Raw genomic sequence first — 113,840 nt, forward strand, 5'->3', positions numbered from 1 at the left:
ACGATCTGCAACGACCACCACCGTATACATGAGCTCCTCCATCATCTGAATTGCTACCCTGCGTTCAGGGAGGCATGAGTCAACGCGGCATTTTTTAATAGCCTGGAAGCAGACGCGTGAGCTATTCCAGCGAGCGAAGCATGTCCATGAACATCGGGTACAACAAATCATGTACCTGCCCATCATCAGCGACTAGGCAACCTGCAGCGCCGGCAAACAACTCCTGCTCATGTGCAGGGATGTCCAAGCTACAAACGATCCGGTAGCGGAACAGCCAGCCGCTGGGGAGACGGCCGCAAACCTCCACAGTCTGCTGATAGCCCTCAACAGACAGTGGCCCGGAACCATGTGCCTGAGCACGGACGTACGCCTTGCTTCGGGAAGACTCGCTGTTCATTTGTATTCGAAATAGATGACGTGGGAGCCAAGTCTACTCAATGTCCTGAAAATCCGGATGTCAGCTATGGGTCGGTAGCTGCCTCTCACCAGCGGCAGAGATCGGCCAGAAGCGGCCCTTCAGCAGTTGTCGTCGCGATCCTTCGACGAGGTCAGATTGGCGTAGGCCGTTTTGATCAAAGTAGCGTAAAGATATGCGGTCAAAGTCAGGAGGAAAACCAACGTGACGCCCAGGCCTGTGTCAGTCTGAATAATCCAAACCACTGTCTTGGTGAGCTTCCCATCGGGTCTTGCGCTGAACGCTCTCAGTGTTGGGAAGTGCAGGAGAATTGCGCACAGCGCCTGAAAAAAAACACAGCTGATCAGTAGTCCCAAGTAGTTCCATCCTCTACGCTGCCGAAGATACTTGCTCCTCATGAGCTTTACAGGAATCGAATACAGGAAGTAGAAGAAGCCCAGCGCAGCCAACAGTAGAGCGACGACTACGGTAAGAGCTGAGCGTCCAGGTAGTGGGCGAGCTTGGACGAGGTGGGTAATGGTGTCGGCCAACTGCACTGAAACGGTCGCTACAAGTGCCTGGACGCTCTCCAGCGATACACCATTTAAGTCCAGCAACGAAAGGAGTGCGATGACTACCGATGCAGCGATTAGATAGCGCTGTCCATTACCGATGGTCAGATCGACCTTCCCCTTCGACACGGCCGTGTGCGGCATACAGCCTCCTGAATTCCATTTCAACTTGTGAGCAAGGTTAGATGCTCCAAGCTGAGGCTGGGGAAAAGGGACTGCAAAAATCTTCATCGCGAAGCGCAACTTACCGGACGCCCCATTGGCAGGGAGGCGGATGTCCGCTATGGGTCCAGGCTGTGTGAAAACGTCGAAGTACTTACATCAGAACCGCATTTGGAATTGGGCCCCGAAGGAGCGTGCGACTGGATCGACCACAGGCTGTTAGCCGCTGCCAGTACCTGCTGAGGCGATCTGCAGCGGTTTTTGTGGTGGAGAGACGCCGGAAAATGGCCGGCCTCAGGCCCGCATTGCCTCCATTGCACCGGTGACGCCAAAGATGCTCATCAGCCGCTTGAGGTTGTAGGCCAGCACATGCAGGCTCATTTCCGTGCTGACTCGGGGGAGTGTTCGGGTCAGGAAGTGCGTCGCGCCCATCCAATGTTTGAGCGTGCCAAACGGGTGCTCCACGGTCTGGCGGCGCACGCTCATCATCTCGGGTTCGCGATCCAGCCGCTGCTGCATGGCCTCCAGCACCGCCTCGTGCCGCCAGCGTTTGAGTCGGCGATAACTGCTCGTGGTGCAGCTGCTGCGTATCGGGCAGCTCGGGCAGGCAGAACTCCAGTAAGCATCCAACTCGAGGCCATCTTCCACCGTCGAGAAGCGCTTGATTGCACGCTGCCCAGCAGGACATTGGTACTCATCATCAGCGGCTATGTAGACGAAGTCCTGTTTACCAAAACGCCCTTCAGCCTTGCTGCTGGAGGTCATCGGCTTGGGCACGAAGGGAGTAATGCCCGCCTGCTCGCACGCGAGGATTTCCACCCCGCTGAAGTAGCCTCGATCGGCAACAACACTAAGTCTTTCAGACCCGGTGGCCTCTCGAGCCTGCTCGGCCATCGAGGCGAGCGCCGCACGGTCATGGCCGACGTTGGTGACTTCGTGCGCAACGATCAGGTGGTGCTGGGTATCGACCGCAGTCTGCACGTTGTAGCCGACTACGCCGGTGCCTTTGCCGCTGGTAGCCATGGAGCGTGCATCCGGATCGGTGAGCGAGACTTGCCCATCCGGTGCTTCACGTAGCTGCTGCTCCATCTCCTTGAGCGCCTGCATCTGCTGGCGGAGTTTCTCGATTTTGTCCTGGAGGCGACTGGCCTTGGCTTCGGCGACATCGGATTGAGTTCGGTCGGCGGTGTCCATCGCTGCCAGATAGCGGTCGATGCTTTTTTCAATCTGCTCCATCCGGGCGCGCAACTTGCCGTGGGTGAAGTTGCGATCACGGTTGTTGACCGCTTTGAATTTGCTGCCGTCGATAGCCACGAGCGACTGGGAGAACAAATCGAGTTGGCGACACAGCACGACGAACTGCCGGCAGACATTGCGAATGGCTTTGCCGTTGTCGCGCCGGAAGTCGGCAATGGTTTTGAAGTCCGGAGCCAGTCGCCCAGTCAGCCACATCAGCTCGAGGTTGCGCTGGCATTCGCGCTCCAGGCGACGGCTGGATTGAATGCGGTTGAGGTAACCGTAGATGTAGACCTTCAGCAGTACGGCGGGGTGATAGGACGGTCGCCCAGTTACGGCAGGAGTGACCCCATCGAACTCCAGGGCCACCAGATCGAGTTGCTCGACGAAGGCTTCGACCACGCGGATCGGGTTGTCTTCGGCGACGAAGTCATCCAGGCATTCGGGAAGCAAGCTGACTTGTGCCCGGCTCGTCTCTTCGATGAATCGCTTCATACGCCGCCCCGCTGAGGTTGCTCCAGCAACTCTAGGCGAGGACGACGTTTTCACACAGCCTGGGTCGGAAGCCGCCATCGGCAGCAACTTAGTTTGCATATGCCAACCAGCCTTGCTTGACCGCTGCAAGCCTTCCTCATAACCTCCCGACGCCCCTGTGAAAGCGACAGGGCCGGGTTTGGCGACTCGAAAAACTACCTAGGCGCGGTGACGCTTTGTCAGACCGTGACGTATCTACACGTCCACGGCTCTGTGCTATGGCGGGCCGCACAGGGAGACCTTCGGGTCTGCCGGGACCTAGGTAGCCGGTTCGCCAACCCTGTGTGGCTCCGCCTCCCTCATCGTTTGGCGACGATCAGGGCGGTGGTTTCTCGAAACTACCTAGGAAAAGCACATGGACGACATCTACGTTCCCACCGTATTCCACCGCTACAACCGTTCCCTGCGCGGCGTGTTGATCGACAACCAGCCCTGGTTGGTCGCCCGCGAGCTGGGCTATCTGATCCGTGAGCGGGTCGAGTCGTATGTTCTTCGTCTGGATGAGGACCTTTTTCGCGACGCGCACCTGGTGACGGGGGGCGGGGAGGAGGTCGTGCTGCTGGTCAATGACTTTGGCGTCTTCCATGTGCTGCAGCGATTTCGAGATCCGGAGCATCGGGAGTTGCGCAAGTGGATCACCGGGCATGTGTTGCCGACGCTCAGGGATCAGGGTCGAGTGGCTGCGGGGCAGCCGAAGCGCATGCAGGCGAAAGGCGAGGGGCGGCCGGTGGCGGTGCTGGACTGGCAGGGAGAGCTGTGGGTGCCGATGGGGGAGGTGCCGCGGTTGATGCGCGAGGAGAGGCGGGGGAGGTGGTGGCGGAGGGAGTGATTGTCTCCGCTGAGTGAAGTGGGTTCGCGAGCAAGCTCGCTCCTACAGGTTCAGGGGAAGGTCGGCGTTGGGCGTTGCCCTCTCCCCAGCCCTCTCCCTGATGGGAGAGGGGGCCGTTTGGCGTGTGGGGATGGGGTGGAGTCAGCCGGTCAGAAACGGTGATTCCAGTTCTGGCGCGTTCACGCGGCCGGCGGGGTGCCTTCGGCGTTGGCGACCACGGCGTCGATCTGGATTGCCGCGCCCTTGGGCAGGGCCGAGACGCCAACGACACGGCGGGCCGGAGTGCCGCCCGGGAAGTAGGTGGCGTACACCTCATCCACCACCGCGATGTCGTCGATACGGGTCAGGAAGACGTTGACCTTCACCACGTCGGCGAGCGCATGGTCGATGCTTTCAACGATGGCCTTGAGGTGCTTGAAGCACTGCGCGGCCTGTTCCTTCACGCCGCCTGCCACCAGTTCACCGGTCTTCACATCCAGCGGCAGCTGGGCGGAGATGTGGTTGTAGTGGGAGAAGGCGACGGTCTGGGTGGAGTAGGGGCAGCGCGGTGCGGCGGCGGTGTTGTGGGCCTTGATGACGATGCCGTGGCGGTCTTCCACGGCTTGCGGCGGGGTGCCGTCGCCATGGGATACCACGGCTTCGATTTGCACCAGGGCGTCCAGCGGCAGCGCTTTCGCCTGCACCACGGTGCGGGCCGGGAAGTAACCGACCGCGCGGGCGATGGCCGAATCGGGGAAGAAGGTGGTGTAGACCTGGTTCACCGCATCGATGTCAGCGAGGTTCTTGACGAAGACGGTGATGCGCACGATGTCGTCGAAGGGCACGTCGATGCCTTCGAGGATGTTCTTGATGTTGCGCAGGCACTGCGCGGTCTGTTCCTTGATGCCACCGGCCACCAGCTTGCCGGTGCGCGGGTCGATGGGCAGTTGTGCGGAGAGGTTGTTGTAGTGGGAGAAGGCGACCGACTGGGTGGAGAGCGCATTCAGCGGCGCGTTCTCGGTGCTGCCTTCGACCTTGATCAGGTCGCCGGCCTGCGGGGCGTTGGGAATGGTGCCTTCGCCGCAGGTGATGAGGGCTTCGACCTGTACCTTGGCGCCCAGCGGCAGGGTTGTCACACCAACGGTAGTGAGGGTCGGGAGGTAGTCCGGGAAGAAGGTGGCGTGGACCTTGGCGATGGCTTCGGCATCGGCGATGTCGGTCAGGAAGATCGAGATGCGCACGCTGTCGTCGAGTTTGTGGCCGATGCTTTCCACCACGGCCTTGAGATTCCGGTAGCACTGCTCGGCCTGTTCCTTGACGCCGCCGGCGACCAGTTTGCCGGTGGCGGGGTCGACGGGGAGTTGTGCGGACAGGTTGTTGTAGTGGGAGAAGGCGACGGTCTGGGCATACGGGCCGATGCCCTGGGGTGCCTTGTCGGTGTTTCTCGCCAGTACTGCGTTGTAGCCACTCATAGGGTTGCTCCCTGGTTTGCTGGGAATCCGTGGGTTTCGTGGCAAAGGCTTACGTCGCTTCGCTATCGGTCGTTGCCACTGTTGGTCAGACGACGGATATCGAACTCGTCGAGAGGTGCGCAGACTATCGGGTCAAGGAGGGCGACCCCTTTGACTTAAGGCAAGGGTAGTGGGGTCTGTTTACCGGGTTGTTTCAATTGGCGATGGGCGTTAGTCGGGATGGTTTGCACGCGTTTCACTGGAGGCGGGGTGCCTGGGGGTTTCCCTCTCCCCAGCCCTCTCCCTGAAGGGAGAGGGGGTATTCGAGTGAGGCGTGCCAGCTGTGCGCTCCTGGCGCCTTGGTATCAGGATGGGACCATGGTTGCGCTTTGCGCCGTCCTGGTCCCCTCTCCCTTCGGAGCGGGGCGCGCAGCCAGGGTTAGGGAGAGGGGGCTCTGCGCAATTGAGTGTCAGAAGATGTAGTCGGTAGTCAGGAAGCTCGAATCGCGGTCGCGGATGATCTGGCTGATCAGCGCCTTGTTGGCATCGGTGAAGCGCGTGGCCACCAGTGTGCGGATGGAGAAGGTACGCAGCGCATCGTGGACGGAGAGGGTGCCTTCGGCGGAGTTCTTGCGGCCGTTGAAGGGGTAGCTGTCCGGGCCGCGCTGGCACTGGGCGTTGATATTGATACGGCCGACCTGGTTGACGAAGGCGTCCACCAGCGGGCCGATCTGCTCGGGGTCGTCGCCGAACAGGCTGAGCTGCTGGCCGTAGTCGGACTGCAGGACGTAGTCGATCACTTCCTTGATGTCCCGGTACGGCACCACCGGCACCAGCGGACCGAACTGCTCCTCGCTGTACAGGCGCATGTCGGCGCGCACCGGGCTGAGCAGCGCGGGGTAGAAGAAGCTCTCGCGGCTTTCGCCACCGCCCGCGTTGATGACCCTGGCGCCCTTGGCCAGGGCGTCCTCCAGCAGGCCGTTGAGGTAGTCGACCTTGCCCGGCTCGGGCAGCGGCGTCAGCGCTACGCCGGGCTCCCAGGGCATGCCGGGCTTTAGCTCGGCCAGCTTGGCGCTGAACTTGTCGAGGAAGCTGTCCAGCACGTCTTCGTGAACGAAGAGGATCTTCAGCGCGGTGCAGCGCTGGCCGTTGAAGGACAGGGCGCCGGTGATGGCTTCGCTGACGGCGTTGTCCAGGTCGACGCTGGGCAGGACGATGCCGGGGTTCTTGGCGTCCAGCCCGAGGGCGGCGCGCAGGCGGTGCGGGCGCGGGTGGAGCTTTTTCAGGTCGGCGGCGCCGGAGTGGGTACCGATGAAGGCAAAGACGTCGACCTTGCCGCTGGCCATCAGCGCGCTGACGGTCTCGCGGCCGCGCCCGTAGATGACGTTGATGACGCCCGGCGGGAAGCTGTCGCGGAAGGCTTCGAGCAGCGGGCGGATCAGCAGCACGCCGAACTTGGCGGGCTTGAAGACCACCGTGTTGCCCATGATCAGCGCCGGGATCAGCGTGGTGAAGGTCTCGTTCAGCGGGTAGTTGTACGGGCCCATGCACAGCGCGACGCCCAGCGGCACGCGGCGGATCTGCCCGAGGGTGCCCTGTTCCAGTTCGAAGCGGCTGGAGCGGCGGTCCAGTTCCTTGAGTGCCTGGATGGTGTCGACGATGTAGTCGCAGGTGCGGTCGAACTCTTTCTCCGAGTCCTTGAGGTTCTTGCCGATCTCCCACATCAGCAACTTGACCACGGCGGTGCGCTGCTCGCGCATGCGGGCGAGGAAGCGTTCGACGTGGGCGATGCGCTCGGCCACACGCAGGTTGGGCCATTCGCCCTGGCCGTTGTCGTAGGCGGCCACGGCGGCATCCAGTGCGGCGAGGGCGGCGTCGGCATCGAGCAATGGCGTGCTGCCGAGGATGACGGGCTCATCACCCCGGTCGGTGGCGAGGAACACCGGGCTGCGCACCGGCGCCAGCGGGCCGTCCCAGTGGCGCAGTTCGCCGTTCACCAGATACTCGCGTTGCTCGACGGGGGCGTCGGGGCGCCAGGCGTCGGGGATGTCGGTGAGGCGGGGGAACAGATGGTCCAGCTTGTTGTTGTCGGGCATGACTCATCCCTCGGGGGAAGGTGGGCGACGGGTCTGTTTTAGATCGTAGCTACGGTTTAGTAAATCGATTCAGCACTATCGCCATGCTTTTCGTAGGGCGGATAACCGCTTGCGGTTATCCGCCGTGGGGTTCGGGGCGTGGGCGGATGGCGGATAACGCGTGCCGCGTTATGCGCCCTACGGGTGTTGCACTGGATGTGGGGCGGGCAGTGGTTGCAGGAGTTCCTGCTGCTCGGCGTAGCGGGCGCGGATGTCGAAATCGCGGGGCCAGGTGGGTTGCGCGGGGGCTTTCGGAGTTGCGGAGGAAGTCACGGGCGATACCTCGTTGCAGGAATCCGGTTGGCGGGCGGTTTGGGGAGCTCGCCGGGTGTTTTTGAGCGATACCCATCGATCAGGGCATCAGACGAACAGCGACAGCAGCAGGATGAAGCCCAGGCCGACCACCGAGAGGATGGTCTCCATGGCCGTCCAGGTCTTGAAGGTCTCCATCACGCTCATGTTGAAGTACTGCTTCACCAGCCAGAAACCGGCGTCGTTGACGTGGGACAGGATCAGCGAGCCGGCGCCGGTGGCCAGCACCAGCAGCTCACGGTTGACGCCGGGAATCAGGTCGATCACCGGCACCACGATGCCTGCGCCGGTGATGGTGGCGACGGTGGCGGAGCCGGTGGCGATGCGGATCACCGCGGCCACCAGCCAGGCCAGGAGGATCGGCGAAATCTGTGCGTGCACCGCCATGTGGCCGATCACGTCGCCCACGCCGCTGGCCACCAGCATCTGTTTGAAGCCGCCACCGGCGCCGATGATCATCACGATGGCGGCAGTGGGCGCGAGGCTCTGGTCGAGCAGCTTGAGGATCTTCTTCGAATCGAAGCCACGGGCGTGGCCGAAGGTGTAGAGCGACAGCAGCAGGGCCAGCAGCAGGGCGGTGATCGGGTGGCCGATCATGTCCAGCCAGGCACGCACCACATGGCCGTCGGCGAGCATGACGTCGGCGAAGGTCTTGAGCAGCATCAGGAACACCGGCAGCAGCACGGTGAACAGGGTGACGCCGAAGCTCGGCAGGTTGCTGGTGTCCGGCTCGTGGGCGATCTGAGCGACCAGTTCTTCATTGGGCTGGCCGGGGATCACCTTGGAAATCCACGCGCCGAAGATCGGGCCGGCGATGGCGGCGGTGGGCAGGGCGACCAGCAGGCCATAGAAGATGGTCTTGCCGATGTCTGCGCCGAACACGCCGATGGCCAGCAGCGGGCCCGGGTGCGGCGGCACCAGGCCGTGCACGGCGGAGAGTCCGGCGAGCAGCGGGATGCCGATCTTGATCAGCGATACGCCGCTGCGCCGCGCCACGATGAACACCAGCGGCACCAGCAGAATGAAGCCGATCTCGAAGAACAGCGGGATGCCGACCAGGAAGGCGGCGAGCATCATTGCCCAGTGCACACGTTGCTTGCCGAAGGCCTGGATCAGTGTGCGGGCGATCTGATCGGCGCCGCCGGACTCGGCCATCATCTTGCCGAGCATGGTGCCCAGCGCGAGGATGATGCCGACGAAACCGAGCACACCGCCGAAACCGTCCTGGAAGGATTTGACGATGGTCGCCACGGGCATGCCGGAGGTGAGGCCGAGGAAGCCGGCGGCGATGATCAGGGCAACGAAGGGGTGGATCTTGAAGCGGGTGATCAGCAGGATCAGGCCGATGATGGTGACCACCGCATCCAGCAGCAGATAGGTCTCGTGGGACATGCCGAGCATGGGGCTCTCCTGTTGTTGTCGTTGTGTGCCGGAGCGGCTCTTCTCTAGGGTGTAGAGAGTTTGGTGAGTTGAGATAGCGCTATCTTGAGCGGGCAGGCGCTATTGGGGTCAGTCGCTGGAATGCTGTCGCCACCACAGGTGGGCGGCTTCGGCCAGGTCATCGACCGGGCGGGTGGCATCCAGGTGCAGGGTCAGCGGTTCGCTCAACGGTGGTTCGAGGGCGGCGAACTGACTGTCGATCAGGCTGGCCGGCATGAAGTGGCCGGGGCGGGTGGCGACGCGCTCGGCGGCGGCGTCACGGGTCAGCTCCAGGAACACCACGCCCAGGCCGGGCACGGCGCGGCGCAGGCGTTCGCGGTAGATCAGCTTGAGCGCGGAGCAGGTGAGGACCGGGCGCTGGCCGGCGGCGATGGCTTTCTGCAGCTCGGCGGCGAGAGTGTCGAGCCAGCCGGCGCGGTCTTCGTCGGTGAGCGGAATGCCGGCGCTCATCTTCTCGATGTTGGCGGCGGGATGGTAGGAGTCGCCCTCGATGGCGAAAGCGCCGTTGCGCAGGCACAGGGCCTCGCCGACGCTGGACTTGCCGCATCCGGAGACACCCATGATGAGCACGGCATCGATGGAGGTGGTCATGGAGGGCCTCATGGCTGAGACAGCGCTGTCTTTATTGGGCGTAACGAAAAGCATCGGCTGCCTCCGTATTCTTGTCATTCTAGTCGGTGTGTCTCGCGCTCTCGGCAGAGGTTATCTGACGGCGGGCGAGGGACCGGTTGAGCCGGCCTCAGGCAATTGCCCTGGTCGCGAGACAGCGCTACCTTAGTGCCTCGATTTTTATTTGGCAATACGCCTGATGACCGCCCAGAAGAACGATAAGAAGAACGACAGGAACTCCCGCACCACTGGCAAACCCACGCTCAACGACGTGGCGCGCCGCGCCGGGGTAAGCCCGATCACCGCCTCGCGCGCCCTGCGCGGGGTGAGCACGGTGGCCGAGGAACTCTCGGAAAAGGTCCGACAGGCGGCCAGCGAACTGGGCTATGTGGCCAATCCGGCTGCCCGAGCGCTGGCCTCCAAGCAGAGCCACAACATTGTGGTGCTGGTGCCGTCGCTGGCGAACCAGTTGTTCATCGAAACCCTCGAAGCCATCCATGCGGTGATGCATCCACGCGGCCTGGAAGTGCTGATCGGCAACTACCACTATTCCCGCGACGAAGAAGAGAACCTGCTGCGCAACTACCTCGCCTACCAGCCGCGCGGTTTGTTGCTGACCGGCTTCGACCGCACCGAAAGCGCGCGGCGGATGATCGAGGCCAGCGGTGTGCCGAGCGTCTACATGATGGACCTCGACCCCGGTGCAGGGCTGCACTGCGTGGGCTTCTCGCAGATTCGTGCGGGGGAGGCGGCGGCCAGGCACCTGCTCAAGAGTGGCCGCAAGCGCCTGGCCTACATCGGCGCGCAGCTGGATCAACGCACCTTGTTGCGTGGCGAAGGTTACCGCCGCGCGTTGCAGCAGACCGGCTGCTATGACCCGGCGCTGGAAATCCTCACGCCGCGACCGTCTTCGGTCGGCCTGGGCGGCGAGCTGTTCCGCCAGTTGCTGGCCAGCCAACCACAGGTGGAAGGCATCTTCTTCGGTAACGACGACCTTGCCCACGGCGCCTTGCTGGAAGCCATGCGCCACGGCATCCGTATCCCCGAACAGGTGGCGGTGCTTGGCTTCAACGACCTGCCCAGTTCGGAATTCATGGTGCCGCGCCTGTCCAGCATCCGCACGCCGCGCAAGGCCATCGGCACCCATGCGGCGGAACGCCTGCTCGACCTGATCAACGACAAGCCGGTGAGTGAACCGGTGATGGATCTGGGGTTCGAGCTGATGGTGCGCGAGAGCAGCTGAGCACCGGCGCTCCTACAGGGGGCGTCGCCGTAGGATGGCGTGGAGCGAAGCGATACCCATCAATCCTGCACGCCGACAGCATGGGTATCGCTGCGCTCCACCCATCCTACGTCCTAAGGTGCATGCCGTAGCGGTTCTTCGTAGGAGCGAGCTTGCTCGCGAACCGCTTTGATGCCAGTGCCGTCGGAGAATCTGTTCGCGAGCAAGCTCGCTCCTACATAAAGCAGTCCGCAGGGAGCGCCGGCCAGGCATAAAAAAGCCCGCTGGAGCAGCGGGCATTAGTGCGGAGGCAAAACATCCCGGCGGGCAAGCCGCCGGAGCAATCACTCAGTATGCATCGCTCATCCCATCGGTGATGGTGATGCCCTGCTTGCGCATTTCCTGGATCAACCCGGCACGGGTGCCCGGCAGGTTGAGCAGGGCCTGGTAGCGCGTGGCTTTGACTTCCTCGGCAGTGTAGGGCTTGAACTCGGCGGGCATGCTGTCGCCCGCCATGCCTTCCTTGCGCAGCAGCCAGTTGAGCAGCTCAGCCAGTTGCGCGTCGTTCAGCGCGGACTGGGACATGCCCGGTACGCGCACGAGGAATTGCCGGCCACCGTCGACCTTCAGGAAGTTGCCCACGAAGCCGTGCAGGCGCGGCGTGTCGTTGGCCTTGCTGCCGCTGCCTTCGGTGAGGTGGCAGCCGGCGCATTGCAGCTGGTAGTTGGTGGCCGGGGTATAGCTTTGCTGGGAGATCGGCTTCTGCACCTCCTCGTTGCCGGGCGCCGGCCGTTGGTGCGGATCGGGGATCGCACGGGCTTGGGCGATGGGGGCGACCAGGCTGCAGAGCAGGGCGCCGACAACGAGACTGCGCATGTGACTTCTCCCGACCTAGACCGCGACGCCGCGGATGATGGTGACGGTGCAGTTGTAGATGCGCGACTCCGCGCCCAGGCACCAGTTGACGTCGTTGTTGTTGAACGGACGGTACAGCGGTTCCTCGCTCTCGTTGCGGGTACAGGCGCACTGGGAGCAGCTGTGCTTACCGCAGCAGTCGTTGTAGGAAATGATGTAGTCCTTGCCGTCTGCCGGGTTGCGGCAGGTGCCGATCCAGGTCACCTGGGATGCATCGGTGCCGGGCGGGCAGGAAGTGGTGGTGCCGCCGCAGCAGGAGCAGAGGAAGCCGTCGATGGAGCAGTAGCGCCAGTAGTCGCAGCTGTTCGGGTCGCCGGGATCGCCGGCCTTGGGGGCCTCGGCGGCCAGCGCCTTGGAGGTGCGGTCGATCGGCAGGATGATCGGCAGCGCCGCGCCGGCCACCAGCAGCGAGCCGAAGCGGCCCAGCAGCTTGCGCCGCGAGGTGACGTTGGCCACCTGGCGGGAGGAGCGCTCGAACAGGTTGTCGAGGAATTTCATTCTTGTTCTCTCCGTGATCAGTGGCTGTGGCCGTGGCTGGCGTCGTGGGTGTGCACGCCGTTGTGGCTGTGGCCATTCATGTACTGCTGCAGGGTGGCGCTGCCCAGGTGCTCGACCTCGAACAGGCTGTCCAGGTGTTCGCGGGAGTTCACCAGGCCCTTGGCGCGCAGCACGCCCTTGCTGTCGATCAGCGCGGCGTAGGGCAGCTTGCCGATCTGGTAGGTCATGCCGACTTCCGGGCCGACCACGTAGGCGGCTTTCTCCAGGCCATGCTCGGCGATCAGTGCCTGCTGGGCGGCCATGTCGCCGTCGCTGACGTAGATCACCTCCAGCTCGCCGGCCTTGTCCTTGGCGATGGATTTGATTGCCGGCAGCAGCGATTTGCAGATCGGGCAGGTCGGCGAGAGGAAGAACAGCAGCTGGCCGCGCTCGCCTTCATAGCCGAAGTTGACCGGGCGACCATGGCGGTCGGCGGCGGTGACTTTCGGCGCAGGCTCGTTGACGGCCACGCCCTTGTCGACCATCAGCGCGCCGGCCGGAGCGATGCGGCCGTGGAGGACGCCGATCTGGCGCACCAGCGCCATCACGGTGAAGGCGAGGGCGATGAGCAGCACCCAGAGAAGAATGTTGGAAACGATCAGGCCTTCCATTTGTTCACCTTCCGATGAGTTTGAGCAGACGGGGATGGTTCGCCAGCAGGCTGTCGGCCGCGGCGTACAGGAGCAGGGTGACGGCGCTGGCCGCGAGGATCACGAAGGCGTCGAACACGCCCAGCTCGCGAGCCTGCGGGCTGCTGGCGGCGAGCAGGCCGAGGCCGGCGATGATCGCGTTGCGCAGCAGCAGCACCGGGCGCAGCGGTTGCATCTGGCCGGGGCCGGAGCAGCCGCAGTCGATGTCGCGGCGACCGCGCCAGAGGTTGATGCCGATGGCGCCGGCATAGAACAGGATCAGCGCCGTGGCGGCCAGGGCCGCGACGTGGCGGCTCGCCGGTACCAGCAGGGCGAAGGCAATGACGCCCTCGACCACTGGCAGCACGCGGGCCACCGGGCCGACCAGCGAGGCCGGCAGCAGGCCGTAGTCTTCGACCTGGCGGGCGAAGCGCATCGGCGCGCGCAGCTTGTGGCTGGCGGCGCTGGCAAACAGCACCGCGACGGCCACCGCACTGGCGATGATCAGGATCGGATCGGAAAACATTTCCGTACCTCTCGGTTGGCTTTCTGGAAAGGCTTAGTGGCTCAGGACCAGGATCGGGGTCTTGGCGATCTTGTCCATGGCGCCGTTGTACTTGCCGGTCTTCAGGTCGAAGATCTGCAGACCGCCTTCGATGTCGGTGCCCAGCAGCAGCGGCTTGTCGTCGGTGGTGGCATGCAGGCTCCACACCGGCTTGGGCGCTTCCAGGGTGCCGATCTTCTTCTGTGTCTTCAGGTCGTAGACCCAGATGAACGGGCTCGGGTCTTCCCATTTGCCGGCGCTGTGCTCTTCATGCATCAGCACGTACAGGCGGTTCAGCTTGGGCGCTACGGCCATCAACTGCCAGCCGCCGGTACCCCAGCCTTTCTTGCGCTCTTCGTCGGTGGTCAGCGACCAGCTCGGCAGCATCTTCGGCTTGTCGCCGGAAACGTCCACCGGCTTGACCATGCCGTCGGTGGTCACGAAGAAGTAGGTTTCGCCCACGGCCAGGCCGCGTTCGTTGAGCTTCTCCTTGTTCGGGTCGAAGAACGGCGTCTGGCTGCGGCCGGTTTCCTTGCCGTCGTCGCCGATCTTGGTGATCTGCAGCTGGCCGTCACCGCACAGCGAGGCGAAGGCGCGCTTGCCCACCGGGTAGTTGAGCACGCAGCCGCTGATGGCGATTTCGCTGGCGACCTTTTTCTCTTGCGTGTCGACCACGGTGACCGAGGTGGACGGGGTGAAGTTGTAGATGTAGACGAAGCGATCGTCGGAGCTGGTGCCCAGGGCGTACTTCTGGGTCAGGATCGAGGCGCGCTTGGCCGGGATTTCCACTTCCCACTTCGGACGCAGGTTCGAGGTGTCCCAGGCGGTCAGCACGTCGGTGCGCACGCCACGGGTGCCGCGGGAGTAGAAAGTATCAGCGGAGTACAGGGTCTTGGCGTCGTGGCTCAGGGTGGACGGAGCGACGAAGCCGGTGCTGACCATGCCGAGCATCTTCTTCTGCTCGGGGTCGACCACGGTGACGCGGCCGGCGATGAAGTTCTCGAACTCCACGTCGACGATGTACGCACGGTGCGGCGAGGGCGGGAACGGCAAGACGGTCTCACCGATGCTCTCGGTCGGCAGCTCGGCTTGGGCTGCGCCCATCGCGAGGCAAGTTGCCAGCGCGAGGACCGATGGAGCGAGGAACCTGGCGACGCTCATTGGCGGGTACTCCCTTTTTCTTGTTGGCGGGCTATCTGTTGTTATCAGGCCGTCAGCCAGGGGCGGACAGCGGACGGAACATTGAGGAGAGTCTGCCTGCGTCGGTTCGTGCCGGACTTGTTGTCCGTGCCATTTCCTTGTCTGGGGGTGACAGGGTGTCGCAGGGAGAAAGTGCAGACGGCTGCCGGGCTTGGAAGGAGAAAATCCGCCGAACGGCACAGGCATGGATCAAGGCTTCGTCAGTTTTTGGTGCGAAAAAGCTGCATCGTGCCCCGAAAATCCGCACAATGCACATTTGAGCTATCTTGAAACGCCGTTACACCCACCGGAAGTGTGCATTGTGAACAGTTCACAATGTTCGACGTGCTCAAAATTTCCGCGTCGTTCCTGATTGGCTTTTCCGGCCCGCTATTTGCGTTGTGCCGGGAGTCCTCAACCAATCCTCGCGGAGACCCCTCTCGATGAGTTCCCCCAGTGAGTTCCCCCTGAGCGCGACGCCCAGGGAAGGGCGCAAAGGCCTGCTGCCCATCGCCATGGTCCTGTTCAGCTTCACCTTCTTCACCGGCACCATGTTCGCCGGCGGCAAGATCGGCATGGCCTTCGACTTCGTCGACATGCTCTGGGTGGCCTTCATCGGCAACGTGCTGCTCGCCATCTACGCCGCCGCCCTGGGCCTGATCGCCTCGCGCAGCGGCTTGAACACAGTGCTGATGGGGCGCTTCTGCTTCGGCGAGCGCGGCAGCAAACTGTCAGACTTCCTCCTCGGTTTCGCCGAACTGGGCTGGTATGCCTGGGGTACCGCCACCGTCGCCATCGTGCTGGTCAAGATGCTCAGCCTGCCCGAGTGGCTGAACATTCCGCTGATGGTGGTGTTCGGCCTGCTGTTCTCGATCACCGCGATCATCGGCTTCAAGGGCCTGGACATCATGTCCCGCGTGTCGGTGCCGCTGATGTTCATCCTGCTGGTGGCGTCGATGGTCATCGCGACCAACCACGCCGGCGGCTGGAGCGGCCTGCTGGCGAAGGAGCCGAGCCAGACCCTGACCTTCTCCGCCGCCGTGACCATGGTCTTCGGTACCTTCGCCAGCGGCGCAACCCAGGCCACCAACTGGACCCGCATGGCCCGCAGCGGGCGCATCGCGGTGATCGCCAGCGTGGTCGCCTTCCTCATCGGCAACGGCCTGATGATCGTCGCCGGCGCCTGGTGCGCCATCGTCTACCAGAACGCCGACATCGTCGAAGTGATGGTGCTGCAGGGGCTGTCCTTCGCCGCGGTGATCATGCTCTGCCTGAACCTGTGGACCATCCAGGGCCCGACCATCTACAACGTCTCCGCCGCCGCCTGCCATCTGGTGCGCAGCGAGCGTCGCCGCACCATGACCCTGCTGGCCGCCGGCGTCGGCATCATCCTCGCCATCGGTGGCATGTACGAATGGCTGATCCCGTTCCTGGTGCTGCTGGGCTCGATCATCCCGCCGCTGGGTGGCGTGATCATGGCTGACTACTGGTACCGCAACCGCGGCGAATACCCGGCGCTGGTGGGCACCCACATCCCGGCATTCAACGTCTCGGGTCTGGTGTCCTACGCGGTCGGTGCGGGCCTGGCCTATGCCTCGCCATGGATCGCGCCGCTGGTGGGCATCGCCGCGTCGGCCATCTGCTACATCGTCCTCACCGAAGTCACCCGCGCCCGCGCGCCGGTGGCCGAGCCGCGCGCTTGAGCCTGAGCGTCGAGGAAATCCTCCGTCTGCCAGGGCTGGAAAGCCTCGCGCTGCGGGCCGGCGCACGCAATCTGCATCGCAGCGTGCGCTGGTCCTACGTGGCAGAGAACGTTGGCATCGCCGACTGGGTGATGGGGGGCGAACTGGTGTTCGTCACGGGCATCAACCACAGCCGTGACGAAGCCAACCTGCTGCAGCTGGTGCGCGAAGGCGTTGCCAGCGGCATCGCCGGCATCGTCATCCTCACCGGCGACGAGTTCATCCGGCGCATTCCCGAGTCCGTGATTCATTTGGCCGAAGCCGAGGGTCTGCCGCTGATCGAGCAGCCCTACGCGCTGAAGATGGTCATCGTCACCCACCTGATTGGCACGGCGCTGGTGCAGATGACCCAGGTGAAGACCTCGCGCCGGGACATCCTCGGCCAGCTGCTCAGCGGCGACTTCCCCAGCCTGGAAATCGTCCGCCGCCGTGCGCAACACCTGGAGTTGCCGCTGGAGGTCCCGCGCCGTCTGGTGGCGTTGCGGCTGTCCGGCGTCGACAGATTATTCCAGCGGCATGAACCGGAAGAGGCCGAGCGCGCGCTGCAGCTGACCCGTCAGCGCTTGCTCGACCATCTGGAAAGCTGGCAACAGGAACGCCGCGAGCGCCTGCCGGTGGTGATCCAGGGCGACCTGTTCGTCCTGCTGCTGGCCGATGTCGGGCGCGCCGAACTGCAAGCCCTGGCGGCCGGGCTGCAACAGGAACTGGCACCGCTGCGTGCTTACCTCGGTCTTTCCGCCTGCGCCGACAGCTGCGCGGAATATCCCCGCGCGCTGCTCGAAGCCCGTCAGGCACTGGATGTCGCCGAAGGCATGCAGGCGCCCGGTGGCTTCTGCGACTACCGTGAGCTGGGCGTGCTGCGCCTGCTGCGGGCGATCCCCGATCGCGCGGTGGTCGAGCAATTCCTCAAGGACACCCTCGGCCCACTCACTGACGCGGGCCGCAAGCAGCCGCACCTGCTGATCGAGACGCTCGACGCGCTCGTCCAGGAGAACGGCAACGCCCTCAAGGCCGCACAGCGCCTGGGCATCCACCGCAACACCCTGAACCAGCGGATCGCGCGCATCGAGGCCCTGAGCGGCCAGTCCCTGGACGACGCGCAGTTCCGCCTGAATACCTCCGTGGCGCTGCTCATCTGGCGTATGTCCAGTGCGCCGCGCCACGAATAGCCTGAAGAGGACCTCCGAGCCCATGAAAATCATCAACGCCTCGCTGCGCAAGCAGACCGGCCTGTTCACCATCCGCTGCGAAGGCGACGTCATTGCCGAAGTCGTCCAGCAAACCGGCAGCGTGGCCGCCAGCGGCGACGACATCGACGCCCGTGGCAACCTGGCCATCGCCCCGCTGGTGGAGCCGCACATCCATCTGGACGCCACTCTCACCGCCGGCGAGCCGGAATGGAACATGAGCGGCACGCTGTTCGAAGGCATCGAGCGCTGGGCCCAGCGCAAGGAAACCATTACGCACGAGGACACCAAGTCCCGCGCCCACACCACCATCCGCATGCTGGCCGCCCATGGCATCCAGCACGTGCGCACCCACGTCGACGTGACCGATCCGACCCTCGCCGCGCTCAAGGCCATGGTGGAAGTCCGTGAAGAGGCGCGCCACCTGGTGGACCTGCAGATCGTCGCGTTCCCGCAGGAAGGCATCGAGTCCTACGAGGGCGGCCGCGAGCTGATGGAAGAGGCGATCCGCCTGGGCGCGGACGTGGTCGGTGGTATCCCGCACTTCGAGAACACCCGCGAACAGGGCGTCAGCTCCATCAAGTTCCTCATGGACCTGGCCGAGCGCACCGGTTGCCTGGTGGACGTGCACTGCGACGAGACCGACGACCCGAACTCGCGCTTCCTCGAAGTGCTCGCCGAGGAAGCCCGCGTGCGCGGCATGGGCGGCCGTGTCACCGCCAGTCACACCACGGCCATGGGTTCCTACGACAACGCTTACTGTTCCAAGCTGTTCCGCCTGCTCAAGCGTTCGGGTATCAACTTCGTCTCCTGCCCGACCGAGAGCATCCACCTGCAGGGCCGTTTCGACACCTTCCCGAAACGCCGTGGCGTGACCCGCGTAGCCGAGATCGACCGCGCCGGCATGAACGTCTGCTTCGGCCAGGACTCGATCAAGGACCCGTGGTACCCGCTGGGCAACGGCAACATCCTGCGCGTGCTGGATGCCGGCCTGCACATCTGCCACATGATGGGCTTCGATGACCTGCAGCGGGCCCTGGACCTGGTCACCGACAACAGCGCCCGCGCGTTGAACCTGGGCGCGCGCTACGGCATCGCCGCCGGCCGCCCGGCCAACCTGCTGGTACTGGGGGTGGAGAGCGACTATGAGGCGGTGCGCCAGCAGACCAAGGCGCTGTATTCGGTCCGCAATGGTCGTGTGCTGATGAAGCGCGAGCCGGAGCAGGTGACGCTGGTCGAGTGACGGGTCGGCTCTTCGTAGGAGCGAGCTTGCTCGCGAACCTTGGCCCCGCTGCGAGGACGTTCGCGAGCAAGCTCGCTCCTACAAGATCAAGAGCCCGTGTCCCGCCCTGCGTGAGCCACAGATGCAATTCGTAGGATGGCGTGGAGCGTAGCGATACCCATCGGCTCCACGCGCCGGCAGCATGGGTATCGCTGCGCTCCACCCATCCTACGGGTGTCAGGGCTCTCTGCTCAGGGCACCATCGCCATGCCCACGCCAAAGCGGTTCCAGGCATTGATGGTGGCGATGGCCAGGGTCAGGTTGGCGATCTCGGCATCGTTGAAGTGTTCGCGCAGGGCGTCGAACTGGTCCTGCGGGGCATGCTTTTCCGGCAGGCGGGTGAGGCTTTCGACCCAGGCCAGGGCAGCGCGCTCGCGCTCGGTGAAGAAGCGGGTTTCCTCCCAGACGCTCAGGGTCTGTAGCCGTGCCTCGGTCTCGCCGGCCTTGCGCGCGTCATTGGCGTGCATGTTCACGCAGTAGGCGCAGCCGTTGATCTGCGAGGCGCGCAGGCGGATCAGCTCCAGCAGCGAGGTTTCCAGACCGGACTTGGCCAGGGCCTGCTCCAGGCCGAGCATGGCCTTGTAGGCGTCGGGGGCGGCTTTGGCCCATTCGATTCGTGCGCTCATGGTGATCTCCAGTGGGGCCCGCGGTAGTACGGGGAATGGAGCTAAGGTAACGCCGGCGCGCCGACGTTCGAATAGCCAATTCCCGGCAATACCGGCAGACCAATGGGGCCAATCCCCGCGCCGTGTCCGCTGTCAGTCCCAGCCCCCCGGGCAGCCCTTGCAGCCCGCCATGTTGCTGCCCTGGAAATTACCGAAGCGCTGGCGGCTGCCGCGCAGGTCGGCGTCTTCCAGGTTGGCTTCGGCCAGCTTCACCTCCTGCAGGTTGGCGTCGCGCAGGTCGGCGCCCTTGAGATCGGCACGGGACAGCCAGGTCATTTCCAGGTCGGCCGCACGCAGGTTGGCCTGATGCAACTTGCCGCCGCTCAGGCGGGCGAATTCCAGGTAGGCGGCGGTCAGGTCCGCGCCTTGCCACTGCGCGCCCTGGGCGAACAGTCCCCAGGCCTGGATGGCGACCAGCTTGGCACCACTCAGATCAGCGCCACGCAGATTGGCCTGTTGCAGGCTGGCACGGGTCAGGTCGGCGCCGTTCAGGTGCGCCTGTTGCAGATTGGCCAGGTCCAGTTTGGCGTGGCGCAGGTCCGCTCCGGCGAGGTTGGCGCCGGACAGGTTCATCCGTGTCAGGTCCTGGTTGCGCAGGTCGGCGCCGCGCAGGTCGGCATTAGGGCATTGGCTGTCCGGCTCGATGCGGCAGCCGGCGATGACGGTGGCCGCATCGTCATCGACGTCCGGCGCAGGTTGGCTGGTGGCGAAGGCGAGGGCGGAGAGGGGGAAGAGCAGGCAGGCGAGCAGGCGCATGGCGATCTCCTGGGAAAATGAAAAAGGCCCGCGCCGGGTTCGACGCGGGCCAGTGCATCAGCGGCTGGCGGTCTTTTTGTCCCAGCTGGGCAGCTTGAACACCCAGAAGGAACCGCCCTGGGCCACCGGCTTGGTCAGCTCGGCCATGTCGCCACCCCACAACGGCACCGCGCCGCCGTAGCCGACGGTCACGCCGATGTACTGCTCGCCGTCCTGCTCCCAGGTGATGGGCGGGGAGACGATGCCGCTGCCGGTCTGGAACTGCCACAGCTCCTTGCCGGTCCTGGCGTCGAAGGCCTTAAGGAAGCCCTCGCCGGTGCCGGTGAACACCAGGTTGCCGGCGGTGGCCAGCACGCCGGCCCAGAGCGGCAGGTGGTCCTTGTATTCCCACTCGACCTTGCCGGTGGTGGGGTTCATCGCCCGCAGGGTGCCGACGTGGTCGTCATACATGCGCTTGATGCGGAAGCCCATGCCGAGGTAGGCGCTGCCCTTGGCGTAGTTCACTTCCTCGGTCCAGTAGTCCTCCTTCCAGTGGTTGGCGGGGACGTAGAACAGACCGGTGTCCTGGCTGTAGGCCATGGGGTTCCAGTTCTTGCCGCCGAGGAAGGGCGGCGAGACCTCCACGGCCTTGCCGTGCTTCTGCCCCGGTTCCGGCAGCGGCGGGCGCTGGCCTTCGTTCTCCACCGGGCGGCCGGTCTTCAGGTCGATGTGGCTGGCCCAGGTGATGTTGTCGACGAAGGGGAAGGCGTTCTGCAGCTTGCCGTTGGTACGGTCGACCACATAGAAGAAACCGTTGCGGTCGGCGTGGGCGGTGGCCTTGACGATCTTGCCGTCCTGGGCCTTGTAGTCGAACAGCACCAGTTCGTTGTTGCCGGAGAAGTCCCAGGCATCGTTCGGGGTGTGCTGGTAGAACCATTTCACCTCGCCGGTGCTCGGGTCGACGCCGACCTGGCCGGAGGTGTAGAGGCTGTCGTAGTCGTGCGGGTTGCCGCCCTTGGCGGTGCGCGCCCAGGTATTCCAGGGGCCGGGGTTGCCGGCGCCGACGATGATGGTGTTGGTCTCGGCATCGAAGCTCGCGCTCTGCCACGGGGCGCCGCCGCCGTGGTTCCAGGCTTCGACCTTGCCGGTGGGAGAGTTCTTGTCCTCCGGCCAGGAGGGCGCCTTCACGTCGCCGGTGACGGTGCTGTCCTTGCCGTTCAGGCGACCCATGTGGCCTTCGACGAAGGGCCGCATCCAGACTTCCTCGCCGGTATCCGGGTCGCGCGCGAACAGGCGGCCGACCACGCCGAACTCATCGCCCGAGCTGCCGTGGATCAGCAGCACCTTGCCGGTCTTGCCGTCCTTCACGATGGTCGGCGCGCCGGTCATGGTGTAGCCGGCGCCGTGGTCGCCGAACTTCTTCTTCCAGACCACCTTGCCGGTCTTCTTGTTCAGCGCCACGACGGAGGCGTCGAGGGTGCCGAAGTAGATCTTGTCGCCATAGATGGCGGCGCCGCGGTTGACCACGTCGCAGCACGGGCGGATGTCGTCGGGCAGGCGGTGGTTGTAGGTCCACAGGCGCTTGCCGGTCTTCGCGTCGAGGGCGAACAGCCGCGAGTAGGAGGCGGTGACGTAGACCACGCCGTCACTGACGATGGCCTGGGACTCCTGGCCGCGCTGTTTTTCGTCGCCGAAGGAGTAGGACCAGGCCGGAGCCAGCTTGAACACGTTGCCTTCGTTGACCTGCTTGAGCGGGCTCCAGCGCTGGGCGTTGGTGCCCATGCCGTACTGCAGCACGTCGCCGGTGGTCTTGTGGTCGTTGGCGATGTCGTCCCAGGTCACGTCTTTTGCCAGGGCGGAGCCGGCGGCGGTGAGGGCGATGGCGCAGGCGAGACCGTTCAAGGCCAGGCGCAGGGGAGCTGTTGTTGTTCTCATGGTGGTTTCCCGTGATGGATGGCGGCAGGCCGCTGCACGTGCCGCGGCGAATCCATGGTGGGAGCAGGGCGTGCAGGCGGGGAACGGAAAAGCTCCCGGCGATGCCGGGACTATTTCCCGGTGCGGGCATGACTTGGACTTGCTGCCAAAGCGCCGGCAATGGCCGACCGCCGTCCTAGTACGAAGGGAGTAGGCGGGAGCATCCAAAGCAGGATTCGGCCGCAAGGCGCGCGTTCTTACCATCGTCATCACTGGCGTCTTTCCGGGCGCCGTGCCTTGCCAAGCATCTCGATGAGAGGATGAAGTGATGAACAACAAGAACGTGCTGTGCGGCCTGATGTTGGTGGCCGGCCTGGGTGTCTCGGGGCTGGCCCTGTCCCACGGCAATGTGACGCCCCAGGCAGTGGATACCACGGGGCTGGAACCGCTGGGCAAGGAATGGCGCGAGACCAACCCCTACCGCGAGCCCTACGCCAATCACGCCAAGGCGGTGGAGATCGGCGCCTCGGCGTACAACCAGAACTGCGCGCGCTGCCATGGCCTGGAAGCCAAGTCCGGCGGCATCGCCCCCGACCTGCGCATGCTCGACGTCGGCGCCGAGGGGGACGAGTGGTTCAAGGAGCGGGTGATCAACGGCGCAGTGCGTGACGGTGCGGTGTACATGCCGAAGATGGCCGACTTCATCAGCCAGGAAGGCCTCTGGGCGATCCGTACCTACCTGGACAGCGTGCACGTGGACGAGTGATCGCCATGCGCCTGTTCGTCTGGTTGTTCGGCCTGTGTCTGCTGATCGGGCAAGCGCAGGCCGGGGTGCGCCCCTACGAGGACATGGTCGCCAGCGGTGTGCTGCGGGTGGCGGTGTACGAGAACTTCCCGCCCTACAGCTTCATGCAGGGCGGGCAGCTGCGCGGGGTCGATGTCGACCTTGCGCAGCGCCTGGCCGGCGGGCTGGGCCTGCGTGCGGAATTCCTCTGGGTCACGCCCGGCGAGCGCCTGGACGACGACCTGCGCAACTTCATCTGGAAGGGCCACTACCTGCGGCCCGGCGTGGTCGCCGATGTGATGCTGCGCGTGCCCTACGACCGCCAGTACGCCAACCGGCGCAACGATGTCGGCGAGTTCGCCAACGAGCAGGTGGTGATGTTCGGCCCCTACCAGCGCGAGCGCTGGCAGGTGGTCAGCGACGACCGCCGGCTGCCGCAGGTGGACACCATCGCCGCCTTCCGCGAACACCCGGTCGGCGTCGAACTGGACAGCGTGCCGTCGTTCTACCTGACCTCGGTGCTGGGCGGCCAGCTCAGCCGCATGACCGTGCATTTCCCCAGCACGCAAGCGGCCTTCGACGGCCTGCGCGCGGGCAAGGTCGACGCGGTGATGGCGCTGCGCGGCGAGCTGGACTGGATGCGTGCGCAAGCCGCCGACGAGCACCTGAAGAACGCCGGGAACACCTATCCCAACCTCGGCCAGCCCGAGTGGGACATCGGCATGGCGGTGCATGAAAGCAATCGCCAGCTCTCCAACGCCCTGGACGGCGAGCTGGAGGAATTGGTGCGCAGCGGCGAGATGGAAAAGCTCTACGCGGTCTACGGCATGCGCTACGAACTGCCGGGGCTCTACCAGGACGTGCAGTGAGGGAATCATGATGCACCGGCGCGAACTGCTGCTCGGGATCTGTGCGCTGCCGCTGCCGCTGCTGGCAGCGGCGGTGGAGGGCGACCCGATGCCCTCGGTGATGTGGGAGTACCACCACAAGCGTCTGTTGAACGGCGAGCCTTACGTCTTCGATGAACGGGTGAAACTCGGCGTGCCGCCGTTCGCCGAAGACGCGCGCCAGGTGCCGGTGGAAATCGATGCTCGTGCCTTGCCGGGACGCTTCGACCGGCTGCTGCTGTGGGCCGAGCTGAACCCGATTCCCCATGTGCTGACGCTCTATCCGGGCGAACATCTGGAGCCGTTGCTGGCGGTGCGTATCCGCATCGAACAGGCCACGCCGATCCGTGCTGCGCTGCGCGACGAGAAGGGCGTGTGGCATGTGGGCTCGGCCTGGATCGACGCCGCCGGCGGAGGTTGTACCGCGCCCAGCGTGGTACGCGCGCAGCCGGGCTGGGAAGACCGCCTCGGACAGGTCCATGGCGAGGCTTACCCCAAGGGTGAATACAGCCGGGTGCGGCTCTCGGTGTCCCATCCGATGGACAACGGCCTGGTTGGTGGCATCCCCGAGTTCTACATCGACCACGCCGAACTGCGCGGCCCGGACGGCGAAGTCTTCGCGAGGCTGGAGCTGTTCCCGGCAGTCAGCGAGAACCCCACCTTCACTTTCGAGGTGCGCGGCCATCCGCAAACCGAACTCTGGCTGCACGACAACAACGGCAACGAATTTCAGGCCGTCTTGCGCTGAGATGACGAGGTGCCCATGCGTTTTCTCCTGATCGCCCTCGCGTGCCTGTGCCTGCCGGCACTGGCCGACCTGCAGTACCACCTCCAGCCCCGGCAGATCGCCGAGGGCACCTGGGTGGTGGAAGGCAGCACCGACAATTTCGCCAAGGACAACGGCGGCGCGATCGTCAACGTCGCCTTCATCGATACCGGCGACGGCGTGCTGGTGATCGATACCGGTCCGTCGAAACGCTATGGCGAAGCCCTGCGCGCGCTGATCCAGCAGACCACCGGCAAGCCGGTGAAACGCGTACTGCTGACCCATCACCACCCCGACCATGTGCTGGGCAACCAGGCTTTTACCGACGTGCCCATCGGCGCGCTGGCCGGCACCACGAAGCTGCTGAAAGAGCAGGGCAACGCCATGGCGGAAAACATGTATCGCCTGGTGGGCGACTGGATGCGCGGCACGGAAGTGGTGCTGCCCAGCGAGACGGTGGCGCCGGGCGAATTGACGATGGGCAGCCATCGGTTCCGGTTGGTCGGCCTGCGCGGGCACACCGGCGCGGACCTGGCGATCCTCGATGAGACCACTGGTGTGCTGTTCGCCGGGGATATCGTGTTCTACCAGCGTGCGCTGACCACGCCGAACAGTCCGGGGCTCGACGTCTGGCTGGCCGACCTGGATACGCTGCAGCAGCTGCCGTGGAAACAGATCGTCCCCGGCCACGGCCCCATTGCCAGCGATGCCGGTCCCTTCGCGCAGATGCGCGACTACCTCGGCTGGCTCGACAGCGTGATGCGCGACGGCATCGCCCACGGCGCCGACATGAACGACCTCCTGCGTACGTCCATCCCGGAGCGCTTCGCCAGCGTCAGCCTGACGCGCTACGAGCTGATCCGCAGCGTCAGCCATCTCTATCCGCGCTATGAGCAGCAGGCCTTGCCGCGCGTCGATGAGCCTTGATCCTGCTTTCGCAGGATGGCGTGGAGCGAAGCGATACCCATCATTCCGGTGCACCGCCTGCATGGGTATCGCTGCGCTCCACCCATCCTACATTCACGGATTGCCAGGGAGCGTAGGTCGGACAACCTGGAACAGGTTATCCGCCCTACGTAAGCCTTGAATTTCGTGGCGCTGCGGCCCGGTATTGCTACCAAGGAACTAGGGAATTCGGCACTGCGTTCAATTGTTGGCCCGCCTTACCAAACCAAGAATCTGCGACAGACCGGGAAATTTTCCCGGGTACAACAACAATCGCAGAGGCGCACCGCCATGAGACAGCTTCAACCTTTCGCCCGCACCGTGCTGTTCACCGCCATCAGCCTGGCCTCCCTGGGCGCCCACGCCGGGGTAACCGACCAGGACATCAGCGACGCTGCCAAGCGCACCGACCAGATCGTGGTCAACGGGATCAACCAGCAGGGCCAGCGCTTCAGCCCGCTGAATACCCTGAACAGCGACAACGTGAAGGAACTGCGGCCAGTCTGGGCGCTGTCCTTCGGCGGCGAGAAGCAGCGCGGCCAGCAGGCGCAACCGCTGATCAAGGACGGCGTGATGTATGTGACCGCCTCCTACTCGCGGGTATTCGCCGCCGATGCACGCACCGGTCGCAAGCTCTGGCAATACGACGCGCGCCTGCCCGACGGCATCATGCCCTGCTGCGACGTGATCAACCGTGGTGTGGCCCTGTATGGCGACCTGGTGATCTTCGGCACCCTCGACGCCAAGCTGGTCGCCCTGAGCAAGGACACCGGCAAGGTGGTGTGGAAGAAGACCGTGGCGGACTACAAGGCCGGTTACTCCATCTCCGCCGCGCCGCTGATTGCCAAGGGCAAGCTGATCACTGGCGTGGCCGGCGGCGAGTTCGGCGTGGTCGGCAAGATCGAGGCCTACAACCCCACCAATGGCGAGCTGCTGTGGAGCCGGCCAACCGTGGAAGGCCACATGGGCTACGTCTACAAGGACGGCAAGGCGGTGGAGAACGGCATCTCCGGCGGCGAGGCGGGCAAGACCTGGCCGGGTGACCTGTGGAAGACCGGCGGCGCCGCGCCGTGGCTGGGCGGTTACTACGACCCGAGCACCGATTCGCTGTTCATCGGCACCGGCAACCCGTCGCCGTGGAACTCGCACCTGCGCCCCGGCGACAACCTGTACTCCTCCTCGCGCCTGGCGCTGAACCCGGAAGACGGCTCGATCAAGTGGCACTTCCAGACCACCCCGCACGACGGCTGGGACTTCGACGGCGTCAACGAGCTGGTGTCCTTCGACTACAAGGACAGCGGAAAGACCGTACAGGCCGCCGCCACCGCCGACCGCAACGGCTTCTTCTACGTGCTCGACCGCACCAACGGAAAATTCATCCGCGGCTTCCCCTTCGTCGACAAGGTAACCTGGGCCAAGGGCCTGGACGAGAACGGCCGGCCGATCTACGACGACGCCCACCGTCCGGGCGCGCCGGGCGAGGGCACGGAGAAGGGCAGCTCGGTGTTCGTCGCGCCGTCCTTCCTCGGCGGCAAGAACTGGATGCCCATGGCCTACAGCCAGGACACCGGGCTGTTCTACGTGCCGTCCAACGAGTGGGGCATGGACATGTGGAACGAGAACATCGCCTACAAGAAGGGCGCGGCCTACCTCGGCGCGGGCTTCACCATCAAGCCGCTGAACGAGAAGTACATCGGCGTGCTGCGCGCCATCGATCCGAAGACCGGCAAGCAGGTCTGGCGCTACGAGAACTACGCGCCGCTGTGGGGCGGCGTGCTGGCGACCCACGGCAACCTGGTGTTCACCGGCAACCCCGAGGGCTACCTGATGGCCTTCGACGCCAAGACCGGCAAGAAGCTCTACCAGTTCAACACCGGCTCGGGCGTGATTGCCTCGCCGATCACTTGGGAAATGGACGGCGAGCAGTACGTCACTGTGTTGTCCGGCTGGGGCGGCGCGGTGCCGCTGTGGGGCGGCGAGGTGGCCAAGCGCATCAAGGACCTGGACCAGGGCGGGATGATCTGGACCTTCAAGCTGCCGAAGGATCTGGTGGCCAAGAAATGATGTTCGCGTGAGGTGAGCAGGGGCCGTCCATTGTGCCGGCCCATTGTTTTGGCGCGCTGTTGGCGCTGTTCGCGTGCATGGCCATTGGGCGTTTCTGCGTCGCATCTGTGTGCGCGGATGCATTGGGTTTCGCCCCCTCGGGCGACCTACTTTGGCAAACGCCCGAAAGTAGGCAAAGGTCTTGCCCCGGACATCCGGTTTTTCGCTAAGGCGAAAAATTCCCTCGTCGAAGCGCAGTTTCAGGGGCCCGCCGCGAAGGGCCATCCCTGGCCCATCGCGGCTCTCGCGACATCCATGTCGCTCAACCCCTGAAACTCCGCTTCAACGAGGCCTCCTGAACGGGGCGTTCGGCGTGTGCGGAAGTCTCTCTGGAAACCTTCAAAATCCAGAGCCATAGCCACAGCCAGAGCCGTGTTGTGGAGTTCCCGTAGGAGCGGACCTTGTCCGCGAAATCCTTCGCGGCGGACCTTGCGCTGATAAGCAACATCAGATGCTCGCCGCCACCTGTAGGAGCGAGCTTGCTCGCGAACCACCCGGCACCGTAGGGCGCATAACGCGACAGCGTTATCCGCCGTGGTGGCGTCGGCGGATAATCCGTTCCGGGTTATGCGCCCTACAACCTGCGACGCTCGCCGCATCTACTACCAAATGAGTAACCCACCGCTCCCATGGGGGCATTCCGGGCCGGGAAGGGCGTTGCCTAAGATCGCTCCATGACCTGGCCGATGGAGGCCGGGAACCGACAGGAGAGCACCCCCATGATCTACGCCGCACCCGGAACCCCAGGCGCCGTCGTCACCCTCAAGCCGCGCTACGGCAACTACATCGGCGGCGAGTTCGTTGCGCCGGTGCTGGGCCAGTACTTCAGCAACACCTCGCCGGTGAACGGCGAAATCATCGCCGAGTTTCCGCGCTCCACCGCCGAGGACATCGAGCTCGCCCTGGATGCCGCCCACGCCGCCGCCAATGCCTGGGGTCGTACTTCGGTACAGGACCGCGCGCTGATCCTGCTGAAGATCGCCGACCGCATCGAACTGAACCTGGAACAACTGGCCGTCGCCGAGACCTGGGACAACGGCAAGGCCGTGCGCGAAACCCTGAACGCCGACGTGCCGCTGGCCGCCGACCACTTCCGTTACTACGCCGGTTGCATCCGTGCGCAGGAAGGCGGTGCCGCCGAGATCAACGAGAACACCGTCGCCTACCACATCCACGAACCGCTGGGCGTGGTCGGGCAGATCATCCCGTGGAACTTCCCGCTGCTGATGGCCGCGTGGAAACTCGCCCCGGCGCTGGCCGCCGGCAACTGCGTGGTGCTCAAGCCGGCCGAGCAGACCCCGCTGTCGATCATGCTGCTGGCCGAGATCATCGGCGACCTGCTGCCGCCGGGCGTGCTGAACATCGTCCAGGGCTTCGGCAAGGAAGCGGGCCAGGCGCTGGCCACCAGCAAGCGCATCGCCAAGATCGCCTTCACCGGCTCCACCCCGGTCGGCTCGCACATCCTCCATTGTGCGGCGGAGAACATCATTCCCTCCACTGTGGAGCTGGGCGGCAAGAGCCCGAACATCTTCTTCGAGGACATCATGCAGGCCGAACCGGCCTTCATCGAAAAGGCTGCCGAAGGCCTGGTGCTGGCCTTCTTCAACCAGGGCGAGGTCTGCACCTGCCCGTCGCGGGCGCTGGTGCAGGAGTCGATCTTCGAACCGTTCATGGTCGAGGTGATGAAGAAGATCAAGGCGATCAAGCGCGGCAACCCGCTGGACACCGAGACCATGGTCGGCGCCCAGGCTTCGCAGCAGCAGTACGAGAAGATCCTGTCCTACCTCGACATCGCCCAGGGCGAAGGCGCCGAGCTGCTCACCGGCGGCTCCAGCGAGCGCCTGGAAGGCGACCTGGCCAGCGGTTACTACATCCAGCCGACCCTGCTCAAGGGCCACAACGGCATGCGCGTGTTCCAGGAGGAAATCTTCGGGCCGGTGGTGGGCGTCACCACCTTCAAGGACGAAGCCGAAGCCCTGGCGATTGCCAACGATACCGAGTTCGGCCTCGGCGCCGGCGTGTGGACCCGCGACATCAACCGTGCCTGGCGCATGGGCCGGGGCATTCAGTCCGGCCGCGTATGGACCAACTGCTATCACCTGTACCCGGCCCACGCCGCGTTCGGTGGCTACAAGAAGTCCGGTGTCGGCCGCGAAACCCACAAGATGATGCTGGACCACTACCAGCAGACCAAGAACCTGCTGGTGAGTTACGACATCAACCCGCTGGGCTTCTTCTGACCCTCAGCAGTAAACCGGCGAACCTTCCCCCATCAGGTTTGCCGGTCCCTTTCCGGTGTACCCCGCCTGGCACTCCACCAGGCATCCCTTGTGTCGACGCGCCCGGTTCGGGCGGCCGTCCGCTTCCGTACCCATTCCACGGGTGACGGCCTTCGTCGAACGCGGCTCCGGCCGCGTTTTCTTTTTTCCGCCAAGCCCCTGTTCGCGAGCAAGCTCGCTCCTACAGAAAACCGCCAGACCTGACCTGTAGGAGCGAGCTTGCTCGCGAACCCGCCCATGCGCCGGATTATCCGGCGAGGCACGTTCCGTAGGATGGCGTGGAGCGCAGCGATACCCATCAATCGGGTGCGCCGACCGCATGGGTATCGCTGCGCTCCACCCATCCTACGGTCGCAACAGGTGCATCCCGACTGCGCAACACCTGTAGCGCCCGCAACACCCGCTCCAGACCCGTCAGAAAACGCCAGAAGCCCCGAACGGCGAGCTTCTCAGCCCGATTCGAAAAGCCTGGCACAGCGGTTGCTCTGAGCCTTGCAAGCTGCGGCGAACGATCCGCGGCACCAACAAGAATCGGAGAACCTCCATGAGATCGATTGGCCTGCACGTGCCTTCCGTTCGCCTGCAACCCGCCCTGCGTCACTCCCTGCTGACTGCCTCACTGCTGATGGCCGGTCTGTCCCCCCACCTTCACGCCGCTGAGGTCCCGGCCAACGTCGACGGCAAGCGCATCGCTGCCGCCAACAGCGAGCCGGGCAACTGGATGACCACCGGCCGCACCTACGACGAACAGCGCTACAGCCCGCTCAAGCAGATCGACCAGAGCAACGTCGGTGGCCTGGGCCTGGCCTGGAGCCACAAGCTGGACATCGACCGTGGCGTGGAAGCCACGCCCATCGTGGTCGATGGCGTGATGTACACCACCGGGCCGTTCTCCATCGTCTACGCGCTGGACGCCCGCACCGGCGAGCAACTGTGGAAGTACGACCCGCAGTCCGACCGCAGCCGCGCCGGCGAAGCCTGCTGCGACGCGGTGAACCGTGGCGTGGCGGTGTGGAAGGGCAAGGTCTACGTCGGCGTGCTCGATGGCCGCCTGGAGGCCATCGACGCGAAGACCGGCAAGCGCGTGTGGAGCGTCGATACCCGTACCGATCCTTCGCGCAGCATCACCATCACCGGCGCGCCGCGCATCGTGAAGGGCAAGGTGATCATCGGTAACGGCGGGGCCGAGTTCGGCGTGCGTGGCTACATCACCGCCTACGATGCCGAGACCGGCAAGCAGGACTGGCGCTTCTTCACCGTACCCGGCGACCCCAAGGAAATGCCCAAGGGCAAGGGCATGGAAATCGCCGCCAAGACCTGGTTCGGCGACAACTTCTACAAGCAGGGCGGTGGCGGCACCGTGTGGGACTCGATGTCCTACGACCCGGAGCTGAACCTGCTGTACATCGGCGTCGGCAACGGCTCCTCGTGGAACCCGCGTATCCGCAGCGAAGGCAAGGGCGACAACCTGTTCCTCTCGTCCATCGTGGCGATCAACCCGGACAACGGCGAATACGTCTGGCACTACCAGACCACGCCGGGCGATGCCTGGGACTACACCGCCACCCAGCACATCATGCTGGTGGACCTGGAGATCGACGGCAAGCCACGCAAGGTGCTGATGCAGGCACCGAAGAACGGCTTCTTCTACGTCATCGACCGCGCGACCGGCGAGTTGCTCTCGGCGAAGAACTTCATCCCGATCAACTGGGCCACCGGCATCGACTTGAAGACCGGCCGGCCGATCCGCAACGAAAAGGTTGCCGAATACTGGAAGGACCCGGAGAAGAAGGCGCGGCTGATCCAGCCGGCGTTCTGGGGCGCGCATGACTGGCAGCCCATGTCGTACAACCCCAACACCGGCCTGGTCTACATCCCGGCGCACATCATGTCGGCGATGTACCAGGACGTCGACGGAGCACCGCCGCGCTCCAAGTTCAAGAGCATCTACCAGCTCGACGTCAACACCGGAATGATGCCCGAGGACCCGGAAGGCCTGCGCAAGATCGCCGACACCTGGACCGGCAAGCTGATCGCCTGGGACCCGGTGAAGCAGGAAAAACGCTGGGAAGTGCCCTACAGCACCATCTTCAACGGCGGCACCCTGAGCACCGCCGGCAACCTGGTATTCGAAGGCACCGCCGATGGCCGCGTGGTGGCCTACGCCGCCGAGACCGGCAAGAAGCTCTGGGAATCCCCGGCCAACACCGGCGTGATGGCCGCGCCGATCACCTATGAGGTGGACGGCGAGCAATACGTGACCTTCATGGCCGGCTGGGGCGGCGCCTTCTCCACTTTCGCCGGCGCCCTGTCGCTCCGTGCCGGGGTGAAGCCCAACGCCCAGGTGCTGACCTACAAGCTTGGCGGCACCGCCAGGCTGCCGGACATCAACTACAAGTGGGCCGACCGCAAGCCCGAGCCGCCGCAGCTGACCGGCACCACCGCGCAGATCGACCAGGGCCGCGAGCTGTTCAACTCCAGTTGCTCGCAGTGCCACGGCATCAACGCCATCAGCGGCGGCGTGGTGCCCGACCTGCGCACCCTCAGTGCGGAGAACCACCAGCGCTTCCTCGGCATCGTCTATGGCGGCCGCATCCCCGACGGCATGCCCTCGTTCCAGGGGCATCTCGATCTGCAGCAGGCCGAAGCTGTGCACCAGTACCTGATCAAGCGCGCCTACGACCTCAAGGAACAACTGGCCGGCGCGCAGAAGACCGCCGCCAAGTGACCTTTCCATAAGAAGCAGTCCCGCAGGAGACCGACTCATGACTGACGTAACGACCTACCAGCACTACATCGACAACCGCTTCGTCGCCGGCGAGCCGTTGATCGAGGTGCACAACCCGGCCAACGGCGAGCTGCTGGCGCGTATCCCCGAGGCCAGCGCGGCCCAGGTGGACAGTGCCATCGACGCCGCCCGCAAGGCGCAGAAGGGCTGGGCGGCCAAGCCTGCCATCGAGCGTGCCGGCTACCTGCGCCGGATTGCCGAGAAGGTGCGCGCCAACGCGCCGCGCCTGGCGAAGATCATCACCGCCGAGCAGGGCAAGGTGCCGGCGCTGGCAGAAGTGGAAGTGAATTTCACCGCCGACTACCTCGACTACATGGCCGAGTGGGCGCGCCGCCTGGAGGGCGAGGTGCTGACCAGCGACCGCGCCGGCGAGCACATCTTCCTGCTGCGCAAACCGCTGGGCGTGGTGGCGGGCATCCTGCCGTGGAACTTCCCGTTCTTCCTCATCGCACGGAAGATGGCGCCGGCCCTGCTGACCGGCAACACCATCGTCATCAAGCCCAGTGAAGAAACGCCGATCAACTGCTTCGAGTTCGCTCGCCTGGTGGCGGAGACCGACCTGCCCACTGGTGTGTTCAATGTCGTCGGCGGCACCGGTGCCAGCGCTGGCAGTGCGCTGACCAGCCACGCAGGCGTCGACCTGATCAGCTTCACCGGCAGCGTCGCCACCGGCTCGCGGATCATGGCCGCGGCCGCGCCGAACATCACCAAGCTGAACCTGGAGCTGGGTGGCAAGGCGCCGGCCATCGTCCTCGCCGACGCCGACCTGGAGCTGGCGGTGAACGCCATCAAGGCCTCGCGGGTGATCAACACTGGGCAGGTATGCAACTGCGCCGAGCGCGTCTACGTGCAGCGCCAGGTAGCCGACCAGTTCATCGAGAAGATTGCCGCTGCCATGGCCGCCACTCGCTTCGGCGACCCGAACGTGCAGGCCGACCTGGACATGGGCCCGCTGGTCAACCGCATCGGCCTGGACAAGGTTGCGCAGATGGTCCGCACGGCGACCGGGCAGGGCGCCCAGGTGATAACCGGCGGCGCCGTGGCCGATCTTGGCAAGGGCTTCCACTACCAGCCCACCGTGCTGGCGGGTTGCAAGGGCGACATGGAGATCATGCGCAAGGAGATCTTCGGCCCGGTGCTGCCGATCCAGGTGGTGGAGGACCTCGACGAAGCCATCGCCCTGGCCAATGACAGCGACTACGGCCTGACCTCATCGATCTACACCCGCAACCTCAGCGCCGCGCTCAAGGCCAGTCGCGAGCTGGACTTCGGCGAGACCTACATCAACCGCGAGAACTTCGAGGCGATGCAGGGCTTCCACGCCGGTACACGCAAGTCCGGCATCGGCGGCGCGGACGGCAAGCATGGGTTGTACGAGTACACCCATACCCATGTGGTGTATGCGCAGGAGTGAGCTGGTGGGTAGTCCGTGCCTGGGTGGCGTCCGCAAGAGCCCCTCTCCCTAACCCTGGCTGCGCGCCCCGCTCCGAAGGGAGAGGGGACTGGGTCGGCGCAGGGTGAAGCCGTGCCATCAGCCGGCACGGACGGCTCCCTCTCCCTTCAGGGAGAGGGCTGGGGAGAGGGCGCCAAGGCATGCGGCGAATCTCCAGGGAGGGCGAAACCGCGCTGTAAACAGACCAAGGTTTGACTGGGCGGGCCGTCCTTGCCAGGTGCGGCTCGCTCCTTTTTCCCTGCGCTTGGAGTCGGTCGAGCGCAGGGAAAAGGGAAGCGATCAATACAACGCGTTGGGCTGCACGATGCCGTGCTTCTTCATCTTCCGATACAGGGTCGACCGGGCAATGCCGAACTGTTCCGCCACCGCACTGATGTTCCACTGCCACTCGCGCAGTACGGCGAGCAGGTGGCGCGCCTCGTCGTCGTCCAGGCGGGCGGCGAGGGCAGTGGCTGGCGGCTGCATTTTGGCGACGCTGGCGGGAGTGGCCTGATGCAACTCCATCGGCAAACAGTCCAGGTCGATGCGGCCGTCTTCGGCCAGCGCGGCGGCGTAGCGCAAACAGTTCAGCAACTGGCGGATGTTGCCCGGCCAGGGATGGCCGCGCAGCCGCTCGCGCACCGCGCTGTCGAGGTGCAGGTCGCCGTCCAGGCCCGCCAGCAGGCTGTCGATCAGCGCCTCGCGATCGTTGCGCTCTCGCAAGGCTGGCAATTGCAGGGTCATGCCGGCGAGCCGGTAGAACAGGTCCTCGCGGAAACCCTTGGCGCGGATCATCTCGGCGAGGTTCTGGTGAGTCGCGGAGACCACCTGCACATCCAGCGCCACCGGGGCTTCGGCGCCCAGCGGGAGGATTTCGCGCTCGGCCAGCACGCGCAGCAGGCGCGTCTGCAAATGCGCGGGCATGTCGCCGATCTCGTCGAGGAACAGGGTGCCGCCATTGGCCAGTTCCAGCTTGCCCTTCATGCCTTTCTTGCTGGCACCGGTGAAGCTGCCGCCGCGGTAACCGAAGAGTTCGCTCTCGATCAGGCTCTCAGGGATCGCCGCGCAGTTCAGCGCGACGAAGGGCCCGGCATGGCGCGCGCTGGCGTGGTGGATGGCGCGGGCGAAGGCTTCCTTGCCGGTGCCGGTCTCGCCGGTGACCAGGATGGAAATGCCCTTGTCGAGCACCTTGCGCAGCTTGCGCACACCGTCCTGCAGGCGCGGGTCGGAGCCGGCGAGGCGAGAAAGGTCGGGATGTTCCGGGCTGTGCGACCCGCTGCGCGGCGGAGCCTGGCGGCGCGGTGGGCTGGCTGGGGTGCGCAGGCCCACATCCACCAGCGCGTGATCGGCCAGGGTGCGCAGGCGAATGCCCCGCGCGCCGCCCTGGCTCAGGTCGAGCAACTGGCCGACGTCCGCTGCAAGCAGCTGTTCGATCCGGCTGCCCAGCAGGTCGCCCCGGCAGGCGGTGAAGGCGGCATGGTTGGCGCCGATCACCCGGCCCTGTTCGTCGAGGGCAATCAGCTGTTCGTTGGCCAGGTCCGACACCTCGTCGCGGGCCTTCACCGACAGCGTCAGGCGGTCGCGGTAACGCTGGCGGAAGCTGGCGTTCTCGATCAGCCGGGCATACAGGATCACCAGTTGCAGGGTCAGGTACTGCGCATCCTTGGGCCCGTCGTTGTACAGGCAGGTGGCGTTCAGGCAACCGCGCAGCCGATGTTGGGCATCGAAGATCGGCGCCACCGAGCAGCTCAGGCGGAAATTGCTCACCAGGAAGTGTTCCTGGCGGTGGATGGTCAGCGCTTCACCGGCCGCCAGGGCGGTGCCGATGCCGTTGGTGCCGGCGATGGATTCGTCCCAGCGCGCACCGACGATCAGCCCGGCCTGGGTGTAGCGGTCGCGCTCGCTGGGCAGGCGCGCATCGAGGGTGATACCGCGCTCGTCGCTGAGCAGCACCGCGAAGCCTGCCGGCAGCACGCGCCGGGCCAGGCCGGTGACGCCCTGGCTGGCAATCGCCAGGTAGTCCTGGTGCAGGCTCTGGTGCTCGCGGATTTCCCCGGCGGTGAGGATGTGTTTTTCCGCCCGCGCACGGGGGTCGAGACGGTGCTCCATCACGCTGCGGTACCAGGAGCGTGCAATCGCCCCCTCGGGCTGGATGTCACGCTCGCCGAAGTGATCGGCGATGAAGGCGGCAAGGTCGTTCGGGCAGTTGTCCAGGGATTGCGGGTGCATGGTCACTCCCGGCGGCCGTCAGTCGGACTGCGGCGCATTGTTTTTGTAGGGGATCGGCTTCGTGTAGGACCGATCCTAGGACTGAGTCTCTTGGGACTGCACAGTCTAGACCGGTCGGTCACGGGCGACGAGAGCCCGAGCAAGGCCTGTGCCGAAACCTACCGCGCGGGACGCCGAACCCCGCGCCAGACCGCCCGCCGCCCAAGGGCGCGGGCGCAACCGGGCAGCGACTGTCGCAGCGATGGGACAGTTGTAGCGGCGGGGCGCGACAGCTGTCGCGGGCCCGCTACCAAATCAGGGGGGAATCTCCTTCGAAAGTATCATTCGGAGTGCCTGACCCTGGTGTTTAACTCGACCTTGCCGGTTCTGCCGGCGCCTTCCAACAAGAAAGAGGACAGACCCATGTGGACCAAGCCTAGCTTCACCGACCTGCGCCTTGGCTTCGAAGTGACCCTGTACTTCGCCAACCGCTGATCCACTGCGCCCCGGTCCGCCGGGGCCCCTGCCCACGGGGCACTGTCATGCACATCCGAATTCTCGGGTCGGCCGCCGGTGGCGGCTTTCCCCAGTGGAACTGCAATTGCCGCAACTGTCGCGGCGTCCGCGACGGCAGCGTGATCGCGCAGCCACGCACGCAATCCTCCATCGCGCTGTCCGACGACGGCGAGAACTGGATTCTCTGCAACGCCTCACCTGACATCCGCGCCCAGCTGGCGTCCTTCCCGGCGCTGCAGCCGGCGCGGCGCCTGCGTGATTCGGCGATTGCCGCCATCGTCCTGCTGGACAGCCAGATCGACCACACCACCGGCCTGCTCAGCCTGCGCGAAGGCTGCCCGCATGAGGTGTGGTGTACGGAAATGGTCCATCAGGACCTGTCCACCGGCTTCCCGCTGTTCCCCATGCTGTCGCACTGGAACGGCGGGCTGAAGCACAACCTCATCGAGCTGGATGCCGAGCCCTTCGTCATCCCGGCCTGCCCGGGCCTGCGCCTCACCGCCATCGCCCTGCGCAGCAGCGCACCGCCGTACTCGCCACACCGGGGCAATCCGCATCCGGGCGACAACATCGGCTTGTTCGTCGAGGACACCTCCACCGGCGGCAAATTGTTCTACGCGCCGGGCCTGGGCCAGGTGGACGATGGTCTACTGGCATGGATGCGCCGCGCCGACTGCCTGCTGGTGGACGGCACGCTGTGGCGCGACGACGAGATGCGCGTCTGCGAAGTCGGCGACAAGCTCGGCAGCGAGATGGGCCATCTGGCCCAGAGCGGCCCCGGCGGCATGATCGAGGTGCTGGATGGCATCGACGGGCCGCGCAAGGTGCTCATTCACATCAACAACACCAATCCCATCCTCGACATCGCCTCGCCCGAACGCGCCGAACTGGATGCGCGCGGCATCGAGGTGGCGTTCGACGGCATGGGCATCTTCCTGTGACGGCCCTTTCAGAAGGAGCCTCGCGATGACCCGCGAAGCCATGAGCCCCGCCGAATTCGAACAGGCACTGCGCGCCAAGGGCGCCTGCTACCACATCTACCACCCGTACCACGTGGCCATGTACGAGGGCCGCGCCAGCCGCGAGCAGATCCAGGGCTGGGTGGCGAACCGTTTCTACTACCAGGTGAACATTCCGCTGAAGGACGCGGCCATCCTCGCCAACTGCCCGGACCGCGAAGTGCGTAGAGAGTGGCTGCAGCGCATCCTCGACCACGACGGCGCGCCGGGCGAGGAGGGCGGCATCGAGGCCTGGCTGCGGTTGGCCGAATCCGTTGGGCTGGACCGCGAGCAGGTGCTGTCCCAGGAGCTGGTGCTGCCCGGCGTGCGCTTTGCGGTGGACGCCTACGTCAACTTCGCCCGCCGCGCCAGCTGGCAGGAGGCGGCCAGCAGCTCGCTGACCGAATTGTTCGCCCCGCAGATCCACCAGTCCCGCCTGGACAGCTGGCCGCAGCACTATCCGTGGATCGACGCCACCGGCTACGACTACTTCCGCAAGCGCCTGTCCCAGGCGCGCCGCGATGTCGAGCACGGCCTGCGCATCACCCTGGAGCACTACCGCACCCGCGAGGCCCAGGAGCGCATGCTGGAGATCCTGCAATTCAAGCTCGACGTGCTCTGGAGCATGCTCGACGCGATGAGCATGGCCTATGAACTGGAGCGCCCGCCGTACCACACGGTGACAGCCGAGCGCGTGTGGCACAGGGGTGTAATGTGATGAGTCTGCCTTCACTGGACAGCGTACCGGCGCTGCGCCGGGGGTTCCGCCTGCAGTTCGAGCCGGCCCAGGGGTGCCACGTGCTGCTCTATCCTGAAGGGATGGTGAAGCTCAACGACAGCGCCGGGGCCATCCTCGGCCGTGTCGACGGGCAAGCCGATGTGGCCGGCATCATCGATGGCCTGCGCGCCGATTTCCCTGGCGTGCCGGGCATCGACGAAGACATCCTGGCATTCCTCGAGGTGGCCCATGCGCAATTCTGGATCGAGCTGCGCTGAGGCGCCGGTGGGTCCTCCGCTCTGGCTGCTGGCCGAGCTGACCTACCGCTGCCCGCTGCAGTGCCCGTACTGTTCCAACCCGCTGGACTTCGCCAGGGGCGGCGAAGAGCTGTCCACCGCGCAATGGATCGAGGTGTTCCGCCAGGCCCGCGAGATGGGCGCGGCGCAGCTGGGTTTTTCCGGCGGTGAACCGCTGGTGCGCCAGGACCTTGCCGAGCTGATCGCCGCCGCACGCGGGCTGGGGTTCTACACCAACCTGATCACCTCCGGCATCGGGCTCAACGAGAAGCGCCTGAAGGAGTTCGCCGACGCCGGGCTGGACCATATCCAGATCAGCTTCCAGGCTGCCGACGAGGAGGTGAACAACTTGCTCGCCGGCTCGCGCAAGGCCTTCGCCCAGAAGCTCGCCATGGCCCGCGCGGTGAAGGCCCACGGCTACCCGATGGTGCTGAACTTCGTCACCCACCGGCACAACATCGACAGCATCGAGCGCATCATCGAGCTGTGCATCGAGCTGGAGGCCGACTTCGTCGAACTCGCCACCTGCCAGTTCTACGGCTGGGCCGAACTGAACCGCGCCGGCCTGCTGCCGACCCGCGAGCAGTTGCAACGCGCCGAGCGCATCACCGCCGAGTACCGCGAGCGCCTGGCCGCCGAAGGCAACCCGTGCAAGCTGATCTTCGTGGTGCCCGATTACTACGAGGAGCGCCCGAAGGCCTGCATGGGCGGCTGGGGCAGCGTGTTCCTCGACGTCACCCCGGACGGCACCGCATTGCCGTGCCACAGCGCGCGGCAGCTGCCGGTGAAGTTCCCCAACGTGCGCGAGCACAGCCTGCAGCACATCTGGTACGAGTCCTTCGGCTTCAACCGCTTCCGGGGTGACGCGTGGATGCCCGAACCGTGCCGCTCCTGCGACGAGAAAGCGCGCGACTTCGGCGGCTGTCGCTGCCAGGCATTCATGCTCACCGGTGATGCCGAAGCCACCGACCCGGTGTGCGCCAAGTCGGCCCACCACGGGATCATCCTCGACGCCCGTCGCGAGGCGGAAACGGCGGCCGCGCCGCTCAGTGCGCTGACCCTGCGCAACGAGCGCGCCTCGCAACTGATCTGCAAGGCGTGAGCGTGGAACGCAGCGATTGGAGTGCCGAACGCGCGGTCGCCGCCGCGGGGGATTTTGCCGAACTGCACGTGGCCCATGGCGGCTTGCTGTGGGCGGCGTTTGACCCCTCCAGCGCGCGTTGTCGGCTGTTTCTGCGCCGTGAGGGGCAGAGCGTCGAGCTGACCCCGCCCGGCGCTTCGGTGCGCAGCCGCGTCTACGAATACGGCGGCGGTTCCTGCTGCGCCACCGCCGACGGCGTGGCCTGGGTGGAAGAGAGTGACCAGCAGGTGCGTTGGCTGCGCCTGGGTGGCACGCCTCGGCCTATTACCCATCGCGACGACTGCCGCTATGGCGACCTGCACTACGTGCCTGCGTGGAACGCGCTACTGGCGGTGGAAGAAGAGAACGGCAGCGGCGGGGTAAGCCACCGCATCGTTCGTCTCGACGCCGATGGCCGGCGCCGGGTGATCGCGTCCGGCGCGGACTTCTATGCCTCCCCGGTGGCTGACAGCGGAGCCGATCGCATCGTCTGGGTGGAGTGGGATCGCCCGCACCAGCCCTGGACGCGCACTCGCCTGTGCGAGTCGTTCGCCGGGGAGGAGCGCTGCCTGGCCGGGCAGGCTCGCCACGAGTCTATCCAGCAGCCGCGCTTCGCCGAGGACGGCCGCCTGCACTGGCTGAGTGACCGTGATGGCTACTGGCAGCCTCACCACGAAGGGCACGGCACCTTGCCCAGTGCTGCCGCCGACCATGCCAGCGCACCCTGGCAGCTGGGCGGGCGCACCTTCCTGCCGTTGCCGGACGGCAGGCTGCTGGCGACGCGCCAGGTCGATGGTTGCGGCCTGCTGGTGGTTTATGACGAGCGCGGCAAGGAGCGCAGACTTGCACCGGAGTACAGCCGCTTCCGTTCGCTGGCCGCGGACGAGCGCCACTTCTATTGCATTGCCGCCGCGCCGGACCGTCTGCCGACGCTGCTGGCGATCCGGCGGGTGGATGGCTCCACCCAGGTGCTGGCCGGTGGCGAGAGGCCGCTGCCGGAGGCCGAATTGTCCCGTGGCGAGGCCTTCCATTACCCGGTGGGCGAGGACGAATGCGGCCACGGGTTCTTCTATCCGCCCTACGCCACGGACGGGGCGCCGCCGCTGGTGGTGTTCCTGCACGGTGGGCCGACCTCGGCCTGCTACCCGGTATTCGACGGGCGCATCCAGTTCTGGACGCGCCGGGGATTCGCCGTTGCCGATATCAATTATCGCGGCAGTAGCGGCTACGGCCGCGCCTACCGGGAGCGCCTGCACCTGGGCTGGGGGCAGGTGGAAGTGGAGGACATCGGCGCGGCGCTGGATTTTCTCTCCAGGGCCGGGCGCATCGACCGTCAGCGGGTGTTCGTGCGTGGCGCCAGTGCTGGCGGCTACAGCGCGCTGATGGCGCTGGCGCGGCTGCCGGGCCTGCGCGGGGGCGCCAGCCTCTATGGCGTCAGCGACCCGCAGGCGCTGGCGCGGGTGACCCACAAGTTCGAGGCGGACTACCTGGACTGGCTGATCGGCGACCCGCAACAGGACGCCGAGCGTTACCGCGAGCGCACGCCGGTGCTGCTGGCCGAGCGCATCCGCGCGCCGGTGATCTTCTTCCAGGGCGAGCTGGATGCGGTGGTGGTGCCGGCACAGACCGACGCCATGGTCAACAGCCTGCGCCAGCGCGGCGTACCGGTGGAGGTGCACCGCTACGCCGGCGAGCGCCACGGTTTCCGCCAGGCCGCCAACCAGGCCCATGCACTGGAGGCCGAGTGGCGCTTCTATCAGGCGCTTCTGGGGGGCTGATCCCGGCCCGAGCCGGCTGTAAGAACCGTCTGCCAAGGTCGCATTGCAATACCTGACGGATGCAGTAGGCTGCCGGAAATATCCCATAACAATAACGACAGAGCCCCCGATGTCCCACGAGCTCAGCCAGCTGCGCAAATTCGTCTCGCCTGAGATCATTTTCGGTGCCGGATGCCGGCACAATGTCGCCAATTACGTAAAAACCTTTGGCGCCCGCAAGGTGCTGGTGGTGTCGGACCCCGGTGTAGTCGCTGCCGGCTGGGTCGCTGACATCGAAGCCAGCCTGGCCGCCCAGGACATTGCCTTCTGCCGCTACACCGATGTGTCGCCCAATCCGCGCGTGGAAGAAGTCATGCGCGGCGCCGACGTCTACCGCAGCGAAGGCTGCAACGTGATAGTCGCGGTCGGCGGCGGCAGCCCCATGGACTGCGCCAAGGGCATCGGCATCGTCGCCGCCCACGGCCGCAACATCCTCGAGTTCGAGGGGGTGGACACCCTGCGCGTGCCCAGCCCGCCGCTGATCCTGATTCCCACCACCGCCGGCACCTCGGCAGACGTTTCGCAGTTCGTGATCATCTCCAACCAGGACGAGCGGATGAAGTTCTCCATCGTCAGCAAGGCAGTGGTGCCCGACGTATCGCTGATCGACCCGGAAACCACCCTGACCATGGACCCGTTCCTCTCCGCCTGCACTGGCATCGACGCGCTGGTGCACGCCATCGAGGCCTTCGTGTCCACTGGCCACGGGCCGCTCACCGACCCTCATGCGCTGGAAGCCATGCGGCTGATCAACGGCAACCTGGTGCAGATGATCGCCAATCCGGCGGACATTGCCCTGCGCGAGAAGATCATGCTCGGCAGCATGCAGGCGGGGCTGGCGTTCTCCAACGCCATTCTCGGCGCGGTGCACGCCATGTCCCACAGCCTTGGCGGTTACCTCGACCTGCCGCACGGGCTGTGCAACGCGGTGCTGGTCGAGCACGTGGTGGCCTTCAACTACAGCGCCGCGCCGGAACGCTTCAAGGTGATTGCCGAGACCTTCGGCATCGACTGCCGTGGCATGAACCATGCGCAGATCCGCCAGCGCCTGGTGGAGCACCTGATCGCCCTGAAGAATGCCGTAGGCTTCCACGAAAGCCTCGGCCTGCATGGTGTAGGCAGCTCCGACATTCCCTTCCTCTCGCGCCACGCGATGCAGGACCCGTGCATCCTCACCAACCCTCGCGAGTCCAGCCAGCGCGATGTCGAGGTGGTGTATGGCGAGGCCCTCTGACGAGCAGCAGCAACAGGCCCTGGCCGGCTTGCTCGGGCTGGGCAGCCATTCTGCGCGCAAGAGCCACTACCCCGAGCTGGTGGCGCGGCTGGACGAGCTGGAGGCCGAGCGCAACCGCTACAAGTGGCTGTTCGAGCATGCCGTCCACGGCATCTTCCAGGCCAGCCTGAGCCAGGGCCTGCGCGCCGCCAACCCGGCGCTGGCGCGGATGCTCGGCTATGACGACCCGCAACAGGTGCTGTGGAACCTGCAGGACATGGCCAGCCAGCTGTTCGTCGGTGGTGAGGCGGAGATGCGTCGCATCCGTGCGCTGCTGCGCGAGGGCAGTGGGCTGTTCGGCTACGAGACGCGGCTGCGCCGCCGCGATGGCAGTCATGTCATCGTGCTCATGAACCTGTTGATGAAACCGGACGAGGAAGGCCTGGTGGAGGGCTTCGTCGCTGACATCACCGAGCGCGTCCAGGCCCAGCAGCGCCTGCAGAACCTCAACGAGGAACTGGAGCAGCGCGTCGCCGAACGTACCCGTGAGCTGGAAGGGCTGAACCAGCAACTGCGCGAGGCCCGCGACGCCGCCGAAGCCGCCAACAACAGCAAGGACAAGTACCTGGCCGCCGCCAGCCATGACCTGCTGCAACCGCTGAATGCTGCGCGCCTGCTGGTTTCCACCTTGCGCGAACGCAAGCTGCCGGACGCCGAGCAGGTACTGGTGGAGCGCACGCACCAGGCGCTCGAGGGCGCCGAGGACCTGCTCACCGACCTGCTGGAAATCGCCCGTCTGGATCAGAGCGCGATCCGTCCGGACCTGGAGGTGTATCCGCTGGACGAACTGCTCGGCCCGCTGGTCTCGGAGTTCGACGAAGTGGCTCGCGCCGCCGGGCTGCGTCTGCGCTCACGGATTCCCGCGCTGGCGGTGCGCACCGATCACCGCTTGCTGTCGCGCATCCTGCGCAACTTCCTCAGTAACGCATGCCGCTATACCGAGCGCGGCAGCGTGATGCTCGCGGCGCGCCGCCGCGGCGATAGCGTCAGGCTGGAAGTCTGGGACACCGGACGCGGGATTCCGGCGGACCAGCTGGAAGCCATCTTCCTCGAATTCAACCAGCTGGACGCCGGCCGCGCGGCCAGTCGCCGGGGTGTCGGTCTGGGGCTGGCTATCGTCGACCGCATCGCCGGCATCCTCGGTTGCCGGGTGCAGGTGCGTTCGATGCCGGGGCGTGGTTCGGTGTTCTCCCTCGAGGTGCCGCTGGTGCGAGACCTGCCGCAGCCAGGGCCGGTCGAGAGCGGCCCGCGCCCTGTGACTGGCGACCCGCTGCCGGGTCGGCGCCTGCTGGTGATCGACAACGAGGAGGCGATCCTCGTCAGCATGGCCGCGCTGCTCGGGCAATGGGGCTGCGAGGTGCTGGTGGCCACCAGCTACGAGGAAGCGCTGCAGGCGCTGGATGACAAGGCGCCGGAGGTGATCCTGGCCGACTACCACCTCGACCAGGGGCGTACCGGGTGCGAGGCGGTGCGCGGGTTGCGCGAGTATTTCCGCCGCGAGCTGCCGGCGCTGATGATCACCGCCGACCGCAGCGACGACTGTCGCCGCGCCCTGCAGCGGTTGGGGATGCCGCTACTGAACAAACCGGTGAAGCCGGGCAAGCTGCGCGCGACATTGAGCGTGCTGCTCAGCCATTGAAGGGGCGCTGGTCGATCAGCCGTTCTTGCGCCCGAGCATGCCGTTGACCTTGTCGCGCAACGCGTCGATGGAGAAGGGCTTGGCGATCATCGACATGCGCGTGGCCAGCTCGCTGCCATCGATGTGGACGATCTCGGCGAAGCCGGTGGCGAACAGGATTGGCAGCTCCGGACGGACATCCCGCGCGGCGCTGGCCAGCTCCTCGCCGTTCATGCCCGGCAGGCCGACGTCGGTCAGCAGCAGGTGGATGACGGTGTCGCCCTGCAGGATCGGCAACGCCTCTTCAGCATCCTCGGCTTGCAGTACCTGGTAGCCGATCTCCTCCAGTACTTCCACGGTGAGCATGCGTACCAGGTCATTGTCCTCGACGACCAGGACGCACAGTGGTTGGTTGGCCGGTTCATTGGGGGGCGTCGGGACGTCGGGAATGCTGACCACTGAGTTGCCTCTCGGGAAATAGAGTGTGACGCAGGTGCCCTGGCCGGACTCGCTGCGCAGGCGGATGTGCCCGCCGGATTGTTTGATGAAGCCGTAGACCATCGACAGGCCCAACCCGCTGTTGGGGCCGATGCCCTTGGTAGTAAAGAAGGGGTCGAAGACGTGGGGCAGGGTGGCCTTGCTCATGCCCTGGCCGTTGTCCTGCAGGGAGAGGGCGAGGTAATCGCCGGCCGGCAGGTCATGTTCGCCGGTGAGGATGTCCTGGCCCTGCAGGGCGATCTCCAGGCGTCCGCCGCCAGGCATGGCATCGCGGGCGTTCTCCACCAGGTGGAGCATGGCCTTGTGCAACTGGTCGCGGTCGGTCAGGACGCTCTGCACGTCATCCAGGGCGAGCGTCAGGGCGACGTCGGGGCCGGCGCATTCGACCAGCTCATCGCGCCAGTCGCGCAACTGTTGGGCGAGGTCCACCGGGTGCATCGCCAGCGCCTGGCGACGGGCAAACGCCAGCAGGTTGTGGGTCAGCTCGGCGGCGCGCTCGGTGGCCTGGGTGGCAGCGTGAAGGATGTGGCTCAGCTCCGGCTGGGCGTTGGGCGGCGCGCGTCGGGTGATCAGGTCGAGGCTGAAGCGAATGCTTGCCAGCAGGTTGTTGAAGTCATGGGCGATGCCACCGGTGAGCTGGCCGACGGCTTCCATGCGCTGGGCATTGAGCAGGGCAGCCTGCGCCTGCTCCAGCAGCAAGGCGCCGCGCTTCTGCTCGGTGATGTCGCGGCCGCAGCCATAGATCACGCCGCTTTCCTCGGTGGCGTGCCAGGAAATCCAGCGGTAGCTGCCGTCGGCGTGGCGCATGCGGTTCTCGAAGTGCTGCAGGCGCTCGCCACGGGCCAGGGTGGCACGGATGTCGATGCTCGGCGCGAGGTCGTCCGGATGCACCAGCTCTTCGCTGCTGCGGCCGGTGAGCTGCTCCTCGCTCCAGCCCAGCAGGCTGGACCAGGCCGGGTTGACGCTGCGCAGCACGCCCTGGTGATCGAGCACGCAGAGCAGGTCCTGGCTGACCGTCCAGACGCGGTCGCGCTCCAGGGTGCGCTGGCGGGCTTCTTCCTGTACCGCTTCCTTCTGCCGGCGTTCCTCCGTGCGCTGGCTGGCGGCGGCCAGCGCATGGCCGAGCAGGGCGGCCAGTTCCTTGAAGAAGGTCGCGTAGTGCTCGTCCAGGCGTCGGCGCGGGCTGATACCGAACACCGCGAGGCTGTCGACGTGGCCGGATAGCGGGGTGGCATAGGTGCTGTCGAGCACTTCCGGCCAGGGTGCGAAGGCGCGCACGTACTGGCTGCCCAGCGGGGACTGATGGGCTTCCTTCAAACCGTTGAACAGGTGCAGTGGGTCGTCGTCGAGCGTCAGTTGCGCTGGCGCGAAACGGTCGCTGGTGTCGGTGCCGCAGGAGCCGAGCAGGGTGCCGGCCTGGTAGAGCAGGCAGAAGGGCACGTCATGGTTGGCTTCCGCAAGCAGGGCGAAAGCGCGGGCGCAGATCTGCGCGCTGTCCTCGGCCTGCCCGAGACGTTCGGCCAGGCGCGTGAGCAGGCGCTGGCGGCGTTGTTCGATGACGTTGCTGGTGGTCTCGACGGCGGTGTTGAACAGGCCGACGGGCTTGCCGTCCTGGCCGAATATCGGGCTGACGTTGTAGGTGAAGTAGGCTTCTTCGACGTAGCCGAACCGCACCATGGGCAGCAGGCGATCTTCTTCGTGGGCGGCGACGCCGGTCTGCAGGATGCCGTTGTACATGGGGTCGAGGATCGACCAGATATCCGACCAGGCGACGTGGGCCGGTTGGCCCAGGCAGGCGGGGTGCTTGTCGCCGGGAATGGCACTCCAGGCATCGTTGTACAGCAGGATGAATTCGGGGCCCCAGTAGATACACACCGGCAGGCGCGAGTTCAGCCCGACTTCGAGGATGCCCTTGAGGATGGCCGGCCATTGATCCATGGGGCCGAGCGGGGAGGATGCCCAGTCATGCTGACGAATCAGCGGCGCCATGGCGCTACTGCTGTTGAGGAAATCGCCTGGCGAAATAGGGGTGTTCCCCTGGGAGCTTGGCATCGAGCAAATCCTGCGATCGATTGATCTTCTGTTCCTTGTCGGACGTTGGAAAGGCCCCGTGACAGAAGATTCCACTTTTCTCCGTGGCCGGTCGCAAATAATTCGAACGCCCGTGCGGGGTCGCGTGTCAATTGGCCAGCCGGTGTGTAGCCTACAACGCTTCACATTAATATTTCTGCCGTTTTAAGAATGTTCTTACAATAACTTCAAACACTTACCTGGCTTTCTTGCCGTCGCTGCCACACCGGCCGATTGCTTCCAGGGAAGGACTGCATCAGGGAATCCATCGATGAACCAGAAAGTCGTCGCCGACGAAAGCGCCTTCCGCCGCATCCTCGCGCGCAACATGGCGCTGCCGCTGGGCATCTGTTTGCTGGGAGCGGTGCTGTTCATCGGTCTGATTCTCTACATGCTCGACGTGCTGGGGTGGGTCGAGCACACCGATCGGGTGATCTCCAGCGCCAACGAGATGCAGCGCCTGAGCGTGGACCAGGAAAGCGGTCTGCGCGGCTTCCTGATCACCAATGATCCACGCTTCCTCGAACCGCTGGAGCAGGCGCGGCCGCGCATCAATTCGGGGCTCAAGAACCTCGCCGAACTGGTGGCCGACAATCCCCCGCAGGTGGAGCGCGTGCAGCGCCTGGGTTCCATGCAGGAAGAGTGGTTGAGCTTCGCCCAGGAGATGATCCAGCTGCGCCGCAGCGGCCAGGACGTGGCGGACGCCATCAAGGCCGGGCGCGGCAAGAGCATGATGGACGCCATCCGCGTCCAGTACGGCGCGATGATCAACACCGAGCAGCAACTGCGCCACGACCGCAACCAGTTCGCTTCGACCCTGTCCACCGGCGTGGTGGTGCTCTACCTGGTGTTCAGCATCGTGGTGGGCACGCTGCTGGCCTACTTCGGGCGCCGGCAACTGGTCAGCCTGTCCGAGTCCTACGCCGAGTCCCTGCGGCGGCAGGTGCTGCATAACGAGCAGCTGCAGCAACAGGCCTGGCTGCGCGATGGCCAGAGCCGCCTGAGCGAGCAGTTGATCGGCCAGCAGTCGCTGCCTTCGCTGGGACGCAACCTGATGGAGTTCCTCGGCGAGTTCGTCGGGTCGCCTATCGGTGCGTTGTACGTGCGCGATGACCATGGCGGCCTGCTGCGCGGCGCGACCTTCGGCTTCGCCCGCGAACAGGAAGGCGTGGAATATTTCGCCGCCGATGAAAGCCTGATTGCCCAGGCCGCGCGCCAGCGCAAGCTGCGTGTGCTGGACGGGTTGCCGGCGGACTATCTGAAGGTCAATTCGGCGCTGGGCAACGGCTCGCCGGTGAGCGTGGCGCTATTGCCGTTGCTCAATGAGGGGGGCGTGGTCGGCGTGCTGGAGCTGGGCTTCCTGCGCTCGCTGAGCGACCGCGAGCAAGCGTTCCTCCAGGGCGTGGCCGACACCCTGGGCAGTGCCGTGGCGGCGGCGCTGCATCGCCAGCGCCTGCAAGACGTGCTGGCGGAAACCCAGCAGCTCAACGAAGAACTGCAGGTGCAGCAGGAAGAGCTGAAAACCGCCAACGAGGAGCTGGAGGAACAGTCGCGGGTCCTCAAGGAGTCCCAGGCGCACCTGGAGGCCCAGCAGGCGGAACTGGAGCAGACCAACGAACGTCTCGCCGAACAGACCCAGGAACTGGCCGCCCAGCGCGACGACCTCGACGGCAAGAACACCGAGCTGAACCAGGCTCGTCTGGACCTGCAGGGCCGCGCCGACGAACTGCAGCGCGCCAGCCGCTACAAGTCCGAGTTCCTCGCCAACATGTCCCACGAGCTGCGCACGCCGCTCAACAGTTCGTTGATCCTGGCGCGCCTGCTGGCGGACAACGAGCAGGGCAACCTCGATGACGAGCAGATCAAGTTCGCCGAGTCGATCTACGGCGCCGGCAACGACCTGCTCAACCTGATCAACGACATCCTCGACATCTCCAAGGTCGAGGCCGGCAAGCTCGAGGTGCGCCCGGAGAATGCCCACGTGCGGCGTCTGGTGGAGGCGGTGGAAACACTGTTCCGCCCACAGGCCGATGACAAGGGGCTGCGCTTCGTCGCCGAGGTCGAGGAGGGCGCGCCGACGCTGCTCTACAGTGACCGCCAGCGGGTCGAGCAGATCCTCAAGAACCTGCTGTCCAACGCCTTCAAGTTCACCGATGCCGGGGAGGTTTCCCTGCGTGTGAGCGCCGCGCCCGAGGGCCTGCGCTTCGATGTGCGCGACAGCGGTATCGGCATCGCCGAGGACCAGCTTGCGCGCATCTTCGAAGCCTTCCAGCAGGCCGATGGCGCCACCAACCGTCGCTACGGCGGTACCGGCCTGGGCCTGTCGATCTCCCGCGACCTCGCGCACCTGCTGGGTGGCAGCATCATCGTCAGCAGCGAGCCGGGCAAGGGCAGTGTGTTCAGCCTGCTGTTGCCACTGAACTACCAGGCGCCTGCCGAAGAGAAAATCGTCAGTGCGCCCGCGCCAATCGTGGCGCCGGCCCCGGTCGCGCCGCCGGTGGTGCGCGCGCCGGCTGCGGCGGCCTTCGCCGACGACCGCGAGCAGGTCAATGTGGGGCAGCGTTGCGTGCTGGTGGTGGAGGACGAGCCGAAGTTCGCCCGTATCCTCTATGACCTGGCCCGCGAGCTGGGCTATCGCTGCCTGGTCGCCATGGGCGCCGAGGAGGGCCTGCGCCTGGCCGATGAGCACGGCCCCGACGCCATCCTGCTGGACATGCACCTGCCCGACGAATCCGGCCTCGCCGTGCTGCAGCGCCTGAAGGCCAACCCTCGTACCCGCCATGTGCCGGTGCATGTGGTGTCGGTGGAGGATCGCAGTGAAGCGGCCCTGCACCTGGGCGCCATCGGTTATGCCTTGAAACCCACTACCCGCGAGCAACTGCGCGAGGTGTTCGGCAAGCTGGAAGCCAAGCTGACCCAGGAGGTCAAGCGCATCCTGCTGGTGGAGGACGACCCACTGCAGCGCGACAGCGTCTCGCGCCTGATCGGCGACGACGACATCGAAATCACCGCGGTGGAGCAGGGGGCGCAGGCCCTGGAGCTGCTGCGCAAGAACATCTACGACTGCATGATCATTGATCTCAAGCTGCCGGACATGCAGGGCAACGAACTGCTGCAGCGCATGGGCGAGGAGGACATCTGCTCCTTCCCGCCGGTGATCGTCTACACCGGGCGCAACCTGACCCGTGACGAGGAAGCCGAGCTGCTCAAGTATTCACGCTCGATCATCATCAAGGGCGCGCGCTCGCCGGAGCGCCTGCTGGACGAAGTGACGCTGTTCCTGCACAAGGTCGAGTCGCAGCTCTCCAGCGAACGCCAGCGCATGCTGCGCACCTCGCGTAATCGCGACCGCGCGTTCGAGGAGCGGCGCATCCTGCTGGTGGACGACGACGTGCGCAATATCTTCGCCCTCACCAGCGCCCTGGAGCACAAGGGCGCGCGGGTGGAAGTGGCGCGCAACGGCCGCGAAGCGATCGAGAAGCTCAATGAAGTGAGCGACATCGACCTGGTGCTGATGGACGTGATGATGCCGGAGATGGACGGCTACGAAGCGACCCGGCTGATCCGCCAGGACGCGCGCTGGAAGAAGCTGCCGATCCTCGCGGTGACCGCCAAGGCGATGAAGGACGACCACGAGCTGTGCCTGCGCGCGGGCGCGAATGATTACCTGGCCAAGCCCATCGATCTGGATCGCCTGTTCTCCCTGGTCCGGGTCTGGCTGCCGAAGCTGGAGCGCATCTGACATGCCCGATCGCAGCCAGGATATCGAGCTGCGCCTCCTGATCGAGGCGATTTACCTGAAGTACAGCTACGACTTCCGGGATTACTCCGGCACCTCGCTCAAGCGCCGTGTGCTGCATGCCACCAAGCTCTTCGAGTGCCGCAGCATATCGGCGCTGCAGGAGCGCATCCTGCACGACCCGCACGCCTTCCATGAGCTGCTGCAGTACCTCACCATCTCGGTGAGCGAGCTGTTCCGCGACCCCAGCTATTTCCTCGCGCTGCGCCAGGAGGTGGTGCCGGTGCTGCAAACCTACCCGTCGCTGCGCCTGTGGGTGGCAGGCTGCAGCACCGGCGAGGAAGTGCATTCGCTGGCTATCCTGCTGCACGAGGAAGGTCTGCTCGAACGCACGCTGATCTATGCCACCGACATCAATCCGCGCTCGCTGGAACAGGCCCAGCGCGGTATCTACGCCGTCGAGGATCTGGCCCAGGCCAGCGAGAACTACCGCGCGGCCGGCGGCAAGGGTTCGCTGTCGGACTACTACACGGCGGCCTACGACGGCGCGTTGTTCGACAAGATGCTGCGCGCCAACGTGACCTTCGCCGACCACAGCCTGGCCACCGACAGCGTGTTCTCCGAGACGCACCTGGTCTCCTGTCGCAACGTGCTGATCTACTTCAATCGCCAGTTGCAGAACCGCGCCATCGGGCTGTTCCACGAATCGCTGTGCCACCGGGGTTTTCTCGGCCTGGGCAGCAAGGAAAGTCTGGACTTCACCGACTTCGCCTCGGAATTCGAAGTGGTGAATCGCCGCGAGCGGGTGTTTCGCAAGCGATGAGCGCGCAACGCACGATCCAGGCCGTGGTCATCGGCGCCTCTGCGGGCGGCGTGGACGCCCTGTTCCAGCTTTTCGGCGGGTTGCCGGCGGACTTCGCCTTGCCCATGGTGGCGGTGCTGCACCTGCCGGAAAACCATGAGAGCCAGCTGGTGGACCTGTTCGCCCGGCGCCTGGCGATCCCGGTGCAAGAGGCCCGTGACAAGGCGCCGGTGGAAGCCGGCACGCTGTACTTCGCCGCCGCCGGCTATCACCTGTCCATCGAGCGGGAACGCACCTTCGCCCTGAGTCGCGAGGCGCCGAGGAACTTCTCCCGGCCGTCGATCGACATCCTCTTCGACTCGGCGTCCGACGCCTACCGGGAGGGGCTGGCGGGCATCCTGCTCACGGGTGCCAACCAGGATGGCGCCGAGGGGCTGGTGCGCATCCAGCGCCAGGGCGGGCTGAGTATCGTCCAGGACCCGGCCGAAGCCGCCGTGTCCACCATGCCGGAGGCGGCGATCGCATTGCATGCCCCGGACTACATTCTTCCGCTGCGTGAGATTCACGCGCTCCTGACCCGAATGGGCACCCCACATGCTGCGTAACCAGGGAAGCAAACTGCTGATCGTCGATGACCTGCCGGAGAACCTGCTGGCACTAGAGGCCTTGATCAAGGGCGAGGGTCGTGAGGTATTCAAGGCGTCCTCGGCGGACGAGGCGCTGTCGCTGCTGCTGGAGCACGAATTCGCCCTGGCGCTGCTCGACGTGCAGATGCCGGGCATGGACGGTTTCGCCCTGGCCGAGCTGATGCGCGGCACCGAGCGCACCAAGAATATCCCCATCGTCTTCGTCACCGCCGCCGGGCGTGAGCTGAACTATGCCTTCAAGGGTTACGAGAGCGGCGCGGTGGACTTTCTCTACAAACCGCTGGACAACCATGCGGTGCGCAGCAAGGTGAACGTCTTCGTCGATCTGTACCGCCAGCGCAAGGTGCTGGCACGGCAGCTGGAAGCGCTGGAGCAGGCGCGTGCGGAGCAGGATGCACTGCTTGCCGAGCTGCGCGAAACCCAGGTGGAACTGCAGCGCGCGGTGAAGATGCGCGACGATTTCATGTCTATCGTTTCCCATGAACTGCGCACGCCGCTCAATGGCCTGATGCTCGATACCCAGCTGCGTCGGTTGCACCTGGCCAAGGGCAAGCTGGAGCACTTCGCGGCCGACCGCCTTGGCGTGCTGTTCGAGCGCGACGAACGCCAGCTTACCGGCCTGAACCGACTCATCGAAGACATGCTCGATGTCTCGCGCATTCGCACGGGCAAGCTGTCCATCCGCCCGGAACCGGCCGACCTCGCCGACATCGCCCGTCGCGTGCTGGGCAACTTCGCCGTGCAGGCCCAGGCTGCTGGCTGCGAGCTGAGCCTGAATTCGCCCGAGGTGGTGGAGGGAGTATGGGACGCCTACCGATTGGAGCAGGTGATCAGCAATCTGGTCAGCAACGCCTTGCGCTATGGGCCCGGCCAACCGGTGGAGGTGACTGTCGCAGTGCAGGAGGGACAGGCGCAGCTCTGCGTACGCGACCATGGCGACGGCATCGGCGTCGATGAGCAGCGGCGCATCTTCCAGCAGTTCGAGCGCGGTGCCGGCGCGGCTCGTATCGCTGGGCTGGGTTTGGGGTTGTACATCTCCGAGCAGATCGTCCAGGCCCACGGCGGTCGTATCGAACTGCGCAGCGAGCCCGGGCAGGGCGCGGCGTTCAGCCTCTACCTGCCGCTGGATTGAGCGCCGTCTGGCGGCATCTCCGATGGGGCCGTTACGCCTATGCTTTGCTCCAATGAGCCAAGAGAGCCGATCTGATGCCCGACACGACCGCCAGCACCGCCCAACTCGTCGAAGATGCGCGCTACCGTCTGCTGGTCGAGGCGGTTACCGACTATGCCATCTATATGCTTGACCCCGATGGCCGGGTCAGCAGCTGGAGTTCCGGAGCGCAACGGCTGAAGGGCTACGCCGCCGACGAGATTCTCGGCGAGCATTTTTCACGCTTCTACACGCCCGCCGACCGTGAGGCCGGGCTGCCCGAGCTGGCCCTGGGTGAGGCGGCGCGGGTCGGCCGTTACGAGAGTGAAGGATGGCGTCTGCACCGGGATGGCAGTTCGTTCTGGGCCCACGTGGTGATCGACGCCATTCGCAGTGCCGATGGCGAGCTGCTGGGTTTCGCCAAGATCACCCGCGACCGCACTGAACAGCATGAAACCGAGCAGGCCCTGCGGCGCAGCGAGCAGCAGTTCCGTCTGCTGGTCAATGGCGTGACCGATTATGCCCTGTACATGCTCGATGCCGAGGGCCATGTCACCAGCTGGAACTCCGGAGCCGAGCGGATCAAGGGGTATCACCCGGAGGAGGTCATCGGCCGACATTTCGACGGCTTTTACTGCGACGAGGACCGCCAGGGCGGCGTCCCGCAGGCCAGCCTGGATACTGCGCTGGCCGAGGGACGCTACGAGGAAGAGCGCCTGCAGATGCGCAAGGACGGTTCGCGCTTCTGGGCCAACATCGTCATCGACCCGGTGTTCGACGATACCGGCAAGCTGCTGGGCTTCGCCAAGATCACCCGCGACATCACCGACAAACGTCGCGCCCAGGAGGAACTGGAGCGCGCCCGCGACGAGCTGATCCAGTCGCAGAAGATGGAGTCCCTCGGCCAGCTCACCGGTGGGGTGGCCCATGACTTCAATAACCTGCTCACGGTGATCCTCGGCGGCCTGCAATTGCTGGAGCGGCAGCTGCCCCGCGATAACGAAAAGGTCCAGGGCATCTGGCGCAATGCCCTGGAAGCGACCCGCCGTGGTGCCCAGCTGACCCAGCGGATGCTGGCCTTCGCCCGCAAGCAGCGGCTGTTCCCGCAACCGATCCAGCTACCCGTGCTGCTGCAGGACATGAGCGAGCTGCTGGTCAGCTCCCTGGGGCCGACCATCGCCCTGGAAACCCGCTTTCCGCTGCAACTGGACTGCGTGATGAGTGACCAGAACCAGTTGGAGCTGGCGATCATCAACCTTGCCACCAACGCCCGTGACGCCATGCCTGGCGGTGGCAGCATCACCTTTTCGGCGCGCAACGCCCAGGTCGGGCCGCGCCAGAGCGGCAAGCTGACAGCCGGTGACTATGTCTGCCTGGCGGTCACCGACTCCGGGCAGGGCATGGACGAGGACACCCTGCGCCGCGCTGCCGAGCCCTTCTTCACCACCAAGGCCACCGGCAAGGGCACTGGCCTCGGGCTCTCGATCGTCCACGGGCTGGCCCAGCAGCAGGGTGGTGCCTTGTTACTGCGCAGCACACCCGGCATGGGTACCACGGCGGAGATCTGGCTGCCGGCGGTCAAGCCCAAGGCGGAATCGCCGGTGCCGGAAGTGGCCACTCCGATTGAGATGAGTGCTGACCCGGATGAACCCCTGGGCCTTCGGGTCTTGGTGGTGGACGACGACGCGCTGGTGCTCATGGGCACCAGCGCGCTGCTGGCCGATCTGGGGTGCCAGGTATCCCGTGCCGAGTCAGCGCGCACGGCGCTTGGCTTGCTGGAGCAGTCACCGTTCGACCTGCTGATCACCGACTTCGCCATGCCGGACATGGACGGCATGCAGCTGATCCAGCAAGTACGCTTGCTCCAGCCGGCGCTGACCTGCGTGCTCACCACCGGTTACGCCGGTCGTCCTGACATCCTCGCCGACTCGGTCCCGCGACTGCCCAAGCCGTTCGACCGCGAGCAGCTGTATTCCCTGTTGCTGAGGGTCAGGGGCACGGGTTAGGGGATCGCCCCTGGTCCACCGCGAGGGAGCCGTCGTGGGGGATCAGCGTCGCAGGTTCAAGCCTTCCGAGGTTTCCACCTCGATCAGTGAACCGGGGTCTTCATTGCCCGGGTCGTTGATCAGCGCGTCCAACTCGCCCTGCGGCATCAGCCCTTCGCTTCGTGCTCGACAGTTGAGCAAGGGCAGCAGCTCCCGTTGGAACTGCTGTTGTTGGTCCTCGGACAGGGCGGCCAAGCCGTGGTTGAGGATGTACTGGGCGAGTATCGCCGGGTCGCCGTTGGCATCCAGCGTTCCTTCGTCGAGCAGACGACGAAGCCCGTCGGTGAGTTCCACGTCCTGATGATCGTTCCAGCCCATCGTCGGCACCTCCTTCGATTGACTAAAACCCGATGACCGGGTGGCGCAGGGAGTCGGGACGAGCGCGCGCCGTGTTCAGGTAAGACTGGTGGCACGGCTCGGCTGTTCGGAGAAAGGGGACGAACGGTTTATCCGCAGCGCGACAGGTCAGGGCGCGTCGCTGCTGACAACCCGGTTGCGGCCGGCCTGCTTGGCGCTGTACAGGCGCTGGTCGGCCTGCTTGAGCACGGCATCGGACGGACGCGATGTGCCGCCGCTCTCGGCCACGCCAATGGACAGGGTGACCTTGCCCACCTGCGGAATCAGCGTGCCGGCGACTGTCTCGCGGATACGTTCGGCGATGCTACGAGCGGCTTCCAGGCTTGTCCCCGGCAGCAGCAGGACGAACTCTTCACCCCCGGAGCGGCAGGCCAGGTCTTCGGCGCGGGAAGAGTCGCGCAGCACGCTGGCGACCTGGCGCAAAGCTTCGTCGCCGGCGTCGTGACCCCAGCTGTCGTTGACCTGCTTGAAGTGATCGATATCCAGCAGCAGCACCGCATAGGGTAGGGCAGACTGCTCGAGTGTTATCAGGGCCGCACTCAGTGCGCGGCGGTTGGCCAGGCCGGTGAGGGCGTCGCTCTGGGCTTCCTGGCTGAGCCGGCCGAGCTTCTGCTGCATGAGCCCTACACCCGTCAAAAGCGCCTGTCGAATGGCTGCGGCCTCGCGGTACCAGGTATTGATGGCGCGCAGCTCGCCCGGCGTTTCCGGCGCCGACAGGCGCTCGGCACTGTAGGCCAGTTGCCGCAACGGCCGGGTGATCAGCAGGGCGCCGCCCCAGATCAGCAGCACGCCCAGCAGGCTGGCGGGGATCAGGCCGAAGAACATGTCTTTCATCAGCAGGCCCAGCGGGGCCAGGCTCAGGTCGCGCGGCTTCTGTGCCACCACCGCCCAGTTGGCTTCAGGTACCTGGGCGTAGCCGGCGAGCATTTCCATGCCCTGGGTGTTCTGCACTTCCATCGAGCCGGTTTCGCCTCGCAGGGCGGACTCCACGGTCGGATTGTCCTTGAGCAGTTCGCCCACACGCTGAGCCTCGGGGTGGTGGAGCAGGCGGCGGTTGGCGTCGGCGACAAAGGCATAGGTGCCCTCGTGGTGGAAGTGGCTGCCGATGATGGTGTGCAGCACGCTCTGCTTGAGGATGTACACCGAGCCTCCGACCAGCCCGAGGTATTCGCCGGAGGGGCTGATGATCGGCTGGGAGATGAACACCACCAGGTTGCCGGCAATGGATACGTAGGCCTGGCTGACTGTCGGGCGCTTGAGTTGCAGCGCCTGTTGAACGCCGACCGAGCGCAGTGTGGTGCCGACTATCTGCAGGGAGTCGGGATAGGCCTCCAGTACCTTGCCTTGGGCGTCGACGACGGCGATCGAGTTGAAGTAGGTGTCCTGGGATTGCAGGCGCATCGCTTCAGCACGCAATACGGCGTGGTCGCCCTGGTGCGCGGCGAGGATATTGGCGCTGAAGGCCAGGTTGCGCTGCGCCGAATGAATGAATTCGCTGATGCTCGAGGCGACTTTGGCGGCATAGGCGCGGTTGGCTTCCAGGGTCGAGTGGATCAGGGCCGAGCGTTGCACGGTATAGGCCATGTACAGGCTATTGCCGAGGGTTGCCAGGGCGGCAAGCAGGACAAAGACCAGGATCAGTACGCGCAGGGTCAGGGGCTTGCGGCTCCAGCGCTTCATGCGGCCACCGTGGACGGGCGACGAGTGCCAGGGGCGTCGTCGAGGGGCCGGAGCGCTGCGCCGGGGCGCGATGTCAGGGGGCTGTCCATGGGGCCGGGTCCGTGCTGGGGCGGGCTGGCTGGTTCGTCTGTCCTCGACGGGTCGAGTTTCAGGATAGGCAGGGATGCGCCGCCAGTCACATGTTCCGCGCGGATCAGGCGTCCAGGCGGATCAGTGCATCCAGCAAGCGGTAGGCGGCAGAGGCTGTCTGCTCCTGTCAACAACGCAAAGGGGCGTTTCGTAAATTTAGTAAATAATAGTGATTCGCATCTGCATATGGATACCCTCTATACGCCTGAGTCGACCTGATCGACCGGGGGAGTCCGCGAATACTGCGCCGCCGGGGAGGTCGACTTGCCCCTGCAGTTGCGTGGAGAGCACACATGGAGTCCCTATTCACCCCTAATCGCCTGGCGCTGGCCATGGTCCTGTCGTTTCAGCCGCTGGCCGTGATGGCCGCCGATGCCGAGATCCCCGGTGACGTCGTGGAATTCGGCGAAACCGTCGTCACCGCGGAGCAGGAGGCCAAGCAGGCGCTGGGCTCCTCGGTGATCACCGCCGAGGACATCGAGCGCCACCCGCCGGCCAACGACCTGTCGGAGATCATCCGGCGCCAGCCCGGCGTGAACCTGACCGGCAACAGCGCCAGTGGTGCCCGCGGCAACAACCGGCAGATCGACCTGCGCGGCATGGGCCCGGAAAACACCCTGATCCTCATCGACGGCAAGCCCTCCAGTTCGCGTAATGCCGTGCGCTATGGCTGGAACGGCGACCGCGATACCCGGGGCGATACCAACTGGGTACCGGCCGAGGCGGTGGAGCGAATCGAGATCCTTCGCGGTCCGGCAGCGGCGCGCTATGGATCCGGCGCCATGGGCGGGGTGGTGAACATCATTACCAAGCGCCCGAGCGAAGAGCTCAAGGGGCAGGTCAGCCTTTACACGCTGATGCCCGAGGACAAGGCCGAGGGCGCCAGCCAGCGCGCCAACTTCAACCTCAGCGGCGCCCTGGCGGACAACCTGACCTTCCGCACCTACGGCGGTCTGTCGAAGACCGATGCGGACGACCTCGACATCAACGCTGACCAGGCCAAGGCGGCGCTGCCGGCCGGTCGCGAGGGTGTGCGCAACAAGGACATCGACGGCCTGCTGAGCTGGCGGGTCAACGACGAACACACCCTGGAACTGAGCGCCGGCTATGGGCGCCAGGGCAACATCTATGCCGGCGACACCATGAACAGCAATGGCGGCGGCGACATCGACTACATCTCCAGCCTCTACGGCCACGAGACCAATGTCATCCAGCGCAGTACCTGGGACCTGACCCACCTCGGCCACTTCGACTGGGGCACCACCAAGAGCTCGCTGAACTATGAGTACGTGCGCAACTGGCGGATGAACGAAGGCCTGGCCGGCGGGCCGGAAGGCTCGATCAACGATACCGGCGCGGCCATGTCGCGGTTGCGCAATACCCGCGCCAGCAGCGAGGTGAACCTGCCGCTGGCCTGGGGCGAGACCCCGCACATGCTGACCCTTGGCGGTGAATACCTCTACGAGTCGCTCAACGACCAGGGCTCGTTCCGCCCGCAGAGCTTCGATCCGAGCAACGGCTCGGGCGATGCGATTGCCGGATTCGACCGCTCCGATTCGAAGATGACCGCCAGCAGCAACGCATTGTTCGTCGAGGACAACATCCAGTACGGCGACACCACCCTTACGCCCGGCCTGCGCTTCGACCACCACAACCAGTTCGGCGACAACTGGAGTCCGAGCTTGAACCTGGCGCACCAGATCACCGACGCGCTGAGCATCAAGGGCGGCATCGCTCGCGCCTACAAGACGCCGAACCTGTACCAGTCCAATCCCAACTACCTGCTGTACAGCCGCGGTAACGGCTGCAGCGTGAACCAGACCAACTCCGGTGGTTGCTACCTGGTGGGCAATGCCGACCTGAAGCCGGAAACCAGCATCAACAAGGAAATCGGCCTGCTCTACGACAAGGGCGACTGGCGCGTCAGCGGAACCTACTTCCGCAACGACTACAAGAACAAGATCATCGGTGGCACCGATGTGCTCTACACCATCAACAGCGGGCGCCGTGTCACCCAGTGGGTGAATGCCGACAAGGCGCTGGTAGAGGGTGTCGAGGGCAACTTCTTCGTCGAGCTGACGCCGACCCTGGACTGGAACACCAACCTCACGGTGATGATGAAGAACGACGATCGCGACACCGGCGAGCCGCTGAGCGTGATTCCCAAATACACGGTCAACACCACACTGGACTGGCAGGCCACCGACCAGCTGTCGTTCCAGCTGGCCGGCACCTACTACGGCAAGCAGGAGTCGCCCAGCTACAACTATCGCCTGCAGGAGGACTACGACGAGGCCGCACAACAGGATCTCGATCCCTATGGCCTCGTGGATGTCAGCGCCGGCTACGCCTTCACTCGGAACTACAAGGTGCGGGTGGGCGTGAACAACGTCTTCGACAAGCAGATCTATCGTGAAGGCAATGCCAGCAGCGCCGGCGCCAGTACCTACAATCAGCCGGGGCGGGCGCTGTTTGCAGCGGTGGATTTCACCTTCTGACGACGCCCATGAAAAAGCCCCGCATCAGGCGGGGCTTTTTCGTCTTTGCTCAGGCAATCAGTTGCTGGCAGCGGCGGCGGCCATGTCCGACACGCTTTCGCCACGGTGTGCGCTGAATTGCGGAGCCAGGGAGCCGGCGATCATGCCGATGGCGCTGCAGATCAGGCCCACCAGCTGCGGCGGCCAGAAGTCGCCTTCCTGGTGGCCCAGCTCCAGCGATACCCAGCCGATCAGGCCGCAGGCGATGGCGGTCAGGGCACCCTGGGTAGTGGCGCGCTTCCAGAACAGGCCGAAGAACAGCGGCACCACGGCGGCGACCAGGGTCACCTTGTAGGCGTTGCCAACCATCTCGTAGATGCTGGCGTTGGACAGCAGGGCGAACAGGCAGGTGGCGACGGTCATCGCCAGCACGCTGCAACGCATGGCCAGCAGGGCCTGGCGGTCATTCATGTTGGGCAGGAAGTGCTTGACGATGTTCTCGGTCAGGGTCACCGACGGGGCCAGCAGGGCACCGGAGGCGGAGGACATGATCGCCGAGAGCAGGGCGCCGAAGAACATGATCTGGGCGAACAGCGGGGTGCGTTCCAGGATCAGGCGCGGCAGGATCTGCTGGGAGTCTTCGGTCAGCCAGTGCTTGACCATCTCCGGCTCGATCATCTGCGCGGCGTAGATCAGGAAGATCGGCAGCATGCAGAAGACCAGGTAGCAGCAGGCACCGGTCATGGTGGCGCGCTTGGCGATCGTCTCGGTCTTGGCCGACATCACGCGGGCATACACGTCCTGCTGCGGGATGGAGCCGAACATCATGGTTACCGCGGCGCCGAGGAAGGCGACGATGTCCTTGGCCGAGGTGCCGTGCAGGAAGGTGAACTTGCCTTCGCTGGCGGCATGGCTGATCACGTTGACCGGGCCGCCGGCCATGTCGCCGATCAGCCAGACCAGGTAGAACAGGCCGCAGACGATGATGATCATCTGCAGGAAGTCAGTCAGCGCCACCGACCACATGCCACCGAACAGGGTGTGCAGCAGGACGATGATGGTGCCGATGATCATGCCCTGGGTGGTGGTGATGCCGCCGTCGGAGAGCACGCTGAAGACCACGCCCAGCGCGGTGATCTGTGCGGCGACCCAGCCCATGTAGGAAATGATGATCACCAGGCTGGTGAAGATTTCCACGTGCTGGCCGAAGCGCTTGCGGAAGAAGTCACCGATGGTGAGCAGGTTCAGACGGTACAGCGGGCGGGCGAAGACCACGCCGACCAGCATCAGGCAACCGAAGGAGCCGAAGGGGTCTTCGATGATTCCGGCGAAGCCTTCTTCGAGGAAGGTGGCCGGAATGCCCAGCACGGCTTCGGAGCCGAACCAGGTGGCGAACACCATGGTCACGACGAGGGGGAAGGACATGCTACGACCGGCGGCCGCGTAGTCCGAGGAGTTGTGCACGCGGGTGGTGGCGTAGAAACCGACAGCTACGGTGATCACCAGATACACCGCTACAAACCAGATCAGCATTTGTTCGTTCCGTTGGCTCGCCGGGAACCGTGCTGCCGAGACGAAACTCGGGCAGGTGGGCCACGACTGACAAAGTTGTTTTTGTTGTGTTGCGCGGCCGAGGTCATCCGGTGCACCAGGCAGTGGAGCCGGAAAAACGTAACCAGTTGCGACAACGGGCCGCAGTCTGCCAAATCCGTTAAATATGTCAAACACTTGAATCGCTCATGAGCGAAAAAAATTACATCCTTAGACGAATGGTGTAGCTAAAGGATTGATTTGATTGGTTGCTAACGATCTGGAGTGACCGTTTAGTCGATTATTTTTTACAGTCGATGTTCGATAAGCAGAACATCCGCCAAGCCGCTAGGCTCTTGGCACGGCACGCTTTCGAAGGACCCTCATGTTCGAGCATCTCGATCTGGCCCAACTGCTTTCCAGCTACGGCTATCCGGTGCTTTTCCTCGGTTGCCTGCTGGAGGGCGAGTCGATGCTGCTGTTGGCGGGCATCGCGGCGCATCAGGGGCTGCTGGGCTTCACGCCGGTGGTGGTGTGGGCGACGCTGGCGGGGACCCTGGGCGACCAGTTGCTGTTCTGGGCCGGCCGCCGCGCGGGCGACCGTGCCGTACCCTGGCTGCAACGACGCGGGCTGGCCATCGAGCGGGTCACCGCTCTGATCGAACGCTATCCGCATCTGTCGATCTTCGCGGTGCGCTTTCTCTACGGCATGCGGCTGGCCGGGCCACTGCTGATCGGCGCGAGCCGGGTAGGCCCGCTGCGCTTTCTGCTGATCAACCTGCTCGGTGCCTTCTGCTGGGCGCTGCTGTTCGCCAGCGCCGGCTATTGGGCCGGCCAGCTGCTGGAGCAGTGGCTGGGCAACCTGCGGCCTTACCGCCTGCCGGTGTTCGCCATGGTGGTGCTGGTGTTCGCCGGTCTGGCGTTGTGGCGCTACGTGCGGCATCGGCATAAGCGCAAGCTCGACACCTCCGCGAACTGATCGCCAAGTCCTTGATACAGAGCGGTTTGGATTCGTGCGCGGGGCGATTAGAATCGCCGCTCTTTCGTTCAAGGACGCTGTCATGAGCCTTCACCAGCCCGGCATTCTCGCCACCCCGGTTCCCGCCCACGCCCGCCACCTGTTCTTCGATCTGAAGTCGCTGCAGGACCTGCCTGCCGCGCTGGATCGCCTGCTGCAGTTCGCCGATGGCGAGCGCGCGGTGGTTGGCTTCGGTGAGTCGCTGGTGCGTGCGCTCGGCCGTCGTATCGAGGGGCTGCGCGAGTTCCCGGCGATCTCCGGGGTGGGCGTCGACAACCCTTCGACCCCGCATGCCCTGTGGGTCTGGCTGCGTGGCAACGAGCGCGGCGAGCTGCTGCTGCGTACCCAGGAAGTCCAGGCCCTGCTGGCCCCGGCTTTGGAGCTGACCAGCCTGACCGAAGCCTTCCGCCACGGCAGCGGCCACGACCTGACCGGCTACGAGGACGGTACCGAGAACCCGCAGGACGACGACGCCATCGCCGCCGCCATCGTCGAAGGTGAAACCGGGCGGGCCGGCGGCAGCTTCGCCGCGATCCAGCAATGGCGCCACCAGTTGCAGGACTTCGCCGCGCTGCCACAGCACGAGCGCGACGACATCATGGGCCGTCGCCTGAGCGACAACGAAGAACTGGACGACGCGCCGGAGTCCGCCCACGTCAAGCGCACCGCCCAGGAGAGCTTCGAGCCGGAAGCCTTCATCGTGCGCCGCTCCATGCCCTGGACCCAGGGCCAGGACGCCGGGCTGATGTTCCTCGCCTTCGGCTGCACCCTGGATGCCTTCGAAGTGCAACTGCGCCGCATGAGCGGGCTGGAGGACGGCATCACCGACGCGCTGTACCGCTTCAGCCGACCGCTGACCGGCGGCTACTACTGGTGCCCGCCGCGCAAGGATGGGTTGCTGGATTTGAGTGCATTGCTGGGCTGATCCTTTGCCGCACCTCGAAAGCCCCGCCAGCGTGCGGGGCTTTCTTTTTGGGCTGGTGCACCGGTTCGCGAGCAAGCTCGCTCCTACGAAGAGCAGACCGGCTTTACCGGTAGGACCGAGGGGGATGCCCAGTCCTTGCTCGCGAACCCGCATGGCACGAACCATCCGGTATCCACGAATGGCACCCCGATCTTCCGCGGAATTGGCTGTTGGTCCGCCACCTCGCGAGGCGTAGCGTGAATCCCACGACCTGACCACCCGAGGATTCCACCATGCTCGCATCCACGTCCCTGAAGTTCCTGTTCGCCGGCCTCGGCCTGGCCCTGAGCCTGCCCGTTTTCGCCCACGGCGACGCGGCCAATGCCGAGAAGATCGAGGTCCAGCAGGAACAGAAACTCCCCGACGCCGCTGGCAAGAAAGGCCTGATGATCACGGTGTCCTATGAGCCCGGGCAGGCCTCCGGCGCCCATGTGCACAGTGGCTCGGTGTTCGCCTACGTGCTCGAAGGCGCAGTGATCTCCCAGTTGGAAGGGCAGAAGCCGGTGACCTACCAGGCCGGCCAGTCCTGGTACGAGGCACCGAACACACCACACCTGGTGTCGCGTAATGCCAGCAACCAGAAGCCGGCCAAGCTGCTGGTGTGGATGCTGCTGGACGAGAACGCCCCGGTGCTGACGCCGCTGAAACAGTGAGCGCAATGAAGAGCCCCGCCAATTGGTGGGGTTGTTCGTAGCGGGACAGGTGTTATGCCGGCCTTGTGTCGTCCGTCACGCCGGCATCGGCGGATAACCTGTTCCAGGTTATGCGCCCTGCGCGAGTCGATCTCACGCCTGTGTGCCCGGCACCTTGCGGGGGGCCATGAAGAACATCCAGGCCAGCGCGAGGAAGTACATGGTCGGGATGATGGTGAAGAGGATCGCGTAGTTGTTGTGGGTGACGGTGAGGATGTAGCCGACGACCTGGGTCATGAACATGCCGCCAATCGCCGCGAACATGCCGCCAAACCCGAAGACCGTGCTCATCAGGTGCTTGGGCGTGTAGTCCATCACCAGGCTCCAGATGTTCGCCGTCCAGGCCTGGTGCGCACCCACGCCCAGGGCGATGGCGGCCACGGCGATCCACAGGCCGCTGGCCTTGGCGGCGAAGATCACGCCGATGATGGCGCAGGCGCAGATGAACATCGACAGCAGGCGTGCGTGGATGGAGTTCATGCCGCGGCCAATCAGCCACGACGACAGGATGCCGCCGCCGATGCTGCCGAAGTCGGCGGTCAACCAGATCAGCATCAGCGGGATGCCCATCTGGGTGACGCTGATGCCCAGGCCGTACTGCTGGTTGAGGAAGGGCGGCAGCCAGTAGAGGTAGAACCAGAACACCGGGGCGGTCAGCGAATAGGCCAGGGCGAAGGCCCAGGTGCCGCGCATGCGCAGTACGGCGGAGAAGGGCACGCGTTCGGCGGGCGGCTCGTCGGCGTCCTGGATGTAGTCCAGTTCACTCTGCTTCACCGTCGGGTGCTCTTCGGGGTTGAAGTACTTCAGGCTCCACAGCACCACCCAGACGAAGCCCAGCGCGCTCATGCACAGGAACGCCGCCTGCCAGCCCCAGACCGAGAGGATCAGCGGCAGCAGGGCGGGCGTAACCATGGCTCCGACGTTGGTGCCAGCGTTGAAGATGCCGGTCGCCACCGCACGTTCGCCGGCCGGGAACCACAGACGCGTGGTCTTTACGCAGGCCGGGTAGTTGGCCGCCTCGGTCAGGCCGAGGATAAAGCGGCAGACCATGAAGCCGGCTGCCGAAGTGGCCAGGCCGTGGGCGCCGGTGGCGAAGCTCCACAGCAGCACGGCGAAGAAGAACGCGCGCTTCACGCCGATGCGGTCGATCAGCCGGCCCTGCAGCACAAAGCCGATGGCGTAGCCTACCTGGAACCAGAAGTTGATGTTGGCGTAGTCCATGGCCGTCCAGGCCATCTTCTCGGCGAGGATCGGCTGCATCACGCCCAGGGCGGCGCGGTCGATGTAGTTCAGGGTAGTGGCGAAGAACACCAGGGCGAGCATGCCCCAGCGCACCTTGCCGACGGCCATGGCGCCACGCACCTTGCCGAAGAAGGAGGAACCGTGCGGAGCGACGGCGGCGAGGGGAGCGGATTGCGTATGGATCATGATCGGGGCCATCCGTTATCGGGCTGACGCGCAGCCTCAGGAATTATTGTCGTGCCGCAGGCGTTCCCCGTGCTCCACCGCCGATCGGCGTGGACTTGAGGAGGGGCATGCGGTGGCTGGCGAAAATCAGTGGGCGCGATGGCGGCCGAGCAGGCTGCATAACCCTGGCATCAGGCGGGCCAGGACGGTTTGCGGATGAGGGATGGAAGCAGCGAGGCGAGGGTGGGGGATGTACATGAGCATTTACCCGTTCTTGAAATTGTTATGGATGACACGCAGGCCATCTCGCAGCGGCTGTCGTTGTTCCAGGGATTGAGGCAGGTCCCCGGGCAGCCGGATTGCGTCGACGTGGCTAAATCTTGAGCAGCGACCGGAGGAGCGTCAATTCGATAAACGGCCTTTGGTTCGGTAATCGAACACAAAACTAACCAGTTAGTACACTTTAAATTGCTGCCGGCCGGGACCGCCAGAATAATCAGACGCAGCCGGAGACCGATTCCAACAAGCCCCTCACCCCGCCCGGCAGGAGTCCAGAGATGCAACGTTCGATCGCCACCGTTTCCTTGAGCGGAACCCTGCCGGACAAACTCGAAGCCATCGCTGCCGCCGGTTTCGACGGCGTGGAAATCTTCGAGAACGATCTCCTCTACTACGGCGGCAGCCCGCGCGACGTACGCCGGCTATGCGCGGATCTGGGGCTGGCGATCACCCTGTTCCAGCCGTTCCGCGACTTCGAGGGCTGCCGCCGCGACCGCCTGCCGCGCAACCTCGACCGCCTGGAACGCAAGTTCGACCTGATGCAGGAGCTGGGCACCGACCTGGTGCTGATGTGCAGCAACGTCGCCGCCGACTCCCTGGGCGAGCGCGACTTCCTCCTCGAGGATCTCGGCCTTGCTGCCGAGCGCGCCGGTACCCGTGGCCTGCGCGTGGGGTACGAGGCGCTGGCCTGGGGGCGCCACGTGAACACCTGGCAGCAAGTCTGGGACCTGGTGCGGGAGGTGAACCACCCGGCGCTGGGGGTGATCCTCGACAGCTTCCATACCCTCTCGCTGAAGGGCGACTCGGCCGGCATCGCGCAGATTCCGGGGGAGAAGATCTTCTTCGTGCAGATGGCCGACGCGCCGATCCTGGCCATGGACGTACTGGAGTGGAGCCGGCACTTTCGCAACTTCCCCGGGCAGGGCGAGTTCGACCTGCCGGGCTTCCTCGCGCCGATCCTGAAGAGCGGCTATCGCGGTCCGTTGTCGCTGGAAATCTTCAATGACGGCTTCCGCGCTGCGCCGCCGCGCGCCAACGCCGCCGACGGCCTGCGTTCGCTGCTGTACCTGGAGGAGAAAACCCGCGAGCGTCTGCTCGACCAAGGCGCCCCGCAGGAACAGCTTGGCTGCCTGTTCGCACCGCCGCCGGCCAGCCAGCTCGACGGCGTCGAGTTCCTTGAGTTCGCTGTCGACGAAGCGCTTGGCGCACGCCTGGGCAACTGGCTGGAGCGCCTGGGCTTCGCCCGTGCGGGCGAACACCGCTCCAAGGCGGTGAGCCTGCTGCGTCAGGGCGACATCAACATCGTACTGAATGCCGAGCCATATTCCTTCGGCCACAGCTTCTTCGAAGCCCACGGCCCGTCGCTGTGCGCCACCGCCTTGCGTGTGCGTGACGCCGCCAGTGCGCTGGAGCGTGCGCAGGACTACAAGGGACAACCGTATCGCGGGCTGGTCGGCCCCAACGAGCGGGAGATTCCCGCCGTGCGTGCTCCGGACGGTAGCCTGATCTACCTGGTCGAAGCGCGTGCCGCCGGGCAGACCATCTATGACGTCGACTTCCGTCTCGATCCCGAGGCCCAGCCCAGCGGCCAGCTGCAGCGCATCGACCACATGGCCATGGCGCTGCCGGCGGATGGGCTGGACAGCTGGGTGTTGTTCTACAAGGGCCTGTTCGACTTCGAGGCCGACGACGAAGTGGTGCTGCCCGACCCTTACGGTCTGGTGAAGAGCCGCGCCCTGCGCAGCGCCAACGGCAGCGTGCGGCTGCCGCTGAACATCTCGGAGAACCGCAACACGGCGATTTCCCATGCGTTGTCCAGTTATCGCGGCTCCGGCGTCCACCACATCGCCTTCGCCTGCGAGGACATCTTCGCCGAAGTCGCGCGGGCCAAGGATGCCGGCGTGCCACTGCTGGAAATCCCGCTCAATTACTACGACGACCTTGCGGCGCGCTTCGACTTCGATGACGAGTTCCTCAGCGAGTTGGCGTACTTCAACGTGCTCTACGACCGGGACGCCAACGGCGGCGAGCTGTTCCATGTGTACACCGAGCCGTTCGAGGAGCGCTTCTTCTTCGAAATCATCCAGCGTCGTGGCGGCTATGCGGGTTACGGCGCGGCCAACGTCGCCGTGCGCCTGGCGGCCATGGCCCAGGCGCGCAACGGCACCACGCGTCGACCGAAGGTCTGAGCCGCTGCGCTTTGCCTGAAAGGCGTAGGGGCGCGCATAATCCGCGCACCTCTTCACCATGAAGCAGTCGCCCCTGGCGCCTGCCTGACGATGCAAAGCCATGACCGACAGCGCCACCCAGCCGACTCCTGCTGAAACTGCCCGCCGGGGCCGCAAGAACAACCCGGAGAAGACCCGCGAGGACATCCTCCAGGCGGCCATCGTCGAGTTCGTCCAGCAGGGGCTGTCCGGGGCGCGAGTGGATGCCATCGCCGAGCGCATGAACACCTCGAAGCGGATGATCTACTACTACTTCGGCAGCAAGGAGCAGCTCTACCAGGCGGTGCTGGAGAAACTCTACGGCGACATTCGCGGCACCGAGCAGACCCTGCACCTGGCCGAGCTGGAGCCGCTGGAAGCCATGCGCCGGCTGGTGGACTTCACCTTCGACCACCACGACCGCAACGTCGACTTCGTGCGTATCGTCAGCATCGAGAACATCCACTACGGCCAGTTCGCCTCCGGCTCCGAGGCGATCCGTTCGATGAACAGCAACATCCTGCGTACCATCGAGGACATCCTCGTGCGCGGCGCCGCCAGCGGCGCGTTCCGCGATGGCCTGCAGGCCATCGACGTGCACATGCTGATCAGCGGGTTCTGTTTCTATCGGGTGTCCAACCGTCACACCGTCGGCTCGCTGTTCCAGGTCGAGCTGGAGGACTCGGCGATCAAGGCGCGGCACAAGGAGATGATCATCGAGGCGGTTTTACGGTACGTGCAGCCGTAACCGGATTCGGATCTGGAGCGAAGGTTGTTCGCGAGCAAGCTCGCTCCTACGCTCTTTGTAAACTCACATCTTGGCGAAATGCGCCAACATGCGTTCCGCATCCGCCGGCACGCCGCTGAACAGCTCGAACGCCTTCACCGCCTGGAACACCGCCATGTTGCCGCCATCCAGCGTGCGGCAGCCGAGGTGGCGGGCATGCCTCAGCAGCTCGGTCTCCAGCGGGAAGTAGATGATCTCGGCTACCCACAGGCCCGAGTGCAGCAACTCCAGCGGCAGGGGCGCGCCGGGGAGCTTGGCCATGCCCACGGGCGTGGTGTTGACCAGCCCGTCCGCTTCGGTGACTGCGCCGGCCAGGTCGTGACCGACCCGCGCGCGCTGTCCGCCGAAATGCGCGTTGAGGTTGTCCACCAGCGCCTGGGCGCGGGCCGAGTCCACTTCGAAGATCGTCAGCTGCCGCACACCTTCGCTGAGCAGCGCATGGGCCACGGCGGCACCCGCACCGCCGGCGCCCAGTTGCACCACACGCTCGCGCGCGGCATCGCCGAGGTTGCGCCGAAAGCCTTCGGCAAAGCCCAGGCAGTCGGTGTTGTGGCCGATCCGCTTGCCCTCGCGTAGTACCACGGTATTCACCGCGCCGATGCCGCGCGCCTCGTCGGACAGCTCGTGCAGCAGCGGAATCACCGCCTGCTTGCAGGGGAAGGTGATGTTCAGCCCGGTGTAGCCCATGCGTTCAGCGGCGGCGAGCAGGTCGGGCAGGGCGCCGGCATCCACGCCCAGGCTGTCCAGGTCGATGAGCCGATAGAGATAGCGCAGCCCCTGGGCGTCGCCTTCGCGCTCATGCAGGGCCGGGGTGCGCGAAGCCTGGATGCCGGCACCGATCAGCCCAGCCAGCACAGTGCGGTAGTCGTTCACGGCGCGTCTCCCTGCAACAGCTTGGCAAAGTGCTGGATGCCGGCGCGGTAGCCGTCGCTGCCCAGCCCGGCAATCACGCCCAAGGCGATGGCGGAGACGAACGAGTGATGCCGGAACTCCTCGCGCTTGTGCACGTTGGACAAGTGCACTTCGATCACCGGCAACTCCACGGCGGCCAGCGCATCGCGAATCGCCACCGACGTGTGGGTCCAGGCGGCGGGGTTGATCAGTATCCCGGCGCAGCGGCCACGCGCCTGGTGGATCCAGTCGATCAGCTGGCCTTCGTGGTTGGTCTGCTGAAACTCGATTTCCAGACCCAGTTCGGTGGCGGTGCGCTGGCAAAGCGCGGCAATGTCGTCGAGGGTTTCGTGGCCGTACGTAGCCGGTTCGCGGGTGCCGAGCAGGTTGAGGTTTGGCCCGTTGAGCACGAGCAGGGTTTGCGGCATGGAATTTGGCTCCGTTGTTCTTGTATGGCCTATGGGGCAGGCCTGTGGAGTCAAAATGTACCAAATGGTTAATTTGGTCAATGTTGATGGAGATTGGCAAGGTGTGCCGGTAAATACAGCGATCTTGGAGCTAAGCATGAAGAAAATCGGCGATCCGGTGGTTTCCCTTCCAAGGTCTCGAAAATAACCAAGCTCACTTGCTGGGCGGTGATCGACCAGACGTAGGGGGTACGACGTAACGGCAGACCTGTAGGAGCGAGCTTGCTCGCGAACGATCTCCGCAGTGGGACAACGGGTTCGCGAGCAAGGACTGGGCGTCCCCCTCGGTCCTACGAAAAGCCGGCCGGCAAAATAAGACCCGCCAATCGGCGGGTCAGGAGGGGGAAGCCCGTTGGAGAGAGCCGGCTTCAGACGTGCAAGGCATGCCCCAGCGCGCGCAGCGCAGCTTCCTGCACCGCTTCGCCGAGGGTCGGGTGGGCGTGGATGGTGCCGGCGATGTCTTCCAGGCAGGCAGCCATTTCCAGCGACTGTACGAACGCCGTGGACAGCTCCGAGACAGCCTTGCCCACGGCCTGCCAGCCAAGGATCAGGTGGTTGTCCTTGCGGGCCACCACACGGACGAATCCGTCACTGGATTCCAGGGTCATCGCACGGCCGTTGGCGGCAAACGGGAAGCTCGCGGTCAGCACTTCATGGCCGGCGGCCTGGGCCTGTTCCGGCGACAGCCCGACCACCACCACTTCCGGATCGGTGAAGCACACGGCTGGAATGGCCGTGGGGGTGAAGGCGCGACGCTTGCCGGCGATGATCTCCGCGACCATCTCACCCTGGGCCATGGCGCGGTGGGCCAGCATCGGCTCGCCGGCGATGTCGCCGATCGCCCACACGTCACGCATGGAGGTGCGGCACTGGTCGTCGATCTGCACGGCACGGCCGTTCATGTCCAGGCGCAGGGTGTCGAGGTTCCAGCCGGCGGTGTTGGGGTGGCGGCCGACCGCGACCAGCACCTGATCGGTTTCAATCACACGTTGCGAGCCGGCGCCGTCCTGCACGCGCAGGCCTTTGCCGTCCGGCTCCAGGCCCATCACGCTGTGGCCCAGGTACAGCTCGATGCCCAGCTTGCGCAGAGAATGGGCTACCGGCTTGGTCAGCTCCTCGTCATAGGTTGGCAGGATGCGTGGCTGCGCTTCCACCACCGTCACTTCCACGCCCAGCTTGCGGTACGCGGTACCCAGTTCCAGGCCGATGTAGCCGCCACCAACCACCGCCAGGCGCTTGGGCAGCGTCTTCGGTGCCAAGGCTTCGGTGGAGGAGATGACATTGCCGCCCACCGGCAGGAACGCTAGCTCCACGGACTTCGAGCCGGCCGCCAGCAGCAGGTGTTCGGTGTGGATGTGCTGGGTGCCGCCTTCGGCGAGATCGACCTCGACGGTCTTGCCGTCGACGATCTTCGCCCAACCGTTGACCACGGTGACGCCGTGCTTCTTCAGCAGTGCGGCGACGCCGGTGGTCAGGCGGTCGACGATGCCGTCCTTCCATTCCACGGTGCGCTGGATGTCGATGCTCGGCGCCTGCACGCTGATGCCCAGCGGCGACTTGCCGGCGAACTCGCGGGCTTTCAGGTATTCCTCGGCGGCGTGGATCAGTGCCTTGGACGGGATGCAGCCGATGTTCAGGCAGGTGCCGCCCAGGGCAGCACCTTCCACCAGCACGGTGCGGATGCCCAGCTGGCCGGCGCGGATCGCCGCGACGTAGCCGCCGGGGCCGCCACCGATCACCAGCAGGGTGGTTTCGAGAGTCTGGTTCTGCTTCACGAGTCGGCTCCGTCAGTCGATGAACAGGGTGGCGGGATGTTCGAGCAGGGCGCGCACGGCCTGGATGAAGGCCGCGGCATCCATGCCGTCGACCACCCGGTGATCGAAGGACGAGGACAGGTTCATCATCTTGCGCACGACGATCTGCCCGTTGATCACCATGGGGCGCTCGACCATGCGGTTGACCCCGACGATGGCGACTTCCGGGTAATTGATCACCGGCGTGCTGACGATGCCGCCCAGGGCGCCGAGGCTGCTGAGGGTGATGGTCGAGCCGGACAGCTCCTCGCGGCTGGCCTTGCCGTGGCGGGCGGCCTCGGCGAGGCGTGCCACCTCCGCGGAGTTGCCCCACAGGTCGCGGGATTCGGCGTTGCGCAGCACCGGCACCATCAGGCCGTTGTCGCTCTGGGTGGCGACACCCAGGTGCACGGCACCGTAGCGGGTGATCACGTCGGCGTCGTCGTCATAGCGCGCATTGAGTTGCGGGAAGTCACGCAGGGCAACGACCATGGCGCGAGCGATGAAGGGCAGCAGGGTGAGCTTGCCGCGCGCTGCGCTGTGCTTGGCGTTGAGGTGGACGCGCAGGTCTTCCAGGTCGGTGACGTCGATTTCCTCGACGTAGCTGAAGTGCGGAATGCGCCGCTTGGCCTCGGCCATCTTCTGCGCGATCTTGCGGCGCAGGCCGATCACCGGGATCTGGTGCTCATCGTGGCGTGCAGTGTAGCCCGAAGCGATGGTGGCGCCGCCATGCTCCAGGAAGTGTTCCAGGTCCTCGCGCAGGATGCGTCCGGCCGGGCCGCTGCCTTGGACGAACTGCAATTCAACGCCCAGGTCGCGGGCGCGTTGGCGGACCGCCGGCGAGGCCAGTGGTTTCTCGCCCGGCGCGCGACGGGGAGCCGGCGACGGAGCGGGGCGCGCGGCCGGGGCGACTGGCTTGCTCTCCACGCGCGGTGCTGGCTTGGGCGCATCGACGACCGGGGCCGGCTTGGCTTCCGGCTGGGCCGGGGCTTCCTCTTGGGCCTTGGGTTGCGCGGCTTCCTTGTGGTTGCCGTGGCCTTCCACTTCCAGGCGGATCAGCTCGCCGCCTACGGCCATCACCTGGCCCGGCACGCCGCCCAGGGCGATGATCTTGCCCGATACCGGCGAGGGGATTTCCACCGTGGCCTTGTCGGTCATGACTTCGGCGAGCAGTTGGTCCTCATGGACCTCGTCGCCGACCTGGACGTGCCACTCCACCAGCTCGACCTCGGCGATGCCTTCGCCGATGTCCGGCATCTTGATGACGTGAGTGCCCATTCAGACCTCCATGGCGCGCTTGAAGGCCGCGCCGACGCGGGCGGGGCCGGGGAAATAGTCCCATTCCTGGGCGTGCGGGTAGGGCGTGTCCCAGCCGGTGATGCGGGCAATCGGCGCTTCGAGGTGGTGGAAGCAGTTCTCCTGCACCAGCGACATCAGCTCGGCGCCGTAGCCGCAGGTGCGGGTGGCTTCGTGGACGATGACGCAGCGGCCAGTCTTCTTCACCGACTCGACGATGGTGTCCAGGTCCAGCGGCCAGAGGCTGCGCAGGTCGATGATCTCGGCGTCGATGCCGGTTTCCTCGGCGGCAGTCTGGGCCACGTAGACGGTGGTGCCGTAGGTCAGTACCGTCAGTTCCGAGCCGGGGCGGGCGATGGCGGCCTTGTCCAGCGGAACACTGTAGTAGCCCTCGGGAACCTGGCTGGCCGGGTGCTTGGACCATGGGGTCACCGGGCGGTCGTGGTGGCCGTCGAACGGGCCGTTATACAGGCGCTTGGGTTCGAGGAAGATCACCGGGTCGTCGTTCTCGATGCAGGCGATCAACAGGCCCTTGGCGTCGTACGGGTTGGACGGCATGACGGTGCGCAGGCCACAGACCTGGGTGAACATCGCTTCCGGGCTCTGGCTGTGGGTCTGCCCGCCGTAGATGCCACCGCCGCAAGGCATGCGCACCACCATCGGCACAGTGAAGTCGTTGACCGAGCGGTAGCGGATGCGCGCGGCTTCCGAGACCAGCTGGTCGGTGGCCGGGTAGACGTAGTCGGCGAACTGGATTTCCACCACCGGGCGCAGGCCATAGGCGCCCATGCCGACGGCGGCGCCGATGATGCCGCTCTCGGAGATCGGCGCATCGAATACCCGCGAGGTGCCGTACTTCTTCTGCAGGCCCTCGGTGCAGCGGAATACGCCGCCGAAGTAGCCGACGTCCTGGCCGAACACCACGACGTTGTCGTCGCGCTCGAGCATCACGTCCATGGCCGAGCGCAGCGCCTGGATCATGGTCATGCTGGTGACCGCCTGGGCGTTCTCGTGTTGCGGGTTCATGGCATTCATACCCCAAGCTCCTGGCGCTGCCGACGCAGGTGTTCCGGCAGGTCCTTGTAGACGTCGTCGAACAGGTTGGCGGCGCTGAACACGTGGCCGTCCACCAGCGAGCCGTGGCGCTCGGCCTCTTTCTGCGCGGCGATCACTTCGGCTTCCAGTTCCTTCTTCAGCGCTTCGTGCTGGTCGTCAGACCAGATGCCGAGGCCGATCAGGTGCTGCTTCAGGCGAGCGATGGGATCGCCGAGGGGGAAGTTGGTCCAGTCGTCGGCGGGGCGGTACTTGGACGGATCGTCCGAGGTGGAGTGCGGACCCGCGCGGTAGGTGACCCACTCGATCAGGCTGGGGCCGTGGCCACGGCGGGCGCGCTCGGCGGCCCATTGCGAGGCGGCATAGACAGCGAGGAAGTCATTGCCGTCCACCCGCAGCGAAGCGATGCCGCAACCCACGCCACGGTTGGCGAAGGTGGTGCCTTCACCGCCGGCGATGGCCTGGAAGGTGGAGATCGCCCACTGGTTGTTGACCACGTTGAGGATCACCGGCGCGCGGTAGACGTGGGCGAAGGTGAGGGCGGTGTGGAAGTCGGATTCGGCGGTGGCGCCGTCGCCGATCCAGGCGGACGAGATCTTGGTGTCGCCCTTGATCGCCGAGGCCATGCCCCAGCCGACGGCCTGGATGAACTGGGTGGCGAGGTTGCCGGAAATGGAGAAGAAGCCCTTCTCCCGGCTGGAGTACATGATCGGCAGCTGGCGGCCCTTGAGCGGGTCCTGCTCGTTGGAGAGCAGCTGGCAGATCATGTCTTTTAGCGGGTAGTCGCGGGTGATCAGGATGCCTTGCTGACGGTAGGTCGGAAAGGTCATGTCGCCGTCGCGCAACGCCATGGTGTGGGCGGTGGCAATGGCCTCCTCGCCCAGGCACTGCATGTAGAAGGACATCTTCTTCTGGCGCTGGGCGGTGAGCATGCGCGCGTCGAAGAGGCGCGTCTTGAGCATCAGGCGCATGCCGCGCAGCAACTGCTCGTGGCTCAGGTCCGGGGCCCAGGGGCCGACGGCGTTGCCGTCCTCGTCGAGCACGCGTACCAGGCTGAAGGCCAGGTCGGTGGTCCGCGCGGGTTCTACGTCGATGTCGGGTTTGCGCACTTCGCCGGCGGGCGACAGGTGCAGGTAGGAGAAGTCGGTCTTGCAGCCCGGACGCCCGGTGGGCTCGGGGACGTGCAGGCGAAGCGGAGCATAGTCGGTCATGGCGGGTCTCCAGTTGTGATCGTGGGTGTGGATCAGCAGACGGAAGAAGCCATGCCCGGCGGGCGCACCCGGCCGGGTAGGGCTACGGTGCGGGTGCCACGCGGGGTCGCGTGGCGGGGGGTGACATCACTCATGGTGAGGTCCTCGGTTGTTGTAGTTGTGGTTTCAGTATAGGTGTGACCGATTGGTTTTTTGCTCCAAATTGACTAGCTCAGAGCTTACGGATTAGTGTGTTTGCACTATAAAAACAGCGCTGAGTAGTACGACAGAAAATGGCTGATCTCGACCGCACCGACCTGAAAATCCTCCGCGCCCTGGCCGACGATGGCCGCCTCTCGTGGCGCGATCTGGCGCAGAACATCGGCCTGTCGCTGACCCCGACCTTGCGCCGGGTACGCCGCCTGGAAGAGGAGCACTACATCCAGGGGTATTTCGCCCGGCTCGACGAGGAGCGCCTTTCCGGTGGCATGAGCGTGTTCGTCTCGGTTTCCCTGGAAAAACAGACCGGCGACTACCTCGCCCGGTTCGAAGAACGCATCGTCCAGGCGCCGCAGGTGATGAGTTGCTTCCAGATGACCGGCGACGCCGACTACATGCTGCGGGTGGTGGTGAAGGACCTGTCGGCGTACCAGCTGTTCCTCACCAACACCCTGACGCAGATTCCCGGCGTGGCGGGGATCAAGTCGGCGTTCGCCCTGAAGTCGGTGATGCTGCGCTCGGCGCCACCGATCTGAGCCATAGCGGGGCTGTAGGATGAGTGGAGCGAAGCGATACCCATGCTGCTCATGCACCGATTTGATGGGTATCGCTGCGCTCCACGCCATCCTGCGCCGGGGCACTCCGGCCACTCTGGCGTGGCGGATCAACCGTCGCGACGGAATTGCTCCCGATACTGCGTCGGCGTCACCCCAAGGCGTTGGGTGAACACCAGCCGCATGCGTGCCGCGCTACCGAAGCCGCAGCGCCAGGCGATCACTTTCAAGGCGAGATCACCGCCTTCGAGCAGCCCTCGCGCGGCGTCGATGCGGGCGCGCTGGACGAACTCGGCCGGCGTTACGCCCGCCTCGCGGACAAACACACGGGCGAAGCTGCGCGGGCTCATCGCCACCTCGGTGGCCAGTTGCGGCACGCCCAGCGGCTGGTCGAGGTTCTCCTGCACATAGCGCTGGATGCGCGCCACCGGCGAGCCTTCATCGGCCGGCGCCTGCAGGAAGGGGCTGAACTGCGATTGCCCGCCCTGACGCTGTGCCACTACCAGCAGCCGTTTCGCGACCGACAGCGCCACCGCTGCGCCGTGGTCCTCGGCGACCAAGGCCAACGCCAGGTCGATGCCGGCGGTCACGCCCGCCGACGTCACCAGCGCTCCATCGCGGACATGGATGCGATCCGGCTCGACCTGTGCCTGCGGGAACAATTCCGCCAACCGACGCGCATCGCTCCAGTGGGTGGTCACGTGCTTGCCGTCGAGCAGTCCGGCATGTCCGAGCAGGAAGGCGCCGGTGCAGATCGAGCCGTAGCGCGGTGCCAGGGCGCAAGCGCTGCGCAGCCAGTCGAGCAGCTCGGATGCAGGCGACTCTTCCGGCAAGGTCGGCCCACCCGGCACCAGCAGGATATCGGCGGCGCCGTGGCCCTGTTCGAGGTTGAAGTCGGCACCGAGCAGTTGCCCGTTGGATGCGCGCAAAGGCAACGGCGGCGCAGCCAGGGTAATCACCTGGTAACCCTGGCCGGCGGGCACGAAGGCATTGGCCTCGGCGAACACGTCCAGCGGCCCGGAAACATCCAGCGCCTGCACGCCGGGGAACAGCAGCATGGCCACGCGCTTCATGGCGCCTCCCGATCCGATCGATGACGATCATTCTTGCGGGAGAGTGCGGTGGCTGCAAACGCTTCAGGGGTTCGAATGCTGCCAATCAGCTAACAGAGGGCGTGATAATCACAGGGCAGGAGGACTAACAAGGTGCCATTGTTGCGCGATCTGCAGAAATGCATTGTCGAAGTCGTGCTGTGTAGGAAAGGTCCCATCGGCTAAATTTATGGCAGTGGGCCACGATCGACGCGACCCGCGTGATCCCTGAGGTTCCTGTCATGAAATCCACCCTTTGCGCACTCTTCGCCATTCCCGCCTTGCTGCTGTCCTTCAGCGCTTTCGCCGACAACGCGGCGGTGTACCACTACGGCATGCCGCTGGACGTGGCCAAGGTGCTGAGCATCTCCCAACCCAACGAGCGCTGCGAAGTCAGCCAGGCCACCATGGTCTACCTGGACTCCCAGGGCCAGCAGCACACCGTCAAGTACCTGCGCCAGACCCCGCGCTGCAGCGACATCTGAGTCAGGCGCGGAACTGCTCCACCAATCCCTGCTGCCGGCTGGCCAGGTCGTTCAGTGAGCGACTGGCGCTGGCGGCTTGCTGTGCGTGGTCGGAAATGGTCTGGGTGACGTCGCGGATGCCGGCGATGTTGCGGTTGATTTCCTCGGCGACGCTGCTCTGTTCCTCTGCCGCGCTGGCGATCTGCAGGTTCATCTCGCTGATCAGGTTCACCGCCTCGCCGATCCGGCGCAGCGCGTCGATGGCCCGGCGCGCCTGATCGACGTTGCCCTGGGCCTGGGCGAAGCTGCCCTGCATTGCGCTGGTCACTGATTGGCCGCGGGCCTGCAGATTCTCGATCACCTGGCGAATCTCCTCCACCGACTCCTGGGTGCGCCGGGCCAACCCGCGTACTTCGTCCGCGACCACGGCGAAACCGCGCCCGGCATCGCCAGCGCGCGCCGCTTCGATGGCGGCATTGAGGGCCAGCAGGTTGGTCTGCGCGGCGATCCCGCAGATGACTTCGAGGATCGAGCCGATCTGCTCGTTGCTTGCCGCCAGTTGCTGCAATTCAGCCATCGCCTGGTTCATCCCGGTAGCCAGCAGGTCGATGCCGCTGTTGGTGGCGTCGAGGGTGCGGAAACCATCGTCACAGGCCTGTTCCGCCGTGCGCGCCGCTTCGGCGGCGCGAGCGGCGCTGCGGGCCGAGTCCTGGGCGGTGGCGGACATCTCCTGGAGCGCCGTGGCGACCATGTCGATTTCGCGGAACTGCTGCTGCATGCCGTCGCTGGTCTGTCGGGCGATCTGCGCCGAGCGGTCGGCGGTGGAGTGCGCCTCGCGAGTCGCCGATTGCACGGCGGCGATGCTGGGTTGCAGCTTGTCGAGGAAGCGGTTGAAGGCGGTGGCCAGGCGGCCCAGTTCGTCGCGGCGCGGGTAGTCCAGGCGGCGGGTGAGGTCGCCTTCGCCATCGGCGATGTCCTCGAGCATGCGCGCCAGGCGCAGGATCGGCCGGCTGATGCCCAGCGCGGTCAGCGCCACCAGCAGCATGCCGAGCAGCCCGGCGGCGATGCCGACGCCAGTCTCCAGTGCGGTACTTTTCCAGCGCAGATCATCCAGCGTGCCCTTTAGACGTTCCGCCGGGGCGAGCATCACCGCGCGCGGCACACTGAGCAGGATGCCCCAGGGGGCGGCGTCCGGCACCGGCGCCAGGCTGTGCAGCACGCTGATGGATTCGCCGTCGTCGCTGGACTGCGAGCGCCCGGCGGCGATCTCGGCGAGGAGGGCCTTGTCGTCGAACCTCTGCCCCAGTTTCGAGGCATCGCCGCTGTCGCTGGCAACCAGGCCGTTGGGGCTGAGGATGCGGATGCGGCTCTGACCGTCGAACAGGCTGCGGCTGCCATCTGCGCTGCTTTGCTGAAGCGCCGCCAGATCGATATCGAAGCCCACGGCGGCGATTGCCTTGCCGTTCTCCAGCAGCGGCAGGGTGACACTGGTGACCAGCCGGCGCTGGCCTGAGGCGTCGTCGAAGTAGGGATCGAGCACGCAGGGGCGGGCGTGCCCGGTGGAGCAGGTGAAGAAGGCGTTGTAGGGCTGACCACTGGGGCCGGGCGTGGTGTCGCCGAGCACTTGCTCGGTGCCGATCACCCGCTGGGTCTCCTTGCCGTTCTGCAGCAGGTAGAGGGCGAAGCGGCCGGTTTCATTGCTGCCCAGGTCTTCGCGGGCAGTGAACTGGCCGTCGGCGGCATCCAGCGCATCGGGCTGGAACACCAGGAACAGGCCGAGCAGCTCCGGGTGGGCGCCGAGGGTATCGGCCATCGAATGATTGAGCGCGGTGCGCAGCGCGGCGGGGTCGAGGACGCCCTGACGCTGTTGTGCTCGCAGGGTCTGCACCGTGCGAAGCAGCCCTTCACCGAGCAGCAGGTTGTTCTGCAGGCGTTCGCGGATCAGCAGGGCCTGCACCTGGCCCTGGGTTTCCAGGTTGTGCCGCGCGGCAACGGCGAAGAGTTCGCCGCTGTCGTGCTGGATGGTACGGCTGTCCTGCCGCGCCTGGTACAGCGAAAGGCCGATCAGGACGCTGGAGACCAGCAGCAGGCAGAGGCCCGCCAGCCAGGTGATGCGGCCCTGGATCGAAGTCAGGAGGCTGGGCATGGCGGGCTCTTCTTTCTGCTGGGTGAGGGGGCTTAGAAGGTGGTGGAGAACATCAGCTGGCTGTACAGGTTGCTGTCGTCGTTGCCGATCTGGGTGCCGCCTTCGGCCGCGCTTTTCTTCGGCTGGTACAGGCCCACCAGCGGGATGATCACCAGGTGCTCGTTGATCGCCCATTCGGCGTAGAGGTCCAGCTCGCGGCCGTCGGTGTTGCCCAGGTCGGTGTCCAGGGTGTGGAAGTCGAAGTACTGCGCGCCGATGGAAAGGTTCTCCAGCGGGGTGACCTTGGCGCCGACGTTGTGCACGCGGGTATTGCTGTTGAACGGACCGGAGTAGTTGCCCGCCACTTCGCCCTGGAACCAGGTCCCGAAGCCACGGCTGAAGCCGTAGAAGAGCGTGTCGTAGCCTTCGGAGAAGCGGCTGAAGCGGTAGCTGACGTAGGGTTTCCAGGCGATGTCGGAGAAGGTCCAACCGGCTTCGAGGTACCAGGCGTTCTCGCTGTCGTCGCTGTACTGGGCGTTGTCCTTGTCCTGCCAGGCGTATTCGCCGGAGAGGAACAGGTTTTCCACGCCGGCGTTGCCAGTGCCGCGCAGGCTGTAGGTCTTCATGTCCTTGCGGTCGAGCTGGATGGGCGAGGCGTAGCGCTCGTCAACGTCGGTGACGTCGATGTAGGTCAGGCCGAAGGTGGCTTCCGGGGCGACGTGCTCGAGGGTGGCAACGTACAGCTCGGAGTTGGCCTGGGCGCGGTTGTCCGACTTCAGGCGCATCAGGTCGCCGCGCCAGCCTTCCTTGCCGCCGATGCGCAGCACAGCGGTTTCGTCGAAGGCGCGGCGGCCGGCGAGGTAGTAAGCGCCGCCACGGTTGTATTCACCGTCGGCCAGGCCCTTGCCCATGTTCAGCGCGTCGCCGTCGATCAGGAAGCCGTCGCCGACCACGATGTTCTGGCGGCCGGCGGAGAGGTCGATGCCGTCCTCGCCGAGGGCTTCGAACAGGTTGCCCGAACGCCAGCCGGCGTAGGCGTCCTCGATCTTGGTGGTGCGTTCGGAGCCGTCGGTGAAGCCGGCGGCGTCGCCGTCGCCCCAGGTGCCGGAACTGATCAGGTTGAAGGCACCGTAGGCGGTACCCGCACCGCCCAGCTTCTGGTCGCCGCTCAGGCCGTACTTGATGAAACCTTCCTGCCAGGAGGACGAGCCTTCATCCAGCGTGCCAGTCATGTTGTAGCGCTCCTGGCTGTGGAACAGCCCGAAGGTCGCCGAGAGATCGGCGTTCAGGTGCGTGTCGTCGGTGGCGTACAGCTCGTAGGCGCTGGCGGAGCTGGCCCCGGCGATGAGCAGGGCGAGCAGGGTGGGGCGCAGCACGGCGGCGTGGGTCATGGCGAAGGCATCCGTTGTTCTTGTCGGTTGGAGGGGATGGGTCTTCTGCCGATGCTAAGTAAGGGCTGGCGTTGTGCCGTTGCGTGTGTCTGCCAAGTGATTGGGTGTGGTTGCCAGATCCGATGGGGTGCCTTTTGTAGGACCGAGGGGGACGCCCAGTCCTTGCTCGCGAACCCGCTTGACGCGGGAACTGCCGGTGGATCTGTTCGCGAGCAAGCTCGCTCCTACGAAGAGCAGAAGCTCAGCGCATGCGCGAGAGCAGCGACGGCTGCTCCGCATACAACCGCTTGTACAAGGCTGAGAAATGGCTGGAACTGGCGAAGCCCAAGTCCAGCGCCAGGCTGGTGATGCTCTGCTGCGGCTCCTGCTTGAGCCGGCGGCGCGCCTCGGCCAGGCGCAGGCTGAGGAAGAACTGCTGCGGCGTGCTCTGGCAGATCTGCCGGAAGCAGTACTGCAGGGTGCGCTGGCTGGTGTTCAGGCTCTGGCTCAGTTCCAGCAACGACAGTGGCTCGGAAAGGTCCGCCTGCATGCGCTCGATGGCTGCCAGCACCAGCCGGCGATGCTGCTGCAATGAGCGTGGCGCGCCCTCGCGGTCGCTGCCGGGAAGAATTTCCTCCAGCGCCTGCAGCACGTGGCTCAGCACCAGGGCGACGGCGTGCCCGGCCTGTTGCGGATCGTCCACCCGCCACGGTTCGGCCTCGAAGGCGGCGAGGGCGCCACAGAGACTGCGGCGCAGATCGCCGGCCCCCGTCGGTGAAAGTTGCAGGCGCCGTTGCTGCAGCGCGCGCTCGAACAACTCGCGCTCTTCGGTGCCGAGCAGGCGTTCCAGCTGCGGCTGGCTGAAGGTCAGACCGAGCATGTGGATTTCCCCGGCGGCGCAGATTTCCAGCTCGCGGCCGCCTTCGAGCACCAGCAGGGTGTCGTCATGCAGGGACTGGCCGTTGAAGCGCGAATCGGCACTGGCACGCAGGGGAATACCGATCACCAGGTGTCCGGCCGGTGGCGCCATGTTCTCGTGCAGGTGCAGGTTGGAGTGTTCGTAGATCAGCGAGGCACCGGGCAGCTGCACATGCAGCAGCTCCGCCTGCAGGCGGCCATGGCCGAGCTGGGTGTAGTCCTGGCTCCAGCCGGCGAGGGCGCAGGCCAGTTCATCGGAGTCGGTTGCCTGGTGGCGGGCTATGCCGGTCATGGCGGTTCACCTCGGTGGTGCGCCGAGTATCGGTCAGCGCTGGCGTGCAGGCTTGTGCCTGCACGCCAGGGTGTTGCGGCGCTCTGCCAGTTTCAGCGGTCGGCGAGGTAGGCGGCGGCCAGTGTACAGGCGCGTTCGATCAGCATGGGGGCCAGTTCCCGTGCGGTTTCGCTGTTGCGCCGGGTGTGCACCCAGCCCAGGTAGGTCGTGCCGCGCAGTGCGAGGAACAGCGGCAGGGCGGACCGGTCGGCGGCGGACAGGGGTTTGACCGAGTCGTAGCCGGCCAGCAGCGCCGCCTGGATCTGTGCCAGGCGCGGGTCGTCCAGGCAGAAGTACAGCGCAGTGGCCAGCTCGAACATGTGCCAGCCGAAGCCGGCATCGTCGAAGTCGATCAGCTGCAGTTCGCCGCCTTCGAGCAACAGGTTTTCCGGCACCAGGTCGGCGTGGATCATGCCGAAGTTGCCCAGGCTGCGGCCGTAGCGGCGCAGGTCGAGGCGGGCCTCCTGTCGAGCACGTTGGAGCAGTTCCTGCTGGTCGTCGCTGAGCAGGTCCAGCTCCCAGAAGCGTCCCCAGAACGGATTGGCGCCTACCAGGCCTTCCTCGTCCCAGGCGTGCCGGGTGAATTCGTTGGGTTGGCGCCACTGGGCCGAATTCAGGTGGATGCGCGCGGCGACGGCGCCGGCCTGGTGGAACAGCGCCTCGATGTCGCCATCGGCGCTCAGGCCCTGTTCGGCGGAGCCCAGGGTGCTGCCGCCAAGCCAGCCGAGCATGTCGACGAAGCGCGGCTCCGCCAGTGCGGTGCTGCGTACCTCGGCCAGGTGTTCGCCGCTGCGGGTGCGGATGATGCTGGGCACGCCGATGCCGCCGGCGGCCAGTTGCTCCATCCAGGTCAGCTCGGAACGCAGCGCCGCCTCGCTGTGGTAGCCGCCGCGGTGCACGCGCAGGGCGCTACGGGTGCCGTCGCTGCGGGTGGCGCAGAACACCGCGTTCTCGCGGTACTTGAGCAGTTCCAGGCCGACGAAGTCGCCGTCCCAGTGGTGCAGGGCGTCCAGCGCCAGGTCGCGCAGGCAGGCGATCTGCTGGTCATGGTCGAGCAAAGAGAAGTCAGTCATGCCGGTTTCCTTCAAAGCTCGCCCAGGACCTGGTCCAGGGTGTGGATGAACAGCTCGCCGTGTTCGCCCTGGAAGGGCAGTGGCGGGCGAATCTTGAGGATGTTGTCGTCGCCGCCGATCTTGCTGATCAACACGCCGCGCTGGCGCATCGCGTTGACGATGCGCCGTGCCTCCAGGCCTGCCGGCTCGCGGCTGGTGCGGTCGCGCACCAGTTCCACGGCGAAGAACAGGCCCTGGCCGCGCACGTCGCCGATGATCGAGTGGCGCTCGGCGAGTCGATGCAGTTCGGCGCTGAGGCGAGCTCCCTGGCGCCGGGCGTTGCCTTGCAGGTCCTCTTCGGCGATCACGTCGAGCACCGCCTGGCCGACGGCCGCGGCCACGGGCGAGCCGCCGAAGGTGTTGAAGTACAGGTTGGCGCGGCCGAAGGATTCGACGCGCTCGCGGCTGGTCACCAGACCGGCCAGGGGGAAACCGTTGCCCATGGGCTTGCCGAGGGTGACGATGTCCGGCACCAGCGGGTGTGACTGGTGGCCCCACAGGTGATCACCGGTGCGGGCGAAGCCCGATTGCACCTCGTCGGCGATCAGCAGGCCGCCGGCCTCGCGCACCAGCTTGGCGACGCGCTCCAGGTAGCCGGCCGGCAGGCGCGGGATGCCTTCGTTGGCGAACAGCGTGTCGATCAACATGGCCGCGAGGCCTACGCCGGCCGCCTGCAGCTCGGCAATGGCTTCGGCGACCTTGGCGACATAGCGGTCGGCGACCTGCTCGGGCGTGCCGTCCGCGTGGTACAGGCAGGGGATAGGCAAGGCCCGCGCATGGACCGAGAACGGCTCCGAGCTGGGCAGCGCGGTGGTCACCGCCGCCAGCGAAGTGGTGTTGCCGTGGTAGTTGTAGTCGCTGACGATGATGCCCTTGTTGCCGGTGGCGAAGCGCGCCATGCGCAGGGCCAGTTCGTTGGCCTCGCTGCCGGTGCAGGTGAACATCAGGCTGTCCAGTGGGTCGGCGAAGGTCGCGGTGAGGCTTTCGGCGTAGCGCACCACGCGCTCGTTGAGGTAGCGGGTGTGGATGTTCAGCGTCGCCGCCTGTTCGGCCATGGCGGCTACCACTCTGGGGTGGCAGTGACCGACGCAGGGCACGTTGTTGTAGCAGTCCAGGTAGCGCTTGCCGGCGGCGTCGATGAGCCAGACGCCTTCGCCTTTCACCAGCTCCAGCGGCTCGTCATAGAACAGTGGCGAAGCATCGCCCATGACCTGGTGGCGGCGTTGCAGCAGGGTTGCTTCAGACATTCTCGGCATTCTCCAGGGGCTTGCCGGCGCGGCTCGCGGCGCGCAGCAGGTAGTTGAGGATCAGTGCGACGACCACCAGCGCCAGGGCGCTGAGCATGGCCACTTCCAGCTGGAAGCAGGCAGCGATCACCACCAGTGTCAGCAGCATGCCGACGCTGGCCACGGCCGGGCCGCCGCGCAGGCGGAAGGGGCGCACCAGGCCGGGCTGGGTGCGGTGCAGGCGCAGGTAGGCGGCGAACAGCACCAGGTGGCAGCTGCCCAGCAGCAGGACGATGCACAGCAGGAGTTTTTCCGGCGGCACCAGGGTGAGCGGCAGGCCGATCACGGTCAGCACCAGCAGGGCCACGTAGGGCGAGCCACGACGGTTGGTGCGGGCGAGAGCGGCGGGGAAGAAGCCGTCGCGGGCCAGGGCGAACAGTTGGCGGGAGGCGGAGAACACCACCGAGAAGAAGGTCGCCAGCAGGCCGCACACGGCGCCGGAGCCGACCAGCAAGGGCAGCCAGTCGCGCTCGCCGTAGAGTCCGCCGTGGGTCATGGCGGCGTACAGCGGATCACCCGCGTTGCCGACCACTTCCACGCCGGCAGCGCCCGGCGCGCTGATTACCACGGTCAGGGCGGTCAGCAGCAGGGTGCCGACGGCGGCGATGATCCCGCGCGGCATGCTGCGGCCCGGTTCGGCGGCTTCCTCGGCAGCGGAGGCGACCTGCTCCAGGCAGATGAACATCCAGATGGCGAAGGGGACGCAGGCGAACACGCCGGAGACGCTCACGCCCGGCAGTGCGCTGCCGGATGTAGCCAGCAGATTCTCCCAGTGCACGTGGGGCAGCATGGCGCCGCCGAAGGCGAGCAGTGCGATGGCTGCCACCGCGCCGGCCAGCAGGGTCAGCCCGAGAGCCTCGCCCACGCCGATGATGTGGATGCCGATGATCACCGCGAACAGGCCGATGCGTACCGGCCAGCCGCCGAAGCCGAACACCGATTCCATGTAGGCGGCGAGGAAGTTGGCGGCCGCGCCGGTGCCGATGGTCAAAGCCAGTGCACAGGCGGCACCGACCAGGTAGCCGACGAAGGGTCCGAAGGCCAGCTGTGCGTAGGCGAACACGCCGCCAGCGTGGGGCCGGGCGGTGGAGAGTTCGCACACGCACAGTGCCAGGCCGCCGCAGAGCACGGCCATCAGCAGGGTGGCGACGAGCATGTTGGCCCAGCCGCTACTGGCCAGGCCGTAGTTCCAGCCGGAGAACTGCCCGGCGATGACCAGTGAAATGCCGAGCCCGGCGATCTGGGGCCAGCGGAGTACGCCTTGTTTGAGCATGGTGGTTGTCCCTTGCCTTTGATTGATCGAAGTAGTGAGCGGCAGTCAGCCGCGTGCGCCTGGGCGCAGCGGGCAAGGGAGATGGCCGGCGGATGCCGACGGTTGAATGCGTGGAGTCATGGGGCGGCCCTTCTTGTTGTTTTATGGGGTGGTGCACGCGCCCGCCGTCAGGAGCAGCGGGCAGGGAGAAGGTACGGAGGGCGCGGGGTGGGGCGATATCAGAAATGCGCAAAGACGCAAGGTGGGGTTTTCCGCGGGAGAAGGCAGAGGGGGCCAGGCGGCTCCGATGGGGCGGAAACTGGCAGGAGCGAGCTTGCTCGCGAACAGCATGCGTAGGATGCGTCAGGGGTGAGGCAGGTTCGCGAGCAAGATCGCTCCTACGAAGTGCCGATCGTGCCAGGACCGCAACGCGCATGACGCGCCAGCGTTATCCGCCCTACGCGCTACAGGGTGTGGTGCAGGCATAAAAAAACCGGCCCGAAGGCCGGTCGAGAATGACACTGGAGTTGCAGCGATCAGCGCATCACGCGCGCTTGAGCACCAGGGTCAGAATGTCGTAGCTGGCGACCAGTTCACCCAGCTGGTTGGTGACTTCCACGTCCCAGGCCACCACGCCCTGCGGTTCGCCCTTGGGGCTCTTCTTGCCCTGGTCGATCTTGCGCTTGCAGGTCAGGCGGGCCTGGATGGTGTCGCCGATGCCCACCGGGTTGATGAAGCGCAGGGTGTCCAGGCCGTAGTTGGCCAGCACCGGGCCGACGCCGGGGGAGACGAACAGGCCGGCCGCCGCCGAGAGCACGAAGTAGCCGTGGGCGATACGCTTGCCGAACTGCGAGTCCTTCGCCGCCAGCTCGTCGAAGTGCATGTAGAAGTGGTCGCCCGACAGGCAGCCGAAGTTCACCAGGTCGGCCTCGGTGACGGTACGGCGATGGGTCAGCAGCGACTCGCCGATCTTCAGATCGTCGAAGTAGCGGCGGAACGGGTGCACCTCGGTCTCGTACACCTTGGCGCCGCGCACGTATTCGCCGGTGACGGCCATCAACATGCTCGGCGAGCCCTGCACGGCGGTACGTTGCAGGTAGTGCTTCACTGCGCGCAGGCCACCCAGCTCTTCACCACCGCCGGCGCGACCGGGGCCGCCGTGCTTGAGCACCGGCAGCGGCGAGCCGTGGCCGGTGGATTCGGCGGCGGATTCGCGGTCGAGGATATGCAGGCGACCGTGCAGTGCGCCCATGACCGGAACGACTTTCGCGGCGACCTGCGGGTCGCGGGTGATCAGGCTGGCCACCAGGCTGCCCTTGCCGCGTGCGGCCAGGGCCACTGCCTCGTCGATGTCGTCGTAGGTCATCAGGGTGGTCACCGGGCCGAAGGCCTCGATGTCGTGGGCACCGCCTTCGGCGTGCGGATCACGGCTGCGCAGCAGGGTCGGGGCGAAGAACGCGCCTTCGGCCACGCCGTCGCCGCGTGGAGCGAAACCGTCCTTCGCGCCGAAGAGCAGATCGCTGGACTTCAGCAGGGCTTCCACGCGCTCGGCGACGTCGGCCTGCTGCGCGTGGGAGGCCAGGGCGCCCATCTTCACGCCTTCCACCGATGGGTCACCGACCACGACCTTGGCCAGGCGCTCACGCAGGCGTTCGGCGACGGCGTCGACGTGCTTGGCGGGGACGATGGCGCGGCGGATGGCGGTGCATTTCTGCCCGGCCTTGACGGTCATCTCACGGGCTACTTCCTTGACGAAGAGGTCGAATTCGTCATCGTCCGGGGTGACGTCCGGCGCAAGGATGGCGCAGTTGAGCGAATCGGCCTCGGCGTTGAACGGCACCGAGTTGCGGATCAGGTTGGCGTTCACGCGCAGCTTGGCGGCGGTGTCGGCGGAGCCGGTGAAGGTCACCACGTCCTGGCCTTGCAGACGGTCCAGCAGGTCGCCGGTGCCACCGATGATCAGCTGCAGGCTGCCAGCCGGGAGCAGGCCGGACTCGTGCATCACGCGCACGGCGGCTTCAGTGATGTAGCTGGTGGCAGTGGCCGGTTTGACGATGCAGGGCATGCCGGCGAGGAAGCTCGGCGCGAACTTCTCCAGCATCCCCCAGATGGGGAAGTTGAAGGCGTTGATGTGCACGGCGATACCGCCGCGCGGCACCAGGATGTGGCTGCCGGCGAACTTGCCGGTCTTGCCCAGCGGCATGGCCGGGCCTTCGTGGACGACGTTGCCCGAGGGCAGCTCGCGGCCGCCGACGCCGGCGTAGGCGAACAGCGTACCGGCGCCGCCTTCGATGTCGATCCAGCTGTCGGCGCGAGTGGCGCCGCTGTGGCGGGAAATCTCGTAGAGCTGTTCCTTGCGCTCGGTGAGGTACAGCGCCAGGGCCTTCAGGCGTTGGGCGCGCTGCTGGAAGTCCATGGACATCAGTTCTTTCAGGCCCTGCTCACGGGCATGGGCGACGGCTTCGGCGAAATCCAGTGCCTCTTCGTGGGTGCGTGCCACGGTCTGGCCGTTGAGCGCGCTTCGCAGCGCCTGGGCGCCGTGCTGGCCGACCCAGCGGCCGCCGATGAAACTTTGCAGGATTGGCTCTTGGGCCATGGTTGTCTTCCTCCGGATCGCTACGCAAGGGTGCCGGCTGGTGCCGGTGACCGCCGCGCCGGGTGGGCGTCGGCGGCGCTTGATTAATTGGCGGGACTAAGCCGCCGGAAAAGGTCCGCCAGGGTCCTTGTGGGGCGCTGGCGGTGGAGCTGAATCGTTGTCGCAGAAGGCGAGCCTGCTCGACGCCGGCCTTGCCGGCGGTTCGCGGACAAGGTCCGCTCCTACGCAAAGCGCGCCGGGACCACCCTGTAGGAGCGGACTTTGTCCGCGAATCCTTCTGCGCATGCCGGGGCTGCGGCAGAGTGCGGTTCGCGAGCAAGGACTAGGCGTCCCCCTCGGTCCTACAGGAACGGCTCAGAGCTGGTCGAAATCGAGTACGACGTTGTCGCTGACCGGATACGCCTGGCAGCTCAGCACGTAGCCGGCCGCCACTTCGTAATCCTCCAGGGCGAAGTTGCTGTCCATTTCCACTTCTCCGGAAACCACCTTGCACTTGCAGGTCGAGCACACGCCGGCCTTGCAGGAGTAGGGCAGTTCGGCGCCCTGGGCATTGCCGGCATCGAGCACGCTGACGCTGTTGCGGGCCAGCTCGAAGGACAGCTCGCGGCCATCGCTGATCACGGTGATCCGGCTCTTCGCGCTGTCGACTGCGGCGGCGGCCTGGCGGGCTTCGCGCTTGCTCTCGCTGCCGGCGGCGGCGAACAGTTCGAAGTGGATGCGCTCGGCCGGCATGCCATTGCCCTTGAGCTGGTCGCGCACGGTCTCGGTCATTGCCTGCGGGCCGCAGATGAAGGCGGCGTCCAGGCTCTTCACGTCGAGCCAGCGGCTGAACAGCTGGCCGCACTTGTCGGCGTCGATGCGGCCGTTGTAGAGGTCGACGTCCTGCTGTTCGCGGCTGAACACGAAGATCAGGTTGAGGCGCTGCAGGTAGCGGTTCTTCAGGTCTTCGAGCTGTTCGCGGAACATTGCGGCGTTGCTGGAGCGGTTGCCGTAGAGCAGGGTGACGCGGCTGTTCGGCTCGGTTTCCAGGGTGGTCTTGACGATCGACAGGATCGGCGTGATGCCGCTGCCGGCGGCGACCGCCAGGTAGTTGCCGTGGCGTGCCGGGTCCAGTGCGACGTTGAAGTGGCCGGCTGGCGGCATGACTTCCAGGCTGGCGCCGACCTTCAGCGACTCGTTGGCGTAGGCAGAAAAACGCCCGCCCGGCACGCGCTTGATCGCCACGCGCAGCTCGCCATCATTCACGCCGCTGCAGATGGAGTAGGAGCGGCGCACTTCCTCGCCGTCGAGCTGGGTGCGCATGACCAGGTGCTGGCCGTGCTGGAAGCGGAAGCTGTCGGCCAGGTCCGTCGGGACGTCGAAGGCGATGGACACGGCGTCGCGGGTTTCGGCGCGTACTTCCTTGATTTTCAGGCTGTGGAACTTGCTCATTGTTCTTCTCCGGCGGCGTTGCCGCTCAGATGCACTTGAAGTAGTCGAACGGCTCGCGGCAGTCGACACAGCGGTACAGCGCCTTGCAGGCGGTCGAGCCGAACTCGCTGAGCAGCTCGGTGTGCGCGCTGCCGCACTGTGGGCAGCACACTTCCGGGCTTTCACCGAGCAGGCTGCGCTTGCTGGTGCTGCCGGACGGCGGAGCGATGCCGTAGACGCGCAGCGCTTCGCGGCCGCTGTCGCTGATCCAGTCGGTGGTCCACGCCGGGTTCAGCCGGCGCTCCAGTTGCGGCGCGGCGAAGCCGGCGTGCTCCAGGGCGTGCTGGATGTCCTGCTCGATGACCTCGGTGGCCGGGCAACCGGAGTACGTCGGGGTGACTACCACGTGCAGATGCCCGTCCTGCCAGTCGAGGCCGCGGACGATGCCGAGGTCGACCACGCTGACCACCGGCACTTCCGGGTCCATCACCGCGCCGAGCACGTGCCAGGCGCGGCTGAGGTCGTCAGCCGTGCCGGCACGGGCGCCGCGATCGCTGGTAATCAGCTCACCAGGTCGCATCGGGGTAGGCCCGTTGGAGGAACTGCATCTCGGCCAGCAGAATGCCCAGGTGCTCGGTATGCAGGCCACGGCGGCCGCTTAGGTAGAAGTTCACCGCCGGTTCGGGCACCGGCAGGGTCGCGGCGGCGAAGATGTCGGCGACCTTGGACTTCCAGGCGGCGGCCAGCTCGGTCGGGTTCGGTGCGATCCCGGCTTCGAACAGGCGCTGCTCGATGTCGTCGGCGTTGCAGAGTTCGACGGTAAAACGCCACACCTGCGGAATCGCCGCGAGCATGTGCGCATGGCTTTGCTCGGTGCCATCGCCCAGGCGCTGCATCCATTTGCCGGAGCGACGCAGGTGGTAGGTGACTTCCTTCAGGCCCTTGGCGGCGATGGCGGCGATGCGCTCGTCGCTGGAGCTGCTCAGGGCGTGCAGTACATGGAAGTGCCAGGTGTCATAGAGGAACTGCTTGGTGATGGTCACGGCGAAGTCGCCGTTGGGCTGCTCCACCAGCAGCAGGTTGCGGAAGGCGCGCTCGTCGCGGCGGAAGGCCAGGGCATCGGCGTCGCGGCCGTCGTCCAGCAGTTCCACGGCGTATTCGTACCAGTTGCGTGCCTGGCCCACGAGGTCGAGGCCGACGTTCATCAGCGCCAGTTCTTCTTCCAGCGCCGGGGCGTGGCCGCACCATTCGCACAGGCGCTGGCCCTGAATCAGGGCGCTGTCGGCGAGGCGCAGCAGGTATTCGATCTTGTCGTTGTTCGGGTTCATCGCACGCGTCTCACATGTGGCCGACTTCGGGCGGCAGCTCGTAGAAGCTGGCGTGGCGGTAGACCTTGTCCTGCGACGGATCGAACAGCGGATCCTTTTCGTCGGGGGAGGAGGCGGTGATCAGCGCGGAGGGCACGACCCACAGGCTCACGCCTTCGTTGCGGCGGGTGTACAGCTCGCGGGCGTTCTCGATGGCCATGGCGGCGTCGGCGGCGTGGACGCTGCCGACGTGCTTGTGGTTCAGGCCGTGTTTGCTGCGCACGAATACTTCGAACAAAGTCCACTCGGACATGACTTTTCTCTCCTCGCGACTCAGGCGGCGTCTTTTTTCTGTTGTTGTTTGCGGGCATAGGCGACCGCAGCTTCGCGGACCCAGGCGCCGTCTTCGATGGCTTTGCGGCGGGTAGCGACGCGCTCGGTGTTGCACGGGCCGTTGCCCTTGAGCACTTCGTAGAACTCTTCCCACTGGATGTCGCCGAAGTCGTAGTGGCCGCGCTCCTCGTTCCACTTCAGGTCCGGGTCCGGGGCGGTGCAGCCGAGCAGTTCGAGCTGCGGCACGGTCTGGTCGACGAAGCGCTGGCGCAGCTCGTCGTTGCTTTGCCGCTTGATCTTCCAGGCCATGGACTGGGCGCTGTTGGGGGAGTCGGCGTCGCTGGGACCGAACATCATCAGGGCCGGCCACCAGAGGCGGTTGATGGCGTCCTGGACCATGTCCTTCTGCGCCTGGTTGCCGTGGCGCATCATGGTCAGGAGGATTTCGTAGCCCTGGCGCTGGTGGAAACTCTCTTCCTTGCAGATGCGGATCATCGCGCGCGAGTACGGGCCGTAGGAGGTGCGCTGCAGCACCACCTGGTTGACGATCGCCGCGCCATCCACCAGCCAGCCCACCGCGCCCATGTCGGCCCAGTTCAGCGTCGGGTAGTTGAAGATGCTCGAGTACTTGGCCTTGCCGCTGTGCAGCTTGGCGATCTCGGCGTCACGGTCGGCGCCCAGGGTTTCCATGGCGCTGTAGAGGTAGAGGCCGTGGCCAGCCTCGTCCTGGATCTTCGCCATCAGCTGCAGTTTGCGCTTGAGGGTCGGGGCGCGGGTCACCCAGTTGCCCTCGGGCAGCATGCCGACGATCTCGGAGTGGGCGTGCTGGGAAATCTGCCGGATCAGCGTCTGCCGGTAGGCGTCGGGCATCCAGTTCTTTGCCTCGATCTTCACCTCGGCATCGATCTTTTCCTGGAAGGCACGTTCCTCGGGGGACATCTCCTCCAGCGCCTTGATGCGCTTCACGCCGGTCTCAACCAGTTGTGCGTACATGCTGTGTCTCCAGCCTTTTGTCTTGTTCGTGGGACGGCCTTGGCCATGGCTGTATTTTTAAATGATACAGAAATGAATGTCTAACACTAAATGATGTGTCGTAATTGGATTGTGTGTCGCTTGGCCGGTTTTCAGCGTTGTTGCGGGCGCGAGAGGGAGCGAGTTTCATGGATTTAAATTCATGAAAATCGCTGATTGTGCAGGTATGTTATGGATTTATGATGCGTAACGGTTTGCGTGATGCGCGCACTGCTCATGCTTTGGCAAGACGATGAAGCGATACGAAAATGTATTCTTATGAGTGAATCGTATGCGGATGTTAGGGGTTGTAGGAGCGAGCTTGCTCGCGAACCCACCCTGCGCCGGAGCTGCCGGGAAAATCGTTCGAGAGCAAGCTCGCTCCTACAAAGGGCCGTGCGAGTTGGCAGGGGCCGGCATCAGGCCTGGACGATCACCTGGAAGCCGCCAAAGATCATGCGCTGGCCGTCGAAAGGCATGTCGTTGAAGTCGGTCTTCATTCGCGCATCCTCCATGAACTTCTTCATCCCTTCGTCGCGCGCGGCCTTGCTGGGCCAGGTGATCCAGGAGAACACCACGGTTTCGCCCTCCTTGAGCTTCACTGCCATGGGGAAGGAGGTCACCTTGCCCTCGGGTACGTCATCGCCCCAGCACTCGACGACGCTCAGGGCGCCATGCTCCTTGAACAGCGCCGCCGCCTTGCGTGCAACTTCGATGTAGCGCTCGCGGCTGGCGGTGGGTACGGGTACGAGGAAGCCATCGACATAGTTCATCGTTCATCTCCTGGGTGTGGCGGACGGCGAGTGCCGACTGCCTTTGAGGAATAGTCGAAGGGCGGGGCGGGAAATCGACAGCGAACGCAGCCGGCTGACGGGCGGTCGGAGTAGGGGCGCCCCTGCGAGGCATGGCGGCGCGGCTCCTACAGAAAGCAAAAAAGCAAAAAGCCCCGCCGAGGCGGGGCTTCCTGATGACGCCGACCGATCAGCCCTTGGGCCGATTGTCGTAGACGTGGCAGGCCTTGCCTTCCGAGCGCTTGAGGCTGTGGGACGGCTGCACCAGCACGCGGGCGCTGACGCCGATGTGGGTCTTGATCTGCTTGCCCAGCTCGCTGCCGATGGCCTTCTGTTCGTCCGCCGACAGGCCTTGCTGGTCGTGGCGCAGTTCGACATGCACGTCGATGCAGTCGAGGTTGCCGTTGCGGTGCAGGTGGATCTCGTAGCACTCGGCGAGCTGCTTGATCTTCAGTACCTGCTCCTCGACCTGGGTCGGGAACACGTTGACGCCGCGGATGATCAGCATGTCATCGCTGCGGCCGGTGATCTTGTCGATGCGCCGCATCGGCCGCGCGGTGCCCGGCAGCAGGCGGGTCAGGTCGCGGGTGCGGTAGCGGATCATCGGCAGCGCTTCTTTCGACAGCGAGGTGAACACCAGCTCGCCGTACTGGCCGTCGGGCAGTACCGCGCCGGTCGCCGGGTCGATGATCTCGGGGTAGAAGTGGTCTTCCCAGACGGTCGGGCCGTCCTTGGTCTCGGCGCACTCCATGGCCACGCCCGGCCCCATGATTTCCGAGAGGCCGTAGATGTCCAGGGCAGTGATGCCCATGCGCTCTTCGACAGCGCGGCGCAGCTCGGCGGTCCAGGGTTCCGCGCCGAAGATGCCCAGGCGCAGCTTGAGGCTGTGCGGGTCGACGCCCTGGCGCTCGATCTCGTCGGCGATGTTGAGCATGTAGGACGGGGTGACCATGATGATGTCCGGCTGGAAATCGCGGATCAACTGGACCTGCTTCTCGGTCTGACCGCCGGACATCGGGATCACGGTGCAGCCCAGGCGCTCGGCGCCGTAGTGCGCGCCCAGGCCGCCGGTGAACAGGCCGTAGCCGTATGACACGTGCACCTTGTCACCCTTGCGGCCGCCGGCGGCGCGAATGGAGCGCGCCACCACGTTGGCCCAGGTGTCGATGTCGTTCTGCGTGTAGCCGACCACCGTGGGCTTGCCGGTGGTGCCGCTGGAGGCGTGCAGGCGCACGATCTCGCTCTGCGGTACGGCGAACATGCCGTAGGGGTAGTTGTCGCGCAGGTCGTTCTTGCCGGTGAAGGGGAACTTGGCAAGATCGTCCAGGGAAGTCAGGTCGTCCGGGTGTACGCCGGCTTCGGCGAAGCGCTTCTGGTACAGCGGGACGTTGTCGTGGGCATGCTTGAGACTCCAGCGCAAGCGCTCCAGCTGGTGCTGGCGCAATTCGTCGACACTGGCGGTTTCCATCGGGTCAAGCAGGGCGCGTTCGGCATCATGGTACATGTTCATGGGTTCACTCGATTTGTTCTTGTACGCCAGCCCCGGTGAGGGCTGCGAGTGTCATGGGAGCAGGATAGCGCCCCCGTTCGCGGAAGGATTCGAACCCCTGCCAGAGACTTTGCTCTGCCTGCCAGTCGTTGCACGGAGGCGACTGGCGGTGCGGGGTTCGATCCGGCCGATGGATCAGATCCGTTCGATGATCAGGGCGATGCCCTGGCCGACGCCGATGCACATGGTGCACAGGGCGTAGCGGCCGCCGCGTTCCTCCAGCTCATGCAGGGCGGTGGTGACCAGGCGCGCGCCGCTCATGCCCAGTGGGTGGCCGAGTGCAATGGCGCCGCCGTTGGGGTTCACCCGCACGTCGTCGTCCGCAAGACCGAGCTCGCGCAGCACGGCAAGGCCCTGGGCGGCGAAGGCTTCGTTCAGTTCGATCACGTCCATGTCGTTCAGCGACAGGCCAGCCAGTTCCAGCACCTTGCGGGTCGCCGGTACCGGGCCGATGCCCATGATTCGCGGTTCGACGCCGGCGGTGGCCATGGCGACGACGCGGGCGCGGGCCTTCAGGCCGTGGCGCGCGGCAGCGGCCGGGGTCGCCATCAGCAGGGCACAGGCGCCGTCGTTGACGCCCGAGGCATTGCCGGCGGTGACGCTGCCGCCTTCGCGGAACGGCGTGCCGAGCTTGGCCAGTTGTTCCAGGGTGGTGTCGCCGCGCGGATGCTCATCCTGCTCGACCAGCTTGGCCGGGCCCTTGCGCTGCGGAATCTCCACCGGGACGATTTCCTTCGCCAGGCGGCCATTGGCCTGGGCGGCGGCGGCCTTGTGCTGGCTGCGCAGGGCGAAGGCGTCCTGGTCGGCACGGCTGATGTTGAATTGCTCGGCGACGTTTTCCGCCGTCTCGGGCATGGAGTCGATGCCGAACTGCTGCTTCATCAGTTTGTTGACGAAGCGCCAGCCGATGGTGGTGTCGAAGATTTCCGCGCTGCGACCGAAGGCCTGCTCGGACTTGCCCATCACGAACGGTGCGCGGGACATGGATTCCACGCCGCCGGCGAGCATCAATCCGGCCTCGTTGCAGCGCAGGGCGCGGGCGGCGCTGCCTACCGCATCGAGGCCCGAGCCGCACAGGCGGTTGAGCGTGGTGCCCGGCACGCTCACCGGCAGGCCGGCGAGCAGGGAGGCCATGTGGGCAACGTTGCGGTTGTCTTCGCCGGCCTGGTTGGCGCAGCCGAAGATCACGTCATCGATGGCGCTCCAGTCCAGCTCCGGGTGGCGCTGCATCAGGGCCTTCATCGGAATCGCCGCGAGGTCGTCGGCGCGTACGCCGGACAGTGCACCGGCGTAGCGGCCAATGGGCGTGCGCACCGCGTCGATGATCAGGGCGTCGGTGAGGTCTGTCATTCGAAGGTCTCCTGCGCCAGCACGGTGCCGCGCACTTTGTAGGATTTGCCGTGGAACAGGGCGATCAGCTGGCCCTGGGAATTCTCGATGCGTACGTCGTAGTTGCCGGTGCGGCCGCTGCGGCTCTGCTCGCAGGCGCTGGCGATCAGCTCGTCGCCCTCGCGGGCCGGTGCCACGTAGTCGATGCTGCAGCCGATGGCGACGGTGGCGTCGTTGTAGCTGTTGCAGGCAAAGGCGAAGGCCGAGTCGGCGAGGGCGAACAGGTAGCCGCCGTGGCAGGTGCCGTGGCCCTGGATCATGTCCTCGAGTACGCGCATCGACAGCTTGGCGCTGCCCGGGCCGGCATCCAGCAACTGGATGCCCATGCGCCGGGTGGCCTGGTCGCGCTCGTACATCGCCTCGGCGCAGGCGCGGGCGAGTTGGGTGGCGTCAGTCATGGAAAGCTCTCCCTTCCGCGTGCAGGCGGCGCAGCAGCAGGGACGGGCGGTAGCGGTCCTCGCCATAGGCGGCCTGCAGGTTGTCGAGCACGCGCAGCACGTTACCGATGCCGATCTGCCCGGCCCAGGCCAACGGGCCTTGCGGGTAGTTCACGCCAGCACGCATGGCGAGGTCGATGTCACTGGCGCTGCCGACGCCTTGCAGCACGGCATCGGCGCCCTCGTTGGCGAGCATCGCGACGGTGCGCAGCACGGCGAGGCCGGGGCTGTCGCTCAGGCGACTGGCGGCGATGCCGGCCTTGGCCAGCAGGGCGACGGCCTGGTCCAGTGCGTCGGGCGTGGTATCGGCCGAGCAGGAAATGCCCAGGCGCGAGGCCTTGGTGTAATCCAGTGCCAGGTCGATCAGCACCAGGTTGCGCAGGCCGTCTTCCTTGGCGCGCTGGCTGGCGAGGCGGCCGTCGGAGAGGGCGATCACTGCATCGCCGACGCGTAGCAGGCCAGTGCCGGCGCGCTGGGTGATCTCGATGCCCGCATCCTTGAATCGCTGAACCAGCGGTTGGGCGACGCCCAGATCGCCCTCCAGTACGCAGGTGCTGATGTTCGTGGTGCTGCTCAGGTTGGCCGGCTGCGGGCTCTCGGCACCTTCCGCGTAGTCGTAGAAGCCTCGGCCGCTCTTGCGGCCGAGGCGGCCGGCATCCACCAGTTCCTTCTGGATCAGCGAAGGCTGGAAGCGGAAGTCGCCGTAATAGGCCGCGAACACCGAGCAGGTGACGGCGTAGTTCACGTCATGGCCGATCAGGTCGGTCAGCTCGAAGGCGCCCATGCGGAAGCCGCCGGCGTCGCGCATCAGTGCATCCAGCGTGGCGCAATCGGCAGCGCCTTCCTGCAGCAGGCGCAAGCTTTCGGCGTAGAAGGGGCGCGCTACGCGGTTGACGATGAAGCCGGGTGTGGACTTGGTATGAACCGGCTTCTTGCCCCAGGCCAGCGAGGTGGCGTAGAGACTGTCGGACAGCGCCGGATCGGTGGCCAGGCCGGAGACGACTTCTACCAGCGCCATCAGCGGCGCCGGGTTGAAGAAGTGCATGCCAACCACCTGTTGCGGACGCTTGAGACCGGCCGCCAGGCTGGTGATGGACAACGAGGAGGTATTGCTGGCGAGAATGCAGTCTTCGCCACACAGCGCTTCCAGTTGCTGGAACAGGCCGCGCTTGACCTCCAGGTTCTCGACGATGGCTTCGATGACCAGCTTCGAATCGGCGAGCGCCTCGATGGCCTCCACCGGCTGCAGGCGCGCGACGATGGCGCTGCGATCTTCTGCGCCCAGTTTGCCTTTCTCCACCAGCCGGCCAAGCTGGCGGTCGATGCCATCGATGGCCTGGGCAGCGGCGCCGGGGCGGTTGTCGTAGAGTTTTACCGGGTGGCCGGCCTGGGCGGCGACCTGGGCAATGCCCGCGCCCATGGCGCCGGCGCCGATCACCGCGACTTTCGCGTCTTTAGACAGTGCGCTCATCGATCAGCGGCCCTTGAAGCTGGGGGTGCGTTTTTCCATGAAGGCGGATACGCCCTCGCGGTAGTCCTCGCTGCGCCCAGCCAGGCGCTGCAGGTCGCGCTCCAGTTCCAGTTGCTCGTCGAAGCTGTTGTTCAGGCTGGCGTTGAGGCTGCGCTTGATCAGCGCCAGGCCATAGGTCGGCTGGGTGGCGAGATGACGGGCGAGCTTGAGCGCTTCCTCGCGCAGGCTGGCGTCGTCCACCACCTGGTAGATCAGCCCCCATTGCTCGGCCTGCTCGGCGGTCAGGCGATTACCCAGCAGGGCGAGCGCCTTGGCGCGGGCCATGCCGACCAGGCGCGGCAGGGTCCAGGTACCGCCGGAGTCGGGGATCAGGCCGATCTTGCAGAAGGCCTGGATGAAGCTGGCCGAGCGCGCCGCCAGCACCAGGTCGCAAGCCAGCGGAATGTTCGCCCCAGCGCCAGCGGCCACGCCGTTCACCGCGCAGATGACCGGGAGCGGCAGGTCGCGCAGGGTGCGGATCAGCGGGTTGTAGAACTGCTCGATGGACTGGCCCAGGTCGGGCGCCTCGGCACCCGGCGCGACATTGCGGTCGGATAGGTCCTGGCCTGCACAGAAACCGCGACCTTCGCCGGTCAGCAGCAAGACACGGGCCTCGGGGTTCTGCCGGACCTGCTTGAGCGCCTCGCGTACTTCGCCGTGCATGGCGGTGTTGAAGCTGTTCAGCTGCTCGGGGCGATTCAGGCTGAGGAGGGCGACGCCGTCCTCGATGGAAAACAGGATGTGCTCGAAGTTCATGGGCGGACTCGCTCCATCAAAGGGCAGGCTTTTGCCAGAAAAGAAAGGGGGGTGCGCTCAGCGGTCCCGGCTCTACTGGCCAAGGAAGGCCGGCTTGCGCTTTTCCTGGAAGGCGCGGATGCCTTCGTCGCGGTCGGCGGTGCCGGCCAGCAGGGTGAAGGCGTGGCGTTCGAAGCGCAGGCCGCTGGCCAGATCGGTGTCCTGGGCCTTGAGCAGCGCTTCCTTGGCCAGGCGCACGGCCAGTGGCGCCTTGGCGGCGATGCTCCTGGCGACCTGCAGGGCGCGCTCGACAGTGAATTCGGGTTGGGTGACTTCGCTGACCAAACCGGCGCGCTGGGCGTGGCGCGCATCGATGGCTTCGCCGGTGAGTACCATCTGCATCGCCAGCGGCTTGCCCACGGCGCGCAGCAGGCGTTGGGTGCCGCCTGCGCCCGGCATGATGCCGAGATTGATTTCCGGCTGGCCGAATCGGGCGTCTTCCCCGGCGATCAGGATGTCAGCGTGCATCGCCAGCTCGCAGCCGCCACCCAGGGCAAAGCCGTTGACGGCGGCGATCAGCGGTTTGGAGAAGGCAGCGATGCGCTGCCAGTAGCCGACGCGCGGATCGTTGAGGATGCCGACCAGGTCGCGCTCGGCCATTTCCTTGATGTCGGCGCCGGCAGCGAACGCCTTGCGGCTTCCGGTCAGCACCACGGCGCGGGTTTCGACGTCCTGTTCGGCGGCGTCCAGTTCACTGGCCAGTTCGCCGAGCAGTTCGGTGTTCAGGGCGTTCAGCGCCTCGGGGCGCTGCAATGTAATCAGGCGGACGCCTGCTTCAGGCATCTGAACGGCAAGGGTGCGAGGCATGACATCGTCCTCAGGCTGCACGCGCGGCTGCATGGCCGGCTGTATTGGAATTATGGGAGGCAGGCGTTGCCCGACTCCGGCCTTCCCGCAGTATAGGCCTAAAGCGATACAAGAAAACAACTACGAAAGTTTAATCGCGTGTCTAAAATGTTTCTGGCGGTGCCACAGGGCAGGTATCAAAGGTGGCTGATGGCGGTCTTGAGTGCAGCGTATTTGCTGGTTTTATAAGGCTTTTTGTTGTTCTTTCGTGGTTGGCCAGAAGTGATACATCAGTTTTAGACTGGAGGTACTCGCTTTGATGTGATACAAGATTTTCAAAAGAACAAATCGCTTTGTGCGGTGATGCCGAAGGCCGGCAGCGCCGCAGGAGAACCCGATGCCCTGCTATAGCCTCGAAGGCGTGCGCCCGGTCGTTCACCCGACCGCCTATGTCCATCCCACTGCCGTGTTGATCGGCGACGTCATCGTCGGCCCCGGTTGCTATATCGGTCCGCTGGCGGCGCTGCGGGGCGACTTCGGGCGGATCGTTCTCGAAGAAGGCGCGAACCTTCAGGACACGTGTGTCATGCACGGGTTCCCGGACAGCGACACCGTGGTGGAGCGCAACGGCCACATCGGCCATGGCGCGGTCCTGCATGGTTGCCGCATTGGCGAGGACGCCCTGGTAGGCATGAACGCCGTGGTGATGGATTATGCGCAGATCGGCCCGCGCTCCATCGTTTCAGCCGCGGCCTTCGTCAAGGCCAAGTTCGAGTGCGCTCCGCAAAGCCTGGTGATGGGCGCGCCGGCCAGCGTCAAGCGTAGCCTCAGCGATGAGGAAATCGCCTGGAAGCGCCGTGGAACCGAGGAATACCAGTCCCTGGCCAAGCGCTGCATCGAAAGCCTGGTGGAGTGCCAGCCGCTGACGGAGGTAGAAGAAGAACGCCCGCGCCTGGGCGACTCCGGTTTCCGGCCCAAGGCAGAGGCTGGGGCAGGGAAGGACGCATGAGTACTGGGGTTCGCTCCAATGGCCAGTCGGTGCGGCGGGCAGGTATAGTCGCCGCTCCTTCGCCTGCGCAACGTGCCATGACCGCTCTAGCACCGCTGAATCAGCTGATCAATCGCTTCCAGGAACAGACGCCGATCCGCGCCAGCTCGCTGATCATCACCCTCTATGGCGATGCCATCGAACCCCATGGCGGTACCGTCTGGCTGGGCAGCCTGATCAACTTGCTGGAGCCGTTCGGCATCAACGAGCGGCTGATCCGCACCTCGATCTTCCGCCTGACCAAGGAAGACTGGCTGACCGCCGAGAAGGTCGGCCGGCGCAGCTACTACAGCCTGACCGGCACCGGCCGGCGGCGGTTCGAGAAGGCCTTCAAGCGCGTGTACAGCTCCAGCCTGCCGGCCTGGGATGGCTCCTGGACGCTGGTGATGCTCTCGCAGATCGCTGCCGACAAGCGCAAGCAGGTCCGCGAGGAGCTGGAATGGCAAGGCTTCGGCGCAATCTCGCCGACCGTAATGGCCTGCCCGCGCGCCGACCGCAGCGACGTGATGGCGACCCTGCAGGACCTGGATGTGGCCGACGACTGCATCGTCTTCGAAACCCGCGCCCAGGACGTGCTGGCCTCCCGGGCCATGCGCATGCAGGTACGCGAGAGCTGGAAGATCGACGAACTCGGCGAGCACTACAGCGAATTCATCCAGCTGTTCCGCCCGCTCTGGCAAGCGCTGCGCGAGCAGGACCAGCTGCGCCCGGAAGACTGCTTCCTGGCGCGCACCTTGTTGATCCACGAATACCGCCGGCTGCTCCTGCGTGACCCACAATTGCCCGACGAACTGTTGCCGGGCGATTGGGAAGGGCGCGCGGCACGGCAGCTGTGCCGCAATATCTACCGACTGATCCACGCCAAGGCCGAGGACTGGCTGAACCGCAACCTGGAGACCGCTGACGGCCCGTTACCGGATGTCGGCGAGAGCTTCTACAAGCGCTTCGGCGGATTGAACTGACAGGAGTTGGCGTGAAAAATGCCTCCCGCTCTGCAGCGCTGCGGTTGCAGGGTGGGGACACCGGCGTGAGTCTTCCTGAGAAGATGAGCGACGGACGATGACGACAGGCCCGTGAGGCCGTCGCTGAATAACAACAAACAATGCGTGTGAGGCTTTGCAGGTCATGAATTCTTCATCGACATTGAGGGATGACGCTTTCGAGGCGTGGCTGGGACAGGTCAACCGGGCGTGCGGTCGTTTCGATGCGCGCACCCTCGGGCCCCAGTTCCATGGACGGTTGCGCGAGTACCAGGGCGGTGCGATCAAGCTTTCCGTGGTCGACATGGCTCAGGTGCACCTGTACCGGACCAGCAAGGAAGTCGGTTCCAGCGCAGGCGGGCACTACTATGCGGTGTTCCAGCTCGAAGGGCGCTCGCGCCTCGAGCAGGGCGACAACCGCGTGGAGCTGTCGCGCGGCGACATCAGCCTGATCGATGCCAGCCGGCCCAGCGACATGACGTACCTGGAGGAGTCCCGGCAGCTTTCGCTGATCCTGCCGCGCCAGGTGATCGAGCGCGGCCTGCGCATGTCGGAAGTCACCTGCGCGTCGAAGATCCCGGCCAGTTCGCCGATCGCCGTGCTCGCCAACCGCCTGATCGTCGAGACCAGCCAGCAGGAGAGCCTCGGCATGCTGGAAAGCGAGGCGACCCTGGACGCCCTGGTGACGCTGCTGCGCCCGGCGCTGGCCAGCCAGGACGCCGAACAGGACAACCATGAACGCATGTTCCGCAAGGCCACGGCTTTCATCGACCAGCACATCGGCGCCGAAGAACTCTGCCCCGAGCTGATCGCCCGCGAAGTGGGCATCTCGGTGCGCGGCCTGTATCGCATGTTCGCCAAGAAGGGTCTGGTGGTGGCGCAGTACATCAAGAACCGCCGCCTGGACTTCTGCGCCGAGACCCTGCGCAACGCCCAGTTCGAGCAGAAGCTGTCGGCGCTGGGCTATGCCTGGGGATTCTCCGACTCGAGCTACTTCTCCACGGCGTTCAAAGGGCGCTTTGGTGTTTCTCCGGGCGAGTATCGCAAGCGCTACGCCAACTGATTCATGTGGTGCGAGCGGTATCCACGGGAATGATGGGTATCGCTGCGCTCCACGCCATCCTACGTTGATGCCCGCCTGCACCATTGCCCTCGACTGACGCCTTCGTAGGATGGGTGGAGCGCAGCGATACCCATGCTGCCGGGGTGCACCCGTACCGTACCCGCGAACGCTTTCGCACAATGATCCTCGTCACCTGAGCGCCATCCTGGCACTCCCGCCAATACGACTGGCACAGAGGAAAAGACCCCGCCCAGCGCCGCTGGCAACAATCACTTTCGATGACGCGCGCCTTCTCGGCCGCACGCTGTACTCGAAGGTGATATCCCGATGTCCCGCAACAAGTTCCGATTCGGCGCCCTTGGCCTGCTGCTGGCCGGCGCGCTGCTGCAGCCGATCCTGGCGTTCGCCGGCGACTGCCCGGCAACCGATGCCCAGCAGGGCGAATCCGTGTTCGCCCGCGACTGCTCGATCTGCCACACCGCCAAGGCCGACGGCCCCGGCATGATGGGCCCCAACCTGCATGGCGTGGTCGGTCGCATGGCCGGATCGCTCGCTGGCTTCAGCTATTCCCAGGCGATGAAGGGCAAGGGCGCGGCCTGGTCCCGCGACAGCCTCGACGCCTTCGTCAGCCAACCCCAGGCCGCCGTGCCCGGTACCTACATGCCCTTCGCAGGCCTGGCCGACGCGGCCGAGCGGCGGGCGCTCACCTGCTGGCTGAGCCAGCAGCACTGATCCCTCAGGAGAGACCATGAACGTCACTGAAATCCTGCCCAAGGTCGCTGACTTCCTGCAGCGCAAGCATGGCTGCTTCATCGACGGCGCCTGGGTGGTGCCCGAGGGGGCCCGCACCGACGTGCTCAACCCGGCCACCGGTAAAGCCATCTCCAGCGTTGCCGACATCGATACCGACCTGCTCGACCGCGCGGTGAAATCCGCCCAGGCTTCGTTCAAGTCCCGGGTCTGGGCCGACCTGCGCCCGGCCGACCGCGAGCGCATCCTGCTGCGCTTCGCCGATCTGGTGGAAGCCAACGGCGAAGAGCTGGCCCAGCTGGAAACCCTCAGCCAGGGCAAGTCGATCAACATCTCGCGCATGCTGGATGTGGGCGCCACCGTCGAGTTCATGCGCTACATGGCCGGTTGGGCGACCAAGATCGAAGGGCAGTCGCTGAACGTCTCCATCCCGCTGCCGCCCGGCGCCAAGTTCACCGCCTATACCCGCCGCGAGCCGGTAGGTGTGGTGGCCGGCATCGTGCCGTGGAACTTCCCGCTGATGATCGCCGTGTGGAAGCTGATCCCGGCACTGGCCACCGGCAACAGCGTGGTGATCAAGCCCGCCTCGGAAACCCCGCTGACTGCCCTGCGCCTGGCCGAACTGGCCTTCGAAGCAGGCGTGCCGGCCGGCGTGTTCAACCTGGTGACCGGCGACGGCCCGCGTATCGGTGGCGGCCTGGCCAGCCACAAGCTGATCAACAAGGTGTCCTTCACCGGCTCCACGGCGGTGGGTCGCAGCGTCGGTCTGGCCGCCGTGCAGAACATGACCCGCTTTGCCCTGGAACTGGGCGGCAAGAACCCGATGATCGTGCTGGCGGATGCCAATATCGACAATGCCGTGCAGGGCGCGCTGCTGGGCGGTCTGCTGAACAACGGCCAGGTCTGCGCTGCGGCTTCGCGCTTCTACGTACACCGTTCGCGCTATGACGAGTTCGTCGAAAAGCTGGCCTCCGCAGTAGCTGGCATGAGCCTGGGCGAGGGCATGGACCCGAGCGCGCAGATCAACCCGCTGGTATCCGCCAAGCAGCAGCGCAGCGTGCTGGAACACATCGCCCGAGCCGGCGAGCAGGGCGCGCGTATCGTCTGCGGTGGCGAGCAGATCGCTGGTAACGGTTTCTACGTACAGCCCACCGTGCTGGCCGACGTGACCATGCAGATGGCCGTGGCCCGCGACGAAGTGTTCGGCCCGGTGCTGGCGGTGCTGCCGTTCGACGACGAAGACCAGGCCATCGAGATGGCCAACGACAGCGAGTACGGCCTGGGTGCGAGCCTGTGGACCAACGACCTGTCCAAGGCCATGAACCTGGTGCCGCGCATCGAGTCCGGCACCGTATGGGTCAACGCCCACGTGCTGCTCGATCCGAGCATGCCCTTCGGCGGCGTCAAGCAGTCGGGCATGGGCCGTGAATTCGGCCGCGCCGTGGTCGAGGCTTATACCGAAATCAAGTCGGTGTGCATCGCGCACTGATTGATAGTGAGAGCAACACCCTCGTTTAGCAGCGGGCCTTCGGGCCCGTTTTTTTTGCGCGCCATTCAGGTGTGGCAAACCTGTAGGAGCGAGCTTGCTCGCTCCTACGAAGAGCCAGTTCACGGCGGAGATCGGGATGGCGATTCGTAGGATGGATGGAGCGCAGTGATACCCATGCTGATGGCGCGGGGCGTTGATGGGTATCGCTTCGCTCCACGCCATCCTGCGTGGAGTGCCGGGCGCGGCGGTAAGCCTGTCAGTGGGCGGGCAGAATCCGCCCACGGCACTCGCCGAAGCCGATGGAGGCATGCCCCTCGCGGCGGCAGCGGGCGCGCAGGATGATCTCGTCGCCGTCTTCGAGAAAGCGGCGTTCCTCGCCGTTGCTCAGCACCAGCGCTTGTTTACCTCCGCCAGTGAGCTCCAGCAGGCTGCCGAAGCTGTCCGGGGTTTCCCCGGAGAGGGTACCGGAACCGAACAGATCGCCCGGTTGCAGGCGGCAGCCGTTGACGCTGTGGTGCGCGACCATCTGTGCGACGGTCCAGTACATGTTCAGCGTGTTGCTCAGGGCGATGCGCTCCGCCGGCTGGTGCTCGCGGCGCATGCGGGCGGTGTGCAGCAGGACTTCCAGTTCGATGTCCAGCGCGCCGCGGTGCTGGTCGCCCTGGTCGTAGAGGTACGGCAGCGGCTGCGGATCGCCTTCCGGACGGGCCGGCTGGGCGACGCGGAACGGTTCCAGCGCCTCGGCGGTGACCACCCAGGGTGACACTGTGGTGGCAAAGCTCTTGGACAGGAACGGCCCCAGCGGCTGGTACTCCCAGGCCTGTATGTCGCGTGCGGACCAGTCATTGAGCAGGCAGAAGCCGGCGATATGACCGGACGCGGCGTTGATCGGGATGGCCTTGCCCTGGTCGTTGCCCTGGCCGATCCAGATGCCCAGCTCCAGCTCCAGGTCCATCCGCGCGCAGGGGCCGAACACCGGTGCCTCCGCGCCAGCGGGCAGGGTCTGGCCGTTGGGGCGACGCACTTCGGTGCCGGAGGGCACAACGGTGGACGCGCGACCGTGGTAGCCGATGGGCACGTACTTGTAGTTGGGCAACAGAGGGTTGTCCGGGCGGAACAGCTTGCCGACGTTCTGCGCATGGTGGATGCCGACATAGAAGTCGGTGTAGTCGCCGATCTTGGCCGGCAGGTGCATGCGGCACGCGGCCTGCGGCTTGAGCAGCGCAGCGCCCAGGTGTTCCATGCGCTTCTGTTCGCCGCAGCCTTCGCTGAGCAGGTGGATCAAGGCGTCACGCAGGGTACGGCGGGCCGTGCCGCCCAGGGCGAAGAATGCGTTCAGGCTGTCGCCGCTGGCCACCAGCGCGGCCTGGTGGGCAGCACCGTGGAAGAGGCCGGTTTCGCAGGCGGTCTTGAGGTCGAAGATGTAGTCGCCGATGGCAACGCCGCCACGGGGCGAGTCGCCGGGTGGGCTGAATACCCCCAGCGGCAGGTTCTGCAGGGGGAAATCCGGGTGGCCGTTGGCCGATTCGATCCAGCTTTGGGTGTTCTGGGCGGTGCTCATGTTACTGCTCCTGGGAAGGGTCGAAGGTCTTCTGCATGCCGCTCCAGCAGCTGTCATAGTCACCCTGCAGCTGCGGGCAGTCGAGGGCGAATCGGCTGGGGCGCAGCACGCGGCCGGTCTCGAACATGAAGGCCATGGTCTTGTCGATCTTGTGGGGTTTGAGGTCGGCGGCGATCGCCTGCACGGTGGTGGCGTTGTCCGGGCCGTGGGCGCTCATGCAGTTGTGCAGCGAGGCGCCGCCGGGGACGAAGCCGTCGGCTTTGGCGTCGTACACGCCCTGGATCAGGCCCATGAACTCGTTCATCAGGTTGCGGTGGAACCACGGCGGGCGGAAGGTGCTCTCGGCCACCATCCAGCGCGGCGGGAAGATCACGAAGTCCATGTTGGCCATGCCGTGGGTGTCGCTGGGCGAAGTCAGCACGGTGAAGATGGACGGGTCCGGGTGGTCGTAGCTGATCGACCCGATGGTGTTGAAGCGGCGCAGGTCGTATTTGTAGGGCACGTTGTTACCGTGCCAGGCGACCACGTCCAGCGGCGAGTGATCGAGCTGGGTGGCCCAGAGTTCGCCGAGGAACTTCTGTACCAGCTGTACCGGGCCTTCGACGTCTTCGAAGTGCGCCACTGGGGTGAGGAAGTCGCGCGCGTTGGCCAGACCATTGCTGCCGATGGGGCCCAGGTCGGGGAGGCGCAGGGCGGCGCCGTGGTTTTCCGCCACATAGCCGGCGGCCTCGGCTTCCAGCAGTTCGACGCGCAAGCGCATGCCGCGCGGGATCACGGCGATCTCCAGTGGCTCCAGCTCCAGCACGCCCAGTTCGGTGACCAGGCGCATCCGGCCGGCCTGGGGCACGATCAGCAGCTCGCCATCAGCGTTGAAGAACACCCGGCGCATGGAGAGATTGGCGCGGTAGGCATACAGGCTGACGCCGCTGCAGGCCTCTGCCTCAGCATTGGCGGCCATGCATAGCAGGCCGTCGACGAAGTCGGTAGGCTCCTCGGGCGTCGCGAAGCTGTTCCAGCGCAAGCGGTTGGGCGTGACCGGGCCGAGGGCGGTGCCGGTGATCTGCCGCTCCAGGCGTTCGAAGCGCGGGTGCGCGGCGGACGGCCGGATGCGGTACATCCAGGTGCGCTGGGCCTCGCTGCGTGGGACGGTGAAGGCAGTGCCGGAGAATTGCTCGGCGTAGAGCCCGAACGGCACCTGCTGCGGCGAGTTCATGCCCACGGGCAGTGCACCCGGCAGGGCCTCGCTGGCGAATTCGTTGCCGAACCCGGACTGGTAGGCAGGGGAGGCGGTCATGGTGGTTTCACTCTTTTTATCGTAATTGAATTACGATTAACGTAATTTCGTGTCGGCGGCCCGTCAAGTCCGTCTGGGAGTTCCTTTAAGTTGAAGACCATGAACGACACCGAAGACACCGTCCCGACGAAGGGCGCGAAGGTGCAGTCCGCCGAGGTGGGCACGCAGATCCTCAAGGCCCTGGCGGACCTTGCACCGAGCACCTCGCTCAAGCATCTGGGCGAATACCTGGACATGCCGGCGGCCAAGGTCCACCGCTACCTGCAGGCGCTGATCGCCAGCGGTTTCGCCGAGCAGGACCCGCTGACCAACCATTACGGCCTGGGGCGTGAGGCGCTGTACGTCGGCCTGGCCGCAATCCGCCGGCTGGATGTGGTGAAGGTCGCCAGCCCGGCGCTGGCCGATCTGCGCGATGCGCTGGGACAGACCTGCTTCCTCGCCATCTGGGGCAGCCACGGGCCCACCGTAGTGCAGGTCGAGCCGGCCCAGGGCATGGTCACGCTGGTAACGCAGGTCGGCTCGGTGCTGCCGCTGCACGGTTCGTCCACCGGGTTGGTGTTCGCGGCGTTCAAGGCCGGGCTGGAGGAGGGCGCGGACCAGTCAGTGCTGGAGAGCATTCGCAGCGAAGGACTGCATGCGATCCACGGTTTGCTGATGCCGGGGGTGAACGCGTTGTCGGTGCCGCTGTTCAAGACCGGCCGCGAACTGGCCGGGGTGATTACCGTGGTGGGTTCGCAGGCGAGCTTTGCCGCTGAAGCGCACGGCGAGGCAGCGCGGACTTTGTTGGAGACGGCGCGGGAGATCAGCTTGCGGATGGGGGGCGAATACCCGTAGCACCCTGCGGTGCTTTCTGTAGGAGCGAGCTTGCTCGCGAACCGGCCCCGCCGCGAGGCTGTTCGCGAGCAAGCTCGCTCCTACCGGTCAATCTCATTGCCGCTCCAATCCCACCCAGTCCGTCCCCTTCACCAGCACATCGCTCAGCGCCTGCGCGGCGCTGGACAGCTGGTGCTCCGCCAGGCAGAACAGCCCCACGCGGCGCTCGATCCGCGGTTCGTCGAGCGCTACGCAGCGCGCGCCCAGTTCTTCCATCTGCTGCCGGCACAGGCGCGGCACCGCACTGACGCCGAGTCCTTCGGCCACCATCCGGCCCACCGTCACCAACTGGTGGCTTTCGAACGCCACCGGCAGTCGACCGTGCCGTGACGCCAGCTGGTCTTCCAGCAACAAGCGCACGGCTGACGGGCGCTGCAGGGTGATGAAGTGATCTTCCAGCAACTGCTCCCAGGTAATTCGCGCCTCATTCGCCAGCGGTGAATCCGCCGGCAGCACCGCGACGAAACGGTCGGTATAGAAGGGAGTGAAGATCAGCCCGTCCAGGCTGTCCGGCTCCAGGGCGATGCCCAGTTCCACCCGGCGATTGCGGACCATCTCCAGCACCTGTTCGTTGATCACGTCGTGCACCGCCACGTTCACCTTCGGGTGGCGGTCGCGGAAGGTGCGCAGCACGGCGGGCAGCAGGTTGCCGGCGAAGGAGGGCATGGCGGCGATGGAGACCTTGCCCAGTTGCAGGGTGAAGTGCTGATGCATCACTTCCTCGGCATTGTCCCAGTCCGCCAGCAGGCGGCGGGCCAGCGGCAGCAGTGTTTCGCCCTCGGGCGTGAGCGCCACGCTGCGGGTGGTGCGCACCAGCAGCTGGCCGCCCAGGGATTCCTCCAGGCTCTTGATCGCCAGGCTCAGTGCCGGTTGCGACAGGTGCAGGCGCTCGCAGGCCTGGGCAAAGCTCAGGCTCTGGGCAACGGCGAGGAAGGCGCGCAGCTGCTTCACGGTCATTTATAAGATCGCCAAATCAATCGATTGGAAAAACAAACTTAACAAATCAGTCTCCGCCGGTGAAGCTGCATTCGCTCTCTGACCGATGGGTCGGACATTCCAAATACAAGAGGCAGCAGCAACATGGCAGGACTCGACAAGCGTGTAGGCAGTTACGAGGAAGCCCTTGTCGGGCTCACCGACGACATGACGGTACTGGCGGGCGGTTTCGGCATCTGCGGCATCCCGGAAAACCTCATCGCGCAGATCCGCAAGCTGGGCGTGAAGGGCCTGACCGTGGTCTCCAACAACTGCGGCATCGATGGCTTCGGCCTCGGCGTGCTGCTGGAGGACCGCCAGATCCGCAAGATGATCGCCTCCTACGTTGGCGAGAACGCGCTGTTCGAGCAGCAGCTGCTGTCCGGTGAACTGGAGGTCGAGCTGACCCCGCAGGGTACCCTGGCGGAAAAACTCCGTGCCGGCGGCGCCGGCATCCCGGCCTTCTTCACCGCCACCGGCTACGGCACCCCGGTCGCCGACGGCAAGGAAGTGCGCGAGTTCGACGGCCGCCACTACGTCATGGAGCGCGCCATCACCGGCGACTTCGCCATCGTCAAGGGCTGGAAGGCCGACCATTACGGCAACGTCATCTATCGCCACACCGCGCAGAACTTCAATCCGGTAGTCGCCACCGCGGGCCGCATCACGGTCGTCGAGGTGGAGGAGATCGTCGAGCCGGGCGAGTTGGACCCGACCCAGATCCATACGCCCGGCATCTACGTCGACCGCATCATCCAGGGAACCTTCGAGAAGCGCATCGAAAAGCGCACCGTTCGTTCCTGAGCCCACCGGACAAGAGAGACAAGAAGATGGCATTGACCCGCGAACAGATGGCTCAGCGCGTGGCGCGCGAGCTGCAGGACGGCTTCTACGTGAACCTGGGCATCGGCATCCCGACCCTGGTCGCCAACTACGTGCCTGAGGGCATGGAAGTGATGCTGCAATCGGAAAACGGCCTGCTCGGCATGGGCGCGTTCCCTACCGAAGACAGCGTCGACGCCGACATGATCAACGCCGGCAAGCAGACCGTGACCGCCGTGAAAGGCGCGTCGATTTTCTCCTCTGCCGAATCCTTCGCGATGATCCGCGGCGGCCACGTCGACCTTACCGTGCTCGGTGCCTTCGAGGTGGACGTGAGCGGCAACATCGCCTCCTGGATGATCCCCGGCAAGCTGGTAAAAGGCATGGGCGGCGCCATGGACCTGGTGGCCGGCGCGGACAACATCATCGTGACCATGACCCACGCCTCCAAGGACGGCGAGTCCAAGCTGCTGGAGCGCTGCTCGCTGCCGCTGACCGGTGCCGGCTGCATCCGCAAGGTGCTGACCGACCTGGCCTACCTGGAGATCGAGGACGGCGCCTTCATCCTGCGCGAGACCGCGCCGGGCGTGAGCGTCGCCGAGATCGCCGAGAAGACCGCCGGCCGCCTGATCGTGCCGGACGATGTGAAGGAAATGACCTTCTGAGTGATTCCGCGATTCCCTCTCCCCAACCCTCTCCCTGAAGGGAGAGGGGCTGACACGGTGCCGGGATTGGCACGGGAGTCAGCCTGACGCGAACAGCCCCCTCTCCCGCTTGCGGGAGAGGGCGGGGGGAGAGGGCAGCCCAAGCCTTCCGGAGAGAAATTCATGCAAGACGTAGTGATCGTTGCCGCCACCCGCACCGCCATCGGCGCCTTCCAGGGCAGCCTGGCGAATATTCCCGCCCATGAACTGGGCAGCCTGGTCATCCGCTCGCTGCTTGAGCGCAGCGGCGTGAAGCCGGAGCAGATCGACGAAGTCATCCTCGGCCAGGTGCTCACCGCCGGTGCCGGGCAGAACCCCGCGCGCCAGGCCGCCATCGGCGCCGGCCTGCCGGTGGAAGTGCCGGCGATGACCCTCAACAAGCTCTGCGGCTCCGGCCTGAAGGCGCTGTTCCTCGGCGTCCAGGCGATTCGCTGTGGCGATGCCGACGCCATCATCGCCGGTGGCCAGGAGAGCATGAGCCTCGCGCCTTACGTGCTGCCCAAGGCGCGTACCGGCCTGCGCATGGGCCATGCCGAGCTGCAGGACACCCTGCTGCGCGACGGCCTGATCGATGCCTTCAACGACTACCACATGGGCATCACCGCCGAGAACCTGGCAGAAAAGTTCGGCATCAGCCGCGAAGCGCAGGACGCCTTCGCCGCGCAGTCCCAGCTCAAAGCCGCGTCGGCCATCGAAGCTGGCCGCTTCAAGGACGAGATTACCCCGGTGCTGATTCCCCAGCGCAAGGGCGAGCCGCTGTCCTTCGACACCGACGAGCAGCCGCGCGCCGGCACCACCGCCGAGTCCCTGGGCAAGCTCAAGCCTGCCTTCAAGAAGGACGGCACCGTCACTGCCGGCAACGCCTCCACCCTCAACGATGGCGCTGCGGCAGTGTTGCTGATGAGCGCCGAGCGCGCGAAGCGTCTGAACCTGCCGGTTCTGGCGCGCATCCAAGCCTATGCCAGCAGCGGCGTAGACCCTTCGATCATGGGTATCGCCCCGGTGACCGCGACCCGCAGCTGCCTGGAAAAGGCCGGCTGGAGTCTCGACGAAGTCGAGCTGATCGAGGCCAACGAAGCCTTTGCCGCTCAGGCCCTGTCGGTCGGCAAGGAGCTGGGCTGGAACGCCGAGAAGGTCAACGTCAACGGCGGCGCCGTCGCCCTTGGCCACCCGATCGGTGCTTCCGGCGCTCGCGTGTTGGTGACGCTGCTCCACGAAATGCTCCGCCGCGATGCGAAGAAGGGCCTGGCGACCCTGTGCATCGGCGGTGGCCAGGGTGTCGCCATGGCCCTCGTCCGGGACTGAGGCGCGCGACTAACGACCTATTGGCGAGCGCCGGGCGGCTTGTAGCAATGCTGCTCCGGCAGGTGGGATGGGAGGTGGGCACACCGACAGACGACATCCCGCCGCGGTTTTCGGCGTCCCCCGGTGCCGGCAAACCCTTGCGTCACCGCTCGGCCCCACGCAGGCCGGGCGGTTTTTCTGTTTCTGAACACCGCACCATTGCCACAACGAGCTCATCCGAATTGAGCCATGACAAGAACAATGAGGTAGACCTTATGAATTCCCACGTGCACACCCCCGGTACTGCTGTGCAGGACAGCCGTTCCGCGCGCTTCGCCATGGCCTGTTCCAACTGGGCCGAACGCTGGTTCCCCGACTCCTGGGTCTTCGCCGCACTCGCGGTGCTGATCGTCACCGTCGCTGCGCTGGCCATCGGCGCGC

General features: G+C 65.6%; 93 protein-coding genes and 1 pseudogene (1 of these 94 cut by a window edge). 44 read left to right on the forward strand and 50 right to left on the reverse strand.

All coding sequences use genetic code 11. The annotated features are described in order from the left end of the window. Window positions 1–516 precede the first annotated feature (516 nt). Window positions 517–1,110, reverse strand: coding sequence for a hypothetical protein (locus ACKI1H_RS19565; protein ID WP_440466010.1), 594 nt, complete (start codon window positions 1,108–1,110; stop codon window positions 517–519). A 312-nt stretch (window positions 1,111–1,422) separates the two neighbouring features. Continuing rightward, complete coding sequence (locus ACKI1H_RS19570; RefSeq protein WP_440465640.1) at window positions 1,423–2,859, reverse strand: IS1182 family transposase; 1,437 nt, start codon at window positions 2,857–2,859, stop codon at window positions 1,423–1,425. A 394-nt stretch (window positions 2,860–3,253) separates the two neighbouring features. Between ACKI1H_RS19570 and ACKI1H_RS19575 the strand changes: the two genes are divergently transcribed. Next, window positions 3,254–3,727: a BRO-N domain-containing protein gene (locus ACKI1H_RS19575; protein ID WP_440466011.1), complete on the forward strand. Its 474-nt coding sequence runs from the start codon at window positions 3,254–3,256 to the stop codon at window positions 3,725–3,727. A gap of 179 nt (window positions 3,728–3,906) precedes the next feature. Here ACKI1H_RS19575 and ACKI1H_RS19580 read toward each other — a convergent pair whose 3' ends face one another. The 4 genes from ACKI1H_RS19580 to ACKI1H_RS19595 form a co-directional block, all read right to left on the reverse strand. Next, a complete protein-coding gene (locus ACKI1H_RS19580; RefSeq protein ID WP_440466012.1) occupies window positions 3,907–5,178 on the reverse strand; it encodes a RidA family protein in 1,272 nt (423 codons plus the stop codon). Between the two features lie 449 nt (window positions 5,179–5,627). Next, on the reverse strand, window positions 5,628–7,253 hold the full coding sequence (locus ACKI1H_RS19585) for an NADP-dependent glyceraldehyde-3-phosphate dehydrogenase (RefSeq protein WP_440466013.1): 1,626 nt from the start codon (window positions 7,251–7,253) through the stop codon (window positions 5,628–5,630). Between the two features lie 399 nt (window positions 7,254–7,652). Next, on the reverse strand, window positions 7,653–9,005 hold the full coding sequence (locus tag ACKI1H_RS19590; RefSeq protein ID WP_138523743.1) for a GntP family permease: 1,353 nt from the start codon (window positions 9,003–9,005) through the stop codon (window positions 7,653–7,655). A 108-nt stretch (window positions 9,006–9,113) separates the two neighbouring features. Beyond that, entirely contained in the window at window positions 9,114–9,635 is a 522-nt protein-coding gene (locus tag ACKI1H_RS19595; RefSeq protein WP_440466014.1) for a gluconokinase, read from the reverse strand. Between the two features lie 217 nt (window positions 9,636–9,852). On the opposite strand from ACKI1H_RS19595, the gene ACKI1H_RS19600 reads away from it, so the two are divergent. Beyond that, complete coding sequence (locus tag ACKI1H_RS19600; RefSeq protein ID WP_440466015.1) at window positions 9,853–10,896, forward strand: LacI family DNA-binding transcriptional regulator; 1,044 nt, start codon at window positions 9,853–9,855, stop codon at window positions 10,894–10,896. A 327-nt stretch (window positions 10,897–11,223) separates the two neighbouring features. On the opposite strand, the gene ACKI1H_RS19605 is transcribed toward ACKI1H_RS19600, so the two are convergent. From ACKI1H_RS19605 to ACKI1H_RS19625, 5 genes are read right to left on the reverse strand one after another with little or no spacing between them, the layout of a single operon-like run. After that, complete coding sequence (locus ACKI1H_RS19605; protein ID WP_440466016.1) at window positions 11,224–11,751, reverse strand: cytochrome C; 528 nt, start codon at window positions 11,749–11,751, stop codon at window positions 11,224–11,226. 15 nt (window positions 11,752–11,766) lie between these two features. Further along, complete coding sequence (locus ACKI1H_RS19610; RefSeq protein WP_017518360.1) at window positions 11,767–12,288, reverse strand: methylamine dehydrogenase light chain; 522 nt, start codon at window positions 12,286–12,288, stop codon at window positions 11,767–11,769. 17 nt (window positions 12,289–12,305) lie between these two features. Further along, window positions 12,306–12,938: a methylamine dehydrogenase accessory protein MauD gene (gene mauD / locus ACKI1H_RS19615; protein WP_054910258.1), complete on the reverse strand. Its 633-nt coding sequence runs from the start codon at window positions 12,936–12,938 to the stop codon at window positions 12,306–12,308. Window positions 12,939–12,942: 4 nt separating this feature from the next. After that, on the reverse strand, window positions 12,943–13,482 hold the full coding sequence (locus ACKI1H_RS19620) for a MauE/DoxX family redox-associated membrane protein (RefSeq protein WP_440466017.1): 540 nt from the start codon (window positions 13,480–13,482) through the stop codon (window positions 12,943–12,945). A 33-nt stretch (window positions 13,483–13,515) separates the two neighbouring features. Next, window positions 13,516–14,604: an amine dehydrogenase large subunit gene (locus tag ACKI1H_RS19625; RefSeq protein WP_425049046.1), complete on the reverse strand. Its 1,089-nt coding sequence runs from the start codon at window positions 14,602–14,604 to the stop codon at window positions 13,516–13,518. 518 nt (window positions 14,605–15,122) lie between these two features. Between ACKI1H_RS19625 and codB the strand changes: the two genes are divergently transcribed. Genes codB through codA form a run of 3 tightly spaced genes read left to right on the forward strand, consistent with a single transcriptional unit; the run spans window position 15,123 to window position 18,851 of the window. Beyond that, window positions 15,123–16,382, forward strand: coding sequence for a cytosine permease (gene codB, locus ACKI1H_RS19630; RefSeq protein ID WP_440466018.1), 1,260 nt, complete (start codon window positions 15,123–15,125; stop codon window positions 16,380–16,382). Further along, window positions 16,379–17,590 carry a PucR family transcriptional regulator gene (locus ACKI1H_RS19635; RefSeq protein WP_440466019.1) on the forward strand — a complete coding sequence of 404 codons (1,212 nt, stop codon included), beginning with the start codon at window positions 16,379–16,381 and terminating at the stop codon, window positions 17,588–17,590. Before codB ends, ACKI1H_RS19635 begins: the two co-directional genes overlap by 4 nt. A gap of 22 nt (window positions 17,591–17,612) precedes the next feature. Further along, window positions 17,613–18,851, forward strand: a complete 1,239-nt coding sequence (gene codA, locus ACKI1H_RS19640) for a cytosine deaminase (protein WP_440466020.1) — start codon at window positions 17,613–17,615, stop codon at window positions 18,849–18,851. A 230-nt stretch (window positions 18,852–19,081) separates the two neighbouring features. On the opposite strand, the gene ACKI1H_RS19645 is transcribed toward codA, so the two are convergent. The 3 genes from ACKI1H_RS19645 to exaA all read right to left on the reverse strand — a co-directional run bounded on the left by ACKI1H_RS19645 (window position 19,082) and on the right by exaA (window position 22,225). After that, window positions 19,082–19,516, reverse strand: a complete 435-nt coding sequence (locus ACKI1H_RS19645) for a carboxymuconolactone decarboxylase family protein (protein ID WP_440466021.1) — start codon at window positions 19,514–19,516, stop codon at window positions 19,082–19,084. A 132-nt stretch (window positions 19,517–19,648) separates the two neighbouring features. After that, window positions 19,649–20,311: a pentapeptide repeat-containing protein gene (locus ACKI1H_RS19650; RefSeq protein ID WP_138523761.1), complete on the reverse strand. Its 663-nt coding sequence runs from the start codon at window positions 20,309–20,311 to the stop codon at window positions 19,649–19,651. A 57-nt stretch (window positions 20,312–20,368) separates the two neighbouring features. After that, the gene (gene exaA, locus ACKI1H_RS19655; RefSeq protein ID WP_138523763.1) at window positions 20,369–22,225 is read right to left on the reverse strand and encodes a quinoprotein ethanol dehydrogenase; all 1,857 of its coding nucleotides are present in this window, start codon (window positions 22,223–22,225) and stop codon (window positions 20,369–20,371) included. A gap of 307 nt (window positions 22,226–22,532) precedes the next feature. On the opposite strand from exaA, the gene pedF reads away from it, so the two are divergent. From pedF to aldA, 8 genes are all read left to right on the forward strand, one after another. Next, entirely contained in the window at window positions 22,533–22,970 is a 438-nt protein-coding gene (gene pedF / locus ACKI1H_RS19660; protein ID WP_138523765.1) for a cytochrome c-550 PedF, read from the forward strand. A gap of 5 nt (window positions 22,971–22,975) precedes the next feature. After that, window positions 22,976–23,857, forward strand: coding sequence for a substrate-binding periplasmic protein (locus tag ACKI1H_RS19665; protein WP_440466022.1), 882 nt, complete (start codon window positions 22,976–22,978; stop codon window positions 23,855–23,857). A 10-nt stretch (window positions 23,858–23,867) separates the two neighbouring features. Next, on the forward strand, window positions 23,868–24,623 hold the full coding sequence (locus tag ACKI1H_RS19670) for a quinoprotein dehydrogenase-associated SoxYZ-like carrier (protein ID WP_440468891.1): 756 nt from the start codon (window positions 23,868–23,870) through the stop codon (window positions 24,621–24,623). 15 nt (window positions 24,624–24,638) lie between these two features. Further along, window positions 24,639–25,568, forward strand: a complete 930-nt coding sequence (locus tag ACKI1H_RS19675) for a quinoprotein relay system zinc metallohydrolase 1 (protein ID WP_138523771.1) — start codon at window positions 24,639–24,641, stop codon at window positions 25,566–25,568. Between the two features lie 309 nt (window positions 25,569–25,877). After that, window positions 25,878–27,650, forward strand: a complete 1,773-nt coding sequence (locus tag ACKI1H_RS19680; RefSeq protein WP_440466023.1) for a methanol/ethanol family PQQ-dependent dehydrogenase — start codon at window positions 25,878–25,880, stop codon at window positions 27,648–27,650. A 758-nt stretch (window positions 27,651–28,408) separates the two neighbouring features. Then, window positions 28,409–29,929, forward strand: a complete 1,521-nt coding sequence (exaC, locus tag ACKI1H_RS19685; protein ID WP_138523775.1) for an acetaldehyde dehydrogenase ExaC — start codon at window positions 28,409–28,411, stop codon at window positions 29,927–29,929. A 583-nt stretch (window positions 29,930–30,512) separates the two neighbouring features. Further along, a complete protein-coding gene (locus tag ACKI1H_RS19690; protein WP_440466024.1) occupies window positions 30,513–32,696 on the forward strand; it encodes a PQQ-dependent dehydrogenase, methanol/ethanol family in 2,184 nt (727 codons plus the stop codon). A 37-nt stretch (window positions 32,697–32,733) separates the two neighbouring features. Beyond that, entirely contained in the window at window positions 32,734–34,170 is a 1,437-nt protein-coding gene (aldA, locus tag ACKI1H_RS19695; RefSeq protein WP_440466025.1) for an aldehyde dehydrogenase, read from the forward strand. A gap of 318 nt (window positions 34,171–34,488) precedes the next feature. Here the strand turns inward: aldA and ACKI1H_RS19700 are convergent, their stop codons facing one another. After that, on the reverse strand, window positions 34,489–36,417 hold the full coding sequence (locus ACKI1H_RS19700) for a sigma-54-dependent Fis family transcriptional regulator (protein WP_440466026.1): 1,929 nt from the start codon (window positions 36,415–36,417) through the stop codon (window positions 34,489–34,491). A 402-nt stretch (window positions 36,418–36,819) separates the two neighbouring features. Between ACKI1H_RS19700 and pqqA the strand changes: the two genes are divergently transcribed. The 8 genes from pqqA (at window position 36,820) to ACKI1H_RS19740 (ending at window position 44,773) form a co-directional block, all read left to right on the forward strand. Then, the gene (gene pqqA, locus ACKI1H_RS19705) at window positions 36,820–36,891 is read left to right on the forward strand and encodes a pyrroloquinoline quinone precursor peptide PqqA (protein ID WP_003106462.1); all 72 of its coding nucleotides are present in this window, start codon (window positions 36,820–36,822) and stop codon (window positions 36,889–36,891) included. Between the two features lie 47 nt (window positions 36,892–36,938). Next, window positions 36,939–37,853 carry a pyrroloquinoline quinone biosynthesis protein PqqB gene (pqqB, locus tag ACKI1H_RS19710; RefSeq protein WP_440466027.1) on the forward strand — a complete coding sequence of 305 codons (915 nt, stop codon included), beginning with the start codon at window positions 36,939–36,941 and terminating at the stop codon, window positions 37,851–37,853. A 25-nt stretch (window positions 37,854–37,878) separates the two neighbouring features. Further along, the gene (gene pqqC / locus ACKI1H_RS19715; RefSeq protein ID WP_440466028.1) at window positions 37,879–38,628 is read left to right on the forward strand and encodes a pyrroloquinoline-quinone synthase PqqC; all 750 of its coding nucleotides are present in this window, start codon (window positions 37,879–37,881) and stop codon (window positions 38,626–38,628) included. Next, entirely contained in the window at window positions 38,628–38,906 is a 279-nt protein-coding gene (pqqD, locus tag ACKI1H_RS19720) for a pyrroloquinoline quinone biosynthesis peptide chaperone PqqD (RefSeq protein WP_017518379.1), read from the forward strand. Before pqqC ends, pqqD begins: the two co-directional genes overlap by 1 nt. Beyond that, the gene (pqqE, locus tag ACKI1H_RS19725) at window positions 38,878–40,026 is read left to right on the forward strand and encodes a pyrroloquinoline quinone biosynthesis protein PqqE (protein WP_440466029.1); all 1,149 of its coding nucleotides are present in this window, start codon (window positions 38,878–38,880) and stop codon (window positions 40,024–40,026) included. Before pqqD ends, pqqE begins: the two co-directional genes overlap by 29 nt. Before the next feature lie 2 nt (window positions 40,027–40,028). Further along, entirely contained in the window at window positions 40,029–41,822 is a 1,794-nt protein-coding gene (locus tag ACKI1H_RS19730; protein WP_440466030.1) for an alpha/beta hydrolase family protein, read from the forward strand. Between the two features lie 109 nt (window positions 41,823–41,931). Continuing rightward, window positions 41,932–43,095: an alcohol dehydrogenase-like regulatory protein ErcA gene (gene ercA, locus ACKI1H_RS19735; RefSeq protein ID WP_440466031.1), complete on the forward strand. Its 1,164-nt coding sequence runs from the start codon at window positions 41,932–41,934 to the stop codon at window positions 43,093–43,095. Further along, complete coding sequence (locus ACKI1H_RS19740; protein ID WP_440466032.1) at window positions 43,079–44,773, forward strand: PAS domain-containing hybrid sensor histidine kinase/response regulator; 1,695 nt, start codon at window positions 43,079–43,081, stop codon at window positions 44,771–44,773. Before ercA ends, ACKI1H_RS19740 begins: the two co-directional genes overlap by 17 nt. A 15-nt stretch (window positions 44,774–44,788) precedes the next feature. Here the strand turns inward: ACKI1H_RS19740 and ACKI1H_RS19745 are convergent, their stop codons facing one another. Then, the gene (locus tag ACKI1H_RS19745; protein WP_440466033.1) at window positions 44,789–47,302 is read right to left on the reverse strand and encodes an ATP-binding protein; all 2,514 of its coding nucleotides are present in this window, start codon (window positions 47,300–47,302) and stop codon (window positions 44,789–44,791) included. A 289-nt stretch (window positions 47,303–47,591) separates the two neighbouring features. Between ACKI1H_RS19745 and ACKI1H_RS19750 the strand changes: the two genes are divergently transcribed. The 5 genes from ACKI1H_RS19750 (at window position 47,592) to ACKI1H_RS19770 (ending at window position 55,664) form a co-directional block, all read left to right on the forward strand. Further along, the gene (locus ACKI1H_RS19750) at window positions 47,592–51,062 is read left to right on the forward strand and encodes a response regulator (RefSeq protein WP_440466034.1); all 3,471 of its coding nucleotides are present in this window, start codon (window positions 47,592–47,594) and stop codon (window positions 51,060–51,062) included. Window position 51,063: 1 nt separating this feature from the next. Further along, window positions 51,064–51,882, forward strand: a complete 819-nt coding sequence (locus ACKI1H_RS19755) for a CheR family methyltransferase (RefSeq protein ID WP_138523798.1) — start codon at window positions 51,064–51,066, stop codon at window positions 51,880–51,882. Next, window positions 51,879–52,466 (forward strand): chemotaxis protein CheB, encoded by a 588-nt coding sequence (locus ACKI1H_RS19760; protein WP_440466035.1) that lies wholly within the window; start codon window positions 51,879–51,881, stop codon window positions 52,464–52,466. Before ACKI1H_RS19755 ends, ACKI1H_RS19760 begins: the two co-directional genes overlap by 4 nt. Then, window positions 52,456–53,640: a hybrid sensor histidine kinase/response regulator gene (locus ACKI1H_RS19765; RefSeq protein WP_138523802.1), complete on the forward strand. Its 1,185-nt coding sequence runs from the start codon at window positions 52,456–52,458 to the stop codon at window positions 53,638–53,640. The genes ACKI1H_RS19760 and ACKI1H_RS19765 overlap by 11 nt, the downstream gene beginning before the upstream one ends. Window positions 53,641–53,714: 74 nt before the next feature. After that, on the forward strand, window positions 53,715–55,664 hold the full coding sequence (locus ACKI1H_RS19770; protein WP_440466036.1) for a PAS domain S-box protein: 1,950 nt from the start codon (window positions 53,715–53,717) through the stop codon (window positions 55,662–55,664). Window positions 55,665–55,706: 42 nt separating this feature from the next. On the opposite strand, the gene ACKI1H_RS19775 is transcribed toward ACKI1H_RS19770, so the two are convergent. Next, on the reverse strand, window positions 55,707–56,021 hold the full coding sequence (locus tag ACKI1H_RS19775) for a hypothetical protein (protein WP_440466037.1): 315 nt from the start codon (window positions 56,019–56,021) through the stop codon (window positions 55,707–55,709). 147 nt (window positions 56,022–56,168) lie between these two features. Further along, window positions 56,169–57,740: a sensor domain-containing diguanylate cyclase gene (locus ACKI1H_RS19780; protein ID WP_440466038.1), complete on the reverse strand. Its 1,572-nt coding sequence runs from the start codon at window positions 57,738–57,740 to the stop codon at window positions 56,169–56,171. Window positions 57,741–58,162: 422 nt separating this feature from the next. Here ACKI1H_RS19780 and ACKI1H_RS19785 point away from each other — a divergent pair, with 422 nt between their 5' ends. Further along, window positions 58,163–60,367, forward strand: a complete 2,205-nt coding sequence (locus tag ACKI1H_RS19785; RefSeq protein ID WP_138523810.1) for a TonB-dependent siderophore receptor — start codon at window positions 58,163–58,165, stop codon at window positions 60,365–60,367. 57 nt (window positions 60,368–60,424) lie between these two features. On the opposite strand, the gene ACKI1H_RS19790 is transcribed toward ACKI1H_RS19785, so the two are convergent. Then, on the reverse strand, window positions 60,425–61,879 hold the full coding sequence (locus ACKI1H_RS19790) for a sodium:solute symporter family protein (RefSeq protein ID WP_138523812.1): 1,455 nt from the start codon (window positions 61,877–61,879) through the stop codon (window positions 60,425–60,427). A gap of 382 nt (window positions 61,880–62,261) precedes the next feature. On the opposite strand from ACKI1H_RS19790, the gene ACKI1H_RS19795 reads away from it, so the two are divergent. The 3 genes from ACKI1H_RS19795 to ACKI1H_RS19805 all read left to right on the forward strand — a co-directional run bounded on the left by ACKI1H_RS19795 (window position 62,262) and on the right by ACKI1H_RS19805 (window position 64,511). Beyond that, window positions 62,262–62,855, forward strand: a complete 594-nt coding sequence (locus tag ACKI1H_RS19795; RefSeq protein WP_440466039.1) for a DedA family protein — start codon at window positions 62,262–62,264, stop codon at window positions 62,853–62,855. An 82-nt stretch (window positions 62,856–62,937) separates the two neighbouring features. Next, window positions 62,938–63,819: a Dyp-type peroxidase gene (locus ACKI1H_RS19800; RefSeq protein WP_440466040.1), complete on the forward strand. Its 882-nt coding sequence runs from the start codon at window positions 62,938–62,940 to the stop codon at window positions 63,817–63,819. A gap of 272 nt (window positions 63,820–64,091) precedes the next feature. Continuing rightward, window positions 64,092–64,511, forward strand: coding sequence for a cupin domain-containing protein (locus ACKI1H_RS19805; protein ID WP_440466041.1), 420 nt, complete (start codon window positions 64,092–64,094; stop codon window positions 64,509–64,511). A 132-nt stretch (window positions 64,512–64,643) separates the two neighbouring features. Here the strand turns inward: ACKI1H_RS19805 and ACKI1H_RS19810 are convergent, their stop codons facing one another. After that, window positions 64,644–65,978: an MFS transporter gene (locus ACKI1H_RS19810; RefSeq protein ID WP_440466042.1), complete on the reverse strand. Its 1,335-nt coding sequence runs from the start codon at window positions 65,976–65,978 to the stop codon at window positions 64,644–64,646. Between the two features lie 536 nt (window positions 65,979–66,514). Here ACKI1H_RS19810 and quiC point away from each other — a divergent pair. Next, window positions 66,515–68,425 carry a 3-dehydroshikimate dehydratase QuiC gene (quiC, locus tag ACKI1H_RS19815; protein WP_440466043.1) on the forward strand — a complete coding sequence of 637 codons (1,911 nt, stop codon included), beginning with the start codon at window positions 66,515–66,517 and terminating at the stop codon, window positions 68,423–68,425. 100 nt (window positions 68,426–68,525) lie between these two features. Next, entirely contained in the window at window positions 68,526–69,191 is a 666-nt protein-coding gene (locus tag ACKI1H_RS19820) for a TetR family transcriptional regulator (protein WP_440466044.1), read from the forward strand. Window positions 69,192–69,254: 63 nt separating this feature from the next. On the opposite strand, the gene ACKI1H_RS19825 is transcribed toward ACKI1H_RS19820, so the two are convergent. From ACKI1H_RS19825 to ACKI1H_RS19850, 6 genes are all read right to left on the reverse strand, one after another. Continuing rightward, complete coding sequence (locus tag ACKI1H_RS19825; RefSeq protein WP_440466045.1) at window positions 69,255–70,103, reverse strand: shikimate dehydrogenase; 849 nt, start codon at window positions 70,101–70,103, stop codon at window positions 69,255–69,257. Further along, window positions 70,100–70,549 (reverse strand): type II 3-dehydroquinate dehydratase, encoded by a 450-nt coding sequence (gene aroQ, locus ACKI1H_RS19830; RefSeq protein WP_440466046.1) that lies wholly within the window; start codon window positions 70,547–70,549, stop codon window positions 70,100–70,102. Before aroQ ends, ACKI1H_RS19825 begins: the two co-directional genes overlap by 4 nt. A 407-nt stretch (window positions 70,550–70,956) precedes the next feature. Beyond that, a complete protein-coding gene (lpdA, locus tag ACKI1H_RS19835; RefSeq protein WP_440466047.1) occupies window positions 70,957–72,363 on the reverse strand; it encodes a dihydrolipoyl dehydrogenase in 1,407 nt (468 codons plus the stop codon). Window positions 72,364–72,375: 12 nt separating this feature from the next. After that, on the reverse strand, window positions 72,376–73,659 hold the full coding sequence (locus tag ACKI1H_RS19840; RefSeq protein ID WP_138523833.1) for a dihydrolipoamide acetyltransferase family protein: 1,284 nt from the start codon (window positions 73,657–73,659) through the stop codon (window positions 72,376–72,378). Then, entirely contained in the window at window positions 73,660–74,712 is a 1,053-nt protein-coding gene (locus ACKI1H_RS19845) for an alpha-ketoacid dehydrogenase subunit beta (protein WP_440466048.1), read from the reverse strand. Beyond that, the gene (locus tag ACKI1H_RS19850) at window positions 74,709–75,941 is read right to left on the reverse strand and encodes a 3-methyl-2-oxobutanoate dehydrogenase (2-methylpropanoyl-transferring) subunit alpha (protein ID WP_440466049.1); all 1,233 of its coding nucleotides are present in this window, start codon (window positions 75,939–75,941) and stop codon (window positions 74,709–74,711) included. Before ACKI1H_RS19850 ends, ACKI1H_RS19845 begins: the two co-directional genes overlap by 4 nt. 272 nt (window positions 75,942–76,213) lie before the next feature. Between ACKI1H_RS19850 and ACKI1H_RS19855 the strand changes: the two genes are divergently transcribed. Next, entirely contained in the window at window positions 76,214–76,675 is a 462-nt protein-coding gene (locus tag ACKI1H_RS19855; protein ID WP_024762520.1) for an Lrp/AsnC family transcriptional regulator, read from the forward strand. A gap of 128 nt (window positions 76,676–76,803) precedes the next feature. Here ACKI1H_RS19855 and ACKI1H_RS19860 read toward each other — a convergent pair whose 3' ends face one another. Further along, window positions 76,804–77,766 carry a GlxA family transcriptional regulator gene (locus ACKI1H_RS19860; RefSeq protein ID WP_440466050.1) on the reverse strand — a complete coding sequence of 321 codons (963 nt, stop codon included), beginning with the start codon at window positions 77,764–77,766 and terminating at the stop codon, window positions 76,804–76,806. Window positions 77,767–78,026: 260 nt separating this feature from the next. On the opposite strand from ACKI1H_RS19860, the gene ACKI1H_RS19865 reads away from it, so the two are divergent. After that, a complete protein-coding gene (locus ACKI1H_RS19865) occupies window positions 78,027–78,269 on the forward strand; it encodes a DUF2790 domain-containing protein (RefSeq protein WP_440466051.1) in 243 nt (80 codons plus the stop codon). Window position 78,270: 1 nt separating this feature from the next. Here the strand turns inward: ACKI1H_RS19865 and ACKI1H_RS19870 are convergent, their stop codons facing one another. The 20 genes and pseudogenes from ACKI1H_RS19870 to paaF form a co-directional block, all read right to left on the reverse strand. Beyond that, complete coding sequence (locus ACKI1H_RS19870; protein ID WP_440468892.1) at window positions 78,271–79,026, reverse strand: methyl-accepting chemotaxis protein; 756 nt, start codon at window positions 79,024–79,026, stop codon at window positions 78,271–78,273. A gap of 102 nt (window positions 79,027–79,128) precedes the next feature. Continuing rightward, a pseudogene (locus ACKI1H_RS19875) lies at window positions 79,129–80,394 on the reverse strand (HAMP domain-containing protein); the annotation flags it as partial. 32 nt (window positions 80,395–80,426) lie between these two features. Next, the gene (locus tag ACKI1H_RS19880; RefSeq protein ID WP_440466052.1) at window positions 80,427–81,764 is read right to left on the reverse strand and encodes a hypothetical protein; all 1,338 of its coding nucleotides are present in this window, start codon (window positions 81,762–81,764) and stop codon (window positions 80,427–80,429) included. Between the two features lie 241 nt (window positions 81,765–82,005). Beyond that, window positions 82,006–82,953, reverse strand: coding sequence for a helix-turn-helix domain-containing protein (locus ACKI1H_RS19885; RefSeq protein WP_440466053.1), 948 nt, complete (start codon window positions 82,951–82,953; stop codon window positions 82,006–82,008). Between the two features lie 92 nt (window positions 82,954–83,045). Beyond that, the gene (locus ACKI1H_RS19890) at window positions 83,046–84,065 is read right to left on the reverse strand and encodes a phosphotransferase enzyme family protein (protein WP_440466054.1); all 1,020 of its coding nucleotides are present in this window, start codon (window positions 84,063–84,065) and stop codon (window positions 83,046–83,048) included. Between the two features lie 11 nt (window positions 84,066–84,076). Continuing rightward, window positions 84,077–85,351 (reverse strand): aspartate aminotransferase family protein, encoded by a 1,275-nt coding sequence (locus ACKI1H_RS19895; protein WP_440466055.1) that lies wholly within the window; start codon window positions 85,349–85,351, stop codon window positions 84,077–84,079. Next, the gene (locus ACKI1H_RS19900; protein WP_138523851.1) at window positions 85,344–86,663 is read right to left on the reverse strand and encodes an amino acid permease; all 1,320 of its coding nucleotides are present in this window, start codon (window positions 86,661–86,663) and stop codon (window positions 85,344–85,346) included. The genes ACKI1H_RS19895 and ACKI1H_RS19900 overlap by 8 nt, the downstream gene beginning before the upstream one ends. Window positions 86,664–87,186: 523 nt before the next feature. Then, complete coding sequence (paaZ, locus tag ACKI1H_RS19905) at window positions 87,187–89,238, reverse strand: phenylacetic acid degradation bifunctional protein PaaZ (protein ID WP_440466056.1); 2,052 nt, start codon at window positions 89,236–89,238, stop codon at window positions 87,187–87,189. Window positions 89,239–89,592: 354 nt separating this feature from the next. Further along, window positions 89,593–90,669 carry a 1,2-phenylacetyl-CoA epoxidase subunit PaaE gene (paaE, locus tag ACKI1H_RS19910; protein ID WP_138523855.1) on the reverse strand — a complete coding sequence of 359 codons (1,077 nt, stop codon included), beginning with the start codon at window positions 90,667–90,669 and terminating at the stop codon, window positions 89,593–89,595. Window positions 90,670–90,694: 25 nt separating this feature from the next. Then, complete coding sequence (paaD, locus tag ACKI1H_RS19915; RefSeq protein WP_138523857.1) at window positions 90,695–91,228, reverse strand: 1,2-phenylacetyl-CoA epoxidase subunit PaaD; 534 nt, start codon at window positions 91,226–91,228, stop codon at window positions 90,695–90,697. Then, window positions 91,215–91,976, reverse strand: a complete 762-nt coding sequence (gene paaC / locus ACKI1H_RS19920; RefSeq protein WP_440466057.1) for a 1,2-phenylacetyl-CoA epoxidase subunit PaaC — start codon at window positions 91,974–91,976, stop codon at window positions 91,215–91,217. The genes paaD and paaC overlap by 14 nt, the downstream gene beginning before the upstream one ends. 10 nt (window positions 91,977–91,986) lie before the next feature. Then, window positions 91,987–92,268: a 1,2-phenylacetyl-CoA epoxidase subunit PaaB gene (gene paaB, locus ACKI1H_RS19925; RefSeq protein ID WP_017520939.1), complete on the reverse strand. Its 282-nt coding sequence runs from the start codon at window positions 92,266–92,268 to the stop codon at window positions 91,987–91,989. Between the two features lie 20 nt (window positions 92,269–92,288). Beyond that, entirely contained in the window at window positions 92,289–93,281 is a 993-nt protein-coding gene (paaA, locus tag ACKI1H_RS19930) for a 1,2-phenylacetyl-CoA epoxidase subunit PaaA (RefSeq protein ID WP_138523861.1), read from the reverse strand. Window positions 93,282–93,718: 437 nt separating this feature from the next. Then, a complete protein-coding gene (locus ACKI1H_RS19935; protein ID WP_440466058.1) occupies window positions 93,719–94,072 on the reverse strand; it encodes a DUF1428 domain-containing protein in 354 nt (117 codons plus the stop codon). A gap of 208 nt (window positions 94,073–94,280) precedes the next feature. Next, entirely contained in the window at window positions 94,281–95,600 is a 1,320-nt protein-coding gene (gene paaK, locus ACKI1H_RS19940) for a phenylacetate--CoA ligase PaaK (RefSeq protein ID WP_138523865.1), read from the reverse strand. A gap of 174 nt (window positions 95,601–95,774) precedes the next feature. Beyond that, complete coding sequence (gene pcaF, locus ACKI1H_RS19945) at window positions 95,775–96,989, reverse strand: 3-oxoadipyl-CoA thiolase (protein WP_440466059.1); 1,215 nt, start codon at window positions 96,987–96,989, stop codon at window positions 95,775–95,777. Further along, entirely contained in the window at window positions 96,986–97,426 is a 441-nt protein-coding gene (gene paaI / locus ACKI1H_RS19950) for a hydroxyphenylacetyl-CoA thioesterase PaaI (RefSeq protein ID WP_440466060.1), read from the reverse strand. Before paaI ends, pcaF begins: the two co-directional genes overlap by 4 nt. Beyond that, window positions 97,419–98,936, reverse strand: coding sequence for a 3-hydroxyacyl-CoA dehydrogenase PaaH (gene paaH, locus ACKI1H_RS19955; protein WP_440466061.1), 1,518 nt, complete (start codon window positions 98,934–98,936; stop codon window positions 97,419–97,421). The genes paaI and paaH overlap by 8 nt, the downstream gene beginning before the upstream one ends. A gap of 3 nt (window positions 98,937–98,939) precedes the next feature. Next, on the reverse strand, window positions 98,940–99,731 hold the full coding sequence (gene paaG / locus ACKI1H_RS19960) for a 2-(1,2-epoxy-1,2-dihydrophenyl)acetyl-CoA isomerase PaaG (protein ID WP_440466062.1): 792 nt from the start codon (window positions 99,729–99,731) through the stop codon (window positions 98,940–98,942). 72 nt (window positions 99,732–99,803) lie between these two features. Beyond that, complete coding sequence (gene paaF, locus ACKI1H_RS19965; RefSeq protein WP_138523875.1) at window positions 99,804–100,577, reverse strand: 2,3-dehydroadipyl-CoA hydratase PaaF; 774 nt, start codon at window positions 100,575–100,577, stop codon at window positions 99,804–99,806. A gap of 376 nt (window positions 100,578–100,953) precedes the next feature. Here paaF and paaY point away from each other — a divergent pair, with 376 nt between their 5' ends. The 5 genes from paaY to ACKI1H_RS19990 all read left to right on the forward strand — a co-directional run bounded on the left by paaY (window position 100,954) and on the right by ACKI1H_RS19990 (window position 105,886). After that, window positions 100,954–101,565 (forward strand): phenylacetic acid degradation protein PaaY, encoded by a 612-nt coding sequence (gene paaY, locus ACKI1H_RS19970; RefSeq protein ID WP_440466063.1) that lies wholly within the window; start codon window positions 100,954–100,956, stop codon window positions 101,563–101,565. 77 nt (window positions 101,566–101,642) lie between these two features. Further along, window positions 101,643–102,566, forward strand: coding sequence for a phenylacetic acid degradation operon negative regulatory protein PaaX (gene paaX, locus ACKI1H_RS19975; RefSeq protein WP_081519801.1), 924 nt, complete (start codon window positions 101,643–101,645; stop codon window positions 102,564–102,566). Window positions 102,567–102,729: 163 nt separating this feature from the next. Beyond that, entirely contained in the window at window positions 102,730–103,647 is a 918-nt protein-coding gene (feaR, locus tag ACKI1H_RS19980; RefSeq protein WP_138523879.1) for a transcriptional regulator FeaR, read from the forward strand. A gap of 327 nt (window positions 103,648–103,974) precedes the next feature. Then, window positions 103,975–104,379, forward strand: a complete 405-nt coding sequence (locus ACKI1H_RS19985) for a c-type cytochrome (RefSeq protein ID WP_138523881.1) — start codon at window positions 103,975–103,977, stop codon at window positions 104,377–104,379. A 16-nt stretch (window positions 104,380–104,395) separates the two neighbouring features. Further along, window positions 104,396–105,886 (forward strand): aldehyde dehydrogenase family protein, encoded by a 1,491-nt coding sequence (locus ACKI1H_RS19990; RefSeq protein ID WP_440466064.1) that lies wholly within the window; start codon window positions 104,396–104,398, stop codon window positions 105,884–105,886. 256 nt (window positions 105,887–106,142) lie between these two features. Here ACKI1H_RS19990 and fahA read toward each other — a convergent pair whose 3' ends face one another. Together fahA and hmgA are read right to left on the reverse strand one after the other, a co-directional pair. Continuing rightward, complete coding sequence (gene fahA, locus ACKI1H_RS19995; RefSeq protein ID WP_440466065.1) at window positions 106,143–107,447, reverse strand: fumarylacetoacetase; 1,305 nt, start codon at window positions 107,445–107,447, stop codon at window positions 106,143–106,145. Between the two features lies 1 nt (window position 107,448). After that, window positions 107,449–108,741: a homogentisate 1,2-dioxygenase gene (gene hmgA / locus ACKI1H_RS20000; RefSeq protein ID WP_440466066.1), complete on the reverse strand. Its 1,293-nt coding sequence runs from the start codon at window positions 108,739–108,741 to the stop codon at window positions 107,449–107,451. A gap of 99 nt (window positions 108,742–108,840) precedes the next feature. Here hmgA and ACKI1H_RS20005 point away from each other — a divergent pair, with 99 nt between their 5' ends. Next, window positions 108,841–109,575: an IclR family transcriptional regulator gene (locus ACKI1H_RS20005; RefSeq protein WP_440466067.1), complete on the forward strand. Its 735-nt coding sequence runs from the start codon at window positions 108,841–108,843 to the stop codon at window positions 109,573–109,575. Window positions 109,576–109,668: 93 nt separating this feature from the next. Here the strand turns inward: ACKI1H_RS20005 and ACKI1H_RS20010 are convergent, their stop codons facing one another. After that, entirely contained in the window at window positions 109,669–110,571 is a 903-nt protein-coding gene (locus ACKI1H_RS20010) for a LysR family transcriptional regulator (RefSeq protein ID WP_440466068.1), read from the reverse strand. 123 nt (window positions 110,572–110,694) lie between these two features. Between ACKI1H_RS20010 and ACKI1H_RS20015 the strand changes: the two genes are divergently transcribed. From ACKI1H_RS20015 to ACKI1H_RS20030, 4 genes are all read left to right on the forward strand, one after another. Then, a complete protein-coding gene (locus tag ACKI1H_RS20015) occupies window positions 110,695–111,393 on the forward strand; it encodes a CoA transferase subunit A (RefSeq protein WP_440466069.1) in 699 nt (232 codons plus the stop codon). Window positions 111,394–111,419: 26 nt separating this feature from the next. Continuing rightward, entirely contained in the window at window positions 111,420–112,076 is a 657-nt protein-coding gene (locus ACKI1H_RS20020) for a CoA transferase subunit B (protein WP_440466070.1), read from the forward strand. 162 nt (window positions 112,077–112,238) lie between these two features. After that, window positions 112,239–113,420: an acetyl-CoA C-acetyltransferase gene (locus ACKI1H_RS20025; RefSeq protein ID WP_440466071.1), complete on the forward strand. Its 1,182-nt coding sequence runs from the start codon at window positions 112,239–112,241 to the stop codon at window positions 113,418–113,420. A gap of 254 nt (window positions 113,421–113,674) precedes the next feature. Next, on the forward strand, window positions 113,675–113,840 hold the 5' portion of the coding sequence (locus tag ACKI1H_RS20030) for a short-chain fatty acid transporter (RefSeq protein ID WP_440466072.1). The gene runs 1,274 nt beyond the window's last position; only the first 166 of its 1,440 coding nucleotides appear in the window; its start codon is at window positions 113,675–113,677; its stop codon lies beyond the right edge, outside the window.

This window comes from Pseudomonas sp. YH-1 (genome assembly GCF_051990045.1).
Classification (GTDB): Bacteria; Pseudomonadota; Gammaproteobacteria; order Pseudomonadales; family Pseudomonadaceae; genus Pseudomonas; species Pseudomonas nicosulfuronedens.

What these genes read in the sequence shown, in the direction of transcription:
- ACKI1H_RS19565 (WP_440466010.1), bottom strand. Translation starts at nt 1,110, where the DNA reads ATGCCGCACACGGCCGTGTCGAAGGGGAAGGTCGATCTGACCATCGGT.
- ACKI1H_RS19570 (WP_440465640.1), bottom strand. Translation starts at nt 2,859, where the DNA reads ATGAAGCGATTCATCGAAGAGACGAGCCGGGCACAAGTCAGCTTGCTT.
- ACKI1H_RS19575 (WP_440466011.1), top strand. Translation starts at nt 3,254, where the DNA reads ATGGACGACATCTACGTTCCCACCGTATTCCACCGCTACAACCGTTCC.
- ACKI1H_RS19580 (WP_440466012.1), bottom strand. Translation starts at nt 5,178, where the DNA reads ATGAGTGGCTACAACGCAGTACTGGCGAGAAACACCGACAAGGCACCC.
- ACKI1H_RS19585 (WP_440466013.1), bottom strand. Translation starts at nt 7,253, where the DNA reads ATGCCCGACAACAACAAGCTGGACCATCTGTTCCCCCGCCTCACCGAC.
- ACKI1H_RS19590 (WP_138523743.1), bottom strand. Translation starts at nt 9,005, where the DNA reads ATGCTCGGCATGTCCCACGAGACCTATCTGCTGCTGGATGCGGTGGTC.
- ACKI1H_RS19595 (WP_440466014.1), bottom strand. Translation starts at nt 9,635, where the DNA reads ATGACCACCTCCATCGATGCCGTGCTCATCATGGGTGTCTCCGGATGC.
- ACKI1H_RS19600 (WP_440466015.1), top strand. Translation starts at nt 9,853, where the DNA reads ATGACCGCCCAGAAGAACGATAAGAAGAACGACAGGAACTCCCGCACC.
- ACKI1H_RS19605 (WP_440466016.1), bottom strand. Translation starts at nt 11,751, where the DNA reads ATGCGCAGTCTCGTTGTCGGCGCCCTGCTCTGCAGCCTGGTCGCCCCC.
- ACKI1H_RS19610 (WP_017518360.1), bottom strand. Translation starts at nt 12,288, where the DNA reads ATGAAATTCCTCGACAACCTGTTCGAGCGCTCCTCCCGCCAGGTGGCC.
- mauD (WP_054910258.1), bottom strand. Translation starts at nt 12,938, where the DNA reads ATGGAAGGCCTGATCGTTTCCAACATTCTTCTCTGGGTGCTGCTCATC.
- ACKI1H_RS19620 (WP_440466017.1), bottom strand. Translation starts at nt 13,482, where the DNA reads ATGTTTTCCGATCCGATCCTGATCATCGCCAGTGCGGTGGCCGTCGCG.
- ACKI1H_RS19625 (WP_425049046.1), bottom strand. Translation starts at nt 14,604, where the DNA reads ATGGGCGCAGCCCAAGCCGAGCTGCCGACCGAGAGCATCGGTGAGACC.
- codB (WP_440466018.1), top strand. Translation starts at nt 15,123, where the DNA reads ATGAGTTCCCCCAGTGAGTTCCCCCTGAGCGCGACGCCCAGGGAAGGG.
- codA (WP_440466020.1), top strand. Translation starts at nt 17,613, where the DNA reads ATGAAAATCATCAACGCCTCGCTGCGCAAGCAGACCGGCCTGTTCACC.
- ACKI1H_RS19645 (WP_440466021.1), bottom strand. Translation starts at nt 19,516, where the DNA reads ATGAGCGCACGAATCGAATGGGCCAAAGCCGCCCCCGACGCCTACAAG.
- ACKI1H_RS19650 (WP_138523761.1), bottom strand. Translation starts at nt 20,311, where the DNA reads ATGCGCCTGCTCGCCTGCCTGCTCTTCCCCCTCTCCGCCCTCGCCTTC.
- exaA (WP_138523763.1), bottom strand. Translation starts at nt 22,225, where the DNA reads ATGAGAACAACAACAGCTCCCCTGCGCCTGGCCTTGAACGGTCTCGCC.
- pedF (WP_138523765.1), top strand. Translation starts at nt 22,533, where the DNA reads ATGAACAACAAGAACGTGCTGTGCGGCCTGATGTTGGTGGCCGGCCTG.
- ACKI1H_RS19665 (WP_440466022.1), top strand. Translation starts at nt 22,976, where the DNA reads ATGCGCCTGTTCGTCTGGTTGTTCGGCCTGTGTCTGCTGATCGGGCAA.
- ACKI1H_RS19670 (WP_440468891.1), top strand. Translation starts at nt 23,868, where the DNA reads ATGCACCGGCGCGAACTGCTGCTCGGGATCTGTGCGCTGCCGCTGCCG.
- ACKI1H_RS19675 (WP_138523771.1), top strand. Translation starts at nt 24,639, where the DNA reads ATGCGTTTTCTCCTGATCGCCCTCGCGTGCCTGTGCCTGCCGGCACTG.
- ACKI1H_RS19680 (WP_440466023.1), top strand. Translation starts at nt 25,878, where the DNA reads ATGAGACAGCTTCAACCTTTCGCCCGCACCGTGCTGTTCACCGCCATC.
- exaC (WP_138523775.1), top strand. Translation starts at nt 28,409, where the DNA reads ATGATCTACGCCGCACCCGGAACCCCAGGCGCCGTCGTCACCCTCAAG.
- ACKI1H_RS19690 (WP_440466024.1), top strand. Translation starts at nt 30,513, where the DNA reads ATGAGATCGATTGGCCTGCACGTGCCTTCCGTTCGCCTGCAACCCGCC.
- aldA (WP_440466025.1), top strand. Translation starts at nt 32,734, where the DNA reads ATGACTGACGTAACGACCTACCAGCACTACATCGACAACCGCTTCGTC.
- ACKI1H_RS19700 (WP_440466026.1), bottom strand. Translation starts at nt 36,417, where the DNA reads ATGCACCCGCAATCCCTGGACAACTGCCCGAACGACCTTGCCGCCTTC.
- pqqB (WP_440466027.1), top strand. Translation starts at nt 36,939, where the DNA reads ATGCACATCCGAATTCTCGGGTCGGCCGCCGGTGGCGGCTTTCCCCAG.
- pqqC (WP_440466028.1), top strand. Translation starts at nt 37,879, where the DNA reads ATGACCCGCGAAGCCATGAGCCCCGCCGAATTCGAACAGGCACTGCGC.
- pqqD (WP_017518379.1), top strand. Translation starts at nt 38,628, where the DNA reads ATGAGTCTGCCTTCACTGGACAGCGTACCGGCGCTGCGCCGGGGGTTC.
- pqqE (WP_440466029.1), top strand. Translation starts at nt 38,878, where the DNA reads ATGCGCAATTCTGGATCGAGCTGCGCTGAGGCGCCGGTGGGTCCTCCG.
- ercA (WP_440466031.1), top strand. Translation starts at nt 41,932, where the DNA reads ATGTCCCACGAGCTCAGCCAGCTGCGCAAATTCGTCTCGCCTGAGATC.
- ACKI1H_RS19740 (WP_440466032.1), top strand. Translation starts at nt 43,079, where the DNA reads ATGGCGAGGCCCTCTGACGAGCAGCAGCAACAGGCCCTGGCCGGCTTG.
- ACKI1H_RS19745 (WP_440466033.1), bottom strand. Translation starts at nt 47,302, where the DNA reads ATGCCAAGCTCCCAGGGGAACACCCCTATTTCGCCAGGCGATTTCCTC.
- ACKI1H_RS19750 (WP_440466034.1), top strand. Translation starts at nt 47,592, where the DNA reads ATGAACCAGAAAGTCGTCGCCGACGAAAGCGCCTTCCGCCGCATCCTC.
- ACKI1H_RS19755 (WP_138523798.1), top strand. Translation starts at nt 51,064, where the DNA reads ATGCCCGATCGCAGCCAGGATATCGAGCTGCGCCTCCTGATCGAGGCG.
- ACKI1H_RS19760 (WP_440466035.1), top strand. Translation starts at nt 51,879, where the DNA reads ATGAGCGCGCAACGCACGATCCAGGCCGTGGTCATCGGCGCCTCTGCG.
- ACKI1H_RS19765 (WP_138523802.1), top strand. Translation starts at nt 52,456, where the DNA reads ATGCTGCGTAACCAGGGAAGCAAACTGCTGATCGTCGATGACCTGCCG.
- ACKI1H_RS19770 (WP_440466036.1), top strand. Translation starts at nt 53,715, where the DNA reads ATGCCCGACACGACCGCCAGCACCGCCCAACTCGTCGAAGATGCGCGC.
- ACKI1H_RS19775 (WP_440466037.1), bottom strand. Translation starts at nt 56,021, where the DNA reads ATGGGCTGGAACGATCATCAGGACGTGGAACTCACCGACGGGCTTCGT.
- ACKI1H_RS19780 (WP_440466038.1), bottom strand. Translation starts at nt 57,740, where the DNA reads ATGAAGCGCTGGAGCCGCAAGCCCCTGACCCTGCGCGTACTGATCCTG.
- ACKI1H_RS19785 (WP_138523810.1), top strand. Translation starts at nt 58,163, where the DNA reads ATGGAGTCCCTATTCACCCCTAATCGCCTGGCGCTGGCCATGGTCCTG.
- ACKI1H_RS19790 (WP_138523812.1), bottom strand. Translation starts at nt 61,879, where the DNA reads ATGCTGATCTGGTTTGTAGCGGTGTATCTGGTGATCACCGTAGCTGTC.
- ACKI1H_RS19795 (WP_440466039.1), top strand. Translation starts at nt 62,262, where the DNA reads ATGTTCGAGCATCTCGATCTGGCCCAACTGCTTTCCAGCTACGGCTAT.
- ACKI1H_RS19800 (WP_440466040.1), top strand. Translation starts at nt 62,938, where the DNA reads ATGAGCCTTCACCAGCCCGGCATTCTCGCCACCCCGGTTCCCGCCCAC.
- ACKI1H_RS19805 (WP_440466041.1), top strand. Translation starts at nt 64,092, where the DNA reads ATGCTCGCATCCACGTCCCTGAAGTTCCTGTTCGCCGGCCTCGGCCTG.
- ACKI1H_RS19810 (WP_440466042.1), bottom strand. Translation starts at nt 65,978, where the DNA reads ATGATCCATACGCAATCCGCTCCCCTCGCCGCCGTCGCTCCGCACGGT.
- quiC (WP_440466043.1), top strand. Translation starts at nt 66,515, where the DNA reads ATGCAACGTTCGATCGCCACCGTTTCCTTGAGCGGAACCCTGCCGGAC.
- ACKI1H_RS19820 (WP_440466044.1), top strand. Translation starts at nt 68,526, where the DNA reads ATGACCGACAGCGCCACCCAGCCGACTCCTGCTGAAACTGCCCGCCGG.
- aroQ (WP_440466046.1), bottom strand. Translation starts at nt 70,549, where the DNA reads ATGCCGCAAACCCTGCTCGTGCTCAACGGGCCAAACCTCAACCTGCTC.
- ACKI1H_RS19840 (WP_138523833.1), bottom strand. Translation starts at nt 73,659, where the DNA reads ATGGGCACTCACGTCATCAAGATGCCGGACATCGGCGAAGGCATCGCC.
- ACKI1H_RS19845 (WP_440466048.1), bottom strand. Translation starts at nt 74,712, where the DNA reads ATGAATGCCATGAACCCGCAACACGAGAACGCCCAGGCGGTCACCAGC.
- ACKI1H_RS19850 (WP_440466049.1), bottom strand. Translation starts at nt 75,941, where the DNA reads ATGACCGACTATGCTCCGCTTCGCCTGCACGTCCCCGAGCCCACCGGG.
- ACKI1H_RS19855 (WP_024762520.1), top strand. Translation starts at nt 76,214, where the DNA reads ATGGCTGATCTCGACCGCACCGACCTGAAAATCCTCCGCGCCCTGGCC.
- ACKI1H_RS19860 (WP_440466050.1), bottom strand. Translation starts at nt 77,766, where the DNA reads ATGAAGCGCGTGGCCATGCTGCTGTTCCCCGGCGTGCAGGCGCTGGAT.
- ACKI1H_RS19865 (WP_440466051.1), top strand. Translation starts at nt 78,027, where the DNA reads ATGAAATCCACCCTTTGCGCACTCTTCGCCATTCCCGCCTTGCTGCTG.
- ACKI1H_RS19870 (WP_440468892.1), bottom strand. Translation starts at nt 79,026, where the DNA reads ATGCAGCAGCAGTTCCGCGAAATCGACATGGTCGCCACGGCGCTCCAG.
- ACKI1H_RS19880 (WP_440466052.1), bottom strand. Translation starts at nt 81,764, where the DNA reads ATGACCCACGCCGCCGTGCTGCGCCCCACCCTGCTCGCCCTGCTCATC.
- ACKI1H_RS19885 (WP_440466053.1), bottom strand. Translation starts at nt 82,953, where the DNA reads ATGACCGGCATAGCCCGCCACCAGGCAACCGACTCCGATGAACTGGCC.
- ACKI1H_RS19890 (WP_440466054.1), bottom strand. Translation starts at nt 84,065, where the DNA reads ATGACTGACTTCTCTTTGCTCGACCATGACCAGCAGATCGCCTGCCTG.
- ACKI1H_RS19895 (WP_440466055.1), bottom strand. Translation starts at nt 85,351, where the DNA reads ATGTCTGAAGCAACCCTGCTGCAACGCCGCCACCAGGTCATGGGCGAT.
- ACKI1H_RS19900 (WP_138523851.1), bottom strand. Translation starts at nt 86,663, where the DNA reads ATGCTCAAACAAGGCGTACTCCGCTGGCCCCAGATCGCCGGGCTCGGC.
- paaZ (WP_440466056.1), bottom strand. Translation starts at nt 89,238, where the DNA reads ATGGCCCAAGAGCCAATCCTGCAAAGTTTCATCGGCGGCCGCTGGGTC.
- paaE (WP_138523855.1), bottom strand. Translation starts at nt 90,669, where the DNA reads ATGAGCAAGTTCCACAGCCTGAAAATCAAGGAAGTACGCGCCGAAACC.
- paaD (WP_138523857.1), bottom strand. Translation starts at nt 91,228, where the DNA reads ATGCGACCTGGTGAGCTGATTACCAGCGATCGCGGCGCCCGTGCCGGC.
- paaC (WP_440466057.1), bottom strand. Translation starts at nt 91,976, where the DNA reads ATGAACCCGAACAACGACAAGATCGAATACCTGCTGCGCCTCGCCGAC.
- paaB (WP_017520939.1), bottom strand. Translation starts at nt 92,268, where the DNA reads ATGTCCGAGTGGACTTTGTTCGAAGTATTCGTGCGCAGCAAACACGGC.
- paaA (WP_138523861.1), bottom strand. Translation starts at nt 93,281, where the DNA reads ATGTACGCACAACTGGTTGAGACCGGCGTGAAGCGCATCAAGGCGCTG.
- ACKI1H_RS19935 (WP_440466058.1), bottom strand. Translation starts at nt 94,072, where the DNA reads ATGAACTATGTCGATGGCTTCCTCGTACCCGTACCCACCGCCAGCCGC.
- paaK (WP_138523865.1), bottom strand. Translation starts at nt 95,600, where the DNA reads ATGAACATGTACCATGATGCCGAACGCGCCCTGCTTGACCCGATGGAA.
- pcaF (WP_440466059.1), bottom strand. Translation starts at nt 96,989, where the DNA reads ATGACAGACCTCACCGACGCCCTGATCATCGACGCGGTGCGCACGCCC.
- paaI (WP_440466060.1), bottom strand. Translation starts at nt 97,426, where the DNA reads ATGACTGACGCCACCCAACTCGCCCGCGCCTGCGCCGAGGCGATGTAC.
- paaH (WP_440466061.1), bottom strand. Translation starts at nt 98,936, where the DNA reads ATGAGCGCACTGTCTAAAGACGCGAAAGTCGCGGTGATCGGCGCCGGC.
- paaG (WP_440466062.1), bottom strand. Translation starts at nt 99,731, where the DNA reads ATGAACTTCGAGCACATCCTGTTTTCCATCGAGGACGGCGTCGCCCTC.
- paaF (WP_138523875.1), bottom strand. Translation starts at nt 100,577, where the DNA reads ATGCCTCGCACCCTTGCCGTTCAGATGCCTGAAGCAGGCGTCCGCCTG.
- paaY (WP_440466063.1), top strand. Translation starts at nt 100,954, where the DNA reads ATGCCCTGCTATAGCCTCGAAGGCGTGCGCCCGGTCGTTCACCCGACC.
- paaX (WP_081519801.1), top strand. Translation starts at nt 101,643, where the DNA reads ATGACCGCTCTAGCACCGCTGAATCAGCTGATCAATCGCTTCCAGGAA.
- feaR (WP_138523879.1), top strand. Translation starts at nt 102,730, where the DNA reads ATGAATTCTTCATCGACATTGAGGGATGACGCTTTCGAGGCGTGGCTG.
- ACKI1H_RS19985 (WP_138523881.1), top strand. Translation starts at nt 103,975, where the DNA reads ATGTCCCGCAACAAGTTCCGATTCGGCGCCCTTGGCCTGCTGCTGGCC.
- ACKI1H_RS19990 (WP_440466064.1), top strand. Translation starts at nt 104,396, where the DNA reads ATGAACGTCACTGAAATCCTGCCCAAGGTCGCTGACTTCCTGCAGCGC.
- fahA (WP_440466065.1), bottom strand. Translation starts at nt 107,447, where the DNA reads ATGAGCACCGCCCAGAACACCCAAAGCTGGATCGAATCGGCCAACGGC.
- hmgA (WP_440466066.1), bottom strand. Translation starts at nt 108,741, where the DNA reads ATGACCGCCTCCCCTGCCTACCAGTCCGGGTTCGGCAACGAATTCGCC.
- ACKI1H_RS20005 (WP_440466067.1), top strand. Translation starts at nt 108,841, where the DNA reads ATGAACGACACCGAAGACACCGTCCCGACGAAGGGCGCGAAGGTGCAG.
- ACKI1H_RS20010 (WP_440466068.1), bottom strand. Translation starts at nt 110,571, where the DNA reads ATGACCGTGAAGCAGCTGCGCGCCTTCCTCGCCGTTGCCCAGAGCCTG.
- ACKI1H_RS20015 (WP_440466069.1), top strand. Translation starts at nt 110,695, where the DNA reads ATGGCAGGACTCGACAAGCGTGTAGGCAGTTACGAGGAAGCCCTTGTC.
- ACKI1H_RS20020 (WP_440466070.1), top strand. Translation starts at nt 111,420, where the DNA reads ATGGCATTGACCCGCGAACAGATGGCTCAGCGCGTGGCGCGCGAGCTG.
- ACKI1H_RS20025 (WP_440466071.1), top strand. Translation starts at nt 112,239, where the DNA reads ATGCAAGACGTAGTGATCGTTGCCGCCACCCGCACCGCCATCGGCGCC.